This is a genomic window from Ruegeria sp. AB5 (assembly GCF_056542645.1).
In genome coordinates this window covers 1-113,174 of the sequence record NZ_JBQGAE010000016.1, presented here as the reverse complement: position 1 = coordinate 113,174, position 113,174 = coordinate 1, and the positions used below count along the sequence as shown (strand labels likewise).

Annotated in this window: 108 protein-coding genes and 1 riboswitch; of the genes, 61 read left to right on the top strand and 47 right to left on the bottom strand. The window is 58.1% G+C overall.

What is annotated here, in order from left to right; genetic code table 11:
* Window positions 1–53: 53 nt before the first annotated feature.
* The 4 genes from ACR0L4_RS20250 to ACR0L4_RS20235 all read right to left on the bottom strand — a co-directional run bounded on the left by ACR0L4_RS20250 (window position 54) and on the right by ACR0L4_RS20235 (window position 3,121).
* A complete protein-coding gene (locus ACR0L4_RS20250) occupies window positions 54–395 on the bottom strand; it encodes a DUF2853 family protein (RefSeq protein WP_170751963.1) in 342 nt (113 codons plus the stop codon).
* A 154-nt stretch (window positions 396–549) separates the two neighbouring features.
* Window positions 550–1,299 carry an extensin-like domain-containing protein gene (locus ACR0L4_RS20245; protein ID WP_480514821.1) on the bottom strand — a complete coding sequence of 250 codons (750 nt, stop codon included), beginning with the start codon at window positions 1,297–1,299 and terminating at the stop codon, window positions 550–552.
* Window positions 1,300–1,312: 13 nt separating this feature from the next.
* Window positions 1,313–2,701, bottom strand: coding sequence for an adenosylhomocysteinase (gene ahcY / locus ACR0L4_RS20240; RefSeq protein WP_480514820.1), 1,389 nt, complete (start codon window positions 2,699–2,701; stop codon window positions 1,313–1,315).
* A gap of 105 nt (window positions 2,702–2,806) precedes the next feature.
* The gene (locus ACR0L4_RS20235; protein ID WP_170751969.1) at window positions 2,807–3,121 is read right to left on the bottom strand and encodes a hypothetical protein; all 315 of its coding nucleotides are present in this window, start codon (window positions 3,119–3,121) and stop codon (window positions 2,807–2,809) included.
* 206 nt (window positions 3,122–3,327) lie between these two features.
* On the opposite strand from ACR0L4_RS20235, the gene ACR0L4_RS20230 reads away from it, so the two are divergent.
* On the top strand, window positions 3,328–3,921 hold the full coding sequence (locus ACR0L4_RS20230; RefSeq protein ID WP_480514819.1) for an HD domain-containing protein: 594 nt from the start codon (window positions 3,328–3,330) through the stop codon (window positions 3,919–3,921).
* A gap of 180 nt (window positions 3,922–4,101) precedes the next feature.
* Here the strand turns inward: ACR0L4_RS20230 and ACR0L4_RS20225 are convergent, their stop codons facing one another.
* From ACR0L4_RS20225 to ACR0L4_RS20200, 6 genes are all read right to left on the bottom strand, one after another.
* Window positions 4,102–4,923, bottom strand: coding sequence for an SDR family oxidoreductase (locus ACR0L4_RS20225; protein WP_480514818.1), 822 nt, complete (start codon window positions 4,921–4,923; stop codon window positions 4,102–4,104).
* A gap of 134 nt (window positions 4,924–5,057) precedes the next feature.
* Window positions 5,058–6,653, bottom strand: coding sequence for an aldehyde dehydrogenase family protein (locus tag ACR0L4_RS20220; protein WP_480514817.1), 1,596 nt, complete (start codon window positions 6,651–6,653; stop codon window positions 5,058–5,060).
* 104 nt (window positions 6,654–6,757) lie between these two features.
* Window positions 6,758–8,635 carry a cation:proton antiporter domain-containing protein gene (locus ACR0L4_RS20215; protein WP_480514816.1) on the bottom strand — a complete coding sequence of 626 codons (1,878 nt, stop codon included), beginning with the start codon at window positions 8,633–8,635 and terminating at the stop codon, window positions 6,758–6,760.
* Between the two features lie 78 nt (window positions 8,636–8,713).
* Window positions 8,714–9,703 carry a helix-turn-helix domain-containing protein gene (locus tag ACR0L4_RS20210; RefSeq protein ID WP_480514815.1) on the bottom strand — a complete coding sequence of 330 codons (990 nt, stop codon included), beginning with the start codon at window positions 9,701–9,703 and terminating at the stop codon, window positions 8,714–8,716.
* A 629-nt stretch (window positions 9,704–10,332) separates the two neighbouring features.
* Window positions 10,333–10,887: an ActR/PrrA/RegA family redox response regulator transcription factor gene (locus ACR0L4_RS20205; protein ID WP_050604676.1), complete on the bottom strand. Its 555-nt coding sequence runs from the start codon at window positions 10,885–10,887 to the stop codon at window positions 10,333–10,335.
* A gap of 80 nt (window positions 10,888–10,967) precedes the next feature.
* On the bottom strand, window positions 10,968–11,594 hold the full coding sequence (locus tag ACR0L4_RS20200) for an SCO family protein (protein ID WP_480514814.1): 627 nt from the start codon (window positions 11,592–11,594) through the stop codon (window positions 10,968–10,970).
* Between the two features lie 90 nt (window positions 11,595–11,684).
* Here ACR0L4_RS20200 and regB point away from each other — a divergent pair, with 90 nt between their 5' ends.
* The 10 genes from regB to ACR0L4_RS20150 all read left to right on the top strand — a co-directional run bounded on the left by regB (window position 11,685) and on the right by ACR0L4_RS20150 (window position 24,292).
* Window positions 11,685–13,082 carry a sensor histidine kinase RegB gene (gene regB, locus ACR0L4_RS20195; RefSeq protein WP_170751992.1) on the top strand — a complete coding sequence of 466 codons (1,398 nt, stop codon included), beginning with the start codon at window positions 11,685–11,687 and terminating at the stop codon, window positions 13,080–13,082.
* 66 nt (window positions 13,083–13,148) lie between these two features.
* Complete coding sequence (locus ACR0L4_RS20190; RefSeq protein WP_170751994.1) at window positions 13,149–14,657, top strand: PAS-domain containing protein; 1,509 nt, start codon at window positions 13,149–13,151, stop codon at window positions 14,655–14,657.
* Window positions 14,658–14,698: 41 nt separating this feature from the next.
* Window positions 14,699–15,172 (top strand): tRNA (adenosine(37)-N6)-threonylcarbamoyltransferase complex ATPase subunit type 1 TsaE, encoded by a 474-nt coding sequence (gene tsaE, locus ACR0L4_RS20185; RefSeq protein ID WP_480514813.1) that lies wholly within the window; start codon window positions 14,699–14,701, stop codon window positions 15,170–15,172.
* Complete coding sequence (locus tag ACR0L4_RS20180; RefSeq protein WP_170751999.1) at window positions 15,169–16,170, top strand: phosphotransferase; 1,002 nt, start codon at window positions 15,169–15,171, stop codon at window positions 16,168–16,170. The genes tsaE and ACR0L4_RS20180 overlap by 4 nt, the downstream gene beginning before the upstream one ends.
* On the top strand, window positions 16,170–16,856 hold the full coding sequence (locus ACR0L4_RS20175) for a nucleotidyltransferase family protein (RefSeq protein ID WP_170752001.1): 687 nt from the start codon (window positions 16,170–16,172) through the stop codon (window positions 16,854–16,856). Before ACR0L4_RS20180 ends, ACR0L4_RS20175 begins: the two co-directional genes overlap by 1 nt.
* The gene (gene addB, locus ACR0L4_RS20170; RefSeq protein ID WP_480514812.1) at window positions 16,849–19,773 is read left to right on the top strand and encodes a double-strand break repair protein AddB; all 2,925 of its coding nucleotides are present in this window, start codon (window positions 16,849–16,851) and stop codon (window positions 19,771–19,773) included. The genes ACR0L4_RS20175 and addB overlap by 8 nt, the downstream gene beginning before the upstream one ends.
* Window positions 19,770–23,126: a double-strand break repair helicase AddA gene (gene addA, locus ACR0L4_RS20165; RefSeq protein WP_480514811.1), complete on the top strand. Its 3,357-nt coding sequence runs from the start codon at window positions 19,770–19,772 to the stop codon at window positions 23,124–23,126. The genes addB and addA overlap by 4 nt, the downstream gene beginning before the upstream one ends.
* A gap of 60 nt (window positions 23,127–23,186) precedes the next feature.
* Window positions 23,187–23,507, top strand: coding sequence for a thioredoxin (gene trxA, locus ACR0L4_RS20160; protein WP_170752007.1), 321 nt, complete (start codon window positions 23,187–23,189; stop codon window positions 23,505–23,507).
* 75 nt (window positions 23,508–23,582) lie between these two features.
* Window positions 23,583–23,933, top strand: coding sequence for a Lin0512 family protein (locus ACR0L4_RS20155; RefSeq protein ID WP_170752009.1), 351 nt, complete (start codon window positions 23,583–23,585; stop codon window positions 23,931–23,933).
* Window positions 23,930–24,292, top strand: a complete 363-nt coding sequence (locus ACR0L4_RS20150; protein WP_480514810.1) for a Lin0512 family protein — start codon at window positions 23,930–23,932, stop codon at window positions 24,290–24,292. Before ACR0L4_RS20155 ends, ACR0L4_RS20150 begins: the two co-directional genes overlap by 4 nt.
* A gap of 61 nt (window positions 24,293–24,353) precedes the next feature.
* Here ACR0L4_RS20150 and ACR0L4_RS20145 read toward each other — a convergent pair whose 3' ends face one another.
* Window positions 24,354–24,548 carry a DUF1127 domain-containing protein gene (locus ACR0L4_RS20145; protein WP_170752013.1) on the bottom strand — a complete coding sequence of 65 codons (195 nt, stop codon included), beginning with the start codon at window positions 24,546–24,548 and terminating at the stop codon, window positions 24,354–24,356.
* A gap of 197 nt (window positions 24,549–24,745) precedes the next feature.
* On the opposite strand from ACR0L4_RS20145, the gene hslV reads away from it, so the two are divergent.
* On the top strand, window positions 24,746–25,303 hold the full coding sequence (gene hslV / locus ACR0L4_RS20140; protein WP_480514809.1) for an ATP-dependent protease subunit HslV: 558 nt from the start codon (window positions 24,746–24,748) through the stop codon (window positions 25,301–25,303).
* On the opposite strand, the gene ACR0L4_RS20135 is transcribed toward hslV, so the two are convergent.
* Complete coding sequence (locus ACR0L4_RS20135) at window positions 25,295–26,536, bottom strand: MFS transporter (protein ID WP_170752017.1); 1,242 nt, start codon at window positions 26,534–26,536, stop codon at window positions 25,295–25,297. The two genes, hslV and ACR0L4_RS20135, sit on opposite strands and share 9 nt — an antisense overlap.
* A gap of 191 nt (window positions 26,537–26,727) precedes the next feature.
* Between ACR0L4_RS20135 and hslU the strand changes: the two genes are divergently transcribed.
* From hslU to ACR0L4_RS20120, 3 genes are all read left to right on the top strand, one after another.
* On the top strand, window positions 26,728–28,035 hold the full coding sequence (hslU, locus tag ACR0L4_RS20130) for an ATP-dependent protease ATPase subunit HslU (protein WP_480514808.1): 1,308 nt from the start codon (window positions 26,728–26,730) through the stop codon (window positions 28,033–28,035).
* A gap of 109 nt (window positions 28,036–28,144) precedes the next feature.
* Window positions 28,145–29,242, top strand: coding sequence for an alpha/beta hydrolase (locus ACR0L4_RS20125; RefSeq protein ID WP_480514827.1), 1,098 nt, complete (start codon window positions 28,145–28,147; stop codon window positions 29,240–29,242).
* Window positions 29,239–30,459 (top strand): MFS transporter, encoded by a 1,221-nt coding sequence (locus ACR0L4_RS20120; protein WP_480514807.1) that lies wholly within the window; start codon window positions 29,239–29,241, stop codon window positions 30,457–30,459. Before ACR0L4_RS20125 ends, ACR0L4_RS20120 begins: the two co-directional genes overlap by 4 nt.
* Here ACR0L4_RS20120 and ACR0L4_RS20115 read toward each other — a convergent pair.
* Genes ACR0L4_RS20115 through ACR0L4_RS20105 form a run of 3 tightly spaced genes read right to left on the bottom strand, consistent with a single transcriptional unit; the run spans window position 30,456 to window position 32,739 of the window.
* Window positions 30,456–31,043, bottom strand: a complete 588-nt coding sequence (locus ACR0L4_RS20115; protein ID WP_170752023.1) for a Smr/MutS family protein — start codon at window positions 31,041–31,043, stop codon at window positions 30,456–30,458. The genes ACR0L4_RS20120 and ACR0L4_RS20115 overlap by 4 nt on opposite strands.
* A complete protein-coding gene (gene mltA / locus ACR0L4_RS20110; protein ID WP_480514806.1) occupies window positions 31,043–32,083 on the bottom strand; it encodes a murein transglycosylase A in 1,041 nt (346 codons plus the stop codon). Before mltA ends, ACR0L4_RS20115 begins: the two co-directional genes overlap by 1 nt.
* Window positions 32,080–32,739: a Tim44/TimA family putative adaptor protein gene (locus tag ACR0L4_RS20105; RefSeq protein WP_170752027.1), complete on the bottom strand. Its 660-nt coding sequence runs from the start codon at window positions 32,737–32,739 to the stop codon at window positions 32,080–32,082. The genes mltA and ACR0L4_RS20105 overlap by 4 nt, the downstream gene beginning before the upstream one ends.
* 108 nt (window positions 32,740–32,847) lie before the next feature.
* Between ACR0L4_RS20105 and ACR0L4_RS20100 the strand changes: the two genes are divergently transcribed.
* Both ACR0L4_RS20100 and secB read left to right on the top strand, forming a co-directional pair.
* Window positions 32,848–33,348, top strand: a complete 501-nt coding sequence (locus ACR0L4_RS20100; RefSeq protein WP_480514805.1) for an FxsA family protein — start codon at window positions 32,848–32,850, stop codon at window positions 33,346–33,348.
* A 54-nt stretch (window positions 33,349–33,402) separates the two neighbouring features.
* Window positions 33,403–33,903: a protein-export chaperone SecB gene (gene secB / locus ACR0L4_RS20095; RefSeq protein ID WP_170752032.1), complete on the top strand. Its 501-nt coding sequence runs from the start codon at window positions 33,403–33,405 to the stop codon at window positions 33,901–33,903.
* A gap of 24 nt (window positions 33,904–33,927) precedes the next feature.
* On the opposite strand, the gene dnaQ is transcribed toward secB, so the two are convergent.
* From dnaQ to ACR0L4_RS20075, 4 genes are read right to left on the bottom strand one after another with little or no spacing between them, the layout of a single operon-like run.
* A complete protein-coding gene (gene dnaQ, locus ACR0L4_RS20090; protein WP_480514804.1) occupies window positions 33,928–34,650 on the bottom strand; it encodes a DNA polymerase III subunit epsilon in 723 nt (240 codons plus the stop codon).
* Entirely contained in the window at window positions 34,643–35,236 is a 594-nt protein-coding gene (coaE, locus tag ACR0L4_RS20085) for a dephospho-CoA kinase (RefSeq protein WP_170752036.1), read from the bottom strand. The genes dnaQ and coaE overlap by 8 nt, the downstream gene beginning before the upstream one ends.
* Window positions 35,233–36,066 carry a shikimate dehydrogenase gene (locus ACR0L4_RS20080; RefSeq protein ID WP_170752038.1) on the bottom strand — a complete coding sequence of 278 codons (834 nt, stop codon included), beginning with the start codon at window positions 36,064–36,066 and terminating at the stop codon, window positions 35,233–35,235. The genes coaE and ACR0L4_RS20080 overlap by 4 nt, the downstream gene beginning before the upstream one ends.
* Window positions 36,063–36,662 (bottom strand): Maf family protein, encoded by a 600-nt coding sequence (locus tag ACR0L4_RS20075; RefSeq protein ID WP_480514803.1) that lies wholly within the window; start codon window positions 36,660–36,662, stop codon window positions 36,063–36,065. Before ACR0L4_RS20075 ends, ACR0L4_RS20080 begins: the two co-directional genes overlap by 4 nt.
* Before the next feature lie 404 nt (window positions 36,663–37,066).
* Between ACR0L4_RS20075 and ACR0L4_RS20070 the strand changes: the two genes are divergently transcribed.
* From ACR0L4_RS20070 to ACR0L4_RS20040, 7 genes are all read left to right on the top strand, one after another.
* A complete protein-coding gene (locus ACR0L4_RS20070) occupies window positions 37,067–37,516 on the top strand; it encodes a CopD family protein (RefSeq protein ID WP_170752042.1) in 450 nt (149 codons plus the stop codon).
* 121 nt (window positions 37,517–37,637) lie between these two features.
* On the top strand, window positions 37,638–38,909 hold the full coding sequence (gene rho, locus ACR0L4_RS20065; protein ID WP_480514802.1) for a transcription termination factor Rho: 1,272 nt from the start codon (window positions 37,638–37,640) through the stop codon (window positions 38,907–38,909).
* A gap of 31 nt (window positions 38,910–38,940) precedes the next feature.
* The gene (gene mnmE, locus ACR0L4_RS20060; RefSeq protein WP_480514801.1) at window positions 38,941–40,227 is read left to right on the top strand and encodes a tRNA uridine-5-carboxymethylaminomethyl(34) synthesis GTPase MnmE; all 1,287 of its coding nucleotides are present in this window, start codon (window positions 38,941–38,943) and stop codon (window positions 40,225–40,227) included.
* A gap of 12 nt (window positions 40,228–40,239) precedes the next feature.
* A complete protein-coding gene (mnmG, locus tag ACR0L4_RS20055) occupies window positions 40,240–42,108 on the top strand; it encodes a tRNA uridine-5-carboxymethylaminomethyl(34) synthesis enzyme MnmG (RefSeq protein ID WP_480514800.1) in 1,869 nt (622 codons plus the stop codon).
* Window positions 42,108–42,725, top strand: coding sequence for a 16S rRNA (guanine(527)-N(7))-methyltransferase RsmG (rsmG, locus tag ACR0L4_RS20050; protein ID WP_480514826.1), 618 nt, complete (start codon window positions 42,108–42,110; stop codon window positions 42,723–42,725). The genes mnmG and rsmG overlap by 1 nt, the downstream gene beginning before the upstream one ends.
* Window positions 42,718–43,521 carry a ParA family protein gene (locus tag ACR0L4_RS20045; RefSeq protein ID WP_480514799.1) on the top strand — a complete coding sequence of 268 codons (804 nt, stop codon included), beginning with the start codon at window positions 42,718–42,720 and terminating at the stop codon, window positions 43,519–43,521. Before rsmG ends, ACR0L4_RS20045 begins: the two co-directional genes overlap by 8 nt.
* 20 nt (window positions 43,522–43,541) lie before the next feature.
* Entirely contained in the window at window positions 43,542–44,438 is an 897-nt protein-coding gene (locus tag ACR0L4_RS20040) for a ParB/RepB/Spo0J family partition protein (protein WP_480514798.1), read from the top strand.
* Here ACR0L4_RS20040 and ACR0L4_RS20035 read toward each other — a convergent pair.
* From ACR0L4_RS20035 to rph, 4 genes are read right to left on the bottom strand one after another with little or no spacing between them, the layout of a single operon-like run.
* A complete protein-coding gene (locus ACR0L4_RS20035) occupies window positions 44,428–44,781 on the bottom strand; it encodes a YbaN family protein (RefSeq protein WP_480514797.1) in 354 nt (117 codons plus the stop codon). The two genes, ACR0L4_RS20040 and ACR0L4_RS20035, sit on opposite strands and share 11 nt — an antisense overlap.
* Window positions 44,782–44,785: 4 nt before the next feature.
* Window positions 44,786–45,940: a radical SAM family heme chaperone HemW gene (gene hemW, locus ACR0L4_RS20030; protein ID WP_480514796.1), complete on the bottom strand. Its 1,155-nt coding sequence runs from the start codon at window positions 45,938–45,940 to the stop codon at window positions 44,786–44,788.
* Window positions 45,930–46,544: an RdgB/HAM1 family non-canonical purine NTP pyrophosphatase gene (gene rdgB, locus ACR0L4_RS20025; RefSeq protein ID WP_480514795.1), complete on the bottom strand. Its 615-nt coding sequence runs from the start codon at window positions 46,542–46,544 to the stop codon at window positions 45,930–45,932. The genes hemW and rdgB overlap by 11 nt, the downstream gene beginning before the upstream one ends.
* A complete protein-coding gene (gene rph / locus ACR0L4_RS20020) occupies window positions 46,541–47,254 on the bottom strand; it encodes a ribonuclease PH (RefSeq protein ID WP_170412685.1) in 714 nt (237 codons plus the stop codon). The genes rdgB and rph overlap by 4 nt, the downstream gene beginning before the upstream one ends.
* Before the next feature lie 112 nt (window positions 47,255–47,366).
* Here rph and hrcA point away from each other — a divergent pair, with 112 nt between their 5' ends.
* Together hrcA and ACR0L4_RS20010 are read left to right on the top strand one after the other, a co-directional pair.
* Entirely contained in the window at window positions 47,367–48,431 is a 1,065-nt protein-coding gene (hrcA, locus tag ACR0L4_RS20015) for a heat-inducible transcriptional repressor HrcA (RefSeq protein WP_480514794.1), read from the top strand.
* A gap of 10 nt (window positions 48,432–48,441) precedes the next feature.
* A complete protein-coding gene (locus tag ACR0L4_RS20010) occupies window positions 48,442–49,005 on the top strand; it encodes a nucleotide exchange factor GrpE (RefSeq protein ID WP_480514793.1) in 564 nt (187 codons plus the stop codon).
* A gap of 31 nt (window positions 49,006–49,036) precedes the next feature.
* Here ACR0L4_RS20010 and mutS read toward each other — a convergent pair whose 3' ends face one another.
* Entirely contained in the window at window positions 49,037–51,646 is a 2,610-nt protein-coding gene (gene mutS, locus ACR0L4_RS20005) for a DNA mismatch repair protein MutS (protein WP_480514825.1), read from the bottom strand.
* A gap of 160 nt (window positions 51,647–51,806) precedes the next feature.
* Here mutS and ACR0L4_RS20000 point away from each other — a divergent pair, with 160 nt between their 5' ends.
* Both ACR0L4_RS20000 and ACR0L4_RS19995 read left to right on the top strand, forming a co-directional pair.
* Entirely contained in the window at window positions 51,807–54,062 is a 2,256-nt protein-coding gene (locus ACR0L4_RS20000; protein WP_480514792.1) for an NADP-dependent malic enzyme, read from the top strand.
* 3 nt (window positions 54,063–54,065) lie between these two features.
* Window positions 54,066–54,938, top strand: coding sequence for a ribokinase (locus ACR0L4_RS19995; protein ID WP_480514791.1), 873 nt, complete (start codon window positions 54,066–54,068; stop codon window positions 54,936–54,938).
* Here ACR0L4_RS19995 and msrA (ACR0L4_RS19990) read toward each other — a convergent pair.
* The 3 genes from msrA (ACR0L4_RS19990) to ACR0L4_RS19980 form a co-directional block, all read right to left on the bottom strand.
* Window positions 54,935–55,606 carry a peptide-methionine (S)-S-oxide reductase MsrA gene (gene msrA / locus ACR0L4_RS19990; RefSeq protein ID WP_480514790.1) on the bottom strand — a complete coding sequence of 224 codons (672 nt, stop codon included), beginning with the start codon at window positions 55,604–55,606 and terminating at the stop codon, window positions 54,935–54,937. The two genes, ACR0L4_RS19995 and msrA (ACR0L4_RS19990), sit on opposite strands and share 4 nt — an antisense overlap.
* Before the next feature lie 341 nt (window positions 55,607–55,947).
* A complete protein-coding gene (locus tag ACR0L4_RS19985) occupies window positions 55,948–56,229 on the bottom strand; it encodes an SCP2 sterol-binding domain-containing protein (RefSeq protein WP_170752067.1) in 282 nt (93 codons plus the stop codon).
* Window positions 56,230–56,366: 137 nt separating this feature from the next.
* Window positions 56,367–57,593 carry an argininosuccinate synthase gene (locus tag ACR0L4_RS19980; RefSeq protein WP_480514789.1) on the bottom strand — a complete coding sequence of 409 codons (1,227 nt, stop codon included), beginning with the start codon at window positions 57,591–57,593 and terminating at the stop codon, window positions 56,367–56,369.
* 91 nt (window positions 57,594–57,684) lie between these two features.
* Here ACR0L4_RS19980 and ACR0L4_RS19975 point away from each other — a divergent pair, with 91 nt between their 5' ends.
* A complete protein-coding gene (locus tag ACR0L4_RS19975) occupies window positions 57,685–58,494 on the top strand; it encodes a hypothetical protein (RefSeq protein ID WP_170752071.1) in 810 nt (269 codons plus the stop codon).
* Between the two features lie 57 nt (window positions 58,495–58,551).
* Window positions 58,552–59,778: a threonine ammonia-lyase IlvA gene (ilvA, locus tag ACR0L4_RS19970; protein ID WP_480514788.1), complete on the top strand. Its 1,227-nt coding sequence runs from the start codon at window positions 58,552–58,554 to the stop codon at window positions 59,776–59,778.
* On the opposite strand, the gene ACR0L4_RS19965 is transcribed toward ilvA, so the two are convergent.
* Window positions 59,775–60,104 carry an Hpt domain-containing protein gene (locus tag ACR0L4_RS19965; protein ID WP_480514787.1) on the bottom strand — a complete coding sequence of 110 codons (330 nt, stop codon included), beginning with the start codon at window positions 60,102–60,104 and terminating at the stop codon, window positions 59,775–59,777. The two genes, ilvA and ACR0L4_RS19965, sit on opposite strands and share 4 nt — an antisense overlap.
* A gap of 160 nt (window positions 60,105–60,264) precedes the next feature.
* Here ACR0L4_RS19965 and ACR0L4_RS19960 point away from each other — a divergent pair, with 160 nt between their 5' ends.
* Window positions 60,265–61,536: a PP2C family protein-serine/threonine phosphatase gene (locus tag ACR0L4_RS19960; protein WP_480514786.1), complete on the top strand. Its 1,272-nt coding sequence runs from the start codon at window positions 60,265–60,267 to the stop codon at window positions 61,534–61,536.
* Here the strand turns inward: ACR0L4_RS19960 and ACR0L4_RS19955 are convergent.
* Window positions 61,533–61,976, bottom strand: a complete 444-nt coding sequence (locus ACR0L4_RS19955) for an NUDIX hydrolase (protein ID WP_170752079.1) — start codon at window positions 61,974–61,976, stop codon at window positions 61,533–61,535. The genes ACR0L4_RS19960 and ACR0L4_RS19955 overlap by 4 nt on opposite strands.
* A gap of 76 nt (window positions 61,977–62,052) precedes the next feature.
* On the opposite strand from ACR0L4_RS19955, the gene hslO reads away from it, so the two are divergent.
* From hslO to ACR0L4_RS19915, 8 genes are all read left to right on the top strand, one after another.
* Entirely contained in the window at window positions 62,053–63,039 is a 987-nt protein-coding gene (hslO, locus tag ACR0L4_RS19950) for an Hsp33 family molecular chaperone HslO (protein ID WP_480514785.1), read from the top strand.
* Window positions 63,014–63,628 (top strand): CoA pyrophosphatase, encoded by a 615-nt coding sequence (locus ACR0L4_RS19945; RefSeq protein WP_170752083.1) that lies wholly within the window; start codon window positions 63,014–63,016, stop codon window positions 63,626–63,628. The genes hslO and ACR0L4_RS19945 overlap by 26 nt, the downstream gene beginning before the upstream one ends.
* On the top strand, window positions 63,625–64,779 hold the full coding sequence (locus ACR0L4_RS19940; protein ID WP_480514784.1) for a CCA tRNA nucleotidyltransferase: 1,155 nt from the start codon (window positions 63,625–63,627) through the stop codon (window positions 64,777–64,779). Before ACR0L4_RS19945 ends, ACR0L4_RS19940 begins: the two co-directional genes overlap by 4 nt.
* A 190-nt stretch (window positions 64,780–64,969) precedes the next feature.
* Window positions 64,970–66,808 (top strand): ABC transporter ATP-binding protein, encoded by a 1,839-nt coding sequence (locus ACR0L4_RS19935; RefSeq protein WP_480514783.1) that lies wholly within the window; start codon window positions 64,970–64,972, stop codon window positions 66,806–66,808.
* The gene (locus ACR0L4_RS19930) at window positions 66,805–68,637 is read left to right on the top strand and encodes an ABC transporter ATP-binding protein (protein WP_480514782.1); all 1,833 of its coding nucleotides are present in this window, start codon (window positions 66,805–66,807) and stop codon (window positions 68,635–68,637) included. The genes ACR0L4_RS19935 and ACR0L4_RS19930 overlap by 4 nt, the downstream gene beginning before the upstream one ends.
* Window positions 68,638–68,676: 39 nt before the next feature.
* Window positions 68,677–69,906 carry a class I SAM-dependent RNA methyltransferase gene (locus tag ACR0L4_RS19925; protein ID WP_480514781.1) on the top strand — a complete coding sequence of 410 codons (1,230 nt, stop codon included), beginning with the start codon at window positions 68,677–68,679 and terminating at the stop codon, window positions 69,904–69,906.
* Between the two features lie 14 nt (window positions 69,907–69,920).
* Window positions 69,921–70,706: an ion transporter gene (locus ACR0L4_RS19920; RefSeq protein WP_480514780.1), complete on the top strand. Its 786-nt coding sequence runs from the start codon at window positions 69,921–69,923 to the stop codon at window positions 70,704–70,706.
* A gap of 57 nt (window positions 70,707–70,763) precedes the next feature.
* Window positions 70,764–71,282: a L,D-transpeptidase family protein gene (locus ACR0L4_RS19915; RefSeq protein WP_170752095.1), complete on the top strand. Its 519-nt coding sequence runs from the start codon at window positions 70,764–70,766 to the stop codon at window positions 71,280–71,282.
* A 7-nt stretch (window positions 71,283–71,289) separates the two neighbouring features.
* Here the strand turns inward: ACR0L4_RS19915 and ACR0L4_RS19910 are convergent, their stop codons facing one another.
* From ACR0L4_RS19910 to cysQ, 7 genes are all read right to left on the bottom strand, one after another.
* Window positions 71,290–72,717, bottom strand: coding sequence for a nodulation protein NodH (locus tag ACR0L4_RS19910; protein ID WP_480514779.1), 1,428 nt, complete (start codon window positions 72,715–72,717; stop codon window positions 71,290–71,292).
* Between the two features lie 6 nt (window positions 72,718–72,723).
* On the bottom strand, window positions 72,724–74,424 hold the full coding sequence (locus ACR0L4_RS19905; RefSeq protein ID WP_480514778.1) for a DUF5927 domain-containing protein: 1,701 nt from the start codon (window positions 74,422–74,424) through the stop codon (window positions 72,724–72,726).
* Window positions 74,421–75,407 carry a glycosyltransferase family 2 protein gene (locus ACR0L4_RS19900; protein ID WP_480514777.1) on the bottom strand — a complete coding sequence of 329 codons (987 nt, stop codon included), beginning with the start codon at window positions 75,405–75,407 and terminating at the stop codon, window positions 74,421–74,423. Before ACR0L4_RS19900 ends, ACR0L4_RS19905 begins: the two co-directional genes overlap by 4 nt.
* Window positions 75,408–75,550: 143 nt before the next feature.
* Window positions 75,551–76,660 (bottom strand): glycosyltransferase family 2 protein, encoded by a 1,110-nt coding sequence (locus ACR0L4_RS19895; RefSeq protein ID WP_480514776.1) that lies wholly within the window; start codon window positions 76,658–76,660, stop codon window positions 75,551–75,553.
* Window positions 76,620–77,603, bottom strand: coding sequence for a UDP-glucose 4-epimerase GalE (gene galE / locus ACR0L4_RS19890; protein WP_170752102.1), 984 nt, complete (start codon window positions 77,601–77,603; stop codon window positions 76,620–76,622). The genes ACR0L4_RS19895 and galE overlap by 41 nt, the downstream gene beginning before the upstream one ends.
* Window positions 77,604–77,673: 70 nt before the next feature.
* Complete coding sequence (locus ACR0L4_RS19885; protein ID WP_480514775.1) at window positions 77,674–78,474, bottom strand: 3-deoxy-manno-octulosonate cytidylyltransferase family protein; 801 nt, start codon at window positions 78,472–78,474, stop codon at window positions 77,674–77,676.
* On the bottom strand, window positions 78,474–79,271 hold the full coding sequence (gene cysQ / locus ACR0L4_RS19880; protein WP_480514774.1) for a 3'(2'),5'-bisphosphate nucleotidase CysQ: 798 nt from the start codon (window positions 79,269–79,271) through the stop codon (window positions 78,474–78,476). The genes ACR0L4_RS19885 and cysQ overlap by 1 nt, the downstream gene beginning before the upstream one ends.
* Before the next feature lie 122 nt (window positions 79,272–79,393).
* On the opposite strand from cysQ, the gene ACR0L4_RS19875 reads away from it, so the two are divergent.
* The gene (locus ACR0L4_RS19875; protein ID WP_170752108.1) at window positions 79,394–80,215 is read left to right on the top strand and encodes an ABC-2 transporter permease; all 822 of its coding nucleotides are present in this window, start codon (window positions 79,394–79,396) and stop codon (window positions 80,213–80,215) included.
* Here ACR0L4_RS19875 and ACR0L4_RS19870 read toward each other — a convergent pair.
* On the bottom strand, window positions 80,212–80,814 hold the full coding sequence (locus ACR0L4_RS19870; RefSeq protein ID WP_480514773.1) for an alpha-ketoglutarate-dependent dioxygenase AlkB family protein: 603 nt from the start codon (window positions 80,812–80,814) through the stop codon (window positions 80,212–80,214). The genes ACR0L4_RS19875 and ACR0L4_RS19870 overlap by 4 nt on opposite strands.
* 214 nt (window positions 80,815–81,028) lie before the next feature.
* On the opposite strand from ACR0L4_RS19870, the gene dnaK reads away from it, so the two are divergent.
* The 13 genes from dnaK to radC all read left to right on the top strand — a co-directional run bounded on the left by dnaK (window position 81,029) and on the right by radC (window position 92,699).
* On the top strand, window positions 81,029–82,936 hold the full coding sequence (gene dnaK, locus ACR0L4_RS19865) for a molecular chaperone DnaK (protein ID WP_480514772.1): 1,908 nt from the start codon (window positions 81,029–81,031) through the stop codon (window positions 82,934–82,936).
* Between the two features lie 74 nt (window positions 82,937–83,010).
* Window positions 83,011–84,156: a molecular chaperone DnaJ gene (gene dnaJ / locus ACR0L4_RS19860; protein WP_170752115.1), complete on the top strand. Its 1,146-nt coding sequence runs from the start codon at window positions 83,011–83,013 to the stop codon at window positions 84,154–84,156.
* 246 nt (window positions 84,157–84,402) lie between these two features.
* Window positions 84,403–84,507, top strand: a riboswitch (TPP riboswitch).
* A gap of 43 nt (window positions 84,508–84,550) precedes the next feature.
* On the top strand, window positions 84,551–85,354 hold the full coding sequence (gene thiD / locus ACR0L4_RS19855) for a bifunctional hydroxymethylpyrimidine kinase/phosphomethylpyrimidine kinase (RefSeq protein WP_480514771.1): 804 nt from the start codon (window positions 84,551–84,553) through the stop codon (window positions 85,352–85,354).
* Window positions 85,351–86,328: a glycine oxidase ThiO gene (gene thiO / locus ACR0L4_RS19850; protein WP_480514770.1), complete on the top strand. Its 978-nt coding sequence runs from the start codon at window positions 85,351–85,353 to the stop codon at window positions 86,326–86,328. The genes thiD and thiO overlap by 4 nt, the downstream gene beginning before the upstream one ends.
* Window positions 86,312–86,506: a sulfur carrier protein ThiS gene (gene thiS, locus ACR0L4_RS19845; protein ID WP_170752122.1), complete on the top strand. Its 195-nt coding sequence runs from the start codon at window positions 86,312–86,314 to the stop codon at window positions 86,504–86,506. Before thiO ends, thiS begins: the two co-directional genes overlap by 17 nt.
* A 2-nt stretch (window positions 86,507–86,508) precedes the next feature.
* A complete protein-coding gene (locus tag ACR0L4_RS19840; protein ID WP_170752124.1) occupies window positions 86,509–87,273 on the top strand; it encodes a thiazole synthase in 765 nt (254 codons plus the stop codon).
* Window positions 87,270–87,866, top strand: coding sequence for a thiamine phosphate synthase (locus ACR0L4_RS19835; RefSeq protein ID WP_480514769.1), 597 nt, complete (start codon window positions 87,270–87,272; stop codon window positions 87,864–87,866). The genes ACR0L4_RS19840 and ACR0L4_RS19835 overlap by 4 nt, the downstream gene beginning before the upstream one ends.
* The gene (locus ACR0L4_RS19830) at window positions 87,863–88,825 is read left to right on the top strand and encodes a HesA/MoeB/ThiF family protein (RefSeq protein ID WP_480514768.1); all 963 of its coding nucleotides are present in this window, start codon (window positions 87,863–87,865) and stop codon (window positions 88,823–88,825) included. The genes ACR0L4_RS19835 and ACR0L4_RS19830 overlap by 4 nt, the downstream gene beginning before the upstream one ends.
* Window positions 88,826–88,845: 20 nt before the next feature.
* Window positions 88,846–89,781, top strand: coding sequence for an ABC transporter substrate-binding protein (locus ACR0L4_RS19825; RefSeq protein ID WP_480514767.1), 936 nt, complete (start codon window positions 88,846–88,848; stop codon window positions 89,779–89,781).
* The gene (gene tenA / locus ACR0L4_RS19820; protein ID WP_480514766.1) at window positions 89,778–90,452 is read left to right on the top strand and encodes a thiaminase II; all 675 of its coding nucleotides are present in this window, start codon (window positions 89,778–89,780) and stop codon (window positions 90,450–90,452) included. Before ACR0L4_RS19825 ends, tenA begins: the two co-directional genes overlap by 4 nt.
* Window positions 90,449–91,177 (top strand): ABC transporter ATP-binding protein, encoded by a 729-nt coding sequence (locus ACR0L4_RS19815; RefSeq protein WP_480514765.1) that lies wholly within the window; start codon window positions 90,449–90,451, stop codon window positions 91,175–91,177. Before tenA ends, ACR0L4_RS19815 begins: the two co-directional genes overlap by 4 nt.
* Window positions 91,174–91,908, top strand: a complete 735-nt coding sequence (locus tag ACR0L4_RS19810; RefSeq protein WP_480514764.1) for an ABC transporter permease — start codon at window positions 91,174–91,176, stop codon at window positions 91,906–91,908. Before ACR0L4_RS19815 ends, ACR0L4_RS19810 begins: the two co-directional genes overlap by 4 nt.
* A gap of 35 nt (window positions 91,909–91,943) precedes the next feature.
* Window positions 91,944–92,699, top strand: a complete 756-nt coding sequence (gene radC / locus ACR0L4_RS19805) for a RadC family protein (RefSeq protein WP_170752137.1) — start codon at window positions 91,944–91,946, stop codon at window positions 92,697–92,699.
* 174 nt (window positions 92,700–92,873) lie between these two features.
* Here the strand turns inward: radC and msrA (ACR0L4_RS19800) are convergent, their stop codons facing one another.
* Together msrA (ACR0L4_RS19800) and msrB are read right to left on the bottom strand one after the other, a co-directional pair.
* On the bottom strand, window positions 92,874–93,383 hold the full coding sequence (msrA, locus tag ACR0L4_RS19800) for a peptide-methionine (S)-S-oxide reductase MsrA (RefSeq protein ID WP_170752138.1): 510 nt from the start codon (window positions 93,381–93,383) through the stop codon (window positions 92,874–92,876).
* Window positions 93,380–93,829 carry a peptide-methionine (R)-S-oxide reductase MsrB gene (gene msrB, locus ACR0L4_RS19795; protein ID WP_480514763.1) on the bottom strand — a complete coding sequence of 150 codons (450 nt, stop codon included), beginning with the start codon at window positions 93,827–93,829 and terminating at the stop codon, window positions 93,380–93,382. The genes msrA (ACR0L4_RS19800) and msrB overlap by 4 nt, the downstream gene beginning before the upstream one ends.
* Window positions 93,830–93,976: 147 nt before the next feature.
* Here msrB and ACR0L4_RS19790 point away from each other — a divergent pair, with 147 nt between their 5' ends.
* A complete protein-coding gene (locus tag ACR0L4_RS19790; protein ID WP_480514762.1) occupies window positions 93,977–94,498 on the top strand; it encodes a glutathione peroxidase in 522 nt (173 codons plus the stop codon).
* Here the strand turns inward: ACR0L4_RS19790 and ACR0L4_RS19785 are convergent.
* From ACR0L4_RS19785 to ACR0L4_RS19765, 5 genes are all read right to left on the bottom strand, one after another.
* Window positions 94,474–95,361 (bottom strand): DMT family transporter, encoded by an 888-nt coding sequence (locus tag ACR0L4_RS19785; RefSeq protein WP_480514761.1) that lies wholly within the window; start codon window positions 95,359–95,361, stop codon window positions 94,474–94,476. The two genes, ACR0L4_RS19790 and ACR0L4_RS19785, sit on opposite strands and share 25 nt — an antisense overlap.
* Window positions 95,362–95,476: 115 nt before the next feature.
* On the bottom strand, window positions 95,477–95,764 hold the full coding sequence (locus ACR0L4_RS19780) for an HU family DNA-binding protein (protein ID WP_050605937.1): 288 nt from the start codon (window positions 95,762–95,764) through the stop codon (window positions 95,477–95,479).
* Between the two features lie 130 nt (window positions 95,765–95,894).
* Complete coding sequence (locus ACR0L4_RS19775; protein ID WP_480514760.1) at window positions 95,895–97,355, bottom strand: AMP nucleosidase; 1,461 nt, start codon at window positions 97,353–97,355, stop codon at window positions 95,895–95,897.
* Complete coding sequence (gene ade, locus ACR0L4_RS19770; protein WP_480514759.1) at window positions 97,352–99,154, bottom strand: adenine deaminase; 1,803 nt, start codon at window positions 99,152–99,154, stop codon at window positions 97,352–97,354. The genes ACR0L4_RS19775 and ade overlap by 4 nt, the downstream gene beginning before the upstream one ends.
* A 146-nt stretch (window positions 99,155–99,300) precedes the next feature.
* Window positions 99,301–100,161, bottom strand: a complete 861-nt coding sequence (locus tag ACR0L4_RS19765) for a LysR family transcriptional regulator (protein WP_480514758.1) — start codon at window positions 100,159–100,161, stop codon at window positions 99,301–99,303.
* 114 nt (window positions 100,162–100,275) lie between these two features.
* Between ACR0L4_RS19765 and ACR0L4_RS19760 the strand changes: the two genes are divergently transcribed.
* A complete protein-coding gene (locus ACR0L4_RS19760; protein WP_480514757.1) occupies window positions 100,276–101,031 on the top strand; it encodes a class II aldolase and adducin N-terminal domain-containing protein in 756 nt (251 codons plus the stop codon).
* Window positions 101,032–101,052: 21 nt separating this feature from the next.
* On the top strand, window positions 101,053–102,042 hold the full coding sequence (locus ACR0L4_RS19755; protein WP_480514756.1) for a sterol desaturase family protein: 990 nt from the start codon (window positions 101,053–101,055) through the stop codon (window positions 102,040–102,042).
* On the opposite strand, the gene ACR0L4_RS19750 is transcribed toward ACR0L4_RS19755, so the two are convergent.
* A complete protein-coding gene (locus tag ACR0L4_RS19750; protein WP_480514755.1) occupies window positions 102,039–102,980 on the bottom strand; it encodes a GlxA family transcriptional regulator in 942 nt (313 codons plus the stop codon). The two genes, ACR0L4_RS19755 and ACR0L4_RS19750, sit on opposite strands and share 4 nt — an antisense overlap.
* Window positions 102,981–103,057: 77 nt before the next feature.
* Between ACR0L4_RS19750 and ACR0L4_RS19745 the strand changes: the two genes are divergently transcribed.
* The 3 genes from ACR0L4_RS19745 to ACR0L4_RS19735 are packed head-to-tail and all read left to right on the top strand — an operon-like array spanning window position 103,058 to window position 107,006.
* On the top strand, window positions 103,058–104,218 hold the full coding sequence (locus ACR0L4_RS19745; RefSeq protein WP_480514754.1) for an acyl-CoA dehydrogenase family protein: 1,161 nt from the start codon (window positions 103,058–103,060) through the stop codon (window positions 104,216–104,218).
* Complete coding sequence (locus tag ACR0L4_RS19740; protein WP_480514753.1) at window positions 104,215–106,230, top strand: acetate--CoA ligase family protein; 2,016 nt, start codon at window positions 104,215–104,217, stop codon at window positions 106,228–106,230. Before ACR0L4_RS19745 ends, ACR0L4_RS19740 begins: the two co-directional genes overlap by 4 nt.
* Window positions 106,227–107,006: a carnitinyl-CoA dehydratase gene (locus tag ACR0L4_RS19735; protein ID WP_480514752.1), complete on the top strand. Its 780-nt coding sequence runs from the start codon at window positions 106,227–106,229 to the stop codon at window positions 107,004–107,006. The genes ACR0L4_RS19740 and ACR0L4_RS19735 overlap by 4 nt, the downstream gene beginning before the upstream one ends.
* 67 nt (window positions 107,007–107,073) lie before the next feature.
* Here the strand turns inward: ACR0L4_RS19735 and ACR0L4_RS19730 are convergent, their stop codons facing one another.
* Window positions 107,074–107,706, bottom strand: coding sequence for a class I SAM-dependent DNA methyltransferase (locus ACR0L4_RS19730; RefSeq protein ID WP_480514751.1), 633 nt, complete (start codon window positions 107,704–107,706; stop codon window positions 107,074–107,076).
* An 88-nt stretch (window positions 107,707–107,794) separates the two neighbouring features.
* On the opposite strand from ACR0L4_RS19730, the gene ACR0L4_RS19725 reads away from it, so the two are divergent.
* Complete coding sequence (locus ACR0L4_RS19725; protein ID WP_480514750.1) at window positions 107,795–108,637, top strand: SDR family oxidoreductase; 843 nt, start codon at window positions 107,795–107,797, stop codon at window positions 108,635–108,637.
* Here ACR0L4_RS19725 and ACR0L4_RS19720 read toward each other — a convergent pair.
* Window positions 108,634–110,250 carry a GMC family oxidoreductase gene (locus ACR0L4_RS19720; RefSeq protein WP_480514749.1) on the bottom strand — a complete coding sequence of 539 codons (1,617 nt, stop codon included), beginning with the start codon at window positions 110,248–110,250 and terminating at the stop codon, window positions 108,634–108,636. The genes ACR0L4_RS19725 and ACR0L4_RS19720 overlap by 4 nt on opposite strands.
* A gap of 368 nt (window positions 110,251–110,618) precedes the next feature.
* Between ACR0L4_RS19720 and katG the strand changes: the two genes are divergently transcribed.
* Window positions 110,619–112,820: a catalase/peroxidase HPI gene (katG, locus tag ACR0L4_RS19715; RefSeq protein WP_480514748.1), complete on the top strand. Its 2,202-nt coding sequence runs from the start codon at window positions 110,619–110,621 to the stop codon at window positions 112,818–112,820.
* The last annotated feature ends 354 nt before the right edge of the window (window positions 112,821–113,174 follow it).

Sequence of the window (113,174 nt, the reverse complement as noted above, 5' to 3'; positions counted from 1 at the left end):
GCAAAACGCCCGCCTGGGAATGGGCGGGCGCAGGTCTTGGTCTGGCAGTAGGTTTAGCCGTAAACGGCTTCTTTCCCGAAATGTTTGGTCAGCATGTAGTACACGACGGCGCGGTACTTGTTGCGCTCGGACATGCCATAGGTTTCCATGGTCTTGTTGATCGCTTCCATCAGTTCGGGGCCATCGGACAGGCCCAGTTTTTTGATCAGAAAGTTGTTTTTGACCGTCTCAAGCTCGCCGTCCTGACTGGCTGCCACGGTTGACGCGTCGGCATCATAAATCGCAGGGCCGCAGCCTATTGTGACCTTGGTCAACAGGTCCATATCCGGGTCCATGCCGCACTTGCCCTTCAGGTCTTCGGCGTATTTGGCGATCAGCTCGTCGCGTTTTCCCATAAAACAGTCTCCCTCTCAGCAGTCCAGGCTGCGGTTACTCAAAATCCTTGAAACAGGTGCCGGCAGGGTAGTCACAAGTGGTTTCAGGACAAAGGGAAAAATTCCGCCCTTTCCCCCCTAAGCGAATGAATGCCTTTGCGGCTCGCCTCAAAAGCTAGCGGCAATACCCCCAACCCGGGCCTTGCAAGTGGAAATGATCAGCGTGCAATCGGTTGAAATCGGGTCCCAGGACCACGCGGAACCAGGCGCAGGCCCCTTGTCCAATCCGATGCAGAAATTCGGCCTTGGGTCCGGGCGCGGTCCAGTCCTGCAACAGGTCGATGGTTCGCCCATCGGCAAGCTCGACCCCCACAATATCAACCGAGTCGGCCGTCGCATGGCTGCTCCAACCGCTGTTCTCGCCGTGGGCGGTGCGCATCCGACGGCAGTTGTAGCTGCCGACATGGTTCAGACCCTGGACTTTGGTTCCCAGAACATCCTGCGCGGTTGGCTGGATCACATGATGCTCCCACATCGCCAGACGCAGGGCCGTGGTGCATCGTGTTTCTAACGCTCTGAGGTCTGCGGAAACCAAACGTGTCAGCAAGCCCCGTCCGGCGATACCGCAGTTCTGATCAACAACCAGATCCTCCATTGGTTCAAAGATCACGCCTGCATCGACCAGGGCGGCCCGGCATTGCGTCTCGTCGGCCAAGGCCCGGTTCAACTGGTATTTGGTAACCGGCGTGACCGGAGCCTTCACGGTCAAATCCCGCAACGGGTTCCAGTGTTCAGGAACAGGCGTTTTGGGATGAGACAGCAACACCCACCCGCCGCCGCCGACCAGGATCAACAGGACAAGACACGCGAAAAGAAAAGACGCCGCCAGATACAAAATCCGGCGGCGTCCCGTGCGTTTTGTCATACCCGTTCCGCGATCAGTAGCGGTAATGTTCGGGCTTATAGGGGCCTTCCGGATTCACACCGATGTAAGACGCCTGCTCATTGTCCATCTGGGTCAGCTTGACGCCGATCCGGTCCAGATGCAGGCGGGCAACCTTCTCGTCCAGATGCTTGGGCAGGATGTAGACGTCATTGTTGTACTGATCACCCTTGGTGAACAGCTCGATCTGGGCAAGCACCTGGTTGGTAAAGGACGCCGACATCACGAAAGACGGGTGACCGGTGGCATTGCCGAGGTTCAGCAGGCGGCCTTCGGACAGCAGGATTAGACGATTGCCCGAGGGCATCTCGATCATGTCCACCTGTTCCTTGATGTTGGTCCATTTGTGGTTCTTCAGGCTGGCCACCTGAATTTCGTTGTCGAAATGGCCGATGTTGCCGACGATGGCCATGTCCTTCATCTCGCGCATATGCTCGATGCGGATCACGTCCTTGTTGCCGGTGGTGGTAATGAAGATATCGGCGCTGGCAACCTCGTCTTCCAGCAGCGTCACCTCGAACCCGTCCATCGCGGCCTGCAGGGCGCAGATCGGATCAACCTCGGTCACTTTCACGCGGGCACCCGCACCGCGCAAGCTGGCGGCCGAGCCTTTGCCCACGTCACCATAGCCACAGACCACGGCAACCTTGCCGGCCATCATGGTGTCAGTGGCGCGGCGGATACCGTCGACCAGCGATTCCTTACAGCCGTATTTGTTGTCGAATTTCGACTTGGTGACGCTGTCGTTGACGTTGATCGCAGGGAACGGCAGTTGGCCGTCTTTCACCAGCTGATACAGGCGGTTCACGCCGGTCGTGGTTTCCTCGGACACGCCTTGGATCTGGTCGCGCATCTTTGTGAACCAGCCGGGCGAGGCTGCCATACGTTTGGCGATCTGCTTCTTGATCACCTCTTCCTCTTCGGAGCCCGGTACTGGGATGATGTCTTCGCCTGCTTCGGCGCGCGCGCCAAGCAGGATGTACAGCGTCGCATCGCCACCATCGTCCAGGATCATGTTTGGGCCGTCGTTGAACAGGAAGGATTTGTCCAGGTAATCCCAATGCTCTTCCAATGTCTGACCCTTGATGGCGAAAACCGGAACTCCGGCCTCGGCGATCGCCGCCGCCGCGTGATCCTGTGTCGAAAAGATGTTGCACGACGCCCAGCGCACATCGGCGCCCAGCGCCACCAGCGTTTCGATCAGAACACCCGTCTGGATCGTCATGTGCAACGAGCCAACGATCCGCGCGCCCTTCAGGGGCTTTGCCTCGCCATATTCGGCGCGCAGGGACATCAGCCCCGGCATTTCGGTTTCAGCAATATCCAGTTCCTTGCGGCCAAACCCGGCCAACGAAATGTCTTTGACGATATAGTCCCCGGCCATCAGGCGCTCCGTTTTTTCAGTCAATCACAGTTGAGGCTGCCCCTAGCATCCCTTGGGGCAGGTGGCAATGTGGATGACCGAAAACAGGATTTTACGCCGCTAAAATCAGCTTGGCGTGCCCTCAACTTTAACCTTCGGTATCGCTTCGAAAAAATCAGTGCCAACGGCGACAATGCAGCTTATGCCGTTCGCCTGGGTCACCAAAACGGTATAGCTACCCGTTTCGCGCGAGGTCCAAACCTCCATGACCGAATGCGCACCGCGTGTCTTTTGCAAACCACCAAAGGCCAGCTCTTCCGAATAGCTTTTCTTCAGTTTGGCAATCACATGCTCGCGCTCTGCGCAACTTTGGGCAAAGGCGGGCGGGGCCGTGGCGGCCATGCCAAAGGTCAGGGCAAGTGCGAATAAACGCTTGAACATAGCAGTCTCCTTTCGTTTCACGTTTCGCTTGCGAGAGGAGCACACCGGGAGAAGCGTGTGCCCCCCTCGGTCCTAATGTCGGGATCAGATCGAGTTGTTTCAAAGCACGAAAGCTCAAGAAAACGTTGGCAGCAAGTGATCCAGACAGGTACATCATAGCATAAAAACGCGTATTGAACGTGTCCCACTTCACAAGGCATGGCATAATGGCAACACAACCCCGCGCATGGCAGAGGATGCTGTCCGGTCGAAGGCTGGACCTGCTGGACCCGACCCCTGTGGATATCGAGATCGAGGATATCGCCCACGGTCTGGCCTTTGTGGCGCGCTGGAACGGGCAAACCAACGGGGATTTCGCCTATTCTGTAGCCGAGCATTCCCTTCTGGTCGAAGAACTTTTTGGCCGCATCGCCCCCAAAGCGCCCGTAAAGTGGCGGCTGGCGGCCCTGTTACACGACGCGCCTGAATATGTGATCGGGGACATGATCTCGCCCGTCAAATCCGCCGTCGGCCCGGACTACGGCGCGCTGGATGACCGTCTTGCAGCAGCGATCCACATCCGGTTCGGTCTTCCCGCCGAGGTACCAAAGACGGTGAAACGGCAGATCAAAAAGGCTGACAAGATCAGCGCGTGGATGGAGGCGACCCAGATTGCGGGGTTTTCCGAGACCGAGGCGACGAAGTTTTTTGGGCGTCCGGACAGGGCGGTAGTGGAAGGGCTACAGATCAGGCTCAGACCTCCGCTTGAAGTGCGGCAGGCTTACACTGACCGGCATGGGGCTTTGATAGCTTCATTGTAAAGTATCAAGTTAGTCAAATGTCCCCTCTGAGCCCACTTTAACCGATGCTGCAAAGTCACCAAACGTCCGCTAAAGTCGTCTGGGGGAATGATCTAAGTGTCCAGCATCGATAGTGGACTCTGTGGGCGCGCGCTGTAAGTAGGTGGGAAAAGCGGTTTGGGGCGGCCGCTCACGATTAAGTTAAAGCCCCAGTTGTCCTTTCATCATAGCAAGGTATTCAGCGTCATCCATTGCCTTACGGGCTGCGATTACCTGCTCGGCATCCGGGCCTGCGATGTAGCGCAATTGATCGCTGCCATCTGTGGCGGCCTGCATGATCGTTTCTGCCACCAGAATGGGGTCAGATCCTTTTGAGCCAGCGGCTTGCATAGCGGCGAGCGCCTTGTCCATAAAGGGACCATACTCAGCCTGCTCCGGGTCATAGTTAATCATTGATCCAGTTGTTTCAGCAAAGTTGGTATTGATCATTCCTGGCTCGATCAGCTTCACTTTGATTCCTATAGACTCAAGCTCGTAGGAGAGCGATTCCATCATGCCCTCTACGGCAAATTTTGAACCGTGATAGAGCGTGCCAAGCGGGAAGGTGATTTTGCCGCCCATGGAAGAGATGGTGATGATGGTTCCTTCACCTGCTGCCCGCATGTAGGGAAGCACGTTTTTCGTGACCAGCAGCGCACCGATGACGTTCACGTCGAACTGCATACGGATCGCTTTTTCGGGCGTGGATTCCAATATGCCATATGCGCCGTAACCAGCATTGTTCAAAAGCACATCGATCTTGCCGAAGCGCTCAATCGCCTCAGCCATCGCGCCTTTGATGGTCTCTTCGTTGGTCACATCGAGAGCGGTCACCAACACATTGTCTAACGCGCTCAGCTCGTCATCATCTTTTGGGTTGGAGCGCACGGTTGCGACAACGTTCCAGCCCTTCTCCTGAAAGAACTTGGCGGTCATGCGCCCGATGCCGCTGGAGCACCCTGTGATTAGAATTGTTTGTGTCATATTCATCTCCTGCCATGGTCTATGTATGCCTCGCCGGATTGGCGAAATGGGGCGCGGTGCCAAACAAAAGACCGCGCCATTTTCAGTCATCCCGGTGGGCGCAATACCCACCGGATTAAATCAATGGGCTGTCATCAAAAGTCTTTGCCGTGCAGGCTGTCCAAGGCCATTTGTCCTGCGAGCTTGGCGAACCGGCCCCAGCTTTGATCAACCGAGTACTTGGACGCGTTCACCAACATGTGGTCCACTTGCTTTCGGTTCGTGAATGCGAAGGCAGACGCCCCAAAATCATCGATAATCACTGATTTCACGACGTTCTCAAAGTTCAGACCGTTGCCGAAATTGCCAACCCCGGAAACGAAGTCCTCAGTCGTCTCGCCACAACCGCCCCAAGTCAGATAGGCATTGAGCCAGATATTGGGTGGCACATTGTTGACTGCGATACCGCCATAGTCGAGTTCGTGAACGGCCGAGTGAACGGCGGCTTCGTTCGCTTTGAACGTGTCGTTGTCCACCAGCATCATGCAGCCAAGCGTGCCGAGCAGGCGATTGTTGCAAAAGTCCACGGCTTTGGTGAGGAAATCGCCCGCGTCGTTCGCTGTATCCAATGGAAGTTCGCTGAAGATTTGGCAGAAGGCTTCATTGTTGACCGCAAAATCATCTTCACCGATGCCCGGAATGAACACGAAGTCACTGTTCGGGTGATTGCCGCCTTCGGGTTTTAACACCTCTGCGGTTGGCTGGTTTTCGAGGAACGCTTCTTTGGTCTTTTCAACGCCCGGATAATAAGTAGAGGTTCCGAAGGTGGTCTCAGCGATCGCGTTGCGCAGCGCCTTGATGAACTGATCACGCTGCGGCCAGTTCTTCGAAGTGATGATCGTTTGTGGCCGCCCACAAACCGCACCGCCATTAAGCTTGCCCACCGATGCTAGTTGGATCGCCCAATGCTCGATTTCCTTGTCAGTCCACTTCCCTGGCACAATAAGGCATGGGTTATTGCCACCACACTCTGAAACCAGCGGAGCGCTCGCTGCGTTCTGGATCGCATGAGCAACGCCGGTTGATCCGGTAAAGTAAATCGAGTGAAGCCCCTGGAGCGCGGACATTTCGCGTCCTTGATCGCCGTCGATGAAGGCCAGCGCGCCGCGTTCAATAAGCGGGGCGAAAATCTTCGCCCACACTCTATCTGATTCCTCGTTGAGCTGGTGCGGCTTGTGGATCACGGCTTTGTTTTCCAAAAACAGCGCCATCGCCATCTCGATAGAGGAGCTATAGTTGCCTGCTCCTGAGACAGCGATAATGCCGGCAGGCCTGTCGAGCGGGTTGACCTGCTTTGGCTCACCGACGACGTGGAGGAACCCTCTTACTTTGCCCGCAATCAGCTTGTCTTTTTTATAAAGCGGAAACACCTCGATCTCGGAGCGATCATCCGGCAATTGCTTGATGGCGATTGGCTCTGGCAGTTCTCCTTGCACAAGCGACTCATAGAGATGTCGGATCCCCATCAGTGTATTGCCCATCGCGTTGACGGTCGTCACGATTCCTTCCGAGTGTGAAACGCCCTCAGCGCCAACCTGTTCATTCTTCATCGCTGCGTCGGCGGCACCCAATTCATCGCAATATTTCAGAATGTTTTCCTGAATCTCCACAATAAGGGCCAGCCGTTCCACGACTGAGGTTTCAGCCCATGCTGTCGGATTTATGCTGTCAAATGCGTCCTGCGCTTTCATGGGAAATTCCTACGGTAATAGCCTGAATTCATGATAATTTTTAACAAGCAACCAAAAAGCCAACAATATCATTTGGCGCCATCAGATTTGCCGAATAGGTAGGATCACTCTGCTCGATTTGTCTTCGCCCGGTGGACGCGGTCCCGAAGCTCTGCCTCCCAATCACTTTGCGTCTCTTGATACTTGGCGACCATCTCCTCGTTTTCATGTATGGCGACGCCTGGCTTGTGAAGCTCGGCCGTCTCCAACATGCGCGTTCTCTCGAACGCGTCATACTCAGCCATCATTCTCTCCGCGGCTTCTTTGGTATGCCCCAAAGCCTCCAAAGCAGAGCGTGCTGTACGTATGGAGCCGTCATATGTTTCTCGGATGATGTCGCGGCACCCAGCGTCCCACAGATCGAAGACGTGAATGCGGTCATAGGCCCGGGCAATCACATGTACATTTGGATGCGTTTCGCAAACATAGCGGACCAGCTCAGTTGTTTGATCCTTGCCGTCAATGGCTACTATCAAAAGCCTGGCCTCATCGATTCCCGCTGCTTTCAGGAGGTCATGGCGCGTGGCGTCTCCATAGTACACCTTGAGGTCGATAAGGCGCAGCATCTCCAACTGCTGGCTACTGTAGTCTACGACAGTCGTCTCATAGCCGGAGGCACGCAACGCCGTATTGACGATCCCACCGACGCGCCCATGCCCGGCAATGATAATACCAGAGTGGTCTTCGATCTCATCAGAGGCGGTGTCCTCATCAGAAATATAGCGCGGTACGATCAAGCGCTCATAGACGATAAACATCAGCGGCGTCGCGAGCATTGAGAGCGCAACCAACAACAACAAAGTGTCAGCAACACCGGCAGGGATGACGGCGTTTGCGACGGTGAAGGAGAGCAAAACAAAGCCGAACTCACCAGCCTGCGCGAGCCCCAACCCAAAGAGCCATTGGTCGCTGCTTGTGATTTTGAAGATCCGTGCTAAAGAATGCAATATAATGGCTTTGACCGCTATCAGGCCAAAGGTCAGCCCCATAATGGATCCGAAACTGCCAAAGAGCAGATCGAAATCCATGCCTGCGCCAACGGTCATGAAAAACACACCCAGGAACAGCCCGCGAAACGGATCAATATCGCTTTCAATCTCGTGGCGATATTCGCTGCTTGCGAGAACAACACCGGCGAGGAACGTGCCAAGCGCTGGTGAGAGGCCGACCATTGTCATCAGAAGCGCGATACCAAGCACCACCATGAGGGCTGTGCTCACAAAGAGCTCGCGCAGCCGCGCTCTGGCAACAAAGCGGAAGAGGGGAGTGACGAGATATTGTCCGATCACAATCACCCCACCAATGGCCATGACCGTCACGATGGCGGTCTGCCAACCGCTGAGATGTTCAACCAGAGAGATGTTGAACCCGGAGCCGCCGTGATCGTCTGCGTGGCCCGAACCGTGGCTAAGCGCTTCGGTAAGTTCCGGCAGGGCGAGAAGCGGGACCAATGCCAGCATTGGGATCACAGCGATGTCTTGCGCGAGTAGCACAGAGAAACTGGACTGCCCGCCATCGGAGCGTGACAGGCCTTTCTCCTTCAGGGTTTGATTGACAACCGCCGTTGAAGAGAGAGCGAGCACCAAGCCAATAGCGAGCGAGACGGTCCAGGGCTGGCCGAGCAGGAGAGCGATCACGGCAAAGGCCATGGTCGTCAGACCGATCTGCAGGCCTCCAAGTACAAAAATTCGATTGCGAAGCGCCCAAAGCTCGCGTGGGTTCATTTCCAGGCCGATCAAAAACAGCATAATTACAACGCCGAACTCGGCGAAATGCTGGAGAGCGATGACGTCTGCTCCGATCGCGCCAAGTATGGGGCTGAGCGCAATGCCCGCGATCAAATAGCCAAGGACGGACCCCAGGCCAAACCGCGTCGCCAGCGGGACCGCGATCGCACCGGCAAAGAATAATGAAAATGTGATAAGCATGAAATCAGCCGACAAACTCAAACTCCCAGAAATGGTTGATGTGTGTCGCGCGCAGCCTGATGACAGTGCTGTCCTCGTTGTAACCCCGCCACTTCATTTTTTTAGAAAATTCAGTTCAACCTTTGACACACCTCTCGCTTCCGCTGGGGTCTTGCCCGTCCAGCGTTGGAAAGCGCGATAGAATGAGTTTGGCTCTCGGTATGCCAACAAAAACGAGATTTCTTCGATGCTTAGATCTTCTTCGTTCAGATAGTGCATTGCCAGTTCCAAGCGCGTCGATGCGAGAACCTTCTTGAAAGTTTCGCCTTCTTCACTCAATTGGCGCTGCAGGGTGCGTTTGGATATGGCCATCTTTTCGCAGATCGCTTCAATACTTGCTTCTCCTGATGGCAGCATTTCGCGTATGGCGTTCTTAACCCTAGATACGAAGACCACTTCCGGCTCCTGTGCTGCCATTCGGTCTCGAAGTTGCTTCTCGAATTCTGGCCAGGTTTCCTCGTTCTCGGTGACCAAGAGTAAATCAGCATCTTGCCGATGCAGTGAAATCCGTGCGCCTCTCTCAGGTTCGCATCCTAAGTATGAAATCACTTCATCCCCTGGATGTTCAATGAGTGGTAATTCTATGCGCGCCGGAACGATATGCTTGATGGTGTGGCAACGAATGCATTCCAGCAGAAAGATTGCTTCAAACCAGACCATTTGCGGCGGGATTTGAATTTTTGGGTCTATTGATCCGATTGCGACATGCAGGTAATCACCTTCCTCGGAGACTTGCAGGGTTACCGGTGCCATCAGTGGTTTGAACACTGACAAGCGGTGAAGGCCGGTCCGAACATCAGGCGAACAAGAAAACGCAAACATCGCAGGTGTAAAATGCGCGTGTGCAAAGAGTTTGCCCAAAGCGAGCGATAAATCGGGGCGACCGGCTTCAGCTTCAACAGCTCGCCAAAGATCGAACACTTGCGAAGGCGTCAACTCGACACGCTCGGCGCGTGTGAAATCTGCTGTGAGCCGGGCTCGGCGCGCGATCCGCTCGGGTGAAATATTTAGTAATTTGGCCACCTGCGCGATGTATTTGGCCATGGGGTAAAGGCGGTTTGGCGTTTTAGCCTCCTATAACAAGGTTTTGGGTCGCCCCTTAGTGTACGCGTCACTTCAAGTGGACCATAGGCCTATAGATAATTGGCACGTTCAGATGGTATTTTGGCGCAATATGATAGTCTGGTCGGTTGATTGCCCATGGGAATAGACCCGGTAGCCCAATAAATTGTCACTAAGGATTGTCCCATGCGTGGGCACGGCCCTGACGTTTTGGGTTATGGAGATATGGAGTGTTCGACATCGGGCTTTTGGAGTGTCATAGGACGCTTGGCATTGCGCGCACGATGCGTCCGGTTCCTTACAACATTGAGCAACGCCTAACGAACCACGACTTCAAATATAGTAAAACCTAAGTCGCGCTCGCCGGACACACTGTTGTCGATGGTCGGATTGGTCACCGGATAAAACCTAAACTCCGCCAGTGAAAATGCGAAGAAAGAACTAGAGTCAGTCTTGGCGATATGAGGGCAAGGCTCGCGGATATGCGGGCATCGTCTCCATAGCGGTCACTGGCGCAACCGCAGCGAAAGCTCACTTTGTCCCGCGTAGCAGACTCAACAGACATCTTTTAAGCAGAAGCAAATTTTATATTGAACGCAAGGTGCCAATGACTACCGCGGGCTACGCTTCGCCAATATCCGCTGCAATGTTCGGCGGTGCATGTTCAGGCGACGCGCGGTCTCGGAAACATTCCGGTCGCACAGCTCATAGACGCGCTGAATATGCTCCCATCGGACGCGATCGGCGCTCATGGGGTTTTCGGGTGGCGGGGGCAGTTCGTCGCCCTTGGCCAGCAGCGCGTTGGTAATGTCGGTAGCGTCGGCGGGTTTCGACAGGTAGTCGGTTGCGCCGATTTTTACAGCGGCGACGGCAGTCGCAATCGCGCCGTACCCAGTCAGCACCACAACACGGCTGTCAGGGCGTTTTTCGCGCAGAACTTCGACCACATCCAGTCCGTTTCCGTCTTCAAGCCGCAGGTCAACGACCGCATAAGCCGGTGGGCGGGCTGTAGAAATAGCGCGGCCCGCAGCGACGGACCCGGCGGTTTCGACCTCGAACCCACGCTTTTCCATGGCTTTGGCCAGACGTCTCAGAAACGGCTCGTCATCATCGACCAGAAGCAGGGATTTATCCGGGCCGATATCAAGCTGAGAACTGTCTGCCATTCTTGGGTCTTTCTGCTATTTCACGCCGTTGGCTTGAACATGAGTAATAGCAGCGCGGGAACAAAGGTCAAACACCCTTGTCACGATGCGGCTTGATCCAGAAAGCAGCCAACCTTGTCGGCCATCTGCTCGGCTGTATCGTCGCGCTTGAAGAATTCAAGGAAACCGTGCTCGGGCGTGACCAGATAAGTAAAGGTTGAATGATCAACCAGATAGTACTCGTCGCTTTTGTCCTGGGCCTTGTAGTAGGTCTTGTATGCCCGGCTTGCGGCCTTGACCTGCTCAGGCGATCCGGTCAGTCCGATGGTCTTTCCACCCAGGTTGAACGCAAAGTCATCCACGATCTCGGGCGTATCGCGATCCGGGTCGATCGAGATGAACAGTGGGGTTGTTGAGTACCCGCGTTCAGCCAGAAGATCGACGGCCTCGGCGTTGCGGGACATATCAAAGGGGCAGACGTCAGGGCAGAACGTATACCCGAAATAGACCAGCGTCGGTTCAGTGATCACATCTGCGTCAGTGACCGTCTCACCCTTGCCATTGACCAGTTCAAACGGCCCCCCGATTGCTGCAGTCCCGCCCGCGATCTGGCCCGAGCGGCATTGCGCAAACTGATCGTCCGACCCTGACCCTTGCGTCAGAAGCCACATGGCCCCAAGGCCAATAACCAGAACAACAGCAGCTAATATAGCGTAAAGGCGAGTCATCGATAGTATCCATGCGCAAGGGGTTGTTGATCGTTCCGGCCGGGACACCTATCAAGATGACCAGCCGATGCAACAGGACATAAGGACCCGATGGCAGATTCCAACCAGAGTTTTTGGCCCGGTCGGGAGCGCAGCAGCTGGATCCGGCTGCGTACCCTGATCCTATTGCGTTGGGTGGCGATCGTGGGCCAGATCACAGCGATCACGGTCGCCCAGCAAACCTATCACGTGCAGTTGGAGGTCGCCCTGTGCTACCTGGCTGTGGGTGTTTCGGTCATTGGTAACCTGGCCGCCATTTTCCTGTTTCCGCAGAACAAGCGCCTGACCGAATTTCAGAACTTTTTGATGGTGCTGTTCGACCTGCTGCAACTGGCTTTTCTTCTTTATCTGACCGGCGGTCTGAACAACCCGTTTGCGCTGTTGCTGGTCGGCCCGGTCACGATTTCGGCCAATGTCATGAGCACACGGTCCACTGTGATCGTTGGGATAGTTGCCATTGTGCTGACCACCCTGTTGGCCGAGGTCCACCTGCCCCTGCACACGGATATCGGTTTGGTCCTGCAGATACCAGACATTCTTTTGTTCGGGAACTGGGCGGCAATCATCATCGCCATCGTCTTTATCGGCGCTTACTCGCACCGGGTGAGTTCCGAGGTCCGCTCTATGTCCGAGGCCTTGTCGGCCACATACATGGCCCTGGCGCGCGAACAGAAGCTGACCGATCTGGGTGGCGTCGTCGCGGCCGCTGCGCATGAGCTGGGTACGCCATTGGCCACAATCAAACTGGCCAGTTCCGAGCTTATCGAAGAACTGGACGATCGTCAGGACCTCAAGGAAGACGCCGCGCTGATCCGCGAACAGGCCGACCGGTGCCGTGATATTCTGCGCGACATGGGGCGGGCCGGAAAGGATGACCTGCATTTGCGGCAAGCCCCCTTGTCCACTGTCGTTCATGAAGCGGCCGAACCGCATATAGACCGGGGAAAAACTGTGCACTTTGCCGAGGGTCCAGTTTTGGACGGAGATGTTCAGCAACCCTCGATCTTGCGCAAGCCCGAGATCATTCACGGATTGCGCAACCTGATCCAGAATGCGGTGGATTTCTCGCGGTCCAATGTCTGGGTCGAGGCGAAATGGACTTCGGACAGGATCACCGTCAGTATCATGGATGACGGGCGCGGATACCCATCACATCTGATGGGCCGGATCGGTGACCCGTTCATGCGCCGCAGACGGGCCGACACCGACCAGCGCGCACGACCCGAATATGAGGGTATGGGGCTGGGCCTGTTCATTGCAAAAACCCTGCTCGAGCGCAGCGGGGCCGAACTGGAGTTCGCCAACGGATCAGATCCCTATCAGCACCTGTCGGACAAACCGGAGCGCAGAGGGGCAATCGTCAAAGTCGAGTGGCCCCGCACCCGGATTGACGCACAACAGGGGGACACGCCGGTGCCATCCGGACTGAACCAGCAAATTCAGATTTAGATTAAGACACCGTTAACCAATCATACCCATAGTCTGATCCGGGTTCTGCAGGCATGAGGGTAGGAAATGGCCGAGTGGATCATTCTGGCCGCAATCAGCTTGGTGTCATGCTGCTTTGCCGTGTTTTGGTTGGCGCCTCGACGCGCCCGCCGGGACGACAGCTACGGTATGTTTGCGACAACTTCGCTCTTTGACGCGGTTTTCCTGTTCGACGGTGCCCGCCTGATCAGCCATTCCGACATTGCCCTGGCCGGGTTCGAACATGTCCGGGACTGGGATGGTTTGCGACGCCTGCTACAGCGCGACTTTCCGACCTTTCCGGAAACACCGGACGTCGTGCGCGATCAGGGGAATCTTGTGGTGTCGGCGATCGATTGTACGGTCGATCGCGAATTGCTGTGCGAGTGGATTGATGGAATTGTTCGGGTCCAACTGCATGAGCCCGCAAAGGACACCAAAACCAAGCTGCGCGATCCGAACGACCCGATCCGGCTGGCCATGGATCAGGCGCCGTACCCGGTCTGGCTGTTGGACCAGAATGCCAGCGTGCGCTGGTGCAATGCCGCCTATGTGACCTTGGCCCGCAAGGCACGCGGTCTGGACACAGATCTGACCCAGCCCCTGTTTTCCAGCACCGAACTTGAGGTGCGACCGGGTGGAAAATCGCGTGTCTCGATCGATGTGGCGGGCAGCAGCAGCAAGTTGTGGTTCGACTTGACACATGTGGAACATGATGAAGGACGCCTGTTCTACGCCGTCGACATCAATGCAATTGTCGAAGCTGAAACCGCCCAGCGCAAATTTGTGCAGACGATGACCAAAACCTTCGCGCAACTGTCCATAGGTCTGGCCATCTTCGACCGAAATCGTCAACTGGCCCTATTCAACCCGGCCCTGATTGATCTGACCACCCTGCCCCCGGATTTCCTGAGTTGCCGCCCCAGCCTGTCCAGCTTTTTCGACCGGCTTCGCGATCAGCATATGATGCCCGAACCGAAGAACTACCGCTCGTGGCGAAAGCAAATGAACGACTTGCTGGAGGCCGCAGAAGATGGAAATTATCAGGAAACCTGGTCCTTGCCGTCCGGCTCGGTCTATTCTGTCAGCGGCCGCCCGCATCCCGACGGGGCCGTGGCGTTTTTGTTTGAAGATATCACCGCCGAGATTACGCTGACCCGGCGGTTTCGATCCGAGATGGATCTGATGCAATCCATCCTCGACAAACTGGCTGATGCCATTGCGGTCTTTTCCGAGGACGGCACACTTGCCCTGACGAACTATGCCTATCGGCAGCTTTGGGGCGCACCGGATGAGGTTGGACTTCACGGCGAAACGGTGACCGAGGTGACCCGCAGTTGGCAAGACCATTGTCTGGCCACCCCAATACTGGGCGAGATTCGCGATTTCGTTGCAATGCGCGACAACCGCACCGAATGGACCGCTGAAATCCGAATGCGCAACGGCACCGCCTTGGGATGCGTGATGACACCGATGCAGAATGGCGCCACGATCGTGCGTTTCGCCACCAAGCAAATAGTTCCAATCGCTCAACGGAAGGCCGCGATCAGCGCCTGAACCGGGTTGCAGCCGGTCGGGCGCGGGTTCATTGTGGCGCCATGAAATCGGCGCCCTTAACTCTCACCTCAAACAGCCCTCAGGACACCGCAGATTTTGCGGTGCGCCTCGGGGCCATGCTGAACCCCGCCGATACCGTGCTGCTGAACGGGACGATCGGAAGCGGCAAAACCCATTTCGCCCGCAGCCTCATTCAATCGTTGATGAAAACGCCCGAGGACGTGCCCTCACCCACCTTCACTCTGGTTCAGGCCTATGACACGCCAAAAGGTGAGATCTGGCACTGTGACCTGTACCGACTTAGCGCTGTGGAAGAGGTTGACGAACTGGGCCTGACCGACGCGTTCGAGACGGCGCTATGTCTGGTGGAATGGCCCGAAAAGCTGGGGTCGTTGACACCGGACAGCGCGCTTACGCTGACATTCCAAACCGACCCCGACAAAACCGAGACCCGCCATCTGACCCTGTCCTGGTCCGACCCGAAATGGTCCGGGAAACTGGAGAACGCCTTATGACAAACCGCACTGTGTTGGCCGAGGCGCTGATTGCACAGACGCCATGGGCCGGGGCCTCGCGCGCGCCTCTGGCCGGGGACGCCTCGAACCGTCGATACGAGCGTCTGACCGACCCGGATACGGGCCGCACCGCTGTGCTGATGGATGCGCCGCCAGACCGGGGTGAAGACGTCGAATCCTTTGTGCGCGTTGCCCAACACCTGCGCAGCATCGGGCTCAGTGCGCCGGAAATCTATGCTGAAGACACACAATACGGTTTTCTGCTGTTGGAAGACCTTGGCGATGATCTGTTTTCCCGTGTCCTGACCCGCGATCCGACACTCGAGCGCACGCTTTATGAGGCCGCCACGGATGTGCTGATCCACCTGCAAGACGCACCAAGCCTGTCCCTGCCGTCCTACGATCCGCCCCTGATGACCGAACTGGCAGCGCTGGCTTTCACGAAGTACGCAGAAGGAATTCTGGGCAGCCATGATGCAGATGGGCTGAGCCGGTTCGAGCTGCGGTTCGCAGATATCCTGCACCGCGAAACCTCGGGCACCAAAGTGGTGGTTCAACGGGACTATCACGCCGAAAACCTGATCTGGCTGCCAGAGCGTGACGGCGTGCAGCGCGTCGGGCTACTGGATTTTCAGTTGGCGATGCTGGGGCATCCTGCTTACGATCTGGTTTCGTTGCTACAGGATGTACGCCGGACTGTGCCCGCAGGGATAGAGATGCAAATGATCAACCGATTCATCGCCGCCTCGGGTGCTGATGATCACGCCTTTCGCACCGCCTACAGTGTTCTTGGGGCCCAACGGAACCTACGCATACTGGGCGTGTTCGCCCGACTGGCCACCGAGTATGACAAACCCCACTATATCGACCTGATTCCGGCCACATGGGCGCATTTGATGCGCGACCTGGAACACCCTGCGCTGGTGTCCATTGCAGATATCGTACGCGACGCCCTGCCCCCACCGACCCCTGAAAACCTCGCAAAGCTGAGGGCATGATGAAGCGCTCCCCCGACGCTGTGATGTTGTTTGCTGCCGGATTCGGAACCCGGATGGGCGCGTTGACGAAGGATCGGCCCAAACCTCTGATCGAAGTGGCCGGACGCCCCCTGATCGACCATACGCTTGCATTGATTGAGGCCGCTCAGCCCGAACGCGTGGTGGCAAACCTGCATTACCGTGCCGATCAGTTACAGGCCCATCTTGAACCCAAAGGGGTCATCCTGTCGCGCGAAGCACCCGAAATTCTGGAAACCGGAGGCGGGCTGAGGGCCGCTTTGCCGCTGTTGGGTACGGGCCCGGTCTTCACGATGAACACCGATGCGATATGGGCCGGCCCGAACCCTCTGACCCTTTTGCGCAACGCATGGGACCCGGACCAGATGGATGCCCTTTTGATGTGCATCCCGATAGACCAGACCATAGGGCATACAGGTGATGGGGACTTTACCGCGGACGCCAAGGGCCGGATCACCCGCGGACCGGGATTGGTCTATGGCGGCGCGCAGATCCTGAAGACCGACAGCCTTGATGCGTTTTCAGAACAGGCGTTCTCGTTGAACCTGCTTTGGAACAAGATGCGGGACCAAGACCGTCTGTTCGCGCTGGAGTATTCCGGTCGGTGGTGTGATGTCGGGCGGCCCGAAGGGATCGCCCTGGCCGAAGGTTTGCTGGCCGATGTTTGACCCCAGCCAAAAGCCGCGGGTTTTTGCTGTTCCGCCGGGCTCGGATTTCCCTAAGGCACTGGTCGACGGGCTGCGGCAGCGCAGCTTTGGCCCGCCCGAGACGCTGGCCCGCGTGCACCTGGTGATCAATACGCGCCGGATGGCCAGACGCGTGCGCGACCTGTTCGACCAGGGGCCGCCCTGTCTGCTGCCACGGCTGTCTCTGGTGACCGACCTGGGCGAAAGCGTCGATCTGGCGCAGATACCGCCCGCCATTCCTCCGCTGCGGCGGCGGCTGGAGCTGACGCAGCTGATCGCCAAATTGTTGACACAACAGCCAGATCTTGCCGCCCGGGCGTCGCTTTTCGATTTGTCCGACAGTCTGGCCGCTTTGATTGATGAAATGCAGGGCGAAGGCGTGTCGCCGGATGCCATCCGCCAGCTGGATGTCAGCGACATGTCCGGGCACTGGGCACGTGCACAGGCGTTTATTGGTATCGCGGACCATTTTATCGATGCAGGCGATCAGGCGATGGACGCGCAGGCGCGGCAACGTCGGGTGGTCGAGAACCTGATTGCACGCTGGCAGGACGCTCCTCCGCAACATCCGGTCGTTCTGGCTGGCTCAACCGGGTCGCGCGGCACGACGCTGATGCTGATGCAAGCGGTTGCGCGCCTGCCGCAAGGAGCGTTGATTCTGCCGGGCTATGACTTTGACCAACCAGGCGCAGTTTGGGATCGTCTGGATGAGGCGCTCACATCCGAGGATCATCCTCAGTACCGGTTCCGAAAACTGATGCACGCACTTGGGATGCAGCCGGAACACATCCTGCCCTGGACGAATGACCCGGCACCTGCACCGGCACGTAACCGTTTGGTTTCGTTGGCCTTGCGCCCTGCTCCGATCACGGATGCGTGGATGTCCGAAGGCCCGCAGCTGTCCGACCTGGATCAGGCGACCAGAGATCTGACGCTGGTCGAGGCAGACTCGCCCCGCTCCGAAGCGCTTGCCATCGCCCTGCGCCTGCGGGAAGCCGCTGAAACCGGACAAACCGCCGCCCTGATCACACCGGATCGAATGCTGACCCGACAGGTCAGCGCGGCACTGGACCGCTGGAACATCCTGCCTGACGACAGCGCCGGCCTGCCCTTGCAACTGTCCCCGCCCGGCCGGTTCCTGCGTCATGTTGCGGGGATGTTTGCGCGGCGTCTGGATGGCGAGGCGTTGTTGACCTTGCTGAAACATCCGCTGTGTCACGACGGCAGCGCGCGCGGAGTTCACTTGCTGCACACCCGCGATCTGGAACTGGACCTGCGCCGCCACGGACCTCCGTTCCCGGACCACGCCAGCCTTGCTGTATCGGCCCTTCGTACCGAAGCGCCAGAAGACTGGGTGACTTGGGTCGGTGCGCATTTCTGCGATCAGATGGTTGCAGGTGAACGTCCGCTGGCAGAATGGGTCGCGCGCCTGCGCTCGCTGGCCGAAGCCATCTCGGCGGGCAGCTCGGGCGAAAATGGAACCCTTTGGGAAAAAAATGCAGGCCAAAAGGCGCTGTCGGTTCTTGCTTCGCTGGAAGCCGAAGCAGATCACGGCGGAGCCATGACCGCGCATGACTTCACCGACCTGTTGGGTGCGCTTCTGGCCGGAGAAGAGGTCCGTGACCGCGACGCCCCGCATCCCCATATCATGATCTGGGGCACGCTTGAGGCAAGGGTACAAGGCGCCGATCTACTGATTTTGGGCGGGTTGAACGAAGGCAGCTGGCCCGAAGCGCCCGCGCCCGATCCCTGGTTAAACCGTCAGATGCGCGACAAGGCGGGCCTCCTGCTGCCCGAACGGCGGATTGGTCTGTCTGCACATGATTTCCAGCAAGCTATTGGCGCGCCCCAAGTCTGGCTGACCCGATCCATCCGTTCGGACGATGCCGAAACCGTGCCCTCACGTTGGTTGAACCGTCTGACAAACCTCTTGCAAGGTCTGCCTGACCAAGGCGGCCGGGTCGCCCTGTCCGACATGCGCGCGCGCGGTCAGACATATCTGAGCTGGGCCAGAACGATTGAACAGGCTCCCCGGATTGCTGCCGCGCATCGCCCATCCCCGCGCCCTCCGGTTGTTGCAAGGCCCCGGCGGCTGTCGGTCACCGAGATCAAGCGCCTGATCCGTGATCCCTATGCGATTTACGCCAAACATGTTCTGCGCCTGAAACCATTGGACCCTTTGGTGCAGGCCCCGGACGCCCTGCTGCGCGGGATCGTGATCCATGAAATCCTCGAAGATTTTGTCAAGGACAGCGTTTTGGACGCGGCTTTGCTGACACCCGAAAACTTCCTGAAGCGCGCCCATGATCTGCTGGAAAAGCACGTAGCCTGGCCCACCGCACGCAAGTTGTGGCTGGCACGGCTGGAACGGATTGCCGACGATTTCCTGAACGCTGAAATCGCACGTCGCAGCGATGGTGGACCCGTGGCCTTTGAAGCTGCGATGAAACTGGTACTGACCCCGCTGGATTTCACCATTGCCGGGCGGGCCGACCGGATCGACCGCAACAGCCGCGGCGCATTGCGCATCGTCGACTATAAAACCGGCGCACCGCCCACCGAAAGCCAGCAGGCCAAGTTCGACAAACAATTGCTGATCGAAGCGGCTATGACCGAACAGGGTGCCATCGAAGGTATGGACCCGACCGACGTGGCCGAAGCACTCTTCATTGGACTGGGCGGCAGCTACAAAGAAGTCGCAGCCCCCTTGATCAAGGAACCGACGGACAAAGTATTGGTCGAGCTGAAACAGCTTGTTTCCGCTTATTTAGAGCCTGAACAGGGTTTCTCATCCCGTCGGATGCTGCACAAGGACACCGATATCGGCGACTATGACCATCTGGCTCGGTTCGGCGAATGGGACCGCACTGCGGAAACACGTCCCGAGGATTTGACATGACCCCTCGCAATGAAGCCACCGAGCGGCAAGTGCAGGCCGCACGTCCCGATGCCTCGACCTGGTTGGCCGCCAATGCGGGCTCGGGCAAGACGCGTGTGCTGACAGATCGCGTGGCACGGCTGTTGCTGGATGGCGTACAACCCCAGCATATTCTGTGCCTGACCTATACCAAGGCCGCCGCCAGCGAGATGCAGAACCGGCTGTTCAACCGCCTCGGTGACTGGGCCATGCGCGGCAATGACGATCTTCGGGCAGATCTGACGGAACTGGGTGTCCCCGGAGAGATTGATTGCGATCGTCTGGCGCAGGCCCGCACCTTGTTCGCCCGCGCAATCGAAACGCCGGGCGGGCTGAAAATTCAAACAATTCACTCGTTCTGCGCATCGCTTTTGCGCCGGTTTCCGCTGGAGGCTGGGGTCAGCCCACAATTTGCCGAGATGGAAGACCGGGCCGCCGCTTTGCTTCGTGAGGAAATCATTGAAGATTTTGCCGAAGGTCCCGAGGCACCGTTGATCGAGGATGTGGCGCGGTTCATCACCGACACCGGATTTGACAGGCTGACCGCCGCTGTGACGCACAAGCGGAATCTTTTTGCGCAGACTTTGCATCGCGATGATCTGTTGCAGCGATTTGGTCTGGCCGAGGGCTTTGACGAAGACAGCTTGCTGGCTCAGGTGTTTCTGGGCGGCGAGGTTGAGCTGATCCAATCCATGCTACCCGCGCTGATCGACAGCGGCGGCAACAACGCAAAGGCGGCGGCGAAACTCGCAGCTTTCACCGAGGCGCGACTGGCGCATTTGCCAAGGCTCGAAAGTGTCCTGCTGTCCGGGAAGGGCGCAAAAGAGCCGTTCACGGCCAAGATCAACGGTTTCCCCACCAAACCACTGCGCGAGGGGTCTTTGGCGGACAGGATGCCACAGCTGGAAGCCCTTATGCTTCGGGTCGAGGCAGCGCGCGAACAGCGCCTTGCATTGGTCGCCGCGCAAAAGACCGCTATCTTGCACAGGTTTGCCGCGGCATTCCTGCCGGAATACGAGCGTCGCAAGCAGCTGCGTGGCTGGTTGGACTTTGACGACCTGATTCTGCGCGCGCGGCAGGTGTTGAATGACCCGGCAGTGGCGGAATGGGTGCTTTATCGTCTGGATGGCGGCATCGACCATATTCTTGTGGACGAGGCGCAGGACACCAGCCCGGACCAATGGGATGTGATCGAGAAGCTGGCGCAGGAATTCACCAGCGGGGAAGGGGCGCGGTCGGGCGTCGAACGGACGATCTTTGTGGTCGGGGACAAAAAACAGTCGATTTATTCGTTTCAGGGCGCAGACCCCCAGGCCTTTGACCGGATGCAGGTCGAGTTTGGGCGAAAGCTTGCTGAATCAGGCTCTAAATTGAAGAATTCTGAACTTGCGCACTCCTTTCGATCCTCCAGCGCGATCTTGTCTTTGGTCAATATACTGTTCGAAAACCATGCGGAGGCCGGGTTTCAGGACGAGGCACTTCATATCGCCTTTAAAGAGGGCCTGCCGGGGCGGGTCGATCTGTGGCCTGTGGTCGAGAAGGTAGAAGAAGACGAGGATGGCGACTGGACCGATCCGGTCGACCGACCCGGGTCACACCACCATACGGTTATTCTGGCCGAGCGGATCGCACAGTCGATCCACGACATGATTGACGGCGAAACGATCCCTGAAGACGGTGAAACACAAGGAACCTTTGTCCGCCGAAAGGTGCGACCGGGTGATTTTCTGATCCTGGTTCAGCGACGCTCGGACCTGTTTGCCGAGATCATCCGCGCTTGCAAGGCCAAAGGGCTGCCCATTGCCGGGGCAGATCGTTTGAAAGTGGGGGCGGAACTGGCCGTCAAGGATCTGGCCGCGCTGCTGAGCTTCCTTGCCACGCCAGAAGACAACTTGTCATTGGCGACGGTCCTGAAATCACCCCTGTTTGGCTGGACCGAACAAGCCCTGTTCGATCTGGCCCATCGTCGGCAGGAAAAATTCCTGTGGGCCGCGTTGCGCAACCGGGCTGAAGAATTCCCCGAAACGCTCGCTGTGCTCAACGATCTTCGTGGGCAGATCGACTTTCTGCGCCCCTATGACCTGATCGAACGCATCCTGACCCGCCATGACGGGCGGCGAAAGCTGCTGGGCCGGTTGGGGGCCGAAGCCGAAGATGGCATCAACGCGCTGCTCTCGCAGGCTTTGGCCTATGAGCGCACGGACATTCCCAGCCTGACCGGGTTTCTCGTCTGGATGCAGACCGACGATCTGGAAATCAAACGTCAGATGAGCGGGGTGGGCAACATGATCCGGGTGATGACGGTGCATGGCTCGAAAGGGTTGGAAGCGCCCATCGTGATCCTGCCGGATACAGGAAAGCGGCAAGCCCCGCGTGATGCGGAAATCATGGTCGCGGACGGAACACCCCTGTGGAAGGTCCCGTCTGATGTATCTCCCAATCTGATCTCTCAGGCTCGGGAACAGGCCCGCAGCCGCGAGGAAAACGAGCGTCTCAGACTGCTGTATGTGGCTCTAACACGTGCAGAAAAGTGGTTGATCGTCGCGGCGGCTGGGGATGTCGGAAAGGACGGCTCCAGCTGGTATCAGATGGTCGAGGCCGCGATGGAGCGGGCAGGAGCATCCCAACTTGAAAGCTCTGACACACGGCGGTTGGCCCATGGCAAATGGAATGACCCGCCAATCATCGAACGCGGCGATACTGCCGAAGAAATGCAAGATCTCCCCGATTTCTTCGCGCATCCCGCGCAAGATGCGCCGGCGCAGGAAGACACCCTCAGCCCTTCAGATCTGGGGGGTGCCAAGGCGCTTTCTGGTGATGCCGGTCAGGATGAAGAGGCAGCAAAGCTGCGGGGTATCCGATTGCATTTGCTGTTGGAGTATCTGCCCGGCACCGCAAGGGACAACTGGCCCGAGCTTTGCGCACGGGTTCTGCCCGGTATGCAAAAGTCGGAACAAGCCGAACTGCTGGCCGAAGCCACGGCTGTTCTGACGGCGGATCATCTCGACGCCGTCTTTGCCCCGGATGCGTTGGCCGAAGTGCCAGTGACAGCCACGCTGAACGGGCAGCGCATGCATGGGATCATCGACCGCTTGATCGTGACAGATGCTGAGGTGCATGTGATTGATTTCAAATCAAATGCGACGGTCCCCGACCGCGTGGAAGCCTGCCCCGAAGGCCTGTTGCGCCAGATGGGGGCCTATGCCCAGGCGCTGGCGCAGATCTATCCCGACAAGTCCGTCCGCACCGCGATCCTGTGGACGCGCACAGCCGATCTGATGTGGCTGCCACACGATCTTGTGACGGATGCTCTGGCCCGCTCCCAGATATCTTGACCTTGTCCACAGCGACACCTACGTTCTGTTCCCGAGCTTACCCCATTCAGGAGACAGAATATGTCGACCGTAGCCGTTACAGACGACACCTTTGACGCCGAAGTCAAAAACTCGACCGTTCCCGTGGTCGTGGACTTTTGGGCCGAGTGGTGCGGACCTTGTAAGCAAATTGGCCCCGCGCTGGAAGAACTGGCCGCCGAATATGGCGACAAGGTAAAGATTGCCAAGGTCGACGTGGACAGCAACCCGAACGCGGCGGCTGCCATGGGCGTGCGCGGTATCCCGGCGCTGTTCATCTTCAAGGATGGTCAGGTTGTATCCAATCGCGCTGGCGCCGCGCCAAAGGCCGCGCTGCAAAGCTGGATTGACGATTCGATCTGATCCGGCTGAGGTCAGAGAAGGATCAAGGGCGCCTGGGATCAGGCGCCTTTTTTATTTGGAAACCGGAGGGAACAAATGGCCAAAACAAGGGTCCTGGTGGAATTCGGCATGGGCACATCACTGCGCCGCATGGACTATACCGAAGCGGCGTTGCGCGCGATAAAGGATGCGCTGTGGCACAACTCGATCAACATGGCCGAACTGTTCGGCTTTCCCAAAGAGGCGATGATCATTGATGTCGAGATCGGGGTGCAACGACCCGAACGGGTGGATACAGATAAGCTGCTGGCCGTTTTTCCCTATGGAACACCCGGTGTCAGTGTTGCGCAAGGCGGACTGGATATCGAAAAACCCGACGGCTCGGGGCGCACAGTGATTGCGAATGCCGCGTTGACGGTGTCGTTTGACATGGAGGTCGCGCAATGACGGAACAGCGCATCATTCTGGAAATGGGGATGGGCAATGACCTTTACGGTCAGGACTACACCAAGGCCGCACGCCGCGCTGTGCAGGACGCGTTGCATCATTCCTCGATCACGTTGTTCTCGACTCTGGGTATCGATCATAGCGAAATGCGTATACTGGTGACGGTTGGTGTTCAGAACCCCGAACTGGTGGATTGCGATCTGGTCGCCGCTGATCTTCCGCGCGGACGGGCCGAGGTGCGCGCCGTTCCGGGCGGGCAGGATGTGGTCAACGAGGCCGCAGGCACGCGGCACATTGTTGCAACGGCTGCAATCGAGGCCTTTTTGCCATCACAGGCCGGCAAATACGTACAAAGCTGACAAAGAAAAAGCCGCTCGGGGATCCGGGCGGCTGTTCCGATTTAATGATCCGGTCGAAGGATCAGAGCTTGGCGATATCCGCGCGAACCAGACCGATATCTTCCAGCTGGGCGTCGCTCAGCTCCAGCAGAAGCTTGCGTGTTTCGCGGCTCTTCTTCCATTCAACAACGGATTCATAGACGGTCGAGAACGCGTCCACTACGTGCAGGATGGTAGCTGCTCCGAGCGGCGCATGAATATTTGCAGTGGTTGCCATGTGCGCAGTCCTTGTATGTGAAACAGCCGACCCGTTGTCGGTTGTGAGCCTTATCTAGGACCAAGTTGCGAGTCTCACAATTGCCAGTTTAGCAGTCCCGATTTGCATTCTGTGCATATCTTTTGGGCGGTTTTAGAACGGGTTGCGCCGATCCCGCGCCCGGCCCATATATAGTGCCGACAAGAACGGAGACTTTCATGGCAGACAGCGATTTCCCCGGTTGGCATGGCACAACAATCATTGGCGTCAAAAAAGGCGGGCGGGTTGTCATTGCCGGAGACGGCCAGGTCAGTCTGGGCCAGACCGTGATCAAAGGCACCGCCCGCAAGGTCCGACGTCTGTCGCCGGGCGGTTTCGAAGTTGTGGCCGGTTTCGCCGGATCAACTGCGGATGCCTTTACACTGCTGGAGCGGTTGGAAGCCAAGCTCGAGGCGACGCCCGGCCAACTGGCCCGTGCCTCGGTCGAGCTGGCCAAGGACTGGCGCACCGACAAATACCTGCAAAAGCTTGAAGCGATGCTGATCGTCACCGACGGCAAGGACCTGCTGGTGATCACCGGGGCAGGGGATGTGCTGGAGCCTGAACACAACGTGGCAGCCATCGGATCGGGCGGCAACTTCGCCCTCGCCGCGGCCCGCGCGATGATGGACAGCGACAAGGACGCCGAACAGGTGGCACGCGAAGCGATGGCGATTGCCGCCGATATCTGTGTCTACACCAACGGCAATCTGACGGTTGAAACGATCTCAGGCTAACAGCGCCTTGATCTCTTTTCCTTTCCACCTCAGATGCATCCCGATCAAGCCCATCAAGGCTGTCGCGATCACGATGTAGTAGGGCAGGCGGATATCGATGCTCATCAATCCGCCACCGATCAACGACATGATGCCGCCCGCAAGGCAGAAGACGGCTGTGGTCACACCCATGACCCAGCCCTGGTCCGTTTCGCTGACTGACGACGAAAACAGGCCCAGTAGGGTTGGGTAGGACACACCAAAGAAGAAATAGAAGAAGAAAACCGGGATATAGCTCAGCACGCCGCTGGGGCTGAAAGCAAAGGCAAAGCCGCTGATCACCATCACCACCAGCGAGGTGTAGATGATCTGGTGCTTGCTGAAACGCTCTTGCGCCGGTTTGACAAGAAAGGTGCTGGAGAAAGCCAGCGCAAACCCGATCACCACCATCGCCATGCTGCCGCCGATCACGCCATAGCCCCAGGCGCTGGTCAGAAAGTTGTCGACGAACACATAGAAGGTGACGTTGGCGACCATGAACAACGCATAGACCGGCATGATCTTCAGAACCATCGGATGGCCACGCACCGCGATCAGGCTGTCGGTGATGTCACGCGGGCGGAAGACAAAGGGTTCGCGTTCAGTGCGGGTATCCCTGAAGAACGCCACCACAAGGAAAATGGCGATCAGGACCAGAACAAAAGCACCATAGAACGGGGTCTTGAGCGTGGCATAGCTGCCCAGCAGGGCGGCGTCTGACAGGACCGCTCCGATAATGGGGCCGCCAACAAGACCAAAGCTGACGCCGGTTACGATATAGCCCATGTTTCGGTCTCGATCGGCGGCATCGGTGCTGCCGTCAATCATTGCAGCCTGCGCAATGGGTTGATTTCCTGCGGTAAAGCCCGTGATCGACCGCCCGATGATCAGCATCAACAGGCTGTTCATGTAAAGCGCGGCGATGGTCAGCGCATAGCCGACAAGGGCACCGGCCAGACAAACCAGCAGGGCGTTTTTGCGTCCGATGGAATCCGAGACTTTCGAGACGTAAACGACCCCAAGAAACCAGGACAGAAAGAAGCACCCGATCACGAGGCCATAGTAGAAATGCCGCCGACCCTCGGGTGTGCTATCCGGCAGAAACCCGGATTTCGTCTCCATGATCAAAGAGTTGATGATGGGAAACACAAGCCCCTGTCCGATCAGGTCGACAAACACCACAAATAGCAGCGTGATCTTGGCGATTTTCGTCATCTTTGCGCTCCTGACCCACAAGGCATTGAAATCACTGTATCAGAGCAGGCGCGTTTCACCTATGGAAAGCAATTGCAAACCGGATGGGGGGTTGCTAACCAGCCCTGCCCATGAGAACCGCTTGGTTGTTTTCACGTCGCACGTGATTACCTAAGCCCAAGTTTTGACCTGCCGACCGAAAGGATTGCGCTTTGACCGACCTGACCCCGCGCGAGATTGTCTCGGAACTGGACCGTTTCATCATCGGTCAGAAAGATGCCAAACGCGCCGTGGCCGTGGCGCTGCGCAACCGTTGGCGGCGCAAGCAGTTGGCCGACGACATTCGGGACGAGGTCTATCCCAAGAACATCCTGATGATCGGCCCCACCGGTGTGGGCAAGACCGAGATCAGCCGCCGTCTGGCCAAACTGGCGCGCGCACCCTTCATCAAGGTCGAAGCCACCAAATTCACCGAGGTCGGGTATGTGGGCCGTGATGTCGAACAGATCGTACGGGATCTGGCGGACGCAGCGATTATCCAGACCCGCGATTACATGCGCGAGGACGTGAAGGCGCGCGCGCATCAGGCAGCCGAAGACCGCGTGATCACGGCCATAGCCGGAGAAGACGCACGTGAAGGTACCCGCGAGATGTTCCGCAAGAAGCTGAAGTCTGGCGAATTGGACGACACGGAGATTGAGCTTGAGCTGTCCGAGACCTCAAACCCGATGCCGATGTTTGACCTTCCCGGTCAGCCCGGCGGCCAGATGGGGATGATGAATCTGGGTGACATCTTTGGCAAGGCCTTCGGAGGGCGCACAGTCAAGAAACGCATGACCGTCGCCGAAAGCTATGATGCGCTGATCGGGGAAGAAGCCGACAAACTGCTGGATGATGAAACCGTCAACCGCGTTGCCCTGGAGTCGGTTGAACAGAACGGCATCGTGTTTCTGGATGAAATCGACAAGGTCTGCGCCCGCTCGGATGCGCGGGGCGGTGATGTCAGCCGCGAAGGGGTGCAGCGCGATCTGCTGCCACTGATCGAAGGTACGACGGTCAGTACCAAACATGGTCCCGTGAAAACCGACCACATCCTGTTTATTGCCTCGGGCGCGTTCCACATCGCCAAACCGTCGGATTTGCTGCCGGAATTGCAAGGTCGTCTGCCGATCCGCGTCGAGCTGCGCGCGCTGACCGAGGAAGATTTTGTCCGCATCCTGACAGAAACCGATAACGCATTGACACGCCAGTACACCGCGCTGATGGGCACCGAAGAGGTCACCGTCACCTTTACTAAGGATGGCATCGCGGCTCTGGCCCGTATTGCTGCGGACGTGAACCAAAGCATCGAAAACATAGGTGCGCGGCGGCTCTACACGGTTATGGAACGTGTGTTCGAGGAACTTTCGTTCAACGCACCTGACAAGGCCGGGTCTGAGATTACCGTGGACGCGGGATTCGTCAGCGAAAACCTGGGTGAGTTGACCAAATCAGCCGACCTCAGCCGCTACGTTCTGTAACGGTCCAAGCGGGATTTCACCGTTGTTGCGGCGATGCGACCGGTGTTATTTCTGGACCTTCGGGCAAAAATTGCTATCCGTGGCTAAGACACATCTTGGGGTTTTGGCCGTGCTGCGTGTTTTTTTGTTACTTTTCACGATTTCTACACTCTCTGCCTGCGTCGACCGATCTGTGTCGGTCACGCTTCCAGAGGCGCTGGATGTCGGAACGCCGGAAACCGTCTACGGCGCCACAACCCGCGGTCGCGATCCTGACGGCACCTACAATGCCGAACGGGGTGACGGTTTGCAGTATCTGGAAATGACCGTCTCGATTCCGCCTACGCATACCCCGGGCAGCCTGAATTTTTCATATGCCGACCCGAACCCGAAAAATCAATTCGTTCTGGCCGGTGTCACCGAATTTTCAAACTCGCAGGGACTGGCCAAACAACTGCGCGGGGCTGACGACGTCACGATCTTCGTGCATGGCTACAACTCGACCCATACAGAGACGGCATTCCGAGCCGCCCAGCTGGCTCATGACATCGAAATCCCTGGCGAAATATTGATTTACTCCTGGCCCAGCCAGGCACGGGGCGCGGGCTATGCCTACGATCTGGACAGTATGTTGTTTGCCCGCGACGGGCTGGAAAAAACCGTCCGGGATCTGAAATCCATGGGTGTGAAGCGGGTTGTGCTTGTGGCCCATTCCATGGGGGGCGCGCTGTCCATGGAGATGATGCGTCAGGCCGAACTGCGCGCTCCGGGCTGGTCGCGTCGCAATCTGGAAGGCGTGTTCCTGATTTCGCCGGATCTGGACGTTGATGTCTTTCGCTCACAGATGGACAACATTGCCTCACCCCCCGAACCATTTGTTGTCATGGTATCGCGCAAGGACAAGATTCTGAACATCTCGGCCCGGCTGCGTGGCCTGCCAGATGGCGAGCGCCTGGGCAATATCAGCTCGATCGACGACTTGTCCGAGTACCCGATTGACGTCATCGACACGACCGCCTTCAACGACGACGCCGGATCATCTCATTTTGTCGCTGCAACCTCTCCGGCGCTGTTGTCAATCCTGAACTCGGTACGACGTGTTGGCGATACCTTCGGGGAAGTCCGTTCGCGCGTGGACGTTATCGTCCCCGATATCGAACGCAATCCGGATGGCGCGACCGAGATTGTTCTGACCGGAACAGAGCAGGCTCAGGTCAAAACCCCGTGACGCAGTTCAGCCTGCGTCGGTTTCTTCGCGACAACGGGTCATGGCTTGGCGCCGGTGTTTTACTGACCTTCCTGTCCAGCTTTGGACAGACCTTCTTTATCTCGGTCTTTGCGGGTGAAATTCGCACAGCCTACGGGCTAAGCCATGGTGCCTGGGGCGGGTTGTACTCACTTGGAACCCTGGTGGCCGCCGGTGTGATGATCTGGGCTGGCGGCCTGACCGATATTTTCCGCGTCCGCGCGCTTGGGCCGTATGTTCTGGCCGGTTTGACTTTTGCCGCGCTGGCCATGGCCTTGAACAGCTGGGTGGTGGTTTTGCCGTTGGTGGTTTTCCTGCTGCGCCTGTTCGGGCAGGGGATGAGCACCCATCTGGCGCAGGTCGCCATGGCCCGCTGGTTCACGGCTTCGCGGGGCAAGGCGCTGTCCATCGCGTCGCTGGGCTATTCGGTCGGAGAAGCGCTGTTGCCTTTGACCTTTGTTGCGGCGATGGCCTTTCTGGATTGGCGATGGCTCTGGGTGATTGCGGCCGGTCTGGTCCTGTTGGGCATCCCGGTTCTGATCCGTCTTCTGCGACAGGAAAGAACTCCGCAAAGCCTTGCGGATGACTATACGGCCACCGGGATGGAGGGCCGTCACTGGACCCGCCGCGAGGCGCTGTTTCATCCACTGTTCTGGTGCATGGCACCCGCAATTCTGGCACCGTCTGCTTTCGTCACCGCCTTCTTCTTCCACCAGGTGCATCTGGCCGAGATCAAAGGCTGGGCACATATCCAATTGGTCGCCCTGTTCCCGATTTTCACCGCCATCACCATCTTTGCCATGTTTGCGTCTGGTTGGGCGTTGGACAAATGGGGCACCGCGAGCCTCATGCCGTTCTACCAGATCCCGATGGCGATTGGATTTGGCGTTCTCGGTGTCTCGGACAGCATAACCAGCGCCATGATCGGTTTAGTTTTTCTCGGTATTACGGCTGGTGCGCACAACACCTTGCCCAGCGCATTCTGGGCCGAGTTTTACGGCACAAAGCATATCGGTGCGATCAAGGCGCTGGCGACCGCGCTGATGGTTCTGGGTTCGGCCATCGGTCCGGTGCTGACCGGTGTGCTAATCGACCTTGGCGTTGCGATGAGCGCGCAGTTTCTGTGGATCGCCGGATTCTTTGGTCTGGTCTGCGTATCAGTCGGTTTTGGAATCCGTCGCGCCCAAACCTCGTTTTAGCGGTTGCGCCGCAAATAGACGTAATACGCCCCATCTCCACCATGGCTGATATGGGCAGGCGTGACCTGCATCACTGCCTGCGCCAGCGGAGGGATGGACAGCCAATGCGGCACCTGATTGCGCAACACGCCCCGCGGGGTCGGGATTGGACCGGGTTCGTCCCGATCTTTGCCTTTGCCAGTGATCACCAGAACCAGTCGTTTACCCTGTGCCTGCGCCGTCAACACAAAGCGTACAAGGGCAGGATGTGCGGTATCGATCCGCATTCCATGCAGGTCCAGCTTGCCTTCGGGCTTAAGCTTGCCGCGCTTCATCCGACCAAATGCCTTGGTATCCATCTGCACCGGCGCAGCGCGCAGCGCTTCGGTTATCGACGGTTTCAGACTGTTGGCTGGCGGTGTGGCCTGGTAGGTCTGACCCAGCTCCAACGCCTCAACCCGCGGTTTGGGCAGTTTCTTGGGCGTCGGCTTTGGCAAGGGTGTCGGGCGCACGGTCTGAGGGATTTCGGGATGCAAACGCTCGGCTTGCTTTGCGACCTTGCGCCAAAGCTCGATCTCTTCACTGGTCAGTTTGCGCCGGGTCATCAGAATTCATCCGGCAACAGGGCATATGCGTGTTGTATGGGTAGCAACACGATCATCCGCCCCGGATCCTTCAGCCGACCGGCGGCTTGCCCGGCGGCGTCGCCGGTCCCGAAAAAGATATCCGCCCGTTGCGCGCCTTTGATCGCCGCGCCTGTATCCTGCGCAATCATCAAGCGCCGCATTGGGTCCTTGCCGTCCTTTTCGATCCAAACCGGAGCGCCCAGTGGGGTAAAGGCCGGATCGGCAGCGATACTGCGCATGGTGGTGATCGAGCGGTTCATGGCACCCAGCGGCCCAAGGTCCGGCGCAACCCGGCTGACTTCGCGGAAAAACACGTAAGACGGGTTGTGCAACAGCAGATCGGCCCCGGCCTGCGGGTTTTTGCGCACCCAGGCGCGGATCATCTGGGCGCTGACTTCGTGCGACCCCAGAATGCCCCGTCGGATCAGTTCAACGCCAATAGAGCGGTAGGGATGGCCGTTCGCACCGCCATATCCCACGCGCAATGTACTCCCATCCGGCAAGCGAACCCGGCCCGAACCCTGAATCTGCAAAAAGAACAGCTCGACCGGATCATCGACCCAGGCGATCTCGAGCCCGCGGTCCCGCATGACGTCGCTGGACAGGATTTCCTGACGGCTCAGCCACGGTCCCTCGGCCCGGGCCTCGGGTGGCATTTTATAGACCGGGTATTTGAATCGATCGGTGCGCGTTTTAGAGCCGTCCAGTTCCGGCTCAAAGTATCCGGTAAACAGGGCTTCTTTCCCGTCTTCGATCAGCATCGGGCGAAAGAACAACTCAAAGAACGACCGGGCGGCATCCGCCTCATATGTTCGGGCGACACCGCACAGGGCGCGCCAATCTGGGTCTTTCAGATCACCACAGGTGTTCAGGAAAACGGAAAGGGCCGCGCCGTGGTCATCCTCGGCCCAGCCCTGCAAATCATCGAACGTCAGAATAGATCGCGTTGCCTCGGCTCCGGCAGCGCTGGCAGTGGTCATCACACCCACCAGAAAAAGCGACCGGAGCGTGGCAATCATGCGTCCGTGGCGACAAGCAGCCAGTTCGGATCGTCCTTGCCCATCACGCGGGCAAAGGTCCAGCTGTCCTTTTGGCGTTTCACGGTGTTCGGGTTGCCTTCGATAATGTCACCACCACGGTCCCGCACCACCGAGGTCAGTTCACCAATGAACTTCATGGTGATCTCGGCCTCATTGGTGTCCTTGTCAAAGCTCGCATCGGTCAGGGTGGTTTCGCGCACGCCGATGAACTCGGCCTCGATAGTCAGGCCCTGATCTTCACGGGCAGAAACAACGGATACGAAGGTTTCGAACACATCCTCGGCCAGGAAGGGCTGGATTTCATCCAGATTGCCTTTTTCAAACCCCATCACGATCATTTCATAGGCGCCACGTGCGCCCTGAACAAATTCACTGACCGAAAAGCTGGGTTCGACCCGCTTCATCGCGGCCAGGGTTTGGGCCTGTTCGCTGTCTTCAGGTACGTGGTCTGTGATGTCATGATCCGGACCACCTTCGATCACCTCGAAATCACGCCGGGACGTATTTGTATCGGGCTGATGCGGCACGGGGGGCTTTTCAAAACCCTCACGCGAACCCAATACGCTTTTCAAGCGCAGGATCAGGAAAACGGCAATTCCGGCCAGGACCAGCAACTGGATCATGGGTTCGTTCATTTCATCCTCTTTTCAGAACCGAGACTTTGTGTACGCGGCCTCCTGCCACTATGTAGGTGACAGTTGGTAGCAAGTCCACAGCCCGGCCATATGGAAAGGATAACGCATATGTACCTGTTCTTGGCATTTTTATTGGTCCCGATCATCGAGATCGCTCTGTTCATACAGGTTGGTGGTCTGATCGGCCTGTGGCCGACACTGGCTATTGTAGTCCTGACAGCGGTTCTGGGCACTGTTCTGGTGCGGACACAAGGTCGCATGGCGCTGGGGCAGTTGCAGCGATCTTTCGCTCAACTGGACGATCCGACTGAGCCTCTGGCCCATGGGGCCATGATCCTGTTGTCCGGTGCGCTGTTGCTGACACCCGGCTTTTTTACCGACGCCGTTGGATTTGCCCTGCTTGTCCCCGGCGTGCGGATCGCCGTCTTCCGGTATCTGAAGTCCAAGGTCAAAGTCACCCAGTTCCAGATGGGACCGGGGGCCGGCTTTCAGACACAGCGCAGCCCCTTTGACCAAGGCGATGTGATTGACGGAGAGTTCTCGGAAGTCCGCCCGCGCAAGGACGCATCCAAACCGTCAAAATGGGTCGAAGGCCCGCACGAGCATTGAGATACCCCGCCCAAGTTGATAAGCAGTGGCGGATTTCATTTTTGGAGTAGATCCATGGCCGAAGAAAACGCTGCAGAAAACACTGCGGCTCAAGCTGCCCCTCAGGTTCAGATGCGGGTTCTGGGACAATTCATTCGCGATATGTCCTTTGAAAACGTGATGGCACAAAAGGGCGTGTCGGGTGACGTGCAGCCCGAAATACAGGTTCAGGTCAATCTGGACGCAAAAAAGCGCCCGGCAGATCATCAATATGAGGTTTCGATCAAGCTGAAGCTGACCTCGAAAGCCAAAGGCATGGAAGACGTGCTGTTCCTGTGCGAGCTGGACTATTGCGGTCTGTTCCACGTGGAAGGCGTGCCAGAAGATCAGCTGCATCCGTTCCTGATGATCGAATGCCCGCGGATGCTGTTCCCGTTCCTGCGCCGGATCGTCAGCGACATCACCCGCGACGGAGGGTATCCGCCGGTGAATCTGGACAATATCGATTTTGTTGCGCTCTACCGCAATGAATTGTTGCGCCGTCAGGCAGCTCAGGCCGAGAAAACCGACGCCTAAGTCAGTGACCCGCACCTGACAAGGTCAGGTGCGGGTCCACAGGGCGTTTTCACCCAGTTTTTCCACAAACCCCTGATGGGCTGCGCGTTCTTCCTCGGTGATCCGAGACGGCAGTTGGGTTGCACGCGGTGCGGGGCGCCAGTCATCGGCACCACCTGCGCCCAAAGCGGCCGAAGTGGACAAGCCGAAATCCGGTTGTCGACCACCGATCAGTTCCAGATATACTTCGGCCAAGATTTCCGAGTCCAACAGCGCGCCGTGCAGAACGCGGTTCGAATTGTCGATGTTGAATCGGCGGCAAAGCGCATCCAAAGAGGCCGGCGAACCCGGAAACCGCTTACGCGCAATGGCAAGCGTGTCCAGTGCCTGTTCCATCGGGATTGGCGGCAGTCCCATCCATTTCAGCTCTGCGTTCAAAAACTTCATATCAAAGGATGCGTTGTGGATCACCAACTTGGCTTCGCCAACGAAATCCCTGAACCCTTGACCCACCTTGGCAAAAACCGGCTTGTCTTTCAGCGTCACCTCACCCTTTTCCGGCGGGCGCGGGGCTTCCAGCAGGTCCGGGCCGATGCCGTGGACACCAAACGCTTCTTCGGGCATGGACCGTTCCGGGTTGATATAGACATGGTAGGTTTCGCCCGTGGCGACGTGGTTCCACAGCTCGACCGCGCCAATCTCGACGATCCGGTCGCCGCTTTCGGGGTCGAATCCGGTGGTTTCGGTATCCAGTACAATCTCACGCATCGGCCAGCCCCGCCCGTATCTGCCTGACCACATCCTGCACCTGTGCGCGGGCATGGTCCAGCGTATCCGTCACGATCACAAAATCCGACCGCGCACATTTTTCACCGTTTGGCATCTGGTTGGCTCGGATTTGTTCGAATTGCGCTTCGGTCATCGTACCACGCGCCATGACGCGACGCATTTGCTCGTCATCGGGAATGGAAACGCAGACAACCGCATCCATCGCCGCGTCACCGCCCGTTTCAAACAATAAAGGGATGTCGAACACCAGAATATCAGTCGAGGCATTTTCGCGAAACGCGGCGCGATCTGCGGCGACCAGAGGGTGAACGATCCCCTCGATCTGTTTTAACGCGGAACTGTCTTCGGAGATAATCCGTTTCAATGCCCCACGGCTCACGGCCCCATCGACAATCGCGGCGGGAAACGCCGTGCGTATCGGCTCAACCGCCGCTCCACCGGGTGCATAGAGACGATGCACAGCCGCATCCGCATCCCACAGCGCGCAGCCTTCTGCGATGAACATCTGCGCCGTGGTGCTTTTGCCCATCCCGATCGAACCGGTCAGACCAAGCGCAAAGCTCATGCCAGCGCCGCCGCACGAGTTTCTGCATCAACCTCGGGCCGCAAGCCGAACCAGCGCTCAAAGCCAGGAACGGCCTGGTGCAGCAACATGCCCAACCCATCGACGGTGGTGCACCCGGCCTCTTCAGCCGTTTTCAGCAGGTTTGTCTTGAGGGGGGCGTAAACCAGATCGGTCACGACTGAGCCGGGCTGCAACCCGTCCAATGGCACCCGCAGCTCTGGCTGGCCCTGCATTCCCAGCGACGTCGTATTGACGACAAGTTCGGCGTTTTCGATCACGTTTCCGGCCTGTACCCAATCCACCACGATGATGCGCTGACCGAATTCCTCTTTCAGATGATCTGCGCGGGCACGTGTGCGGTTGGTCAGCAGGATCTCGGGCACGCCCGCATCCGCCAACGCCTGCAATACTGCCCGCGCCGCGCCGCCAGCGCCAAACACCACCGCCGGACCATCCGAGGGGTTCCAGTCCGGCGCACCGCTGCGCAGGTTTTCCATGAACCCGTAGCCATCGGTGTTGTCGGCGTGGATCGAGCCATCTTCGCGGAACACCAATGTGTTGGCCGCCCCAATGACCGTTGCCCGGTCAGAGATGTGATCAGCGATCCGCAAAGTAGCTTCTTTATGGGGCACCGTGACGTTCGCCCCCACAAACCCGGCCTTGGGCAGGGTGCGCAACACGGTCTCAAGATCAGCCGGGGCCACATCCATCGGAATATAGTGCCCTGCCAACCCGTAGGTTTTCAGCCAATGCCCATGCAACTTGGGAGATCGGGAATGCCCGATCGGATGCCCGATCACCCCGGCCAGAGGAATCCGATAGTCGGTCATTGATCGATCGCCCCTTTGACGGCCAGATAATTGAGCAGCTCCAACAAGGGCATACCCAAAACGTTAAAATAGTCGCCGTCAATGGTGGCGAAGAGGCGCACGCCTTCTTCTTCCAGCTTGTAGGCCCCAACCGCATGGCGAATGCTGTCCCAGTTCCGGTGGACGTAATCCCGCAGATAGGCGTCCGAACTCATACGCATCCGTAGGCGCACTTGTCCGACATGCCGCCAGATCGGCTCACCGTCCTGATAGATCACTGCGGCAGACAACAGCATGTGCCGTTTTCCACGCATCGTCCTAAGCTGCGTCAATGCGTCTTCGGGTGTTTCGGGCTTTGACAGCAAATGCCCCTCGAAATCCAGCACCTGATCGCATCCCAGCACCATCGCGCCCGGGGATTTGTCGCTGACCTTGCGGGCCTTCATCGCGGCCAAAGCATCGGCGATGTCGCGCGGCGGGGCGCCTTCGGCCAGCAATGCGCGTTTCATGGTATCCTCGTCCACGCGCGCGGCTCGAACTGAAAACGGCACGCCAGCCTTTTCCAGCAACTGCGCGCGGATAGAAGAGCCAGAGGCCAGGATGATGGGGACAGACATGTGGACAACCCCGTGTGCAAATCGTTGAGCGTTCTAGGACGCTTTGTATGGTTTTCAGATCGACACGCAAGCCCGAGAAAACTGAGCAATACTTCCCCGAGTCGCTCGAATTCGATCCAATCGGGACAAGGATAAGTCGAAGACCATGGAAAACTGGGAATCCAGCAGATACTCAGCAACTTATCCCCAGTTCAGCCAAAAGAACATCTACGTAAAGTATTGTTTTAAAAAGGATAAAACAGGACTCCACAGAATAAGATTCAGTTCAGGAAAAACTGTCCACCTGGGGAAAACTACGGGTTAAAAAAGTAATCCACTGAAATTGATGTTCCTACAAAACCATCTTCCTTTCTTCTTTCTCCATTTTTTATTAGGGAGAGTTCCGAGCAATGACCGGAGCTGAAATGACTGATCTGCTGTTCACGATCTACCCATGGGTAAAGTCGCTCCATATCATGGCCGTGATCTCGTGGATGGCCGGCCTGTTCTATTTGCCACGCTTGTTCGTCTATCACGTCGAGAAGGCGCAAGCTGTCGATAGTGCACAACAGATCTTCTTTGAAATGGAGGAAAAACTGCTGCGGGTAATCATGCGCCCAGCGATGATCGTGGCCTGGGTGTGTGGTCTGATCATGGTGTTCACACCGGGCATTGTCGGTTGGGATTTTGTTTGGCCCTGGCTCAAAGGTGCGGCCGTGATCGGAATGACCTGGTTTCACTATTGGCTGACGGCACGGCGCAAGGACTTCCTTGAGGGCCGAAACAAGCTCACTGGGCGGCAGTATCGCATGATGAACGAGGTTCCGACTGTTTTGATGGTTGTTATCGTTCTGGCGGTCATTCTGAAGTTCTGAGCGCCCGTTTGACTCCGGGACCGGTCACCCTTATGTAGGGGACAACACGCCCGTCCGGGCGGCGTATTTTCCGCACTGAAATTCAACTTCGAGCCGTCCCGTCGCGGTGAAGGTATGTATCATGTCCACTGAATCCCTGAATCTGGCCGATCTGAAGGCCAAAAGCCCCAAAGACCTTCTGGCGATGGCCGAAGAACTGGAAATCGAAAACGCCTCGACCATGCGAAAAGGCGAGATGATGTTCCAGATCCTGCGCGAACGCGCGGATGAAGGCTGGACTGTCGGCGGCGATGGCGTGCTTGAGGTCCTGCAGGACGGGTTCGGTTTCCTGCGCTCACCCGAGGCGAACTATCTGCCGGGTCCGGACGATATCTATGTCTCGCCCGATATGATCCGTCTGCATTCGCTGCGAACAGGGGATACCGTTGAAGGTGAGATCAAGGCCCCGGATGAGAACGAACGCTATTTCGCGCTGATCAAAGTTACAAAGATCAACTTTGAAGACCCTGAGAAGGCCAAGCACAAGATCCTGTTCGACAACTTGACGCCTTTGTACCCAGATGAGCGTCTGAAGATGGAGATCGAAGATCCCACCATCAAAGACAAGTCCGCCCGTGTGATCGATCTTGTCTCGCCGATTGGTAAAGGCCAGCGATCGCTGATTGTCGCGCCGCCGCGGACCGGTAAGACTGTCATTTTGCAGAACATCGCGCACTCGATCGAACAGAACCATCCTGAGTGCTATCTGATCGTCCTGCTGATCGACGAACGCCCGGAAGAGGTGACCGACATGCAGCGCTCGGTGAAGGGTGAGGTCGTGTCTTCGACCTTTGACGAACCTGCAACGCGCCACGTCGCCGTGTCGGAAATGGTGATCGAAAAAGCCAAGCGTTTGGTCGAGCATAAACGAGATGTTGTTATTCTTCTCGATTCGATCACAAGACTTGGTAGAGCGTTTAACACCGTGGTCCCATCCTCTGGTAAAGTTCTCACCGGTGGTGTGGATGCGAATGCTCTACAACGGCCTAAACGATTCTTTGGTGCTGCGCGGAACATTGAAGAGGGCGGCTCACTGACCATCATCGCCACCGCGCTGATCGATACCGGCAGCCGTATGGACGAAGTAATCTTCGAAGAATTCAAAGGCACCGGTAACTCGGAAATCGTTCTGGATCGTAAAATCGCAGACAAACGCGTGTTCCCGGCTATTGATATCCTCAAATCCGGTACCCGGAAAGAAGACCTGTTGGTCGACAAGGGCGATCTGGCGAAAACCTTTGTTCTGCGCCGAATCCTGAACCCGATGGGTACCACCGACGCAATCGAGTTCCTGCTGTCGAAGTTGAAGCAGACGAAAACGAATGGCGAGTTCTTCGATTCGATGAACACCTGACACGGGTCACTGACGCAAGCGAGGCGGTCGAATGGATACGATATTCGCCTTGGCCAGCGCGCAAGGCAAGGCAGGGGTGGCGGTTATCCGCCTCTCGGGCCCCATGGCACATTCTGCTGCTGCCAGGATGGCCGGCGGGACCCTGCCATCGCGCGGCATGTCTTTTCGGACATTGCGCGATGATGAGGGATCGCGTTTGGATGATGGGTTGGTTTTGACCTTTCAGGCGCCAGCCAGTTTTACCGGCGAAGACGTGGCAGAGCTGCAAATCCACGGCAGCACCGCCTCGGTCAATGCAGTTATGCGATGCCTGTCGGGTGTAAAAGGCTTGCGCCTTGCCGATCCGGGAGAGTTCACCCGTCGCGCCCTTGAAAACGGAAAGATGGATCTGACCCAGGTCGAGGGTTTGGCCGATCTGATCGACGCAGAAACGGAAGCCCAAAGAAAACAGGCGCAAACCATTCTTGCAGGGGCGCTCGGAGATTTGGCCGAACGGTGGAGGTGTGATCTGATCAGAGCTGCATCTCTGCTAGAGGCAGTGATTGACTTTGCAGATGAAGAAGTGCCGACAGATGTCACGCCAGAGGTTCGTCACCTTGTTTCAGGCGTTATGACAGATTTACAACGAGAAGCCGCCGGTGTGCAAATCGCCGAGCGTATCCGAACCGGGTTTGAAGTTGCCATTGTGGGGCTTCCGAATGCGGGAAAGTCCACTTTGTTGAACGCCCTGGCTGGTCGCGAAGCGGCAATCACGTCTGAATTTGCGGGAACGACTCGAGACGTGATTGAGGTTCGCATGGATCTTGCTGGCCTGCCTGTGACTTTGCTGGATACTGCCGGACTGCGTGATACCCAGGACCATGTTGAAAACCTGGGGATTGCACTGGCTAAAAAGCGCGCCGAATCCGCAGACCTGCGTGTGTTTTTAGCTGACGATACAGTAGATCTTGGCGTCGAAATGCGGTCGGATGACATTCGCGTTGCTCCAAAAGCCGACCTACGGGATAATAATGAAGGCGGGGTGTCCGGAAAAACCGGGCAGGGGATCGATCACCTAATATCCAACATATCGCGTGTACTAAGTGAACGTACCACTAGCCATGGTATTGCCACGCGTGAGCGTCACCGCATGGCGCTGGTCAACGCGAACAAGGCGCTAGACGCGGCAATGTCAGTTTTGGAATCAGGACCCGACCTATATGATATTGCAGCAGAAGAGTTGCGAACCGCCGTCCGAGCCCTTGAAGCTCTGGTGGGAAGAATTGGGGTCGAGGACCTGTTGGATGAGATATTCTCAAGCTTCTGTCTGGGAAAATAAGGAGTGTTTCACGTGAAACATTCAGACTTCGATGTTCTTGTCATAGGTGCCGGTCACGCTGGGACTGAAGCGGCGCATGCAGCGGCGCGGATGGGTGCATCAACGGCTTTGGTCACCCTTTCCGCATCAGATATCGGCGTTATGTCGTGCAACCCTGCCATTGGTGGGTTGGGAAAAGGCCATCTGGTTCGCGAGATTGACGCATTGGATGGCGTGATGGGCCGAGTCGCCGACCAGGCAGGCATTCAGTTTCGTTTACTTAACCGTCGAAAAGGGCCCGCTGTTCAAGGGCCTCGTACCCAGGCAGACCGCGCGTTGTATCGGGCGGCTATGCAACGTGCGACGGACAAACAGAACAATCTGACTGTTCTTATCGGTGAAGTTGTCGACTTCCTGATGGATCAGGATCGCGTTTCAGGCGTGCGGCTGGGTGACGGGGCCGAGGTTCGGTCGCAGACCGTTATTCTTACCTCTGGCACCTTTCTACGCGGGGTCATTCATATTGGTGACGTATCGCGCCCTGGTGGCCGAATGGGGGACAAGCCATCTGTCAAACTGGCTGAACGGCTGGACAGTTACAATCTGCCCACTGGGCGGCTAAAAACTGGTACGCCACCCCGGCTGGATGGTCGCACCATTGATTGGTCGGATCTGGATCGGCAGAATGGAGATGACGAACCAACCCTGTTTTCATTCCTGTCCACATCGGTTGTCGCACCCCAGATCTGGTGCGGTATCACCCATACGAATGCACACACCCATGAGATCATAGAAAGAAACTTGAGCAAATCGGCGATGTATGGTGGGCACATAGACGGTGTTGGACCGCGCTATTGCCCATCAATTGAAGATAAAATCGTCCGTTTTGCCGAGAAAGAATCTCATCAAATCTTTCTTGAACCCGAAGGCGTGAACGATCACACGATTTACCCCAACGGGATTTCAACGTCTTTGCCGCAGGACGTACAGCAGGACTATGTTCGGTCGATCAAAGGGCTAGAACAGGCGGAAATTATTCAACCTGGCTACGCTATTGAATACGACTACGTCGATCCTCGTGTGCTGACTGCATCGCTATCCTTGCCCGAAATTCCCGGCCTGTATCTGGCTGGTCAGATCAACGGGACCACAGGATATGAGGAAGCTGCTGCTCAGGGTATGGTTGCCGGTCTCAACGCAGCGATGGAGGTTCGGGGCGGTGAACCAGTACATTTCACACGGGCGGACAGTTATATTGGCGTCATGATTGATGATCTGACGACGCGCGGTGTTGCTGAACCTTATCGTATGTTTACGTCTCGTGCAGAGTTCAGGTTGTCCCTGCGCGCTGACAACGCAGACCAACGTTTGACCCCACTGGGGTTGACGCTGGGATGTGTCGGAGGGGTGCGGCGTGCCCATTTCGAGAACAAGGTCGCCAAGTTGAATGCCGCCAAATCGCAATTGACGGATCGGACTTTTACGCCGAAAGAGGTTCGGGCAGCTGGAATAACCGTCAATCAGGATGGGAATCGGCGAGACGGGATGGCTATTCTCGCCTTTCCGGATGTTGTTTTTGACGATCTATTGCCTTTGATCCCCGATCTCGGTGATGTCGAGCCGGATATCAGACTGCAAATTGCAAGGGACGCGCTTTACGCAAACTACATTGCACGGCAACAGCGTGATGTTGATGCGATGAAGCGAGATGAAAGCTATGAGATCCCGCGCGAATTCGACTATTTCTTGTTGGAGGGGCTTTCGTCTGAGATGAAACAAAAGCTCTCACGCGCGAAGCCTGCGAATATCGCGCAAGCAAGCCGGGTTGAGGGGGTTACACCGGCAGCGCTGACACTGGTATTGGCGAAGCTTCGTCGTGACCAAAGGGCGCGGCAGGCATGATGTCTGAAATCCCAGACCTCGATGCACTTGATGTTTCACGTGAAACATTCGAACGACTCGATACCTATGTCGGATTGGTGAAGCGCTGGAATCCAAGAATTAATTTGGTCTCGCGAAACAGCCTGGAGGAGATCTGGAGTCGTCATATTCTGGATTCCGTGCAGGTATTCCGCTGTGCGGATTCGTTCGAAACATGGGTAGATCTTGGCAGCGGAGGCGGGTTTCCTGGAATGGTTTGCGCCATCATGGCGCTTGAACAGGCGCCGGAAAGCCAATTTCAGTTCGTAGAAAGCGACCAAAGAAAGTCCGCGTTTCTCCGCAATGTCGCACGTGAATGCGGGGTGAAGTGCTCCGTCATTTCCATGCGGATCGAACGCATTGATCCCTTGGGGGCTGATATTGTCTCGGCCCGGGCGCTGGCCGACCTAAAAACGCTTTTATCTTTTTGTAACAGACATTTAGGCGACTCCGGAACTGCTTTGTTGCCGAAAGGCGCGAACTGGAAAAAAGAGTTGGCCGATGCACAGGAAGAATGGAATTTCGACGTCGAGCCGATTACAAGTTTAACTGAACCCCAGGCTGTCATCCTTAAGATCAAAGGAGTATCACGTGGTTGATCTGTCTCGTCCTTCCGGGCCTCGGATAATTGCGGTTGCCAATCAGAAGGGCGGAGTTGGAAAGACCACAACGGCGATCAATCTTGCGGCGGGTTTGGCCGAGGCCGGATGCCGGGTTCTGGTTGTGGACCTCGATCCTCAGGGGAATGCATCCACCGGATTGGGCGTTGAGGATCGGGATTGGACGACCTATGACCTGATCCTTGACGATGCACCTTTGGAAGCGGTTGTACAGGAGACCGAGATCGAGGGCCTGTTCGTCGTTCCGGCAACCGTTGACCTGAGTTCTGCTGATATCGAACTGATTTCAAATGAAAAACGCAGCTATTTGCTGCATGACGCCCTAAGGCAGACTTCGATCGACAGTTTCGAGTTGGATTTCGTCCTGATTGACTGCCCTCCATCTTTGAATCTGCTGACAGTGAACGCCATGGTTGCTGCGCATTCGGTCCTTGTTCCGCTTCAAAGTGAGTTCTTTGCCCTGGAAGGTCTTTCGCAGCTTATGTTGACGATCCGAGAGGTTCGTCAAACTGCAAACCCAGACCTTAGAATCGAAGGTGTTGTGTTGACCATGTATGACAACCGCAACAACTTGTCCCGTCAGGTCGAAAAAGATGCGCGTGACAATCTGGGTGAGATGGTCTTTAAAACCAAGATACCCAGAAATGTGCGGGTCAGTGAGGCTCCGTCTTATGCGTTGCCGGTTCTGCAATATGACTCTGGTTCGCTTGGGGCGATGGCGTATCGACACCTGGCCCGCGAAGTCATGCAAAAGAATAATAAAGTCGCCGCATAAGCGGCAGTGAGGAGGGCGACATGAGCGCCAAAAAAGCAAAACCCAGAGGTCTGGGACGCGGATTGTCCGCACTGATGGCTGATGTCACTCAGGAAACAGACGGCCGCATGACGGCTGAGCCTCGTCGGCCCGACATGACAGTCCCGATTGAAAAGCTGCGGGCCAATCCAAACCAGCCGCGCCGGACGTTTCAACCGGAACAACTGGATGAATTGGCGTCTTCGGTCAAGGAAAAGGGCATTATTCAGCCGTTGATCGTGCGTTCAATCGGTGATGGTGCGTATGAAATCGTCGCGGGCGAGCGTCGTTGGCGCGCGGCGCAGATGGCGCAACTGCATGATATTCCTGTTATTATTCGTGAATTCGATGACACCGAAGTCCTGGAAGTTGCAATTATCGAAAACATACAAAGGGCAGACCTAAACGCGGTTGAAGAGGCTGCGGGATTCAAGCAGTTGATGGACCGGTTTGGACATACGCAGGAAAAGCTGGCCGAGGCCCTGGGCAAAAGCCGCAGTCACATTGCGAATCTATTGCGCCTGTTGTCTCTGCCGATGGATGTTCAGGCTCTGGTTATCGAGGGTAAATTGTCCGCAGGACATGCAAGGGCGTTGATCACGGCCGAAGACCCGTCGGACCTCGCGAAGCGGGTTGTCAAAGATGGATTGTCCGTTCGCGCGACCGAGGCCTTGGTTAAAAAGCAGCAACAGGGTGAAACGGAACGTCCGGCCCCAAAGTCGCGAAACCTGCATGTGGGCAAGGACGCGGATACGCGGGCTCTCGAAAAAGACCTGTCGGCGATACTTGCGATGAAAGTGTCAATCAATCACAAGCCAGGTACAGAGTCGGGGCAAGTTGTTTTGACTTATGAAAACCTTGACCAGTTGGACGATCTTTGTGCAAAACTCAGCCGTTAGGCCGGGTCCAGATAAAGATCAGCACTCCGCCCAGAACAACGGCCTGAATGATCAGGACATGGGATGGCACGGACATCAAGATTGAAATCCCGAATACGGCAGCGATCGAAACGGTTGCTGCCTTTTTGGCCACCGGCCGAATGGCACCGGACCGCTGCCAATCTTCGATCATGGGGCCGAACAGGCGGTGGGTCATCAGCCAAGTATGTAGCCGGGATGATGATCTGGCGAAAAGGAAAGCTGCAAGAATCAGGAATGGAACGGTTGGGAGCAACGGCAGGACGACGCCGATCATGGCCAGCGCCACGCATAGAACTCCGAGACCGGCCCAAAGATACCGCATATGCTTAATCCAACAGCTCTCGGATGACCGCGTTTAACACGGCGCGTCCGTCTTTGGTGGCGACAAGGCGGCTGGCGTCCTGAGATATCATCCCGATTTGCGAGAGATGGTCCAGTCTGGATTGCTCTAGCTGCATTCCAGACAGAGATCTAAATCTATCTATATCTAGTCCTTCCATTATCCTCATACACATCATAAGGTATTCTTTGCCCTGATCTCGGGCCGAAAGCACAGTGCGGTTCTTCTCGCCCGATCCGTGTTGCGCCGCCGTCAGCCAACCATTGGGTGACAGGTAGGTTTCGGTTGCGACTTTCTGACCGTTGACGGTGATCCGCCCATGGGCGCCCGGTCCGATGCCCAAGTAGTCGCCATAGCGCCAATAGATCAGGTTGTGCTGCGATTCCGCGCCGGGGCGGGCGTGGTTCGATACCTCATAGGCGGGCAGGCCGTGCGCCTCGCAAATATCTTGCGTGGTCAGATACATATCGGCGGCGCTGTCATCCAGGGGCAGGCCGCGCAACTTTCCAACGGCATAGCGGTCGCCAAAGGCGGTCCCTTCTTCGATGGTCAACTGGTACAGCGAGAGGTGATCGACGGCCATCGACAGAGCCTCAGTCAGCTCGGAACGCCAGGCGTCCAGCGTCTGATGTTGCCGTGCATAGATCAGGTCAAAGCTGACGCGGTCGAAACAATGACGGGCGATGTCAAAGGCCGCACGCGCCTCGGAAACCGTGTGAATGCGACCCAACCGGCGCAGATCGTCATCATTCAACGCCTGCACCCCCATCGAGATACGGTTGACGCCCGCGTCCCGATAGGCCGCGAACCGGCCTGCCTCGACCGAGCCCGGATTGGCCTCAAGCGTGATTTCCATATCGTTGGCCGGACGCCAGAGCGCGCGCGCCTCATCGATCACAGCCGCAACCGTTTCGGGATCCATCAAAGACGGGGTGCCGCCACCAAAAAAGATCGTGTTCAGAACACGGTCGGGGGTTTCGGCGGCGCTGCGGTGCAGCTCGGTCAGATAGGCGTCAAGCCATTGTTTTTGATCGATTTCACGGGAAACATGGCTGTTGAAATCGCAATAGGGGCACTTGGCCTCGCAAAAGGGCCAATGCACATACAGGCCAAAGCCCCCGTTGCGCCAATCATCCGCCAAAGCAGCCTTTCACGAACATCTCAACCGCGCGACCGCGATGGCTGATCTTGTTCTTTTCCCAGCGATCCATCTGCGCAAAGGTGATGTCATGGCCGTCGGGGACAAACATCGGGTCATAGCCGAACCCGTCGGCGCCGCGAATGGGCCAGACCAGATGGCCGGGGGCGATGCCTTCGAACACCTCGTCATGGCCGTCGGGCCAAGCCAGTACCAGCGTGCAACGGAATTGCGCGGTGCGGGGGTGAGGGGCGTTCTTCGCCTCCAGCTCAGTGTGCGCGCGGGTCATCGCCATCAGGAAATCGCGGCCATTGCCGGTTTCTGCCCAATCGGCGGTATAGACGCCGGGCGCACCGTTTAGTGCGTCGATGGTGATCCCGGAATCGTCCGACAGCGCAGGCAGGCCGGTCGCCTTGGCGGCGGCATGGGCCTTGATCCGGGCATTGCCGACGAATGTATCCTCGGTCTCGTCTGGTTCGGGCAGGTCCATGTCGGCGGCGCCGATGACGGTGACGCCAAAAGGCTCAAGCAGATGTGCCACCTCCTCAAGCTTGCCTTTGTTATGCGTGGCCACCAGCAGCCGGTCGCCGTCGAACTTGCGGGTCATGCGGTGGCGGCCTTTTGCGCGGCAGCCAGCTCACCCACGCCTTTTTCCGCCAGATCCATCAGTTGATCCATTTGGGCGCGGCTAAAGACCGAGCCTTCGGCGCTCATCTGCACTTCGATCAATTTGCCCGAGCCAGTCATGATGAAATTGCCGTCGACGCCCGCTTCGCTGTCTTCGGGGTAATCCAGATCCAGCACCGGCTGACCGGCGTAGATACCGCAAGAAACGGCAGCAACCGGATCGACCAGCGGGTCGGAAATCACGTCGCCTGCCTTCATCAGCTTGTTCACCGCCAGACGCAGCGCAACCCAGCCGCCGGTGATCGAGGCGCAGCGGGTGCCGCCATCGGCCTGGATCACGTCACAGTCGACGGTGATCTGACGTTCACCCAGGGCAACCCGATCCACACCGGCGCGCAGGGCACGGCCAATAAGGCGCTGAATTTCCACTGTACGACCGCCTTGCTTGCCCGATGCCGCCTCGCGCCGCATCCGCGTGTTGGTCGCGCGGGGCAGCATGCCGTATTCCGCAGTGACCCAACCCAGGCCCGAGCCCTTAATGAACGGGGGCACGCGATCCTCGATCGTGGCGGTGCACAGCACATGGGTGTCGCCCATCTTGATCAGGCAGGAACCTTCGGCATGTTTGGTGAATCCCGTTTCGATGGAAACGGCGCGCATTTCGTTTAGATCACGTCCTGAGGGTCGCATGGGAATTCCTTTGTTTGCTGGTTTGGGGATACCGCCCCGCAGCGTCAGGATGCAACCCTGATTGACCTTTCGCGCACCTGCTATTTAATGACCCTCCAGCAGAGGATTGCCGATGAGTGACGCAAGCAAAATTCTGAATGAGATGAATGACCGGTCGCGTGAGGTGTTCCGGCTGATCGTCGAAAGCTATTTGGACAGCGGTGAGCCTGTGGGCAGCCGTACCCTGACGCGCACCTTGTCGGAAAAAGTCAGCGCCGCAACGGTGCGTAATGTGATGCAGGATCTTGAGTTTCTGGGCCTGCTCGACAGCCCCCATGTCAGTGCCGGTCGGATTCCCACGCAGCAGGGGCTGCGGATGTTTGTCGACGGATTGCTAGAGGTTGGCGATCTGGGCGCGGATGACCGGCAGAAACTGGATGACACATTAGGCTCTAACGCGGGGGATGTTGGCGGGATGCTGGACCGAGTGGGTTCGGCTTTGTCACACGTGACACAAGGCGCCTCGCTGGTCTTGACGCCGAAACACGAGGCGGAAATCAAACATATCGAGTTCGTGTCGCTGGGCCATGACCGGGCCCTGGTGGTTTTGGTATTTTCCGACGGTCAGGTCGAAAACCGGCTGTTTACGCCGCCGCCGGGGCAAACGCCCAGCTCGATGCGCGAAGCGGCGAATTTCCTGAACGCACTGATCGAGGGCCGCACCATCAGCGAGGTTCGCCGTCAGATGCTGACCCAGATCGATGCGCGTAAACAGGAAATTGACGTGCTGGCCCGTGAAATGGTCGACAGCGGTATGGCCGCGTGGGACGGCGATGACGGCGACTCGGCCCGTTTGATCGTGCGTGGGCGGGCGAATCTGCTGGGTGAACCGGGTGAAGCCGACGAATTGGAGCGCATTCGCACCCTGTTTGACGACCTGGAACGCAAGCGCGACATCGCCGAATTTCTGGAATTGACCGAAGAAGGCGAGGGTGTGCGCATTTTTATCGGCTCTGAGAACAAACTTTTCTCACTTTCGGGTTCCTCTTTGGTGGTCTCTCCATATATGAACGCTGATCGTAAGATAATCGGTGCGGTTGGGGTCATCGGGCCCACGCGTCTGAACTATGGACGGATCGTGCCGATCGTGGATTATACGGCGCAACTGGTCGGCAAACTGATATCCGACCGGAGCTAGAGGGTAAGAGATGGCAGAGCCCAAGAACGAAGATTTTCTGGACGATATCGCAACGGCCGAGGCTGAAGAGCTGGCTGATGAATTTGCAGAGATCAGCGAAGAAGCGCTGGAGCTGGATGAGCTGCGCGCCGAACGCGACGATTACAAAGACAAGTTCATTCGCGCGCTGGCCGATGCGGAAAACGCGCGCAAGCGTGGCGACAAGGCGCGGCGCGATGCTGAACAATATGGTGGGTCCAAGCTGGCCCGCGACATGCTGCCGGTCTACGACAACATGAAACGCGCGCTTGAGGCCGCTACGGATGAGCAGAAAGAGGTCGCAGGTGCGCTACTGGAAGGTGTCGAGCTGACCATGCGCGCGCTGAAAGACGTATTTCAGAAACACGGAATTCAGGTGATCACGCCCGAAGTTGGCGAGCGGTTTGACCCCAATGTGCATGAGGCGATGTTCGAGGCCCCCGTGCCGGGAACCCGCGCCGGTGACATCATTCAGGTCTCGGCCGAAGGGTTCATGCTGTACGACCGACTGTTGCGCCCCGCGCAGGTTGGTGTGTCTTCGACGCCTGCCAGCTAAGCACCTAAGATATCAATAAGTTTTGAGGCGGTCAGGATTTGGCCGCCTCTTTCAATTTATAGATCAGGTCCAAAGCCTCACGCGGGCTCAGCTCATCCGGCAGGATCTCACCCAGCATATCCACAACGGGTGAGGTTTTTGGCGGCGGCGGCGGCGGGGCAGCCGAGAACAGCGGCAGGTCGTCGATCAGCGCCTTTTGCTTGCCTCCTTCGCGTTCGGTTTTCTCAAGCTGATCCAACACGACGCGGGCACGGTCGACTACGGATGCCGGCAGGCCAGCCAGTTGCGCCACCTGAACCCCATAGGACCGATCCGCGGCGCCTTTGTGAACCTCGTGCAGAAAGATCACCTCGCCCTCCCATTCCTTGACCGCAACGGTGGCGTTGTCGACGCCTTCCAGATTTCCGGCCAGCGCGGTCAGCTCGTGATAATGCGTGGCAAACAGCGCGCGGCATTTATTGGCGGCATGCAGATGTTCCAGCGTGGCCCAGGCGATGGAAAGACCGTCATAAGTCGCTGTTCCACGGCCGATTTCATCCAGGATCACCAGCGCGCGGTCATCAGCCTGATTCAAAATGGCGGCGGTTTCAACCATCTCCACCATAAAGGTCGACCGCCCGCGCGCCAGATCGTCAGATGCCCCGACGCGGCTGAACAACTGGCTGACCACCCCGATATGGGCCTGTTCGGCGGGAACATAGCTGCCCATCTGTGCAAGCAGGGCGATCAGCGCGTTTTGCCGCAGGAAAGTTGATTTACCGGCCATGTTCGGGCCGGTCAGCAGCCAGATGGCCGCGCCAGTATCTGCGCTGAGGTCGCAATCATTGGCGATAAAAGCATCGCCGCTTTGCTGGCGCAGCGCGTGCTCGACCACCGGATGTCGCCCGCCCTGAATTTCAAAGGCGCGCGAGGCATCGACCTGCGGGCGACACCAGTTCTCGCCCCGTGCCAGATCGGCCAGCGCGGTGGTCAGGTCAAGCTCGGCCAGCCCGCGCGCAGCCTGGTTCAGCTGCGCGGCGAGGGCGAGAATCTCGTCAGACAGCCTTTGATAGAGCCGCTTTTCGATCTCCAAAGCATGATTGCCTGCATTCAGGATACGGGTCTCGATCTCGGAGAGTTCGACGGTGGTGAACCGCACCTGATTGGCCGTGGTCTGGCGGTGGATATAGGTCTCGGAAAACGGTGGATTCAGCATCTTTTCGGCATGGGTGGCCGTGGTTTCGATGAAATAGCCCAGCACGTTGTTATGCTTGATCTTTAGCGAGGTGATGCCGGTGTGTTCGGAATATTTCTGTTGAAACCCGGCAATGACTGAACGGCCCTCGTCGCGCAGGGTGCGCGCCTCATCCAGTTCTGCGTCATAGCCGGGGGCGATGAAGCCACCGTCGCGGGCCATCAGGGGTGGTTCGGCCACAAGCGCTTCGTCCAGCAGGGTCAGCAGATCATCAAAGCCCGTCAGGTTTTGCACCGCAGTGGCCAGCAGGACCGGCAGATCCCCTGTATTGCAAAGTTCGGCGATGGTTGCGGCCTGTGCCAGCCCGTTGCGGATGGCGGCCAGATCGCGGGGGCCGCCGCGCTCCAGCGACAGGCGCGACAGGGCGCGGTCTAGATCGGGGGTTTTCCGCAGGGCATCACGCAGATCCTGGCCGATCAGGCTGTCCTCAGCCGCGAAACTCACCGCATCCAACCGCCCGTGGATCACATCCAGATTGCGTGAGGGGCTGGACAAGCGTTGTTCCAACAGCCGCGCGCCGCCCGGTGTCACGGTGCGGTCGACCACCGACAACAGCGATCCGGCCCGGCCCCCGGACAGGGATCGGGTCAGCTCCAGATTGCGGCGCGTGGCGGCGTCGATCTGCACCACGCGGTCTTCGGATTCCTTTAACGGCGTTTGCAGCAGGGGCAATTTGCCCTTTTGCGTAATCTCCAAATAATCAATTAACGCGCCCATTGCCGACACCTCGGCCCGGCCGAAATTGCCAAACGCATCCAGCGCGCCGACGTGAAACAGGGCGCAGATGCGTTTTTCCGCCGCCGTGCTGTCGAAACTGGCGCGTCCGATGGGGGTCAGGGATATGCCCAGATCTCGGGTGGGTTCGTGCAAGGCTTGCTCGGACCCGTCTGCCACGATCAGTTCCGATGGGGCCAGCCGTGCCAGTTCCGGGCTGAGGCGCACGGATGTCAAAGGCATCACGTGAAACGCCCCGGTCGAGATATCGGCCCAGGCCAGCGCCGCCTCATCCCGGACCTCGGCATAACAGGCCAGAAAGTTATGACGGCGCGCCTCAAGCAGCGCGTCTTCGGTCAGCGTTCCGGGTGTCACCAACCGGACAACACCGCGCTTTACCACTGATTTAGAGCCTCTTTTCTTCGCCTCAGCCGGGCTTTCCATCTGTTCGCAAACGGCCACGCGAAAGCCCTTGCGGATCAGCGTCAGCAGGTATCCTTCGGCGGCATGAACCGGCACACCGCACATCGGGATATCGTCGCCATTGTGTTTGCCGCGTTTGGTCAGGGCGATGTCCAGCGCCTCGGCGGCGTTGACGGCATCCTCGAAAAACATCTCGTAGAAATCGCCCATCCGGTAAAACAGAAGGGCGTCGGCATGGGCCTCTTTGATTTCGAGATATTGCGCCATCATCGGCGTGACTGTGGACAAGGCGGCCCCCTTCTGGCGTATTCCGCTGGCGACCTTACAAATCCCCCAACGGCGACGAAAGGTGAAAACGTATTGTCGTTGAGACGCATCCCCGCCTGCGCTAGAACGCAAAGGCCCTGAACCAATGGAAATGGCCCGTTACATGCCCAAAGCGAAGATCACCAACGAAGAGGCGCTGGCCTTTCACCTGGACCCAACCCCCGGCAAGTGGGAGGTGCAGGCCACCGTTCCCATGACCACGCAGCGCGATCTGTCGTTGGCCTACAGCCCCGGCGTGGCTGTTCCATGTGAAGCAATCGCGGAAAATCCGGAAACGGCCTATGACTATACCAACAAGGGCAATCTGGTCGCGGTGATCTCGAACGGGACGGCGGTGCTGGGTCTTGGTAACCTAGGCGCGCTGGGCTCAAAACCGGTGATGGAGGGCAAATCGGTCCTGTTCAAACGCTTCGCCGATGTGAACTCGATCGATATCGAGCTGGACACCGAAGACCCGGATGAGTTCTGCCGCGCCGTGCGTCTGATGGGGCCGACCTTTGGCGGCATCAATCTGGAAGACATCAAGGCACCCGAGTGTTTCATCATCGAACAGCGCTTGAAGGAAGAGATGGATATCCCCGTCTTCCACGACGATCAGCATGGCACAGCGGTGATCTGTGCCGCGGGCCTGCTGAATGCTCTGCATATCTCGGGCAAGAAGATCGAAGATGTTAAGATCGTCCTGAACGGTGCGGGCGCTGCGGGGATTGCCTGTATCGAACTGCTCAAGGCGATGGGCGCGCGGCATGAGAACTGCATCGTCTGTGACACCAAGGGTGTGATCTATCAGGGCCGGACCGAGGGGATGAATCAGTGGAAATCGGCCCACGCGATCACCACCGACCTGCGCACGCTGGAGGAGGCCATGAACGGCGCCGACGTATTCCTGGGCGTCTCGGTCAAAGGCGCGGTGACGCAGGATATGGTGGCCAGCATGGCCGACAACCCGGTGATCTTTGCCATGGCGAACCCGGACCCTGAGATCACGCCGGAAGAGGCGCATGAGGTGCGCGTTGACGCCATCGTTGCCACCGGGCGCAGCGATTATCCGAACCAAGTGAACAACGTGTTGGGTTTTCCCTATCTGTTCCGCGGTGCGCTGGACATCCATGCCCGCGCGATCAATGACGAGATGAAGATCGCCTGTGCCCATGCGCTGGCCCGTCTGGCGCGCGAAGATGTCCCGGACGAGGTTGCGATGGCCTATGGCAAATCGCTGACTTTCGGTCGAGACTACATTATCCCGACGCCCTTTGACCCGCGCCTGATCCACCGTATTCCGCCGGCTGTGGCCAAGGCGGGGATGGATACGGGTGCGGCGCGGCGTCCGATCATCGACATGGACGCCTATGAGCTGAGCCTGAAATCGCGCATGGACCCGACCGCCAGCATCCTGCGCGGACTGAACGCCCGTGCGCGCCAGGCGCAAAGCCGGATGATCTTTGCTGAAGGTGACGATCCTCGCGTCTTGCGCGCGGCGGTGATGTACCAGCGCTCGGGCTTTGGCAAGGCGCTGGTTGTGGGCCGCCCAGATGACGTCAAGACAAAGTTGGAAGAGGCCGGGTTGGGCGACGCTGTGCGCGAGCTTGAGGTGGTCAACGCAGCCAACACCACGCATCTCGAAACATATACTGATTTTCTCTATAACCGCCTGCAACGTAAGGGTTTTGACCGCAAAGACATTCATCGTTTGGCAGCGCGTGACCGGCATGTCTTTTCATCGCTGATGCTGGCGCATGGGCATGGCGATGGTCTGGTGACTGGTGCCACCCGGAAATCGGCGCATGTACTGGATCGGATCAACCACGTGTTCGACGCCGATGCAGCACATGGCGCAGCGGGTGTGACTGCGTTGCTGCACAAGGGCCGGATCGTTCTGATCGGGGACACTCTGGTGCACGAATGGCCAGATGAAGAAGATCTGGCCAATATCGCTGAGCGTTCTGCCGCTGTGGCCCGCCATATGGGGCTGGAACCGCGCGCGGCCTTTGTCAGCTTTTCAACCTTTGGCTATCCAGTGTCGGAACGGGCCGAGAAAATGCACCGAGCGCCAGCAGTTCTGGATCGACGGGGCGTCGATTTCGAATACGAAGGCGAAATGACCGTGGATGTCGCGCTGAACGTGGACCAGCAGGCCGTTTACCCGTTTCAGCGCCTGACCGGACCGGCCAATATCCTGATCGTACCCGCACGGCACTCGGCGTCGATCTCGACCAAGTTGATGCAGGAAATGGGCGGGGCCACAGTGATTGGCCCGATCCTGTCGGGGGTCGATAAGCCGATCCAGATCTGCTCGACCGTGTCGACCGCCAATGACATCCTGAATATGGCCATTCTGGCCTCCTGCGATATTGGGTGAGCCATGACAATCTGGAATCTCGGCTCGATCAATGCGGATATGGTTTATGCCCTGCCGCATCTGCCCACGCCGGGGGAAACCTTGGCAGCCAGCGCGCTTGACCGGTTTCTGGGCGGCAAAGGGGCCAATATGTCGGTTGCAGGGGCGCGGGCCGGATCGCGGGTCAGCCATGTCGGTGCCGTCGGGCCGGACGGAGGCTGGGCCAAGGATCGGTTAACCGAATATGGGGTGGATACGCGCTTCATCGCCGAAGTTGATGTGCCGACAGGCCATGCCATCATTGCTGTCGACGCGCAGGGCGAAAACCTGATCATTCTGTTTCCCGGCGCCAATCACGCATTGAAGGCGGCTCAGGTCGGGCAGGCTCTTGCGTCCGCCAGCACCGGAGACCTTCTGGTTCTACAAAACGAAACCAATGCACAGGTCGAGGCCGCCCGGTTAGGGCATGAGCTTGGCCTGACAGTCTGCTATGCAGCAGCTCCGTTTCAGGCGCAGGCGGTGCAGGATCTTGTACCGTATCTGGATTTTCTGATCCTGAACGAGGTTGAGGCCGAGCAATTGAGGCAGGAAACCGGGCTGGACGCGGCGGATTTGCCCGTTCGGCACGTGATTGTCACCCTGGGCGCAAAAGGCGCGCGGTATTTGCAGCAAGGATGCGAGCCGATGGAGTTTGCGGCACATAAGGTTCAGGCTGTTGATACGACCGGGGCAGGCGACACCTTCACCGGCTATGTTCTGGCTGGGATGGACCGGGGCATGCCGATGGAACAGGCGATCTTGCAAGCAAACCGTGCCGCGGCCCTGATGGTCACGCGGCACGGTACAGCGGATGTCATCCCGGATCTGCGCGAAGTGCGTGACGCGCAGTTTGATTAAGACCCCGCAAAGGGCGCATCTGTGCCCCAAAGCTGTTTCACACGCGCATCCCGGCCGCAGGCAGTGCGGTAGGCTTTGTAGGCGTTCTTTTGGCGTTTGGGTCCAAAGCGGGTGAAGACCAGCTTGTCCCCTTTGTAGTAGTCCTGATGATACGCGTCGGCCGGGTAAAAGGTCGATTGCTGTATGATGGGTGTCACGATTTTCTGACCCAAAGCAGCCTGTGCCTGCGCCTTGGCTTGGTCGGCTTGCGCTTTTTCCCCTGTGTTAGAGACAAATATCGCGGTGCGATAGCTTTCGCCCCGATCACAGAACTGACCGCCTGCATCCGTCGGATCAACCGACCGGAAGAACATGTTCAGCAGCGTTTCCCGAGAAACGCGGGCCGGGTCGAAGGTGATCTGTACGGCCTCGTAGTGGCCGGTTCCGCCTTTGGTGACCTGATCATATGTTGGATTGGCAACGGACCCGCCGGTAAATCCGGATACAGCTTCGACAACACCGGGAACGGATTCGAAATCGGATTCAACACACCAAAAGCACCCACCGGCCACTGTAAGCGTTTCGGTTCCAGCCGCAGGTGCGGGCACGGCGCGCAGCATCGCAGCCAGGGCAATCAGAACGAACAGCAATACGGGTTTGATAAAATCGAGAGAGGTAGCACGGGTCATGGCAAGTCTCCTTTCGAGACCCACGGTGCCCGGAGTTTTCCACTCACGCAATCGCCTGACATGGATTGTCACGCGCTGGTGAGACGAGTTTATCCGGCGGTTGATCCGTGTGAGGTCGCCCGTTCCTGGAACCATTTGTACGCCAGAGTGATATCCTGTGCGGCCAAAGACGGCAGCTTTGCTCCAACTTCCGGTTTGGCGGCGCAGAATTGGTCAAAACGGCGCGGTGTTCCATTCGCGGTCAACCACGTCTGTGTCTAATTCAACGATTCCGACAACGTGCTGAACGGGTTGGCAGCGACGACCGGGAATGACGTGATCGGGTACTATTGGGGCGACGACTAGCCCAGCAATTGTCCCAGTTTCATGGCCACCCCCATATTGCCCGAAATCTTGAGTTTGCCCATGGCTACGCCGGTCATTGGGTTCAGTTTACCGGTCAACAGCTTTGTCAGGTTGTCCTGTGAAATGCGGATGGTGCAGTCGGTGTCCCGGTCTTGCGTGGTGGCGGTATTGTCAGCAAGCACTATAACGCCAGCTTCGCCACAATCGAATTTCAGCGAGCCGTCAAAGTTTTTCCCGTCCAACCCTTTTTGAATTCCGTCGGCGATCTCTTGCAGCATTGTCTGTCCTTTCAAACTTGACCCATGCGTAAAGACATCGCCTGACACCCGGCAAGCATGACGCCGGGTCGGTTGAACAAAAGAAAACCCCAGCGCCTGTTCGGGTGCTGGGGTTCGCATCTGAAAACCTGCGGGGATTACTTCGACAGCCGTTTGTCGCGTGCTGCCAGCAGTTTCAGCCGCAGGGCGTTCAGCTGGATAAAGCCCGCAGCATCTTTTTGGTCGTAGGCGCCCGCGTCTTCCTCAAAGGTCACATGTGCCTCGGAATAGAGCGAGTGATCAGACCAACGGCCCACGGTCGAAGCCAGACCTTTGTACAGTTTCACACGCACGGTGCCGGTGACATGTTCTTGCGATTTGTCGATGGCAGCCTGCAGCATTTCGCGTTCGGGGCTGTACCAGAAACCGTTATAGATCAGTTCCGCATATTGCGGCATCAGCTGGTCTTTCAGGTGCATCGCACCGCGGTCCATGGTGATGGATTCGATGCCGCGATGCGCCTCAAGCAGGATGGTGCCGCCGGGGGTTTCGTAGATGCCGCGCGACTTCATACCCACGAACCGGCCTTCGACCAGATCGAGACGGCCAATGCCGTGCTTGCCGCCATATTCGTTCAGCTTGGTCAGGATGGTTGCGGGGCTCATCGCCTCGCCATTGATGCTGACCGCGTCGCCTTTTTCAAAGCCGATCTCGATGAATTCGGGCTCATTCGGCGCGTCTTCGGGGTGGACGGTGCGCTGATAGACATAGTCGGGCGCCATATCAGCGGGGTCTTCCAGAACCTTGCCCTCGGACGAGGTGTGCAGCAGGTTGGCATCGACCGAGAAGGGCGCCTCGCCCCGTTTGTCTTTGGCAATCGGAATCTGGTTTGCTTCGGCAAATTCCAGCAATTTGGTGCGGCTGGAGAGGTCCCATTCGCGCCACGGGGCGATCACCTTGATGTCTGGGTTCAGCGCGTAGGCTGCCAGTTCGAACCGCACCTGATCGTTGCCCTTGCCGGTCGCGCCGTGCGACACGGCATCCGCACCGGTCGCCTCGGCAATCTCAACCAGACGTTTCGAGATCAGCGGACGCGCGATCGACGTGCCCAGCAGGTACAGGCCTTCATATTGCGCATTGGCACGGAACATCGGGAAGACGAAATCGCGGACGAATTCCTCGCGGATATCCTCAATATAGATGTTTTCCGGCTTGATCCCCAGCAGCTCGGCCTTTTGGCGGGCGGGTTCCAGCTCTTCTCCCTGACCCAGATCAGCGGTGAAGGTCACGACCTCACAGCCATACTCGGTCTGCAGCCATTTCAGAATGATCGAGGTATCAAGGCCACCGGAATAGGCCAGAACAACTTTCTTGGGCGCGGACATCTGACTTCCCTTTATGCGTAGAACGACTGGCCCCTAGCGGGTTTTGCAGCTGGGGGCAAGTTATGTGCGTTGACGCAGGACGGGAATTGGGGTGAAACAGGCGAACAAAGAACAAGGAATAGTTGAGGGTTGGTTTGGTATGTTGGGCTATCGACTGTTTAGACATGCCGTTCTGATGTTGATCGACAATATATCGCACGCGTTGAAGATCAGCCTTCTGCCCTTTGTGTCGCTGGTCGTCCTGACATATGTCTTGCTTCTTGTCCTTGCGGAGCTTGCAATCGAAACCAATGGCTTAGAACAATCACCGATGGCGTGGGTTGGTATTATTGCACTCCTATCGTCCTATCTCATAGTGCTTGTATGGGTAGCCGTTGGCTGGCACCGCTATATTCTTGAAGGAGTCGAGCCGAGTTTGGCTTGGCCGGACTGGAAGAGCGATCGAATGTGGGCATATTCTGGGGCTTTTCTTAGGATCATCCCGTTGAGTTTGTTGCTTTGTTTTGCCGCTCTTTTGGTATTTTTGATACCTGCAGCCGTTTTCAATGGAGGCGATGTGTCAACCAATGACGGTTCGTTTCTTGGATTTCTGCTGGGTGTCGTCGTTTCATACATATGGATGCGACTTTCCCTTGTGCTTCCGGCTGCGGCCCTCGGGCTCTACATGCGTGTCCCGGACTCGTGGAGTGCGACTAAGGAATACTCAAAACCCATATTTGCGGCTGCGCTCTGCGTCGGAATTCTTGCGGCAATTCCGAATTTGCTGCTTCTGACGCCTCTCGGTCCTATCATTGATGGTCTTGTCTACTTCTTGGTCGCGCAATGGTTTTTGCTGATGCTTGGTATCACCATGATGACAGCCCTTTACGGCCACATCATTGAAAACCGCGCTCTGCGATAGCCGCGTACACATATGTATTCCTTGCCCTTATCGCGCTGATGCGGCAGTGAAGCGGCCATGAGTGATTTCATGACCCGCGCCCGCGCCGCCGAACAGGCGATGCGCACAGTGTTTCCGCCCACGCCGTTGCAGCGCAATGCCCATTTGTCGGACCGCTATGGCGCGGATATCTGGCTCAAGCGTGAAGACCTCAGCCCGGTACGGTCCTACAAGATCCGGGGCGCGTTCAACGCCATGCGCAAGCAGCAGGGGCAGGACCTGTTTGTCTGTGCCAGTGCGGGCAATCATGCGCAGGGCGTGGCCTTCATGTGCAAACACCTGAATGTGCGTGGCGTGATTTTCATGCCGGTGACAACGCCGCAGCAGAAAATTCAGAAAACCCGCATCTTCGGAGGCGACAACATCGAGATCCACCTGAGCGGCGACTATTTCGATGATACGCTGGCCGCCGCGCAAGCCTGGTGTTCGAATGAGGGGGGGCATTTCCTGTCGCCCTTCGACGATGAAGATGTGATCGAAGGGCAGGCGTCGCTTGCGGTCGAGATCGAGGAACAGCTTGGCCGCGTGCCGGATCATGTGATCCTTCCTGTCGGCGGGGGCGGCATGTCCTCGGGCGTGGCGACGTGGTTCGGAGATCGGACGCATTGCCTGTTTGTCGAACCGAAAGGCGGAGCGTGTCTGCACGCTGCCATGGCTGCAGGGCATCCGGTTGTTTTGGATCATGTGGACAATTTCGTTGACGGCGCCGCCGTTGGAAAGATCGGGGAAAAACCGTTCGACCTGCTGAAAGACCGCCACCTGTCGGATGTTCTGGTCCTGTCGGAAGATCGCATCTGCACAACGATGATCGAGATGCTGAATGTCGAAGGCATTGTTCTTGAACCGGCTGGCGCCTTGGCTGTCGAAGCGGTAGCCGATGTGCAGAGTTTTATTCGCGGCAAGACGGTCGTTTGTGTGACCTCAGGCGGGAATTTCGATTTCGAACGCCTGCCCGAGGTCAAGGAACGTGCGCAGCGCTATTCCGGCGTCAAGAAATACTTCATCCTGCGCTTGCCGCAGCGTCCCGGTGCCTTGAAAGAGTTCCTGAATATTTTGGGCCCCGAAGACGACATTGCCCGGTTTGAATACATGAAGAAATCGGCGCGTAACTTTGGGTCGGTCCTGATCGGGATCGAAACCCGCAAGCCAGAGAATTTTGCCCGTTTGTCCGCCCATCTGGATGAGGCGGGCTTTACCTATACCGACATCACCGAAGATGAAACCCTGGCGCAGTTCGTGATCTAGCCAAGGTTTTGGGCCAGTTCGGTTTGAAACACGGATATCGACGCGTCATAGGCTGCAAGGATTTCGGGTAGATTCACATCTGATGCCTGACCGGCTGCAGCCTGACGTTCCCCATCCTGACAGAGCTTCGAGAAGTGATCGAACCCCAGACTCAACGCGCTGCCCTTGAGGAAATGCAGGTTTTGTTCCAGATCGCTTCGCTTGGTATCTGCGTGCAGGCGCGTGATCACTTCTTGCACCTCGTCCAAAAAGATATCGACGACCTCCTCGAATTCCTGGGGGCCAACCTCGTCCCGCAACTGTTGGACCCGGGGCCAATGGATCATGGTCATCCTCCTGCGTCGGATTGGGGCTGACCCTTGTTAGCCGATAGCCGGTAAATGCAGGGTTAAGGTCGTCGGCCTGACGGCCTTCACCGGATGTTAAACTCAAGGGCGCTAGGTTCATCTTGTCCCGGAACAGGAATAAGGCGTTGGGGGTTGCAGGGTGCCAGTGGCTAGTCTTGAGGAAGCCAGATCAGATCTGGACTTCGGCGCAATCCGCAAGGTGCTGGTCGTTGACGATAGCCGCCTGCAACGGCGCATTCTTGTGGCCTCGCTCAAGAAGTGGGGGTTTGAAGTGCTTGAAGCCGACAATGGTGAGGCGGCACTTGACCTGTGTGCCGACGCCGCGCCCGATCTTGTGCTGAGCGATTGGGTCATGCCGGGGATGAGCGGGCTGGAGTTCTGCCGTGCCTTTCGTGCGCTGGAGGCAGAGCACTACAGCTATTTCATCCTGCTCACTTCAAAAAGCGAAAAGCAGGAGGTGGCGCGCGGTCTTGATGCGGGCGCCGATGACTTTCTGATCAAGCCGCTTGAAGCGGATGAACTGCGCGCGCGGATCTCGGCCGGAGCGCGTATTCTGGACATGCAGCGTGAGCTGTCTGAAAAGAATCGCCTGATCGAATCCGCATTGGAAGAGTTGAAACTGGCCCATGATGCCATCGACAAAGACCTGATTCAGGCTCGAAAAATCCAGGAGTCGCTGGTTCCTGAACTCACGCGAGAGTTTGGAAGGTCACGGGTCAGCCTGTTGCTGAAGCCGTGCGGGCATATTGGCGGCGATTTGGTGGGCATGTTCTCACCCGGGCCAAATCGCTTGGGGTTCTACAGTATTGATGTGTCAGGTCATGGCATCACCTCGGCCATGATGACGGCGCGGCTGGGGGGGTATCTGTCGAGCACGCATTTCGATCAGAACGTGGCGATGGAACGTCGTTTCGACAAGTTCTTCGCCCTCTTGCCACCAGAAGAGGTGGCCGAGATGATGAATGCACGTTTGCTGGCCGATGCCGGGATCGAAGAATACTTTACGATGGTCTACGCCATTGTCGACCTGCGCAATGGGCATTTGAAGATGGTTCAGGCCGGGCACCCGCACCCGTTGGTGCTGCGCCGGGATGGCAGGACCGAGTTTCTGGGCGAAGGCGGATTGCCGATTGGTTTGATCCCGGATGTGACATACCAGCAGATCGAAACGCAATTGCGCCCGGGCGACCGGCTTTTGCTGTATTCGGACGGGTTTACCGAATGCCATCTGGCCGAAGGCGGGTTGCTGGATGAAGAGGGGCTGCGCGAGATGGCCTTGCAATGTACGGCAGGGCGCGGCGGGTCCGAATTTCTGGACGACTTGTTCTGGCGCCTGACCCAGGTGATGTCACCCGGTGAGGCTATGGGGGACGATGTGTCCGCCGTGTTCTTTGAATACAATGGGATCTAAAGACTGTTAAGGTGCCGGGCTGCAAAATGGCGATCCCCATCGTTTCCCAGCAAATCAACCGCATCGGCGGTGTGCATCCAGAGCGCCTCGTGAAAGTCTTCGGTCGGTGGGCCCATGCGGCGCACGGGACGCGCGTGATAGATCAAACAGACTTTTTCCGCCCACAGGTCATATTCGGGCATATAGGTGAAACGCCGAAACGCGCCCAGCCGACGGGGGGACGCGATAAGCCAGCCGGTTTCTTCGAATACCTCGCGGTGCAGCGCCGTGATCGGCGATTCGCCGGGGTCAATCCCGCCGCCCGGAAGTTGCAGATCCGGTCCCGGTTCGGTCTGGCAAGTTAACAGCAGGTGTCTGTCGCGGGGCAGCAATGCATATACACCGACCCGTCGCGTGTATTTCCGCCCGGCCTCGGGGCTTTCGCCGAACCGTCTGATCATGTATGGCCCCTTAAAACCCAATCTCTGCGACCTATATGGTGCCGGTATGCCAACCTGTGGCGTGTAAGGAAACCCCATGTCTCTTGGAACAAAAATCGCGTGGGACGATACCGTCCTGCCCTTTCAACTCGATGTATCGGACATGCGTGGCCGCGTGGCCCGTTTGGATGGTGTGCTGGACGGCATCCTGAAACAGCATGACTATCCCGAACAGGTCGAGGCATTGGTGGCCGAGATGGCCCTGCTGACCGCTTTGATCGGCCAGACCGTCTCGTTGCGCTGGAAACTGTCGTTGCAGGTGCAATCCAAGGGTGCGGTGCGCATGATCGCCACCGACTACTATGCACCAAAGGTCGAAGGCGAACCGGCCCGCATCCGCGCCTATGCCAGTTTCGACCGGGATCGTCTGACCGACAGCGCGCCGTTTGATCAGGTGGGCGAGGGATACTTTGCGATCATGATCGATCAGGGCGAAGGCACACAGCCTTATCAGGGGATCACTCCTCTGGCCGGCGGCTCGATTTCGGCTTGTGCCGAGGCGTATTTTGCCCAGTCCGAGCAGTTGCCGACCCGGTTTTCGCTGAGCTTTGGCAAATCGACCGAACCCGGCGTGGGGGAACACTGGCGTGCAGGTGGCATCATGTTGCAGCACATGCCCAAGGCCTCTCCCTTCGCGGCGTCCGGTGAAGGCACCGGGGAGATTCTGACCGCCAATGACCTTGTTGTCGGCGAAGAGAGTGAGAACTGGGGCCGCGTCAACATCCTGTTGGATACGGTTGAGGACTTGGAACTGATTGGCCCCTCGGTCGCGCCGACCGACCTGCTGATTCGACTGTTCCATGAGGAAAGCCCGCGGGTCTATGACGCGCAGTCTGTGCAATTCGGGTGTACCTGCTCGGAAGACCGTGTGCGCCAGAGTCTGTCGATCTACTCGGCCAGGGACATCGAAAAGATGACCACGGCCGAGGGTGAGGTCACGGCCGATTGTCAGTTCTGCGGTGCTCATTACGTGCTGGACCCTGCCACGGTGGGGTTCGATGCCGAAGACGCCAAAGGTGCATGACCCCAGCGAACAGATCCGGGCGGCATTGGGCCGCCCCGGTCACGGGTCCAGTGACTTTGACCTGAACCCTGAAACCGTCTTGCCGCCCGGGCGTAAACTGCGCCCTGCTGGGGTTCTGGTGCCGATTTCAGTTGTTGATGGTGCGCCCAGGCTGATCCTGACCAAACGCTCCTCGGCTTTGAAACACCACCCTGGCCAGATTGCCTTTCCCGGCGGCAAGCAGGAGGAAACGGATGCGGATGTCACTGCCGCCGCCCTGCGGGAAGCGCGTGAGGAAATCGGCTTGCCATCTGACCTGCCCGAAGTTCTTGGCTTTCTGCCTATCCATGAGACAGTGACCTCTTTTTCTGTGACGCCCGTGGTTGGGGTCATCCGACACGGGTTCGATCCAGTGCCCGAGCCGGGGGAAGTGGATGAGGTTTTTTCGGTTCCGCTTGCACATGTGCTGGACCCCGCGAATTATGTGATTGAGTCGCGCCGATGGCGTGGCCAAAGGCGGAAATACTTCGCCATTCCTTATGGCCCCTATTACATCTGGGGCGCGACCGCCCGCATATTGCGCGGCTTGGCGGCACGGGTGAATGAATGATGCAGATCAGCGCCGCCTGGGTTTCGGACCCGGCAACTCAAAGGGTTTGCTCAGCCCTGACCGATGCAGGAGCGCAGGCCCTGTTCGTTGGTGGCTGTGTTCGAAATGCGCTGCTGGGCGCACCAGTGTCGGATATTGACATCGCTACTGACGCCCGACCCGAACGGGTTATCGAGCTGACGCAAAAAGCGGGCCTCAAGGCGATTCCTACGGGGATCGATCATGGTACGATCACCGTGGTCTGCGACCATGTCCCGCATGAGATCACAACGTTCCGTCGCGATGTTGAAACCGATGGTCGCCGTGCGGTTGTGGCGTTTTCAGACAAGGTTGAAGAGGACGCGGCGCGGCGCGATTTCACCATGAACGCGATCTATGCCCGGCCCGATGGGACCGTGTTAGACCCGCTTTCTGGTCTTTCGGACCTAACAGCGCGACGGGTGCGATTCATTGGAACGGCTGAAAACCGCATCCGCGAGGACTATCTGCGCTCATTGCGCTATTTCCGGTTTCACGCCTGGTATGGCGATGCCGATGCCGGGTTCGATCCGGACGCCTTGGCGGCGATTGCCACCAATCTGAATGGGCTGTCGGCGCTTTCGCGTGAGCGCGTGGGTGCCGAGATTCTCAAGCTTCTGGGCGCACCCGACCCCGCACCGTCTATTGCCGCGATGCGCAGCGCGGGCGTACTGACTCATGTGCTGCCCGGAGCGGATAATCGCGCCTTGGCACCACTGATTGAGATCGAGCAGACCGCCGATACACCACCCGATCCGGTGCGCCGCCTTGCGGCCATCGCCACGCCCGAGGATGCGGCAAGCTTGCGCCTGAGCCGTGCGCAACTGCAGCGTTTGACCCGGATGCGGGACGAAGCGCAGGCTGCGACCAGCGTCGCTGAGTTGGGTTATCGGTACGGTGACGAAGGTGGCCTGCATGAAACTCTGTTGCGCTGCGCATTCTTCGAACAGCCCTGGTCCGAGGACCTGCGAACCCAGTTGCACAGCGGAGCTGCTGCGGTCTTTCCTGTGAAAGCCGCTGATCTGATCCCGGATTTTTCTGGTCCCGCGCTGGGCAAGAAACTGGCCGAGCTTGAGGCGCGCTGGATCGCATCCGGTTTCACGCTGACCCGCGAGGATCTGCTGGCCAGCTGACGGGAAGTCTCAAAAGGGGATGACAAGCTAACAAGTTTGTGGTTACGTGCGCCTGTCACATGGATGGAGGAATGCGAATGTATTACGGGATTTGGTTCGGCTAAAGCCGCGACACCTGCCCCGTATAGGGTGGTGTTCAGGCGCCATTCTTTTCGCATGTCTACACTAATGCTCAATCGGAGCACTTTCCATGTTTCGCTATTTCGAAAACCTCGTTGACCCATTTGTCACCTATACTGAGACCGACACGCCACCCACCCGGCTGTGGCCTTTCATGCTCGAGTATTCACGTCCGTTCTTCAGCGTTTTCTTGTGGGCCGCGCTAATCTCGATCATCGTGGCGGGTGTCGAGATCGGTTTGATCTACTACATGGGCCGTGTGGTCGATCTGTTGGGCGACAGCCCGACAGATGTCTGGCAGAACCACGGAACAGAGCTGCTGCTGATGGCGGCTTTTGTTCTGTTGCTGCGTCCGCTACTGCATCTGATCGACGTTCTGCTGCTGAACAACACGATCCTGCCGAACTTTGGCACTCTGATTCGATGGCGCGCGCATAAACATGTTTTGCGCCAATCGGTTGGGTGGTTTGAAAACGACTTTGCCGGGCGGATTGCCAACCGGATCATGCAGACCCCACCCGCCGCCGGCGAGGTGGTGTTTCAGGTCTTTGACGCGATCTCATTCTCGCTGGCCTATCTGATCGGCGCGGCGATCCTGCTGTATGCCGCGGACCCGCGTCTTCTGATTCCGCTTCTGATCTGGTTCGCGCTTTATGCTTTGTTGGTGCGGTGGACAGTGCAGCGTGTTGGCCCGGCGTCCAAGGCGGCATCGGATGCGCGTTCAACCGTTACGGGGCGCGTTGTCGACAGCTACACGAACATTCACTCGGTCAAGATGTTTGCTCATGGCCCGCAAGAACTGGACTATGCCCGCGAAGCGATCGAGGAAACGCGCCGGACATTCCAGGTCGAAATGCGGATCTTCACCGTCATGGATGCGGTTCTGGTCACTCTGAACGGGATGTTGATCGTGGGCGTTGTCGGCTGGGCGATTGCATTGTGGATGCAGGGCTCTGCCTCGGTTGGTGTGGTCGCGGCAGCAACGGCGCTGACCCTGCGCCTGAACGCCATGACCGGATGGATCATGTGGGCGTTGACCAGCTTTTTCCGCCAGCTTGGTATCGTGGCCGAAGGGATGGAGACCATTGCTCAGCCCATCGATTTGCTGGACGTGCCCGCCGCCAAGCCGCTGCAACTGAGCACGGGTGAGATCGAAATCCGCGATCTTTCGCACCATTACGGTCGTGAAACCGGTGGGCTGGATCATATCAACATGGTCATTCGACCCGGTGAAAAGATCGGTCTGATCGGGCGTTCGGGTGCCGGAAAATCGACCCTAGTAAAGCTGCTTTTGCGGTTTTACGATGTCGAACGCGGTGCGATCCTGATCGACGGGCAGAACATCGCAGGCGTCACTCAGGACAGTCTACGCAGTCATATCGGAATGGTGCAGCAAGACAGTGCTTTGCTGCACCGGTCCGTGCGAGACAATATCCTGTATGGCCGTCCAGACGCGACCGAAGATCAGATGATTGCTGCCGCCAAACAGGCCGAAGCGCATGAATTCATCCTTGACCTGCAAGACCCGCAGGGGCGTGTGGGCTATGACGCGCATGTGGGCGAGCGTGGCGTGAAGTTGTCCGGTGGTCAGCGGCAGCGGGTGACACTGGCGCGGGTGATCCTTAAAGATGCGCCAATCCTGTTGTTGGATGAGGCAACTTCCGCCCTAGATTCCGAGGTTGAAGCGTCCATTCAGGAAACTCTGTACGGCATGATGCAAGGAAAAACAGTGATCGCCATTGCCCATCGACTGAGCACCATCGCGCAGATGGACCGTATTCTGGTAATGGATAGTGGTCGCATCGTGGAAGAGGGCGCACATTCCGATCTTCTGGCGCAAGGTGGCCTTTACGCTCAGTTCTGGGCGCGGCAATCTGGCGGCTTCATGAACCCGGAGGCCGCGGAATGAGGGTTGCCGACCTGATCAACCCGTTCAAGAACATCGAAACGCCCCCACCACAATCGTTGGGGGCGTTCATTCGCTGGAGCCTGTCAGGGGCCTGGCCGATGCTGTTTGTTGCGGCCTTCTTCTCGGCCATAGCGGGGGCGATGGAGGCGGGGACGGCCTGGATCCTGGGCCGCGTGATCGATGTGGCGACCGCAAGCGGACCCGAGAATTTTCTGACCGCCGCCAATTTGTGGATGATCCTTGGGGCAGTGGCCTTTTTCATGCTGCTGCGTCCGATCCTGTTCGGCCTGTCTTCTGTATCGAACAACTACATCGTTATGCCCAATATCACGCCCTTGGTTCTGGCCAAGCTGAACCGCTGGACGCTGGGGCAGTCGGTGACCTATTTCGATGATGATTTCGCGGGACGAATTGCACAGAAACAGATGCAAACATCGAACGCGATGGCCTCGGTCGTGTCCGAAACGATCAGTGCGATTGTCTTTGCTTTGGCCTCTTTGGTGGGGTCATTGCTTTTGTTAGGGTCTATTCATCCACTGGTCATGCTGCCCTTTGCCGCCTGGTTGGCGGTCTATTTCCTGCTGGTCCGCTGGTATCTGCCGCGTATCCGTATGCGCTCGGCCGCGCGGGCCGGGGCACGGGCAATGGTGTCGGGGCAGGTGGTGGACACGATCACCAATATCAAGACGGTGAAACTGTTTGCCCATTCCGCGTTCGAAGATCAGGCTGCGCGGGATTCGATGGTTGAATTGCGCGAACGGTCACTGGATTTCGGCAAGCTCTCTGCCAGCTTCCGGTTCATCCTGATGACGCTGGCGGGGATTTTACCGGTATTGCTGCTGGGCGCGACACTTTGGCTGTGGCAGTCGGGTATGGCCACCGCCGGAGATATCGTGGCGGCGGGCGCGGTTTCGATCCGCATCGCACAGATGACCGGTTGGGTGAGTTTCACGCTGATGGGTCTGTATGCCAATGTCGGCGAGATCGAAAACGGGATGAAGACACTGGCCAAACGGGACCGGGTCGAAGACGTTTCGCAGGCCAAGGATTTGCAGGTCAGCGAAGGCGGTATCAGTTTTGACGCGGTCAGCTTTGCCTATGGCCGGGATATTGGTGGCGTATCGGACTTGAGCCTGACAATTGAACCGGGTGAAAAGCTGGGCATTGTCGGGGCGTCGGGGGCGGGAAAATCGACGCTCGTTTCGCTGCTGCTAAGGCTCTATGAAGGGGAAAACGGCACCATCCAGATTGACGGTCAGGATGTGTCGCAGGTGACGCAGGACAGTTTACGGCGTCAGATCGGCATGGTCACGCAGGAAACGGCCATGTTCAACCGCTCAGCGCGCGAGAACATTCTGTATGGTCGCCCGGATGCATCCGAGACCGACATGATCGAGGCCGCTGAAAAGGCCGAAGCGCATGAGTTCATTCTTGGCCTCGAAGACGCGCAGGGTCGCAAAGGCTATGATGCACATCTGGGCGAGCGGGGCGTTAAGCTCAGCGGGGGGCAACGCCAGCGGATCGCCTTGGCCCGTGCCATTCTGAAGGATGCACCGATTTTGGTGCTGGATGAGGCGACATCGGCCCTGGATTCCGAGGTTGAGGCGTCGATTCAGACCGCCTTGCATCGGGTGATGCAGGGCAAAACCGTTCTGGCCATCGCGCACCGCCTGTCCACACTCAGCGAAATGGACCGGATCGTTGTTCTTGATCAGGGGCGGATCGTCGAAACCGGCACGCATGAGGCGCTTCTGGATCAGGGTGGGCTTTATGCCCGGTTCTGGCACCGTCAGTCCGGCGGTTTCATTCAGGCTGAGGCTGCGGAATAAGGGTTTTGTTGCGGACAAAGCCCGGCTATCAGGCCCCCTATGACGCAGCAGTTCACCATAAATCGCCTCGGCCATCAGGGCGACGGTATCGCAGATGGCCCCGTTTATGCACCTCGGACCCTGCCCGGTGAAGTGGTAGCAGGCACTCTGGTCGGTCAGCTGCTGACCGATATCCGGGTGGAAACCCCGTCTGACCAACGGGTCAAGGCGCCTTGTCGCCACTACAAGGCCTGTGGGGGGTGCCAGCTGCAACATGCCTCAGATAGGTTTGTTGCGGATTGGAAGGTTGATATTGTCGCCACTGCGCTGGCTGCGCAGGGATTGGAGGCACCGATGCGTCCGATCCACACATCACCCGAGCGGTCGCGTCGGCGCGCGACGGTTGCTGTAAGGCGGACGAAGAAAGGAACGCTTGCCGGGTTTCACGGGCGTGCTTCGGACACGATCACGGAAATCCCTGAGTGTCACCTTCTGGACCCGGCGCTGATCGCCGCGATCCCCGTGGCCGAAGCTTTGGCGATACTGGGCGGCAGCCGCAAAGCTGTTCTGGCCGCAACGCTGACCCTGTCCGAAGGCGGGCTGGATGTCGCTGTTACAGGGGGCAAACCTCTGGACGGACCGTTAGAGCTGGCGCTTGCACAAGCGACCGAGAAACACGGGCTGGCCCGGCTCAGCTGGGATGGGGAGGTTATTGCGATGCGGCAACCACCTGTCCAGCGGTTTGGAACCGCCGGGGCCGTCCCTCCGTCCGGGGCTTTTCTGCAGGCCACAAAGGACGGTGAACAGGCTCTAACACAGGCTGTTTTGCAAGCGACGCAAGGGGCAAAACGCATTGTGGATTTGTTTGCAGGCAGCGGAACATTCTCGTTACCGATGGCCCAGATGGCCGAAGTTCACGCGGTCGAGGGGGACGCTGCGATGACGCAGGCCCTGGATCAGGGCTGGCGCCGGGCAACAGGCTTGAAACGTGTCTCGACCGAAACGCGTGATCTGTTCCGGCGTCCGTTGATGCCGGATGAGTTGAAAGGGTTCGATGCGGTTGTTCTGGACCCACCGCGGGCTGGTGCCGAGGCACAAGTCGCACAAGTGGCCGAGGCCCGGCGCCCGGTGATTGCCTATGTTTCGTGCAATCCGGTCACCTTTGCGCGGGACGCAAAAACGCTTTCTGCCGCAGGCTACGCCCTTGAATGGGTACAGGTTGTTGACCAATTTCGATGGTCGTCACATACGGAACTGGCCGCGCGGTTTGTGCTGAACCCCGCATCTTAAGGAGACCGCGACCCATGGGGTTCAAACAGCGCTTGCTGACCATCATCGAGGCCCCCGCCTTTGGGCGCTTCATCACGGCCGTGATCATATTCAATGCGATTTTGCTGGGGATGGAGACATCGCCTGTCTTGATGGATGCGGCGGGCCCTCTGATTGTCTTGCTGGACAAGGTGTGTCTGGCGGTTTTTGTTGCCGAGATCACCATGAAACTGATTGCCACCGGGCGCAACTTCTTCAAAAGCGGCTGGAATCTGTTTGATTTTACTATTGTCGGGATCGCGCTTGTTCCAAGCGCGGGTGGCCTGTCCGTCCTGCGGGCGCTGCGAATCCTGAGGGTTCTGCGTGTGATCTCGGTCGCCCCGCGCTTGCGCCGGGTGGTCGAAGGGTTCATCTCGGCCCTGCCGGGCATGGCCAGCGTGTTCCTGCTGATGGCGATCCTATTTTACATCGGCGCGGTGATTTCGACCAAACTGTTCTCATTTTCCTTCCCCGATTGGTTCGGAAATCTGGGCCTGTCCGCCTATACGCTGTTCCAGATCATGACGCTGGAAAGCTGGTCCATGGGCATCGTGCGCCCGGTGATGGAGGTCTATCCCTATGCCTGGCTGTTCTTTGTTCCGTTCATCATGGTCACGACTTTTGCCGTGGTGAACTTGCTGGTCGGTCTGATCGTGAACTCGATGCAGGACGCGCACCACGCCGAAGATGAAGTAAAAACCGACGCCTACCGTGACGAGGTACTTGAGAGGCTGGAGACCATCGAACGCCGCCTAATTGAGCACTCGAACAGCAAAAAGTGATTTCAGTTTTTATTTTTTTTGGCATAATACCCGAAAAAAAGCAGCAGGCAGTGAAACATGGATCGTCGAGCATTTGGATTGGGGGCGATGGCAACGCTGAGCCTTTCGGCTTGTGCCTCAGCCAACCCGAGATTTCTGTCCTATGAAGGGCCCGAGGTGACCTCGCTGGTCGTCAACAAGGGCGCGCGCAAACTTTACCTTTTGCACCACCAGCAGGTTTTGCGGGAATATGAGGTTGATCTGGGATTTGCGCCCAACGGCACGAAAACAAAACGTGGCGACGGACGCACGCCCGAGGGCACCTATCTGATTGACCGTCGGAACCCGCGCAGCCGCTATCATCTGTCGCTGGGAATTTCCTACCCCAACTCGCAAGACGTCGCACAGGCCAAGGCGGCAGGGTTAGACCCGGGCGGGGATATATTCATTCATGGCCAGCCCAACCTGCGGTCCGAGCTGCGGCGCGCAAAAAAGACGCCGGATTGGACGGCGGGATGTATTGCCGTCAAGAACGACGAGATGGAAGAGATCTATGCCATGGTCAACAAAGGCACATTGATCACCCTGCGTCCCTAGGGCAGCGTCACCTCCAGTTGCCGAAACCGAACTTAGAATAGTCGCGCTGGTAGGCTTTGGCCGCCAGCGCTTCCAGTTTCCGGTCGTAGACATCGGACAGCTCATAGGGCGTGTCGGGCGTTGGAGTCCGGGGGATTGGTGGGTTTTCATGACCCATGGCTTGGGCCAGATTGGGGAGGTCTGTGTTCAAATTGTCCTGGCGCAGGATCAGGTCGGGAAGGGCGACACTGACCATTGCCTCGATCACTTTCGACTGGCTGCACCACATGGGATCGACCCGGATCGGGGTTTGACCGTTCAAATTGTGATGCAGAAAGATCAGAAAGGCTGCGAAGGCCTCATAGTGCTGCTCTTTTGAATAGTTCTTTGCCCGCACCTGCCCGGGGATCGGCAGTTTGAAACGATTGCGCAGCATATGGCGGATTTCAGCATAGCTGTCGTGATCCTTGGCCAGGACATACTGGCAAAATGCACTGTGGGCACGGACGATGGGGTGCTGCAGCACGGTGAATTTACGATGCCCGGGATGGGCTTTCATCCATTCCTCTCTTTTGTCGCGATCGCGGTTGGTGAGCAGAGATTGCAGCTCGCAACCGTCCAGTTTCGCCAACCATTCGGCAATTGCAGGCTCTGTCCCGCCGGGGATGGGCAGAAACATCAAGGGCGTCTTGGCGGCGGCAAAATAGTGCACGACGTCCGGGTCCCGCCGCGGCTCAAAATCGGGGATGCGGTGCGGTGCGAACGGGTCAATGTCGGACAAAGCCCGCATCATTTCATTGGGGTTTGTCACTTTGGTAACGGCGGCAGAGGGGTTTTGCGGTTTCAACGTGTCATCCAGCGCGGTCAACCGCCCTTTGACCCCGAGCCACTTGGCGAGGCCGTTCAGAACATCCAATTCGTTCAGGTCGTCATAATCAATGCAGAATGCGGTCTGGCCACTTTTTTGCAGCTGGCTCAGTACCGAAGTCTGGTAAATCGTGAGAGTGTCGAGATAGTCCAAGAACTCGGTCGGGTCGAATTCAACCTGGTCTTCAAGCCGGCGCTTGATGTTCTTCAATTGCCACTGTTTGGTTTTCCGGACGATCTTCAGCGACAGGTAGCTGTCCAGCGGGTTGCGGGTCAGAATGATCTTTGCACAGCGCGGGTCGTCCAGAACATGTTGCAAAACGCGTGGATCGTGGTCCTGAAAATACCGAAACCCGTGCAAACCATCCGGTTCCGAGCGGATAGCCGTCAGCAGCCGGACGGGGTCTTCGTCCCGGTTGTCCAGTGTCAGGCCTAAAATCTCATCCGATTTCACCCGGCCGATGAAATGCGGATTGAATGCCTCGCCATGGCAGGTCACGCCGTCCATCCGGTTCAGATTGGCTTCCAGCAGGTTCGAGCCGGTTCGCATGGCAGCCAGAATGACGAAATACTCAAACAGACCGCGCATAAAGGATCACTGCACCAGATAGGGTTTACGGTAGGGTTTGGTTTGATGTCCAAACACGTCGTCGACAGGAAAATCTCCCATCAGTTGGGGGTGCATGCCCTGGTTCTTCAGGTTTTGAAGGAACTGCCCAAAGCCGGACAGATCAACCATGACCGGCGCTTCGGTCAAATGACTGGCATGTTGCGTACCGATTTCATCCAAAACAGTTTGAAGCGGTTCCATCGGTGCCTCGATAAAATCAGCCAATGACCAGCTTCGGACTCTGGCCTTTGTCCAGACCGAGGTCAGCACTTCAAGCTGTTTTGTCTCAACGCGTTGCAGCCGGGCAGCTTCGCAGCGAATGTCTGCAAAATTGCTGTTCGAGCGGAACAGCGGAATAGCCCAGGCACCAGTAATCACCGAAATTTGTGCGTTTTTGTCCCGCGCCAGAAACCAGTTGATGTCTTGCGTGTCCCCGGGGCCGAACTGAAAGCACTGACGCTGGCCGCGGGTGTTCCAGATCAGGTTCGATAGAAAGGCGGTCGGGTTATAGTCGCGCAGGGTCGCACAGTCGCTCAGCGCCCCGTTGGTGATGGCCTCACCATTTGCGAACTGAGCCCGGTCGGGGTGAAACAAATGCCCGTGGACCCGTGTGTTGGTCGTCGCGCTCAACCAGCTCTCGAAGTCTTCGAACACTTGGGCAAAGCCCTGAAATACCGAATATGGCGAGGACGTCAGGCCGTTCTCGCTGCCGTGACGGGGAAAGCGGCTTTGCATATAGAGCCCGTCGCGCCCACGCGTGCGCCGCTCGACCGCTTTTGAAAAGACACGGTCGATCTTGCCGGGATTGGGCTCGGCGGGTTTCATCGCACCTGCCTGATCGGTCAGAAAGGACTGGTACAGGCGTTCAGCACGCCACCAGATTTTGCGGGCGACAAAGCAGTCCGACCGGCGCAGCAATTGCAGATGATCATCATAGAAAATGTGCGGGCGCCCCTGATAGTCGAATTTGGACAAAGTGAGCGAGCGACTTTCAATATGTGTGGAATAGAGCCGGGCAAGAGTTTGAAAATAGCTTTCATCCGGTATCCAGACGTGGCGGAAATAGCGATCATAGATCTTGCGTTTGGGGTCCTGCAAAATGGCCGAAAGGGTCTGCCGAGTCAGGCACCACCACTGGCTGCCCATATGCGGGGTCAGGCCGTCGGGGATGCGACGGCGCATTCCCAATGCTCGTTGGAGTTTGACATAGGCGTCAAACAATTTGCGCTGATTTCGCCATGAAAACGGAAACCGCAGGGTAAAGCGTTCATGGTCCAGGCCACCGATCGTCCAGCTGACGTCGGCGGTTGTCGCGCTTTCGATGAAATCGACCCGAGGGCGGTCAGACAGGTAGTCGATCAGCTCCTGAACCGGGCGCAACGGCAGGCAGGCCCCCGACGACAAAAAGACGTGGCGGACATCCGGAAAGGTTTCGAGCATCTGCTCGGATGCCGATTGCGAGGCCGCAACGATGCCCCAGCGCCCCCAGTCGCATTTGTGTCGTTCCGAAAACAGGATCAATGGGTTGTCCGCGCAGGATGCCACAAACCGATGGTACACCCCGTTCGACACTTTGCCGTCCACATGGATCACCACCGGGCATCCCGAAGCAGTCCAGTGACGCGCCACCTGTTCCGCCCGATCCAGCGCAGTGTGGACCAGCATGATGATGCCCAAAGAACTCACGCCCAGTTTCCCTTCGACATGAGGCCGAGAATCTCAAGCTGCCGCCAGTTGATGTATTGCTCGGACCAATCACAACGGAAGACAGGTTGTTCCTGCAACTGAGCGGCATAAGCTTTGTATTCACCAGAGCTGCGATAGTGCTGGCCCCTTTGAACTTCTTCATGTGCTTTTTCGCCCAAGGTGTTGATCAGTTTGGCGTGCAGCAGCGCCCCGCTGGTCTTTTCACCGCCCCATTCGTCGTAGACCTGGTTCAAACCGCGCGGCAACAGGGAATGGGTCGAGCTGATGTAGACATAGCGCCGATCCCATTTGACCAAGGGTATCTTGTTCAGCGCTGGCGCTTTCCAAGGGTTGTCACCAAAGAACACCCGTGCCCGCGGTCCCCCTTGAATCCATAGGTTCTTGTAGTCGGGATTCTTGGTGATCATGTAGTTTCCGGCATCGAACCAGCGGGCGATTTCAAACGGGTTCTGACCTTCTTGGTAGGGTTCGGCATCGACCGGCCCTTCGGGGTACATGTCGATCAGCATTGTCCCGAAACTGCGCACGGCGCAGCTGTCGAGCCAGTCGGTCAGTGCGCGGATCGGACGCGTGTCGCAGAACGGGTATATAAAGAACTCATCCGGGTCGACCGTCAGAACCCAATGCCCATGCGCGTATTTGCGCAAAAGATAGTTGGACCAGTCCAGCCCGTATGCGGCCTTCTTGTAGCTGGTTTTTGTGCACCAGACCGATACATCAGGCTGCGCGCTGAGAAACTCCAGACTGCCGTCGTCGCTGTCATTGTCCACAAACAGAAAATGATCCACGCCCAGCTTGCGGTAATAGTCCAGAAAATAGGGAAGGCGGATTTTCTCGTTGCGGATGACGCTCATCAGCAAGATATCGTTTGGGCGGATGGCGGCCGTGTTGGTGCTGACGGGCTTGAGATCACGACGTCTTTGGACACATCGCACAAGACGGCGCTTGCGCCGCAACCTCATACGATATGACTCCCAAAGGCTCACGTGACTGCCCAACCTTTATATTGACGCGAGCATCCCCGGACCTGTTGCCTGGCGACCGGGTTTCGCTGTTTATGACATTTTTCCATCTTGTGAGGCAATGAATTTACAACACGTTAGGATCATGCCCCTGAATTCTGTTGTCCTGTCCAGCCGCCAGCCTTCATCAGTCCCAGTTCCTGCAGGTTTGACCCATCGGAATATCGCACAGATTGTGTGGTCCAAAGATCCGGTTGCGCGATAATCCCATCATAGTATGGCCCGAATTGGTCGGGATCATGAAAATGCTGACGCCGCAGCTTTTCAACCTGCGACTTCGCAACAATTTCCGGAAGGAATTTCGTGTGCAGCAATATCCCGGATGGCGCATCGCCGCCGGGGCCGTCATACAGCGCGTTCAGGCGCCGGGGCAGCGCGGAATGGGTCGAGTTTACATAGGTATAGCGACGCGACCACCGCACCAGCGGGATCTTGTTCAAAGTGGGTGAGCGTTGCCGGGTTCTGGCAAAGAACATCCGCTCGCGTGCGCCGCCCTGAACCCAAAGGTTGCCCATCGGGCTTTGGCGTTGCGCGCGATATGGTCCTGAGTCAAACCAGTTCAGAACAGTTGTCGGGTCGCTTTCCGCGTCATATTCCTGCGTCCCAAGCGGGCCTTTTGGGTACAGATCAAGCATCAGTGCCCCAAACCCGGCCCGACCCTGTCGGTCCAGCCAGCCTGTCAGGTCCTGCAGGGTCCGGTTGGTGAAATTGGTGTAGATCAGCAACTCGTCGGCATCTACCATCAGGCACCAATGGCCGTGGCCATATCTGATTTGCAACGCGGTCAGCCAATCCAATCCATAGCGCGCAGCCCGATAGCTGGCCTGCGTTTGCCAAAGCGATACATCTGGCTGCCGAGACAGATAAGCGACCGAGCCATCATCGCTGTCATTGTCGACGATCAGAAAGTGGTTGACGCCCAGCGCGCGATAGTGCCGGAAAAACCACGGCAGGCGGGTGATCTCGTTGCGCAACGTGGTAAAGGCCAGAATATCGCCCCGGTGGATCCTGGCGGTCTGGTCCTTCAGGCACGCCAGTTGATTGCGACTGCGCCAGGACCGCCAAAGCAACTGTCGCCGTTTCCAACGCAACCGGTACTTCTGCGCCCAGCTTATGCGGGGAAGCTGTGCACCTGCGCTGGTCACGGAAGGCTCATTTCTGATAGTCGCCCGTCTGGTGCCAACGCCATGCATCGGTGATCATCGTCTCTAACGTTGACCTTTTTGGCTGCCAGCCCAGTTCGCCCTCGGCTCGGGCCGAGCCCGAAACCAGCTTGGTACAATCCCCCGCCCGGCGCGACCCAACCGTATACGGTACAGCGCGATTGGTGACGGTTTTCGACTGCTCGATGACGTCCAACACCGAAAACCCCGACCCCGTTCCCAGGTTGAACACGCGACTGCAATTGCCCTGTTCCAGCCAGTTCAATCCCAGGACATGCGCATCGACCAGATCACAGACATGCACATAGTCCCGGATGCAGGTGCCGTCCGGCGTGTCATAGTCGGTTCCAAATACGGTCAGGCCGTCCCTTTTGCCATCAATTGCATCCAGCATCAGTGGGATCAAATGGGTCTCGGGGCGGTGGAATTCGCCGACCTCTCCTTCAGGATCGGCACCCGCCACGTTGAAATACCGAAAGATCACGTGGCGCAAGCCGTGTGCAACCTCGAAATCGCGCAGGATGTCCTCGATCGCACGTTTTGAGGCACCGTAGGCATTTAGAGGGTGCTGGTCTGTCTCTTCGTCCAGCACAACATTGTCGTGGTCGCCATAGGTGGCACAGGTCGATGAGAATACAAAATCCAGACAACCCGCCGCAACCGCAGCCTCGATCAATGTCAGCGATCCCGTGACGTTGTTGGACCAGTATGTCCCTGGCTCTTTCATGGCCTCGCCCACCTGGCTGAGTGCGGCGAAGTGCATGATGGCTTGTGGCTGGTGTTTGGCGAAAACCTCGTCCAACCGCGCGCGATCCAGCAGATCTCCGTGTTCGAACGGACCAAACTTGACCGCATCCTGCCAACCCGTGACGAGGTTGTCATAGGTCACAGGCAGATAGCCCGCCCGCGCCAGCGCTTTGCACGCATGCGAGCCGATATAGCCAGCGCCGCCGGTGACGAGGATTGTTTTCATAACAGGTCCATACGTTCAGAATTGGGTGTTTCTATGCTCTGTTCACAAGGTGGGTCAGGGGGAAAAGAGGTCAATCCAGACCCATTGCTGCCATCATCTCTTCGATCTTGGGCACATCCTGCGGGTTGTTCAGTTCCCAGAACTGCCGGCCTTTGGCCTCGACCTCAACGCAGAGCACTTTGCGTCCGTTTTCCATAAAGCGCAGCTGCTCCAGCCCTTCCAGCTGTTCCAAGGGTCCAGTCGCCCAGCTGGGATAATCCGCCAATGGTTGGGGGCGGTAGGCGTAGACACCGACATGGTGGAAGACAGGTGTTGGTGCATCGCCTGCATAGGTTTCGGACGTGAAGGGCACGACTTCTTTCGAGAAGTACATGGCGCTGCGATCACGCGCGAACACAGCGGTCGTACCGCCGACGCGCCCGTGTTTTCTGTCGTTCAGCAAGCCGGACAGAGCGTTGCCGTCACAGCGCAGCACAGGTGTTGCCACACCCGCTTCCGGAGCTGCGCGCAGGCCCGTGATCAGGTCCTCGACGAACCAATGCGGGGTAAGGGGCGCGTCGCCTTGCAGATTCACGATAATCTCGTACCCGCCGCCCAGAACCGTATGCGCCTCGGCGCAGCGTTCGGTGCCGTTCTGGCAAGCCTCCGAGGTCATGACGACTTCTGCGCCAAACCCCTGGGCCACGTCCCGAATGCGATCGTCGTCAGTGGCAACAACCACCTTGTCCACGCCAGAGACCGAACACGCAGCGCGCCAGGATCGTTCAATCAGCGTCATGGCTTTGCCGGTTGCGCCGGTCAAAGGCACCAAAGGTTTGCCCGGGTACCGGGACGATGCGTAGCGGGCCGGAATGGCGATCAGAACAGACATCAGGCTTCCTTCAATTCAACACCCGGAGCGTAGGCGATGAAGAAGGGGTTTGCATAGCTGTCCTTGCCGTAGGTCAGTGACGTGTGGTTGTCAAACCGAACCACATGACCGCCTGCACCTGCAAGTACCGCATGGCCTGCTGCGGTGTCCCACTCCATTGTGCGCCCGACCCGAGGGTAAAGATCGGCTTCACCCGTCGCCACCAGACAGAACTTGAGCGACGAGCCCGCGCTTTTGCTGTCCTGCACCTGATACTTGTTGATGTAATCCTCGGTGGCCTGATCGCGGTGCGACTTGGACGCCACGATCAAAAGCGCCGAATTGTCCGGTTTAGAGACTGATATCGGCGTCAACTTGCCCGGCTGATCTTTGTCAAGCGCACCGGTTTCTTCGACGGACCGACCATCTGCCTGGGTGTAGAACATGCGCCCCTTGGCTGGTGCGTAAACCACACCACGAGTCGGCACCCCGTTCTCGACCAGTGCAATGTTCACGGTGAAGTCGCCGCGCCGGTTGATGAATTCCTTGGTGCCATCCAGGGGATCGACGATCAGGAACGTGTCAGCAGTCTCAGCGTGCGAGGCCGCCTGTTCTTCGGTGACGAGCAATATGTCGGGAAACGCCGCGCGCAAACCTGCCGAGATCAGGGCATCGGCCGCCTCGTCCGCTTCGGTCACGGGGCTGGCATCTGATTTGACCTTTACGTCGAAATCATCCGAATTGTAGATCTCCATGATCGTGTCGCCCGCTTCCAGGGCCAACCGTCGGATGACGGGGATAAGAGCGTCATAGGTCACAAAAAAGCTCCGTTTTCGTGGTTTGTTGATCCAATGGTATGACGGACTTATGATGCGCCGGTTACCGAACAGCAAGGTATTCGTGTAAGACTGAGGCCAACAGAACGGGAAAGACTGTTCAATTGTTCTATTTCAGGAATAACAAAACCCTTTTGGGTGGTGCATTCACGACCGCTGAACTGGTGTTTCATGCGGTGGTGCGCAACATTAGATCCCAGCATTCGAATGCCGTGGTCGCGATTGTGCGCAGTATTGTGCAAGTCCTTGCTCTGGTATTGGTTTTTTACCTGATCATGTCCTTCATGGGCACACGGGTGGCGAAGGTTCGGGGTGACTTGGTCCTTTACCTGTTGTCGGGCGTCTTTCTGTTTGTCGTTCACATAAAATCGGTAAAGCAGGTTGCCGGTGTGGGTGCGGGGAACAATCCCATGATGCTCCATTCGCCGATGAACATGATGGTAATGATCATGGCAACGGCGTTTGGCATTCTTTACACAATGTTGATGACCTTGTTTGTCATATTGTTTTTATATCATGTTGCGGTCGCGCCTTTGGTTATCGAAGATCCCGGCGGGGCGTTTGCAATGGTCCTTTTGTCCTGGTTTACCGGATGCGCCGTGGGCCTGCTATTTATGGCGCTCTCACCCTGGTTTCCGACGACAGCGGCAATCCTCACCAACGTCTACAGGCGCATGAACATGGTTTTTTCGGGCAAGATGGTCCTGGGGAACGCATTGGGAGGATACATGCTTGCGATGTTCGCCTGGAACCCGTTGTTTCATATCATTGACCAGTGTCGGGGATTTGTCTTTCGAAACTACTATCCGCGCAATTCAAGCTGGGAATACGCCGTCTGGGTCGGAGTGGCGTTGGTCATGATTGGTTTGCTCGGAGTGTTCTACACCAAGCAGCACGTATCCCAAAGCTGGAACGCCCGCCGTTAGGTTGCGACGCGCATTGTCAGGTTGATCCGCCCACCTTTGGGCAACAGCCGTGACGAACCGGGTCTGATGCGATCCACCCCGTGATAGGTCAGCCGCGCGGGGCCGCCCATGATGACCACATCCCCGGAACTGAGCCAGATCGACTCTGTTTTGCCGCCACGGGTGGTATTGCCAATACGGAAAAGGGCATCATCCCCCAAAGACACAGACAGGACGGGCCAGGAAAAGTCCGCCTCATCCTTGTCCTGATGCAGGCCCATCTTTGCATTTTCGCCGTAGTAGTTGATCAGGCAGCAATCCGGCGCGCGCTCGGCGCTGACAAGATCTTGCCAGATGGTCAGGATGGGTTCCGGGATGGCGGGCCATGCGCTGCCGTCCGGGTGCTGCCCCTGATAGCGGTAGCCCGCTTTATCCGTCACCCATCCCAGCGCACCAGCCGAAGTCATACGCACAGACATCTCTTTGCCGGATGGGGTGACAGGCCGATACAAAGGCGCGGATTTCAGAATCGGGCGCAGTGCCCCGATCAGTCGAGACTGTGCCGTCCCATCCAGATAGCCTTTTCTGATGTCAAACCCCCGCAAAAGCAGCCGTGCCATCCCGGATTCCCCATTCCTTACCAAATCCTTGCCAAAAAAGGCCGCAGATTCCCGAAAACCTGCGATTCAGAGTGCTTGCAGGCCTCTGATCCGGCCCTTATATACGCCGGGACGCGCGATGGTGTAGTGCTGTCGCGCACATCAGATCGGGGACAGGATGCCATAACGGGTCCGGCCCTCGGGACATCGCCTTGAAGAGAAAGGGATTGCAAAAATGGGAAAAGTAATCGGGATTGACCTCGGCACCACCAATTCGTGCGTTGCCATCATGGACGGCTCGCAGCCGAAGGTCATCGAAAACGCCGAAGGGGCGCGGACCACGCCCTCGATCGTCGCTTTTACGGAAGATGAGCGTCTGGTCGGTCAGCCTGCAAAACGCCAGGCGGTCACCAACCCCGACAACACGATCTTTGGCGTCAAGCGTCTGATCGGTCGTCGTGTGGATGATGCCGAAGTCGAAAAAGACAAGAAAATGGTGCCCTATGCCATCGTCGACGGCGGAAACGGTGACGCGTGGGTCGAAGCCCGCGGTGAAAAGTACTCCCCAAGCCAGATCTCGGCCTTCACTCTGGGCAAGATGAAGGAAACCGCAGAAAGCTATCTGGGTGAGGAAGTCACGCAGGCGGTTATCACCGTTCCGGCCTATTTCAACGACGCACAGCGTCAGGCCACCAAAGACGCCGGTAAAATCGCCGGTCTGGAAGTGCTGCGGATCATCAACGAACCGACAGCGGCTGCTCTGGCCTACGGCCTGGACAAGGAAGAAACCCAAACCATCGCGGTCTATGACCTTGGTGGTGGTACCTTCGACGTGACCATTCTGGAAATCGATGACGGCCTTTTTGAGGTCAAATCGACCAACGGCGACACCTTCTTGGGTGGTGAAGACTTTGACATGCGCATCGTCAACTACCTGGCGGATGAGTTCAAAAAGGAACACGGTGTCGACCTGAGCCAGGACAAAATGGCCCTGCAGCGTCTGAAAGAAGCCGCTGAAAAAGCCAAGATCGAACTTTCCTCGACCTCGCAGACCGAAATCAACCAGCCGTTCATCTCGATGGGCTCGAACGGTCAGCCGCTGCACATGGTCATGAAACTGACCCGTGCCAAGCTGGAATCGCTGGTTAGCGATCTGATCAAGAAGTCGATGAAGCCCTGCGCCGCCGCTCTGAAAGACGCCGGTCTGTCGGCTGCTGACGTGGACGAAGTTGTTCTGGTCGGTGGTATGACCCGGATGCCGAAAGTGATCGAAGAGGTCACCAAATTCTTCGGCAAAGAGCCCCACAAAGGCGTGAACCCGGACGAAGTTGTTGCCATGGGCGCCGCCATTCAGGCCGGTGTTCTGCAGGGCGACGTCAAGGACGTGGTTCTGCTGGACGTGACCCCGCTGTCGCTGGGCATCGAAACCCTGGGTGGCGTGTTCACCCGCCTGATCGACCGAAACACGACCATTCCAACCAAGAAGTCTCAGGTCTTCTCGACTGCCGAAGACAACCAGAATGCCGTAACCATCCGGGTGTTCCAGGGTGAGCGTGAAATGGCTGCGGACAACAAGATCCTGGGTCAGTTCAATCTGGAAGACATCCCGCCTGCACCGCGCGGCATGCCGCAGATCGAGGTGACTTTTGATATCGATGCCAACGGTATTGTCTCGGTTTCGGCCAAGGATAAAGGCACCGGCAAAGAGCAGAAGATCACGATCCAGGCCTCGGGTGGTCTGTCCGACGAGGACATCGAAAAGATGGTCAAGGACGCCGAAGAGAACGCGGAAGCCGACAAGGAACGCCGTGAGCTGGTGGATGCCAAGAACCAGGCCGAAAGCCTGATCCACTCGACCGAAAAGTCGATGGAAGAGCATGCCGACAAGGTCGACCCGACCACCATCGAAGCCATCGAACTGGCGATTGCCGCGCTGAAGGACGAGCTGGAAACTGAAAATGCCGACAAGATCAAGTCGGGCATCCAGAACGTCACTGAGGCGGCGATGAAGCTGGGCGAAGCCATCTACAAGGCGCAAGCCGAAGAGGGTGACGATGAGCCTGCCGCTGCGGACGAAGCACCTGCCGATGATGACATCGTCGACGCCGAGTTCGAAGATCTGGACGACGACAAGCGTAAGTAACGGGAAACCGGGCCAATGCGGGCCGGTCCGGTCACCGGGCCGGCCCGATTACGTTGAGACATAAGGAAATACTGATGTCAAAACGCGACTACTACGATGTGCTCGGCGTGTCCAAGGGCGCATCAGCGGACGAGATCAAGAAAGGTTTTCGCAAGAAAGCCAAGGAATTGCATCCTGACCGCAACAAGGACAACCCGGATGCCGAGGCGCAGTTCAAAGAGGCCAATGAGGCCTACGATGTTCTGCGCGACGATGACAAGAAAGCCGCCTATGACCGCTTTGGCCATGCCGCGTTTGAAAACGGCATGGGCGGTGGGGGCCGTCCGGGCGGCGGATTCGGTCAAGGCGATTTCTCCAGCGCATTCTCGGACGTTTTTGACGATTTGTTTGGCGACTTCATGGGGGGGCAACGTGGCGGCGGCGGTCGTCGTGCCGCCCGCGGATCGGACCTGCGTTACAATCTGCGTGTCACGCTGGAAGAGGCGTTTTCGGGTCTACAAAAGACCATCAACGTACCCGCTGCTGTGGCCTGTTCCGCCTGTGACGGTTCCGGCGCTGAAGGTGGCGCTGAGCCAACCACCTGTCCGACCTGCTCTGGCATGGGCAAGGTGCGTGCGCAGCAAGGGTTCTTTACCGTCGAGCGTACATGCCCGACCTGTTCTGGATTGGGCCAGATCATCAAGAACCCCTGTAAAGTCTGCAATGGTGCAGGCCGCGTTGAAAAAGAGCGCGCCTTGTCCGTCAACATACCTGCCGGAGTTGAAACCGGTACTCGTATCCGTCTGGCGGGTGAAGGCGAAGCCGGGATGCGCGGTGGACCTCCCGGGGATCTGTACATCTTTGTCGAAGTCTCGGATCACAAGCTGTTCGAACGCGACAGTGTAAATCTCTACTGCCGCGTTCCGGTCAGCATGGCCAAGGCTGCGCTGGGTGGATCCATCGAAGTGCCAACGATTGATGGGGGCCGTGGACGGGTTCAGATCCCGGCGGGCAGTCAATCTGGTCGCCAGATGCGGCTGCGTGGCAAAGGCATGCCGGCGCTGCGCGGCGGCGGCGTCGGGGACATGTTCATCGAACTGGCCGTAGAGACACCGGTCAACCTGACCGGCCGTCAGAAAGAGCTGCTGCGCGAATTCGACGATCTGGGCGAAGATAACCACCCAGAATCAAAAAGCTTTTTCTCATCTGTGAAGTCCTTCTGGGATGGGATGAAAGGCTAGGATCCGGACCGTTCCAAGAGGGGCGGTCTGTTCGGCAAGGGGCACTGCCCCCGCCGCCCTTCGGGCGCCTCCCCCGGGACATTTTTGGCCAGATGAAGCAGGGGATCCTTTTTTCATCTGGCTCTAAAAATCCCGAAGCGCGAGGCAGAGCCTCACAATTTCATTTGGTCTTATTTTCTTGCTGATTGTGGCCTTATGACCCACCGATTCAGGCTTGATTTTCGCTGCTTGTCCTGAGATTGTCCGCACCAACCGTTGGGGTGCCCTGGGTTCAGGGCTGAGAGGCGCATGCGTCAACCCATCGAACCTGATCCGGGCAATACCGGCGGAGGGAACGGTCTAACGCAAACAGACGTTTTCCATGCCCCGTTGCCCCAAATGATGGAGCGGCAGCGTGGCACCAATTGCCTTGACCATAGCAGGATCCGACAGCGGCGGCGGCGCTGGTATTCAGGCTGATCTCAAGGCGATGTCGGCCTTGGGAGTGTTTGGGGCCAGTGTGATCACAGCTGTTACGGCCCAGAACACTCGGGCCGTCACGGCGGTGCATGGCGTTCCGTTGGATGTGATTTCTGCGCAGATTGATACAGTGCTCAGTGATCTGGATGTTCGGGCCATCAAGATTGGAATGCTGGCGACCCCTGAGATTATAGGCACGGTGGCGCAGGGTATTATGGGGTTTGATGGCCCTGTCGTTCTGGATCCGGTCATGGTCGCAAAATCCGGGGATGCCTTGCTGGCGAACGACGCGGTTTTGACCCTGCGTGATGTACTGCTGCCCCGCGCGACGATCCTGACGCCCAACTTGCCCGAGGCCGGGTGTTTGTTGGAGCAGGGCAGTGCCGGGTCTCTGGCAGAAATGATTGAGCAGGGCAAAGCGCTGTGCGCGCTGGGTGCAGGGGCGGTCCTGATGAAGGGCGGCCATGGTAGCGGGGACATCTGCCATGATCTTCTGATCGGTGAAAAAGGCGTCATTGCCGAGTTTCAGGCGCCCAGACAGGTTACAAAGAACACGCACGGAACGGGATGCACGCTGTCGTCTTCGATCGCGGCGGGTTTGGCGTCGGGTTTGGCACTGACAGATGCAGTTGCACAGGCCCATGAGTATCTGCAGGGGGCAATTGCGCATGCAGACAAGCTGAATGTCGGTGCGGGGCATGGGCCGGTGCACCACTTCCACCGGGTTTGGTCCGCGTGACCCAGTGGTCTGTCATAGGGGCCGGAGTGGCCGGTTTGGCCGTTGCCAGCGAACTGGTCTCGCGCGGGGCGACAGTACAGGTTTTTGATCCCGGCGGTCCGCCGGGTCCCCATGGTTGTTCGTGGTGGGCTGGCGGCATGTTGGCCCCGTGGTGTGAATACGAAAATGCCGAGGAACCGGTTCTGCGTCTGGGTCAGGAGGCCATTGACTGGTGGGCGCACAGAACGCGGGTGAACCGCTGCGGTACTTTGGTCGTTGCCAACACACGGGATGTACCTGACCTGCGACGCTTCGCACGCCGGACGGATGCATTTTCCGAGGTTGATCGGTCGGATTTGGCCAAGTTAGAGCCTGATTTGCATGGATTCGGAAAGGGCTTGTACTTTGATCAGGAAGCTCACCTGGACCCGCGCCAAGCGTTGCAGGATCTGTATCGAAGCCTTCAAGACCGGGGCGTCGAATTTCACCGCAAGCTCGCCCCTGCGCATTTGCAGAACGCCATTGATTGCCGAGGACTACACGCGCGTGAGTACCTGCATGATCTACGCGGAGTGAAGGGTGAAATGCTTGTTCTTCGTTGTCCCGATGTGACGCTGACGCGCCCGGTGCGTCTGCTGCACCCGCGGATGCCGCTTTATATCGTACCACGGGGTGATGGCGTCTACATGCTGGGTGCGACCATGATCGAGTCGGAAGACAGTAGCCGCGTCACAGCACGTTCGATGCTGGAACTGCTCAGCGCCGCCTATGCCCTGAACCCTGCATTCGGTGAGGCTGAGGTGCTGGAAATCGGCGTCGACCTGCGCCCGGCGTTTCCGGACAACCTGCCTCGAATCCGGCGTCTTGGCCGGACAATCTATGCCAACGGTCTTTACCGTCACGGCTATCTTTTGGCCCCCGCGTTGGCGCGGGGTGTGGCCGATCTGGCGCTTGAGAACAAACATTCGGAGATGGTCGATGAAGATCGTGCTTAACGGAGAGCCCCAATTGGTGAAGGCCGCCACGCTGGCCGACCTGCTGGTGGAATGCGGGATCTCGGGCCGTGTTGCAACGGCGGTTAACGAAGAATTCGTGCCCTCAAGCCTGCGCATTGCACGCGCGTTGCACGAGGGCGACCGGATTGAAATTTTGTCGCCGATGCAAGGGGGATGAGCATGAAGAGCTTTTATGGTGTAGACCTGCCTAACCCGCTGATGCTGGGCACCGCGCAATATCCAAGCCCCGCCATTCTGGAACGGGCTTTCCGCGAAAGCGGTGCGGGCGTAGCCACGGTGTCCCTGCGGCGCGAATCCGGGGCTGGGCAGACGTTCTGGCAGATGATCCGAGATCTGGGCGTGCTGGTGCTGCCCAATACTGCTGGCTGCCACACGGTCAAAGAGGCGGTGACCACCGCACATATGGCGCGTGAGGTGTTTGACACCACATGGATCAAGCTGGAACTGATCGGCCACACGGACAGCCTGCAGCCGGATGTGTTTCAACTGGTCGAGGCGGCGCGCATTCTGACCGAGGACGGGTTCGAGGTTTTTCCCTACACCACTGAGGATCTGATCGTCGGTGAGCGGTTGCTGGACGCCGGGTGCCAGGTTCTGATGCCCTGGGGCGCCCCTATAGGCTCAGGTCGTGGTTTGAACAACGAATACGCCCTGCGTGCGATGCGGGCAGAGTTTCCCGATGTTCCTTTGGTGATTGATGCCGGAATCGGCCTTCCCAGCCATGCGGCGCATGCGATGGAGTTGGGTTATGACGCGGTTCTTCTGAATACCGCTGTGGCACGTGCGGGTGATCCTGTGCAGATGGCGCAGGCGATGGCGCGTGCGATTGACGCCGGGCAAATGGCCTACCAGGCCGATCCGATCGAGGCACGGGATATGGCGGAACCTTCAACCCCCGTTGTTGGAAAGGCCTTCCTGTCATGAGTTTGGACCGATTCTATCCGATCTTCGATCATTCGAACTGGTTGCGGCGGATGCTGCCCTTGGGTGTGAAGCTTGTTCAGCTGCGCATGAAGGACCAGTCTGACGACGTTGTTCGTGCCGAGATTACCTCGTCCCGCGACCTTTGTCGCAAACACGGCGCCGTGCTGGTGGTGAATGACTATTGGCAGGTTGCCATCGATGCAGGGTGCGACTGGATACATCTGGGGCAGGAGGATCTGGACGACGCAGATCTGAAAGCGATCCGCAAGGCGGGCTTGAAACTGGGCGTCTCGACCCATGATGATGATGAACTTGAACGCGTTCTTGCCATGGAGCCCGACTATGTTGCGCTGGGCCCTGTCTATCCCACGATCCTCAAAAAGATGAAGTGGGAACAGCAGGGCCTTCCGCGTGTTACCGAATGGAAAGCTCGCGTCGGAGATATCCCTTTGGTCGGGATCGGTGGCATGAGCGTCGAACGTGCGCCCGATGTGTTTGAGGCCGGGGCAGATATCGTTTCGGTCGTGACGGATATCACCCTGAATGCCGATCCCGAAGGGCGCGTGCGCCAATGGATCGAGGTCTCCAGATGAGCCGCTATGCCCGTCAGACGATCCTGCCCGAGGTCGGTGCCGACGGGCAGGCGCGCCTGTCTCGGGCCCGGGTTCTGGTTGTCGGGGCGGGCGGATTGGCGGCACCTGTGCTACCTTTGCTGGCCGGGGCGGGCGTTGGGCATCTGACGATCCTCGATGCAGATGACGTGGCTCTGTCGAACCTGCACCGGCAAACACTGTTTACCGAGGCCGATTGCGGACGCCCAAAGGCCGAAGTTGCAGCCGATCGCTGTCGTGCCTTGAATTCTGATATCAACGTCGTCGCGCGAAAACAGGCTCTAACAAGTGAGAATGTGGGTAGTTTTGCTTCACAGGCCGATCTGATCCTCGACTGCGCGGATAGTTATGCCGCCAGCTATACCCTGTCGGATATCTGCCTCACCTTGGGCAAACCAATTGTCAGCGCCTCTGTGTTGGGCCTGTCTGGCTATGTGGGCGCGTTCTGCGGCGGCGCGCCGTCACTGCGGGCCGTTTTCCCCGAAGCCCCAACCAGCGGGGCGAGCTGCGCCACGGCAGGTGTGCTGGGACCGGTCGTGGGGATGATCGGCGCGATGCAGGCGCAGATGGCGTTGGCTTTGATCCTCGGCCTCGACCCGTCGCCCCTTGGCCAGGTAGTGCAGGTGGACGCCCAGACCTTCCGCAGCTCCAGCTTCCGATTTGATTCAGCGCCCGAGCCTGAGCAGTCCTTTGCCTTCGTTGCCGCCTCGCAGCTGTGCTCAGATGATGTGATTGTTGAGCTTCGGAGTGAAGACGAAGCTCCTCAACCCATCCACCCCCTGGCACGTAGACTAAGCGTGGAACACCTGAAATCAGAGCCTAACAAAGCAAAACGACTGGCTTTGTGCTGTGCAACCGGCCTGCGCGCCTGGCGTGCGGCTGAACAGATTGAACCGGATTGGCCGGGCGAGATTGTCCTCGTCGCGGCCTCAACCTCGTGAGTGAAAAGGAAACGCGAGATATGAAAAAGCTGATGACAGCCATCGCCCTTCTGGCCGCTGCGCCGGCCTGGGCCGAAGACAGGATGACCGTTCTGCTGGATTGGTTCATCAACCCCGATCATGGACCCATCATCGTGGCGCAGGAAAACGGCTATTTTGCCGAGCAGGGCCTTGAGGTCGAGATCGTCCCCCCCGCCGACCCGTCCGCCCCGCCGCGCCTGGTGGCCGCAGGTCAGGCCGAACTGGCCGTATCTTATCAGCCGCAGTTGCACCTGCAGATCCATGAAGGCCTGCCGCTGAAGCGTGTTGGCACGCTGGTTGCGACTCCGCTGAACTGTCTGCTGGCTCTGGAAGACGGCCCGATCAAGTCGCCTGCGGACCTGAAGGGCAAGAAAATCGGTTTCTCGGTCGCTGGTGTGGAAGAAGCGGTTTTGACCACCGTGCTGGGCAAATATGGCGTGGCGCTGGACGATGTTGAACTGATCAACGTGAACTTCTCGCTCTCGCCCTCGCTGATGACCGGTCAGGTGGATGCGGTGATCGGCGCCTATCGCAATTTCGAGCTGAACCAGATGGACATCGAAGGCCGTCCCGGCACCTGTTTCTATATCGAGGAAGAGGGCGTGCCGTCTTATGACGAACTGATCTACGTCGCCAACCCCGAGACGATGGACACAGACAAGATTGCGCGTTTCTTGGCGGCGACCGAAAAAGCGACCCAGTATATCGTCAACAACCCGGAAAAAAGCTGGGAAATCTTTGCCGCGACCTCGCCCGAATTGCAGGATGAGCTGAATGCACGCGCCTGGGTCGACACTCTGCCGCGTTTTGCATTGCGCCCGGCAGGCTTTGATGCCGGTCGTTACGCCCGGTTCGAAGCGTTCCTGAACGAAAGCGGCATGATCGACAGCATTCTGCCGGTCAGCGACATCGCCATCGACGTGACGGCGCAATGAGCGACTATGGCAAAGCCTTCACGCTCATGCGTGACGCGGCGCAGGGACCGTGGCGGGATTATACCCGTCACGCCTTTGTCGAAGGCATGAAGGACGGCACCCTCCCGCATGAGGCGTTTTTGCATTACCTGCGTCAGGACTATGTGTTTCTGATCCATTTCAGCCGAGCCTGGGCGTTGGCGGTTGTCAAATCCGAGACTCATTCGGAAATGCTGACGGCCGTGGCCACGGTGAATGCGTTGGTTGCCGAGGAAATGCAGCTGCATATCGGTATTTGCGAGGTCGCCGGGATTTCGCAGGAGGAGCTGTTCGCAACCCCCGAACGCGCCGAGAATCTTGCCTATACACGGTTTGTACTGGAAGCCGGGTATAGCGGTGATCTGCTGGATCTGCTGGCGGCGCTGGCACCCTGCGTCATGGGCTATGGCGAGATCGGAGCGCGGCTGGCCACTGAGGCCACATCCGAGACTTATCGGGATTGGATCAACACCTATGCCGGTGACGACTACCAAGCCGCATGCAATGCGGTTGGCGACTTGCTCGATACGGCTCTAACACGGCGTATTGGGGCGGATTTTCAAGCATCCCCTCGCTGGGACCGCTTGTGTCAAACCTTCCGAACGGCGACCGAGCTCGAGGTGAATTTCTGGCAAATGGGCCTGACCCCATGACCCCGGGGCCCGATCTGACCATCAGTGGACATGCGAGCATTGGCGACCAGCCTTTGTTCGCGCCGCTGACCCTGACCCTTGGGGCGGGGCAGTGGACCTGCCTGTTGGGCGGATCGGGCGTTGGAAAAACCACGGTTCTGCGCCTGATTGCGGGGCTGGAGACGGGCGCGGATTTCACCGGACAGATTGCAGCGAGCGACGGCGACAGGGTCCCGGATCGTGTGGCCTATATGGCACAAGATGACTTGTTGCTGCCGTGGGCGACAGTGGCGCAGAATGTCTCACTTGGCGCACGGCTACGCGGCGAGACACCGGATCTGGGTCGCCGTGACCGCCTGATCCGGCGGATGCGTCTGCAGGATCACATCTCCAAGAAACCCGCAGAGCTGTCCGGCGGTCAGAGGCAGCGCGTTGCTCTGGCTCGAACCCTGATGGAGGATCGACCGATTGTGCTGTTGGACGAGCCGTTCTCGGCGCTTGATGCCCGCACACGCGCCGATATGCAGGATCTTGCGGTCGAGGCTTTGCAGGGCCGGACGGTTCTGCTTGTCACCCATGATCCGGCAGAAGCCGCGCGTCTGGGTCAATCCATCGTTGTCATGACACAGCACGGGCTGACGCCCTGTGAGCCTCCCAAAGCCGCCGCACCGCGTCACGTGGATGATCTTGAGACGCTGGAAACACAAGGCGCGTTGTTGCGCCTCCTGCGGGAGGAGGTGGCATGAAATACCTCTCTGCGCTTGCAGCAACTGTGTTTGCGGTGGCGTTCTGGCAAGGGATCGTCTGGGTCACGGGCTTGCCGAAATTCATCTTGCCGGGGCCGGCCCTCGTGGCCGAGACGTGGTGGCAGAACCGCTGGCTGATTGCCGAGCACACGTGGATCACTGCAGTCGAAGTTGTGATCGGTATGGCCGTTGGTACGGTCTTGGGGGTCGCTACGGCCCTGCAACTGGCCAATTCGCGCGCGGCCCGGGTCTTGGTGCAGCCGATGCTGGTGTTCACGCAAGCCCTTCCGGTGTTTGCGCTGGCCCCGTTACTGACCTTGTGGCTGGGCTATGGGCTTTGGTCCAAGGTCGCAATGGCGGTGCTGATCATCTATTTCCCGATCACATCGTCCTTCTTTGACGGGCTGATGCGAACGCCGTCGGGGTATTTGGACCTTGCGCGCACCATGCAGGCAAGCAAGCGCGCGGTTCTGTGGCACATCCGGATTCCTGCGGCGTTGCCCTCACTGGCTTCGGGGATGCGGTTGGCTGCAGTCTATGCACCGATCGGTGCGGTGATTGGGGAATGGGTCGGGTCCTCACAGGGGTTGGGGTATCTGATGTTGCTCGCCAATGGGCGCGCAAAGACAGATCTGATGTTTGCGGCAATGCTGACGTTGGGTGTCTTTTCGGTCCTGCTGCACATGCTGGTCCGCCGGGCCACGGCGCGAATGGCAGGTGAGTTGCGTTAACACTTCGGAAACCGTTTCTGCGTCAGGGTGAGTTCATGACTCAGGATGCCTTTGCCGAAGCCCCCATGTTGTTCGATACGGACGAAGCGCCAGCGCAGCCGCTGCCGTCTGGTCGGGTGCCCTCCTACATCAAAGACCATCGCAAGCGGCTGCGTGAACGGTTCATGTCTGGCGGGTCAGGTGCCATGCCGGACTATGAATTGCTGGAGCTGGTTTTGTTCCGATCCATCCCGCGACAGGACGTGAAGCCGCTGGCGAGACTGCTTATGGACACGCTTGGCGACTTCAACCGCGTGCTGACCGCACCCGAGGAGCGGTTGCGCCAGATCAAAGGCGTCGGAGAAACAGTCATAACCGACCTGAAGATACTGGAGGCCTGCGCGCACCGCATGGCTCGGGCTCGGGTGATGCAGCGACATGTGATTTCCGGCTGGGATGCTTTGCTGGACTATTGTCATACAACAATGGCGCATCGTGAGATCGAACAGTTTCGTGTCTTCTATCTGGACCGGAAGAACGTTCTGATAGCGGATGAAGAACAGGCCAAAGGCACGGTGGACCACGTGCCGGTCTATCCGCGCGAAGTGGCAAAAAGGGCGCTGGAGCTGAATGCGTCAGCACTGATTCTGGTGCACAATCACCCGTCGGGCGACCCGACACCGTCGCAATCGGACATCGACATGACCAACCGCATTCACGACGCCTGTACAGCGCTGGGCCTGACCCTGCATGACCACCTGATCATCGGAAAATCGACCGAGTTGAGCTTTCGGTCCGAAGGGTACATTTGACAGGCAATGCAAACCATGGGGTCTAAGGCACAGCCATAGGCATTTTCCCGCTCAAAAAAGCGACTACAGTTTCTGCCAGAGGTGTCGCTGACGCGGTGTAGAACCTTGGGCCCCAATCGATGGTCTATGGGTCGAATAGCAGGCGGCGCACTGCTGTTGCGCCACCGTTTCTGATTATTCTGCCGCGTCGCGCTTGGGCAAAACCCAGTTCGCACGCGGGAAATGACAGGTGTAGCCGTTCGGGATGCGTTCCAGGTAGTCCTGATGTTCGGGCTCGGCCTCCCAGAAATCGCCGACAGGTTCAAGCTCGGTCACCACTTTGCCGGGCCACAAACCGCTGGCGTTCACATCGGCAATTGTGTCCAGAGCCACCTGTTTTTGCGCGTCATCCGCATAGTAGATGGCCGAGCGATAGCTCATCCCCCGGTCATTGCCTTGGCGGTCTGGGGTGGTCGGATCGTGAATCTGGAAGAAAAACTCCAATAAGTCACGATAGGTGATTTGGGCCGGGTCAAACAAGATTTCGATCCCTTCCGCATGGGTGCCGTGATTGCGATAGGTGGCATTCGGCACGTCACCGCCGGTATAGCCGACACGGGTGCGGGAAACGCCGGGCAGTTTGCGAATCAGGTCCTGCATCCCCCAAAAGCAGCCACCTGCAAGAACAGCGCGTTCATCGGTCATTGGACTTCCTCCACATGGATCAGATATTCGCCATAACCTTCGGCCTCCATATCGTCGCGATGGATGAACCGAAGGGCGGCCGAGTTGATACAATAGCGCAGCCCGCCATGTTCGCGGGGACCGTCGGGGAAGACATGGCCCAGGTGGCTGTCGCCGTGTTTTGAGCGGACCTCGGTGCGGATCATGCCATGCGTGGTGTCGTGAAACTCTTCCACATGCTCATGAATGATCGGTTTCGTGAAACTGGGCCAGCCACAGCCCGATTCGTATTTATGTGTCGAGGCAAACAGCGGCTCACCGGACACGATGTCCACATAGATCCCAGGCTCTTTGTTGCCCAGGTATTTGCCCGTTCCGGGACGTTCCGTACCGCTGCGCTGGGTTACATGAAACTCCTCGGGGGAAAGAGCGGCAACAACCGTGGGGTCTTTTGTAAAGCGCGACATGGCTCCTCCGAATTTGTTGAGTGCTTGACGACTATTTGGGCATAATACACAGGAAATCAAAATCATATTTCAAGCGCCTCGCGCGCATGTGCAAGGTGATCCGACAGGCCGCTCTGTCCGTAGTTCAAGTACAAAGGAGGTTTTGCGATGTTTCGGGTTTGTCTTCTGGGCTTACTTCTGTTGATTGGCCGGGCCGTACAAGCGGCGCCATTGGCAGGCGAATTTGCCTCGATCGATGGTGGCACCCTGTCGCTTGAGGATTGGCGGGGTCAGCCGGTTCTGGTCGTGAATACCGCATCGCAATGCGGGTTCACCGGTCAATATGCGGGCTTGCAGAAGATGCACGAAACCTACGCGAAACGGGGTTTGGTGGTGCTTGCGGTGCCATCCGATTCCTTCAGTCAAGAGTTGGAAACAGCCGGTGAAGTCAAAGCATTCTGCGAAATGAACTATGGTCTGACACTGCCGATGACCGATATCACACCGGTCAAAGGCCCTCAGGCGCATGGCTTTTACCAGTTGGTTGCCGATCAGACGGGATTTGTACCGCAGTGGAACTTCAACAAGATCCTTTTGGATTCGGACGGCGGTGTCGTGGTGACGTTCGGGTCAGGTGTGAAGCCCATGTCGCCCAAGCTGACTCGTCAGATTGAGGCGCTGCTGCCCTGACCGGGCTGGCGCGACACCTGCACGGCCAGAATACCCAGCGTGATGATGGCGACGCCTAGCGCATCCAGGGGTCCCAGTTTCTCGCCCAGCAGGACTGCGGCAATCGCCACACCGAAAACCGGGTTTAGAAAATGAAACGTGGCGGCTCGGGTCGCTCCGATCCGGTTGAGCAGCGTGAACCAGATCAGTGTCGCCAATAGTCCGGGGAACAAGGTTGTATAGGTGAAGGCCAGAACCAAAGGCATCGTGGGGTGAACACGGATGGTTTCAAAGATTGGGGCGGCGACAAACAGAATGGCCGCACCGACAAACATCTGAAGGCCGACCACCATCATGAAATTGCCACCCGACGTTGCCCCGCGTACAGCCAGCGTTGCGAAGGTCAAGGCCAGCGCGCCGATGCCGCAGAGGACAACGCCGAACAGGTCGACGCCGTCGCCGATCCGGTTGCCCATGATAAGAGCCACGCCTGCAAATCCGGCCAGAAGGCCGATAACCCCTAAGGGTCGCAGACGCTCGCCCAGCAGCATCCATCCCGCAAGCGCAACAAGCAGGGGCATGGTCGAGGCAATGATCGCGGCAACCGAGGCCTCGACGGTTTGCATGGCGTAGAAATTCAGACCCAAATAAAGGGCATTCTGGCAAATCCCGAACAGAATGGTCGCCCGCCATTGATCCCGGGTCAGTTGCCAGCTTTGCCCCATGGCCCGTGCAATTGCGACGCCGATGATCCCGGAAATCAGAAACCGCAGGGCCAAAGAGAACAGCGGTGACGCATCTGCCACGATGATGCGCGCCGAGGTAAAGGCCGACGACCATATCAGGGCGAAGCACAGCCCCAAAGCAATGGCACGCAGGTCCATGTCGGTCTCCTCGGAAATACGATGCGACTATTCAGGATATTGTGACGTTGTGTACCAAAATAAAAGGGGCCACCAGAGGGTGGCCCCTGCGATCTGAAGATCGCTGCGTCGCGGTTTAGCCGTTGACGCTGTCTTTCAGCGCTTTTGCGATGGTCATTTTCACAACCTTGTCAGCTTCTTTGGTGAAGGTCTCACCAGTGGCCGGGTTGCGCACCTGACGCTCGGGGCGTTCGCGGCAGTAGATTTTGCCGACGCCGGGCAGGGTCACTGCGCCACCGGCCGAAACTTCGCGGGTAATCAGGCCGGTCACAGCCTCCAGCGCCGCATTCGCGGATTTCTTGTCGGTTCCCATTTCCTCAGCGAGAGCAGCAACCAGCTGAGTCTTTGTCATAGGCTTTGCCATTTCTTGGTCTCCTTAACGTGCCCGATCTATAGGGCCTCACCGCGTAACTGTAACGGGATATTGTGGAAGAACACAACGAATAGTAGCGTTGAAAGCCCTAAAAATATGGGGAAAACGTTGCTTTTTTGCGTCAGAGAAAGGCGGTTTCGTCAAAAGAGCGCAATTTCCGGCTGTGCAGACGCTCCAAAGGCATGCCGCGCAGGTGCTCCATCGCCTTTATTCCGATCGCCAGATGACGGCTGACCTGCGTTGTATAAAAGGATGAGGCCATGCCGGGAAGCTTCAATTCGCCGTGCAGTGGTTTGTCCGACACGCAGAGCAAAGTTCCATAGGGGACCCTGAAGCGATAGCCATTGGCTGCGATCGTGGCGCTTTCCATATCCAGTGCAATTGCGCGCGACTGGCTCAAGCGTTGGACCGGCCCGGACTGATCCCGCAACTCCCAGTTGCGGTTGTCGACCGAGGCGACGGTGCCCGTTCGCATGATCCGCTTAAGCTCATAACCTTCCAGTTCCGTGACTTCGGCCACGGCCCGTTCCAATGCCACTTGCACCTCGGCCAGAGGCGGGATGGGCACCCAGACCGGCAGATCGTCATCCAGAACCTTGTCCTCGCGCAGATAGGCGTGGGCGAGAACGAAATCTCCCAATGCCTGCGTGTTGCGCAATCCGGCGCAATGTCCAACCATCAGCCAGGCATGCGGCCGCAGAACCGCGATATGGTCCGTCGCGGTTTTGGCATTTGACGGGCCAACCCCGATATTGACCAGCGTAATGCCCGAGCCATCCCCGCGTTTCAGGTGATAGGTCGGCATTTGAGGAAGTTTCAGGGGCTGTTCCAGAATGGCATCGGCGTCGGTAATCTCGACATTCCCGGTCGAGACAAAGCTGGTGTAGCCGCTGTTTGGATCGGCCAGTTGTTCGCGCGCGTAATTCTCGAACTCTGAAACATAGAACTGATAGTTGGTGAACAGAACGTGGTTCTGGAAATGCCCCGCATCTGTCGCCGTATAGTGTGCCAGCCGTGCCAGCGAATAGTCGACCCTTTGGGCGGTGAACAGGGACAGGGGCCCGACCTCGTCATGGTCCTGAACACCGTTGACGATGTCATCATTGGTTGTCGTAAGGTCGGGCACGTCAAACACGTCGCGCAGCGTGAAATCGGCTGCACCTTGGTGCGGCACGACCAGATCCGGGTTGTTCGCGACGGCGAAATGGACCGGAATAGGGGTGTCCGATGCGCCGATTGTCACTGGCTGGTCATGGTTCTTTATCAACAGGGCAATCTGCTGAGTCAGGTACGAGCGGAACAGGTCAGGACGAGTCACCGTGGTCGCGTGGATGCCGGGTTCCGAGACGTGGCCAAAGCTCAGACGGCTGTCAACTTGCGCGTACGAGGACGTTTTGATGCGAATCTCCGGGTAATAGGCTCTGATCCGTCCCGAAGGTGCCCCATCTCGCATGGCGGTAGCAAAACCGTTGCACAGGAATTCCGTTGCCTGAGCGTATAGCTGCTCCAGCCGTTCAACCGCTGCTGCGGGGTCGGTGAACTGTTCCGGAGCAAGGTGGTCGGGTGTTTGTATTGTGGTCATGCCAAGGGTTCCAGAAGGTCGATTTTTTCAAACGTGCGCACATCCACCAGTCCGAGGTCCGAGATGCGCAGCTCGGGGATGACAACCAGAGCCAACAGCGAATGCTGCATATACGCGTTGTTCAATTTACAGCCGCAGTCCTGCATCGCCTGAACCATCTGTTCGGCTTTGGCAGCGACTTGGGTCGCCGGACTGTCGGACATCAATCCGGCAATGGGCAGTTCGACCAGCGCAAGCTCTTGCCCGTCCCGGAACAATGTGATCCCACCGCCGACCTCGGCCAAACGGTTGGCAGCCAAAGCCATCTGCTCGCGGTCGGTGCCAACAACGATCATATGGTGGCTGTCATGTGCCACAGTCGATGCCATGGCCATTTTGCCCTGATAGCCAAAGCCCGAAACAAATGCATTGGTTACACCCCCCGTAGCGCGATGCCGTTCCACCAATGCGATCTGGCAGACGTCGCCTTCGCCCTCGACCAGTCCGCCGATGATCGGCAACTCGGATTTGAGCGCCTTGGTCGGGGCTTGATTTTCAACGACGCCGATGACGTTCGCCTGCACGCGGTTCGCGCCGGGCGGAGCTTTGATTTCAAAATCAGTTGGGGTCAAATGGTGCCCCAGATGCACTGTGTTGCGGGCTTTTTCGGGCCAGTTCAAATGCGGGCAATCCACAGTGATCGCACCATTTTCAGCCACGATTTGCCCGCGGGCGATCACCGTCTCAATCGGCAACTCGGTCAGGTTGGAACTAAGGATAATGTCGGCCCGGCGTCCGGGCGTGACCGAGCCGATCTCGCGTTCCAGCCCAAAGTGAGTGGCCGTGTTGATCGTGGCCATTTGTAGTGCAATCAACGGATCACAGCCGCAGGCAATAGCGTGGCGCACGACCCGGTTCATATGCCCTTCATAAACCAGCGTGCCCGAGTGGCAGTCATCGGTACACAATATGAAATTTCGCGGATCCAGACCCTTTTCGGTGACAGCGGTGATCTGGCTTTCCACGTCATACCAGGCCGAGCCCAACCGCATCATCGACCGCATCCCCTGCCGCACGCGCGCAATGGCGTCGGCCTCGCAGGTGCCTTCGTGATCATCTGCCGGTCCGCCAGCGACATAGGCCGCGAAATCAGGCCCTAAATCGGGCGAAGCATAGTGCCCGCCCACGGTCTTTCCGGCGCGTTGGGTGGCCGCGATTTCGGCCAGCATCTTGGGATCGCCATGGATCACGCCGGGAAAGTTCATCATCTCACCCAGCCCGATAATGCCCGGCCAGCTCATCGCCTGCGCGACATCTTCGGGCGTGATCTCATAGCCTGTTGTCTCCAATCCAGGCGCCGACGGCGCGCAGGACGGCATTTGGGTGAAGATGTTCACCGGCTGCAGCAGCGCCTCGTCATGCATCATTCGCACACCGTCCAGGCCCAGCACATTGGCGATCTCATGCGGATCGGTGAACATCGAAGTGGTGCCATGCGGAATAACCGCCCGCGCGAATTCGGCAGGGGTCAACATGCCGGATTCGATATGCATATGCGCGTCGCACAGACCCGGCAGGATATGGCGCCCCTGAGCATCGACGATCTGCGTCTCGGGTCCGATGCAATGTCCGGCATCCGGTCCGACAAAGGCAATCCGTCCTTCGGCAATGGCAACCGAGTGATCGGGCAGCAACTCACGGCTGTGTACATTGACCCAGATGCCGCCGCGAATGACCATATCTGCGGCGTCGCGTCCGGCTGCAACTGAGATCAAACGAAGGGCGACATCGGGCCAGGTTGGGAAGGGCGTGTATTCCATGGCTCAACTTTCCCGAATGTGTGGTCAGGTGCAACCCCGGTAATGTCGGATCATCAAATCATCACAAAACCGACCCGCAGCGCGCAAGCGCTGCTCGGCCCAACCTGAGGAATTGTCCCGAAAGGGACAGTGACTATGAGCGGGAGCTACCCGATTTCCCGTCGTATCCAATTGGCAAATGCGACAGCGCCCGGGGTTTCTTCGGCCTGAGGCGAGAGCAGCAGGTAATACGCCTCGGGCATCGGGGCGCGATGGTCGAACGGGGCGACCAGCAACCCCTGTTCGATCAGGCGCAATGCAATCGCGTCATGGGCCAGGCACAACCCGCCCCCCGCCATAGCCGCCGACAGACAAAACAGGTAGGTTGTTGCGTAGGTGATCGCAGGTTTCCCCAGTGTTAGACCCTGTTCTTCCGCCCAGCTGGGCCAGTTTGACAGCAGGTTTGAACAGTCAAACAAGGGGTGTTCTTGCAATGTGTCCAACGTGACCGGGAAGCCCGGTGCGCAAACGGGATAGTAGTATTCCTGCCGCAGCAATTCGGTCCGAACCGTGTCGGCCGGTCTGAGCGAAAAGCGGATTTCCACCGCCGCACCCTCGGCCATTTCGCGGGGCTCCCAGAGTTCGGTGAAGATGTTCAATTGCACGTCCGGGTGCTTGGCTTGAAACGCGGGCAGGCGCGGGGCCAGCCAGTTCACTGCGAAACTGATGTTGCATTGCACCTGCACCGCGTTTTGCTGCGCTCCGGTCACTGCCTGCGTGCCGCGGACCAGCGTTCGAAACGCTTCGCGCACGACCGGCAGATAGGTGATTCCAGCCTCGGTTAGCTCCAACGCCTTGGGGCGACGCAGGAACAAGGGTTGCCCCAGATGCCCCTCCAGCGATTTTATCTGCTGGCTCACCGCACTTTGCGTCATGTTCAAATCGCGTGCTGCGCCTGTAAAGGACAGGTGGCGGGCGGCGGCTTCGAATGTGCGAAGCCAACCCAAGGGTGGCAGAGACTTCTGCATATGCATAACCTCGGCATAAGTTCAGCTAATGAGATAGCTCTGTTTTTTTCGTTGGTCAAACTCTGACGCCCAAGGCAGGCTTTTGGCCAGATCAACCATCCAAGGAGCGTTCCCATGAGTGTTGCCAGTCTTCGCCCCAATATCGACCATTGGTCCGCGCGTGTGGATATGGCCGCAACCTTCCGTTGGACCGAGCGGTTGAACATGCATGAGGGCGTGGCCAATCATTTCAGCCTTGCGGTGAATGAGGACGGCACGCAGTTTCTGATGAACCCCAATCAGATGTATTTCGGCCGTATCCGGGCCTCGGACCTGTTGTTGCTGGATGCGAATGATCCTGATGTGATGCGCCAGCCCGGCGCGCCGGACCCAACCGCCTGGGGATTGCATGGTTCTGTTCACCGCCGCTGTCCCCATGCGCGCTGCGTGATGCATGTGCATTCGATCTTTGCGACAGTTCTGGCTTCGCTGGCCGACAGCACTTTGCCGCCCATCGATCAGAATACCGCCACGTTTTACAACCGCTTTGTCATTGATGAGGAATTCGGCGGGTTGGCTTTCGAAAGCGAGGGAGAACGCTGTGCCGCGATGCTGTCGGACCCGAAGAAAAAGGTCATGATCATGGGGAATCATGGTGTTCTCGTTGTCGGCGACGACCCCGCCGATACCTTTAATAGACTCTACTATTTTGAACGAGCCGCGGAAACATACATCCGCGCATTGCAAACCGGCCAGCCGTTGCGCGTGTTGTCGGATGAGGTCGCCGAGAAGACCGCGCAAGAGCTGGATGACTACCCCGGCCAGGCCGAGGCGTATCTGCGTGAGATCAAAGCGATGCTGGATGCAGAAGGGTCGGACTACGCGACCTGACCTTAAACCGGAGGGACCGCCATGACAGACACCGTTCAGGATCCGGAAGCCGCCCGTTGGAATTATCATCCCGATGGCCTCGTGGGATTGAATCCGTTGTTCAGTTGGCCGCCGCGCCCGGCTGCGGTGCTGAAATGGTACAGCGGCGCGTGGTTGCAGATCACATCGCTGACCCTGTGCCTGGCCCTGGCCATCACAGCGTACATGCTATTTTTCCCTGGGTTAGAGACTATGAAAAGCTTCTCGGTGGGCTGGATGTTCCGCATCTGGCTACTGAACATGGTGCCCCAGATTCTGGTCGCGGGCAGCCTGCATTGGTGGCTGTACATGCGCAAAGGGCAGGGCATGTACAAGAAATTCGATCGCCGCGACCTGACCCGCGACAACGGTACCTTCACCTTCCGCAATCAGGTCTGGGACAACATCTGGTGGACCTTAGGCAGCGCCATGACCGTGGCCACAGTCTATCAGTGGATTATCTACTGGGCGATGGCCAATGACTATGTACCGACGGTGACATGGGCCAGCGCGCCGGTCTGGTTCGTCCTCTGGATGCTGTTTATCCCGATGTGGTCGGGCCTGCATTTCTACTGGGTGCATCGGATTGAGCATCACCCGAAACTCTACAAGCACGTCCACGCGGTGCATCATCGCAACGTGAACATCGGACCTTGGTCGGGGATTTCGAACCATTGGTATGAAAATGCCCTGTATTTCACCACGTATTTCATCCACCTGATCATCCCGTCGCACCCGCTGCATCTGCTGTTCCACACGTATTTCCAGCAGGTCAGTCCGGTCTTGTCGCATTCGGGGTTCGAAAAACTCAAGGCCGGAGAGACCGAGGCTGCGCGCGCCGGAGATTTCTTTCATCAGCTGCATCACCGGTATTTCGAATGCAACTATGGCACCTCGGAAATCCCGTTCGACAAGTGGTTCGGCACCTATCACGACGGATCAGCCGAGGCGACGACCCGCACGCGGGCCTACAAAAAGCAGATGTACACCTAGCGGGTGCGCAAGGCGCGTGGTGCCATGCCGAACTCGGCCCTGAACGCTCGTGTCAGCGCGCTGGGGTTTTCGTACCCGGCGCGCAGGGCAATTTCACTGATGGCAAGATCTGTTTCTGCGACCAGCTTGCGGGCCAGGTTCAGGCGAAGGCGCCGATAAACCTGTGCAGGACCTGCCCCCAGCTCGGCTTGCATTCGAACCGAAAGCGCCTTTTGGGACCGGCCAACTCGCCGCGCGATCTCGGACACAGTGAGCGGAGCCTCCAGATGCTCCTGCATGAGTGCCAAGGCTTTGTTGACGTATCCGCTGGTCGCCCCTGCGCCCCCGACATGAGATCGCGCGGAATCGCGGGTCATGAAAAGCTGCGACACTTCCAGGGCAAGGGCCTGACCCTGATCCTGCCCGATCAGGTGCAAAACCAGATCAAAAGCGGCCATCGCGCCAGAACAGGTGATGCGGTTTCGGTCCAGCACGAACCTCTCGCGTACCGCGTCGACTTCGGGGAACCGTTCGGTAAATCCGGTCAGTTCTTCCCAATGAATGGTGGCACGGTACCCATCCAGAAGCCCCGCCTGGGCCAGCAACCAGCTGCCGGTGTCCAGCCCCACCAGAGTTTCATAGCGTGACGCGGCTGATCTGAGGCCGGACAGGGTTTGCCAGCCACCATGTGCCCGAAACCCGTAGGATGGCATCACCATCAACATGTTTCCACTTGCCGCTTGAAGCGCGTCATGGGGGGCAACCTGCAAACCCGATGAAGATGCCACCGGTCCGTTGTTCAGTGACAGGAATTTCCATTTGTACAGCTCACGCCCCGACAGCGTATTTGCGGCACGCAGCGGCTCGACCGTGTTGGCGAGGCAGTGGTTCGAAAACCCGTCGAACAAAAGCACACCGATTTGCTGCGGTGCAGTGGGGGATTTAGTCCATACGCGCATGATAAACGGCTATATCTGCACGATACGATTCTCAAGCCCCGTCACGATACGCGCAGGCCCAGATGTGGAGAATTCAGATGCAATATGGTCTGTCCGACGAGCAGGAAATGATCGCGTCGACTGTGCGCAGCTTTGTCGAGAACGAGATTTACCCCCATGAAGAGCTGGTGGAACGCTCCGGCGAAGTCCCTCAGGAGATCGCGGATGAGATCAAGCGCAAGACGATCGAGCTGGGCTTTTATGCCTGCAACTTTCCGGAAAGCGTTGGCTGTGCAGGTCTGAACCATCTGGAATTCGCATTGGTCGAACGCGAACTGGGTCGTGGGTCCATGGCGCTGAACCATTTCTTCGGACGCCCGCAGAACATTCTGATGGCCTGCGAAGGTGAGCAGGTCGAGCGCTACTTGATGCCCGCCGTGCGAGGGGAGCGGATGGATGCGCTCGCCATGACTGAACCGGGGGCCGGATCGGATGTGCGCGGGATGAAGTGTGCCGCCGTCCGCGATGGAGGGGATTGGGTGGTCAACGGAACCAAACATTTCATCTCGGGGGCAGAGCACGCGGATTTCATCATCGTGTTCATCGCAACCGGAGAGGATCAGACCCCAAAAGGACCAAAAAAGCGGATCACCGCGTTTCTGGTGGATCGCGGCACGCCGGGTTTCACGATCCGCGATGGCTACAAGTCGGTCAGCCACCGTGGCTACAAGAACATGGTTCTGGATTTTGACGATTGCCGCCTGCCGGATTCACAGGTTCTGGGTGAGGTTGATGGCGGGTTTGAGGTGATGAACACCTGGCTCTACGCCACGCGGATCACGGTTGCCACCATGTCGGTTGGCCGCGCGCGGCGGGCCTTTGACTATGCGCTGGATTATGCGGCCACGCGCGAACAGTTTGGGCAGAAGATCGGCAAGTTTCAGGGCGTTTCTTTCCAGATCGCGGACATGATCACCGAAATCGACGCGGCGGATCTGCTGACCTTGGCGGCCGCGGATCGGCTGGACAAGGGCCTGCCCGCAAACCGCGAGATTGCGTCGGCCAAGCTTTATGCCTCGGAAATGCTGGCGCGGGTGACGGACGCTGCGATTCAGGTCCATGGCGGGATGGGGTTGATGGACGACTACCCGTTGGAGAGGTTCTGGCGTGACGCCCGCGTGGAACGCATCTGGGATGGTACCAGCGAGATTCAACGGCACATCATCAGCCGGGACCTGCTGAGGGCGCTGGGCGCATGAGGCCACTTGGGCGTCTTCTGAACCCTTCGTCGATGGCTGTAATCGGCGGCGGGGTCTGGTGTGCCGAGGTGATAAACCAGGCCCGAAAATTCGGGTTTCAGGGGGATATCTGGCCGGTTCACCCTAAGGCCGAGCAGGTTGGTGGACAAAAGGCCTTTGCTAGCATTGAGGCGCTGCCGAGCCCACCAGACATAGCTTTTGTGGGGATCAATCGCCACGCGACGATTTCGGCTGTCAGGACCTTGTCCGCCGTTGGCGCGGGCGGCGCGGTTTGTTTTGCCTCGGGCTTTACCGAAGCGCGGGCCGAAGATGATCATGGCGCAGATCTGCAGGCGCAGCTGGTCGCCGCAGCGGGGGATATGCCGATTCTCGGGCCAAATTGCTATGGGTTCGTCAACGGCTTGGACCGCGCGGCGGTCTGGCCGGACCAGCACGGCATGCATCCGGTCGAGCGTGGCGTGGCGATCCTGACGCAAAGCTCGAACATCGCGATCAACATGACCATGCAGCGGCGCGCCTTGCCGCTTGCGTTCATGCTAACCTGTGGAAATCAGGCGCAGACGCGTCAGGCCGAGATTGCTTCGGCATTGCTGGACGACGACCGGATCACGGCAATTGGCGTTCATATCGAAGGTTTTGGTGATTTGCGGTCATGGGAGGCCCTGGCCCAAAAGGCACGTGACCGGGGTATTCCGATCGTTGCACTGAAAATGGGCCGTTCAGACCACGCGCAGGCCGCCACGATTTCGCATACGGCTTCTCTGGCGGGTGGGGACGCCGGCGCACAAGCCTTTCTGGATCGCCTGGGCATCGCGCGGCTAGACGATATTCCAAGTTTCCTGGAGTGTCTGAAGCTGCTGCACGTAAACGGGCGCTTGGATGGAACCGGCCTTGGCATGATCAGCTGTTCCGGTGGTGAGGCCAGCCTGTCCGCGGATATGGCCGAAAGCCGCAATCTGCATTTCCAGCCTTTGACGGACTTGCAACGAGACAACCTGCGGGCGGTGCTGGGACCCATGGTGGCTTTGGCAAACCCGCTGGACTATCACACCTATATCTGGCGCGATACGGACGCGATGACCCGGGCGTGGTCGGGACTGACGGGGCCAAATCAGGCTCTGACCATAGCGATTGTGGACTATCCGCATACGGATGCGACGGATTGGGAATGCGCGACACAGGCCGCTTTGAACTGTATCGCGACGACCGGACGACCTTTCGCTGTGGCCGCAACCTTGCCCGAACTGATGCCGGAACATATTGCCCAACGCCTGATGGACGGCGGTGTGGTTCCGTTTTCCGGATTGCATGAGGCCCTTTCTGCGGTTGAGGCGGCCGCCCGACCTTTGGTCGTTCTATCCGACCCGGTGTTGCTGCCGGCGGACAGTCCCGCAGACCATGTGCTGACCGAGGCGGAGGCCAAGGCGGAGCTTGCAGCCTTCGGTCTGTCCGTGCCGCGCAGTCATGTGGTTTGCGCTGCGGATGCCGAAAAGGTTGCTCAAGATCTGACGGGCCCTTTTGCGGTCAAAGGCGTGGGGCTGGCACATAAATCCGAACACGGCGCGGTGCGTCTTGGGGTTTCGCCGCCCAAACTGGCTGAAACAGCGGTTTCGATTGGCACAGATACCGTGTTGATCGAGGAGATGGCGACCGGCGCAGTTGCCGAGTTGCTGATCGGAGTCACCCGGGACCCGGCGCATGGCTATGTCCTGACCCTTGGGGCCGGCGGGGTGCTGACCGAAATATTGCGCGACACGGTATCGGTTTTGATTCCGTCCGCCCGGTCGGCCATTCAACAGGCATTGGGCACCCTTGCCTGCGCTCCTCTTTTGGCCGGGTACCGGGGAAAACCTCTGGCCGACATGGGGGCAATACTGGACGCGGTAGAAGCGGTGCAGAACTATGTCATTGCCAATGCGGCAGCAGTCGAAGAAGTTGAGATTAACCCGCTGATCTGCACCGCCAAGGGCGCGGTCGCAGTGGATGCATTGATCCGAAAGGCAAGTTTATGAGTCCGATTAAAACACGCCGGGACGGCGCAATTCTCGAAGTCGTTCTGGATCGCCCCAAGGCCAACGCGATCGATCTGGTCACCAGCCGGATCATGGGGGAAACGTTCCGCGAGTTTCGCGACGATCCCGATCTGCGGGTGGCAATTCTGACCGGTGGAGGTGACAAGTTCTTTTGCCCCGGCTGGGACCTGAAGGCCGCCGCAGATGGCGATGCGGTGGACGGGGACTATGGCGTCGGAGGTTTCGGCGGCTTGCAGGAACTGCGCCACATGAACAAGCCGGTGATCGCTGCGGTCAATGGTATTGCCTGCGGGGGAGGTTTGGAACTGGCCCTGAGCGCCGACATGATCATCGCCTCCGAAAGCGCCAGTTTTGCCCTGCCTGAAATCCGCTCGGGCACGGTGGCCGATGCAGCCAGCGTCAAGCTGCCCAAGCGCATCCCGTATCATATCGCGATGGAATTGCTTTTGACCGGGCGCTGGTTCGATGCAGAAGAAGCGCACCGCTGGGGGTTGGTCAACGAAGTTGTGCCCGCCGGGCAGTTGATGGACCGCGCGTGGGAACTGGCACGGTTGCTGGCCAGCGGGCCGCCTTTGGTCTATGCGGCGATCAAGGAGATCGTGCGTGAAGCCGAGGATGCCAAGTTCCAGGATGTGATGAACCGGATCACTAGACGGCAATTGGCCAGCGTGGATGTGCTGTACGGGTCCGAGGACAATCTGGAGGGCGCCCGGGCCTTTGCCGAAAAGCGCGATCCGGTTTGGAAGGGTCGATAGGGGGCTCTGCCCCCGTCGCGGCAGGTCGCGCCTCCCCCGGGACGTTTTTGGCCAGATGAAGGATGGATCACGTGCGCTCGAACAGCGCGATGTAGGCGGTGTCGTCCTTGTTGGGTCCTGTGGCAAGGTCGCCGTAGATGCGGACCTCGGGCAGGGTGACGTTGATGATGCGGCCTTGCTGCAATTCGCGCAGGGCGTCGGCAAAGCCGAGTTTTTCGAAGTGTTTTGCGTTGATCGACAGGGCAAATTGCGCGCCGGGGCGGGCAACGCGCAGCAAGACGGGCAGAACTTCGGGGCCAAGGTGGCCATGGGTGAACGTCCCTGAAGACACGATACCGGAGTAACTGTGTCGGGGCACGGGGATGCCCTGGGTCAGGTCGGCCTCGATCGCGTCTCGATAGGTGTCCTTGCGCATGGCCTGATCCAGCATTTCGGCGCTGATATCCGTGGCATCTATCGGCCCCACACCCAACCCTGCCAGAACCGCACCGCACAGGCCTGTGCCTGCCCCCACGTCCAGTACCGGACCTTGACCTGCAGCCCGGACAAAGGCGCGGGCGGTGTGGATATGCAATTGATAGTCCTCGCGCGCGGCGAAGCTTTCATCGTAGTCGCCCGCCCATTCAGAGTAGAGGCGTTTGTTGTCTTCGGGCGAGTTCAGCGCGTAGGCGGCGTGGATATCGGGTTTTTTCTGGCTCATGGTTAAAAGAAAGGCGCATCGAAGGATTCGAATCAAGTGCGCGCATCCGTCGCTTGCATCCCTGGCGCGCTCGGATCATCAAGGGGGCATGACGCAAACGCTTTTTTCCTTTGGCCACGGGTATTCGGCGCAGGCCCTGTCACGCTGGTTGACGCCGGATGGGTGGCGTGTAGTCGGCACCACGCGGGATTCGGAGGGGACCGATGCCATCCGGGCCTCGGGCGCCGAACCGTTGGTTTGGCCCGGAGGGCGGCCGGATTTGGACGGTGTCACGCATCTTTTGATTTCGACTGCACCAAAGGAAGACGGCGATCCTGTGCTGTCCGCGCTGGGCGAAGAAATTGCGGCCCGCGCCGGGCAGTTCGACTGGGTCGGGTATCTGTCGACCACGGCTGTCTATGGCGATCATCAGGGCCAATGGGTTGACGAGACCACGCCGCCCACGCCAACGGCCAAACGCGGCCGCTGGCGTTTGCTGGCCGAGCAGCAATGGTCAGCAATTCCCGGACTACCGGTGCATATCTTTCGGTTGGCGGGCATCTACGGTCCGGGACGCGGCCCGTTTTCCAAGCTCAAGGGCGGGGGGACGCGGCGGATCATCAAGCCCGGGCAGGTGTTCTCGCGTATCCATGTGGATGACATTGCGCAGGTCCTTGCGGCCTCGATGGCTGCGCCCAATCCTGGTGCGATTTACAATGTATGTGATGATGAACCGGTGCCGCCTCAGGATGTTATCGGGTATGCAGCCGAGTTGCAGGGGCTGCCGCTGCCGCCTGCCATTCCGTTTGACGAGGCCGAAATGACGCCGATGGCGCGCAGTTTCTACAATGAAAACAAACGCGTCCGAAACACTCGGATCAAGGAAGAGCTTGGGGTGAAGTTGCTCTATCCCAATTACCGGGTCGGGCTAGAGGCGTTGATGAACGCTTAGCGAGCCGCCTTGATCATATCCGCCGCTTTCTCGGCGATCATGATGGTCGGAGCGTTGGTATTGCCGGAAACAAGGGTTGGCATGATCGAGGCATCGACAACGCGTAGCCCGTCGATGCCATGTACCCGCAGTTCGGGATCGACAACGGCCATTTCGTCCAGCCCCATTTTGCACGTGCCCACCGGGTGATAGATCGTGTCGGCGCGGGAGCGGATATGGTGTTCCCAATCCGCGTCCGTCTGGGCGGTGTCGGTGCCGAACATCTCTTTGTGCCGATACTTTGCCAAGGCCGGGGCCTCGAGAATGTCGCGCATCATTTTTGCGCCCTTGATCAGCGTATCCAGATCGCGGTCGTCCGACAGAAATCCGGGATCGATGGCGGGCGCCGCAAAGGGATCCGCACTGTGCAGCCCGACGGTGCCCCGGCTGTCTGGGCGCAGCTTGCAGACATGGCAACTGTACCCATAGCCATAGTGCAGCTTGCGCGCATGATCATCGACCAGAGCAATAGTGAAGTGCAGCTGGATGTCCGGGCGATCCAGATCGGGCGTGGTTTTCAGAAAGGCGGCCCCTTCGGCAAAAGGGGTCGCGGCCATCGAAACACCGGTTTTACGCCAGCGCCAGAGATGGCCCAGCAGCCGTGCCGCGCCAACGGGTCCGATTCCGAAATTGTCAGTATCTTTGGTTTTGTAGGAAAGGATGAAATCCAGATGGTCCTGTAGGTTCTTCCCAACCCCGGGCAGGTCGTGCTGCACCGCGATTCCGTATTGGGACAGGTCCTCGCCTGCGCCGATTCCCGAGACTTGCAGCAACTGTGGCGATTGCAAAGCTCCGGCGCAGACCAGAACCTCGCGTTTTGCGATGACGTGAATATCCGCGCCTTTGGCGTTCTTCTTGTAGACCACCCCGGTTGCGCGCTTGCCATCAAGGATCAGCTTGCTGGCATGTGCACGGGTGATGACCGTCAGGTTTGGTCGGTCCATAACGGGAAAGAGATAGGCTGCAGCCGCCGAACACCGCTCTCCATTCTTCGCAGGATCATGAAACTGCGTGACTTGATAAAGGCCGACACCTTCGTTGTCACCGCGGTTGAAATCTACGACATGGCGGTGTTGCATCTGCTCGGCAGCCTCGATGAACGCGCGGGTGATCGGGCGTGGCTCTTTCTGATGTGAGACGTGCAAGGGTCCGCTGTCGCCATGCAACTCGTCGGCGCCATCTTCGTTTTTCTCGGCCCGCTTGAAATAGGGGAGAACGCTGTCCCAATCCCAGCCTGGGCACCCCTGATCGGCCCAACCGTCATAGTCTTGTTTCTGCCCCCTGATATAAAGCATGGCGTTGATCGCGCTGGACCCACCCAGCGCCTTGCCTCGCGGCTGATACCCTGTTCGGCCGTTCAAACCCGGCTGTGGGATTGTCTTGAAGGCCCAGTTGTTGACCTTTGGTCGCCCCGGCAGCACCGCCACAACCGCCGAAGGCATGCGGATGCTTATGTCATTGCCACCGCCACCGGCCTCAAGCAGGCACACCGTGATATTTGGGTCCTCGCTCAGGCGATTTGCGAGAACCGAACCGGCTGATCCGCCACCGACGACAACGTAGTCAAACTCCATCCGGCTTTCCTTTGTTGATGCGCCAGATCTTGGGGCTGGCCGTCAGGAAAGACTGAAACCGAATTGCGGGAAAAACAATCTGACTGTGTGCGCAGTGACCCGAGGTCACAATCCCTGCGGTCCGCCACGCACGCAATATGATAGCTTTTGATTATCAATATTATCAAAAAACAAAACTTATATTTATGCTGTGGTTTTGCTATGTCTTCGCCAACGCAAGAGCGCAGAGTTGCCCGGGTCTGTTTCTGTTTCCGTTTTCCAGAAAGCGGGTCTTGAAAACGGTCACACCGACATCTTTCTGTAATCTTGTTCGTTGCAGATAGTGACCGCGCTAAGCCGCAAGACCTGAGCCAGGATTGGAGATCGATATGGACGGAAGTGACAACCCCAAAACGGGTGGATGCCCTGTAATGCATGGTGCCGGAACCCGGTCGAACCGCGACTGGTGGCCGAACCAGTTGAACCTGTCGATTCTGCACCAGCATGCGCCGGCATCGAATCCTCTTGGTGCTGAGTTCAACTATGCGGAAGAGTTCGAAAAGCTCGACATGAAGGCGCTGAAGGCGGACCTCTATGCCTTGATGACGGATTCGCAGGATTGGTGGCCCGCGGATTACGGTCACTACGGTGGCTTTTTCATCCGGATGGCCTGGCACAGCGCGGGTACGTACCGGACGGCAGATGGACGGGGCGGTGCCTCGACCGGCAACCAGCGCTTTGCGCCTCTGAACAGCTGGCCCGATAACGGCAACCTCGACAAGGCGCGTCGCCTGCTGTGGCCGATCAAGCAGAAATACGGCAACCAAATCTCGTGGGCTGACCTTATGATTCTGGCTGGGAACTGCGCCATCGAATCGATGGGCGGCAAGACCTTTGGTTTTGCCGGTGGCCGCGAAGACATCTGGGCCCCTGAGGAAGACATCTATTGGGGGTCCGAGACCGAATGGCTGGCCCCGACCGACAACCCGCACAGCCGTTACTCTGGCGAGCGCGATCTGGAAAACCCGCTGGCCGCTGTGCAGATGGGCCTGATCTATGTGAACCCGGAAGGCCCGGACGGGCAGCCGGACGCGCTGGCCTCGGGCCGCGATATCCGCGACACCTTTGGTCGCATGGCGATGAATGATGAGGAAACCGTTGCTCTGGTCGCTGGGGGTCACACCTTTGGCAAGGCGCACGGCGCGGGTGACCCCGATCTGGTTGGCCCGGATCCTGAGGCCGCCCCGATGGAAGAGATGGGCTTTGGCTGGATCAACAAGTTTGGCACGGGCAAGGGTGACGACACCACCACCAGCGGCATCGAAGGTGCATGGACCGCGAACCCGATCAAATGGGACAACGGCTATTTCGATCTGCTGTTTGGCTATGACTGGAACCTGACCAAAAGCCCGTCGGGTGCGTGGATCTGGGAACCGGTGAATGTCAAAGAAGAAGACATGGCCCCGGCGGCGCATGATCCGTCGAAAAAGGTCAAGACCATGATGACCACCGCAGACATGGCGATGCGCATGGACCCGATCTATGGCCCGATCTCGAAACGCTTCCACGAGAACCCTGAGGAATTCGCCGATGCGTTCGCTCGGGCGTGGTTCAAACTGACCCACCGCGACATGGGTCCGCGCTCGGCCTATATCGGCCCGGAAGCTCCGGCCGAAGAGCTGTTGTGGCAGGACAATGTCCCCGCTGTCGATCACGATCTGATTGACAATGCGGATATAGCGGACCTGAAAGCCAAGATTGCAGCATGTGGTCTCTCGGTGTCCGAGCTGGTCTCGACGGCATGGGCCTCGGCCTCAACCTTCCGGGGCTCGGACAAGCGCGGCGGAGCCAATGGAGCTCGCGTCCGTCTTGCGCCGCAGAAAGACTGGGACGTCAATGAGCCGATGAAATTGTCCAAGGCGCTGGACGCGCTGACGGGCGTTCAGGCCGCGTTTAACGATGCACAATCGGGCGGCAAGAAAGTGTCCTTGGCCGATGTGATCGTTCTGGCCGGTGCCGTTGGTATCGAACAGGCGGCCAAAGCAGGCGGTGAGGATGTTGAAGTGCCGTTTACCCCGGGTCGGACCGACGCGTCGCAAGTGCAGACCGATGTGGACAGCTTTGCCGTGATGGAGCCAATCGCAGATGGGTTCCGCAACTACCAGAAGGCCGACTATACTGTCTCGCCAGAAGAGCTGCTGGTCGACCGGGCGCAGCTGCTGACGCTGTCTGCTCCCGAGATGACGGCCCTTGTGGGCGGTCTGCGCGTCTTGGGTGCGAATTTCGGCGACAGCAAGCACGGTGTGTTCACCGATCGCGTTGGGGTTCTGAGCAACGACTTCTTCACCAACATTCTGGACATGAGCACAGAATGGAAGCCCTCGGGCAAAGGCGTCTATGAAGGTCGTGACCGTACGAGCGGTGAGGTCAAGTGGACGGGCACCCGTGTCGATCTGGTCTTCGGTTCAAACTCGCAACTGCGGGCATTGGCCGAGGTCTATGGTCAGGCAGATGCCGAGGGCAAATTCGTCTGTGACTTTGTCTCAGCCTGGAACAAGGTGATGAACGCGGATCGTTTTGATCTGAAGTAGTGGCCTACACTACTCACGAAACAGCGCCGTCCGAGGAGACTTGGGCGGCGTTTTTGTTGGTTGGTGCTGGTTACATACCAAGCATTGGGTACGATTCCGGCTTATGACTATTCTTTGGCAGCTATCCGTGGGGATATAGGCGGAAAAATCGCCAGTAAAATGAAGCTAACTTGTTGCTTTTATTAAGGTAAGAAACTTTCTGCCGAGAAATTTGAAGTTTTTGCAAAATGGGGGTTGCAGGTCCCAGACCTAATCCGTAAATACCCCTTCACCGGCGGCGCTGAGGTGCTGGGACGCTGCGGCAGCGGCGGTGACGCTCAGGAGAGACTGGGGGCATCTTAGGGAAGTTGTTAG

What these genes read in the sequence shown, in the direction of transcription:
- ACR0L4_RS20250 (WP_170751963.1), bottom strand. Translation starts at nt 395, where the DNA reads ATGGGAAAACGCGACGAGCTGATCGCCAAATACGCCGAAGACCTGAAG.
- ACR0L4_RS20245 (WP_480514821.1), bottom strand. Translation starts at nt 1,299, where the DNA reads ATGACAAAACGCACGGGACGCCGCCGGATTTTGTATCTGGCGGCGTCT.
- ahcY (WP_480514820.1), bottom strand. Translation starts at nt 2,701, where the DNA reads ATGGCCGGGGACTATATCGTCAAAGACATTTCGTTGGCCGGGTTTGGC.
- ACR0L4_RS20235 (WP_170751969.1), bottom strand. Translation starts at nt 3,121, where the DNA reads ATGTTCAAGCGTTTATTCGCACTTGCCCTGACCTTTGGCATGGCCGCC.
- ACR0L4_RS20230 (WP_480514819.1), top strand. Translation starts at nt 3,328, where the DNA reads ATGGCAACACAACCCCGCGCATGGCAGAGGATGCTGTCCGGTCGAAGG.
- ACR0L4_RS20225 (WP_480514818.1), bottom strand. Translation starts at nt 4,923, where the DNA reads ATGACACAAACAATTCTAATCACAGGGTGCTCCAGCGGCATCGGGCGC.
- ACR0L4_RS20220 (WP_480514817.1), bottom strand. Translation starts at nt 6,653, where the DNA reads ATGAAAGCGCAGGACGCATTTGACAGCATAAATCCGACAGCATGGGCT.
- ACR0L4_RS20210 (WP_480514815.1), bottom strand. Translation starts at nt 9,703, where the DNA reads ATGGCCAAATACATCGCGCAGGTGGCCAAATTACTAAATATTTCACCC.
- ACR0L4_RS20205 (WP_050604676.1), bottom strand. Translation starts at nt 10,887, where the DNA reads ATGGCAGACAGTTCTCAGCTTGATATCGGCCCGGATAAATCCCTGCTT.
- ACR0L4_RS20200 (WP_480514814.1), bottom strand. Translation starts at nt 11,594, where the DNA reads ATGACTCGCCTTTACGCTATATTAGCTGCTGTTGTTCTGGTTATTGGC.
- regB (WP_170751992.1), top strand. Translation starts at nt 11,685, where the DNA reads ATGGCAGATTCCAACCAGAGTTTTTGGCCCGGTCGGGAGCGCAGCAGC.
- ACR0L4_RS20190 (WP_170751994.1), top strand. Translation starts at nt 13,149, where the DNA reads ATGGCCGAGTGGATCATTCTGGCCGCAATCAGCTTGGTGTCATGCTGC.
- tsaE (WP_480514813.1), top strand. Translation starts at nt 14,699, where the DNA reads ATGAAATCGGCGCCCTTAACTCTCACCTCAAACAGCCCTCAGGACACC.
- ACR0L4_RS20180 (WP_170751999.1), top strand. Translation starts at nt 15,169, where the DNA reads ATGACAAACCGCACTGTGTTGGCCGAGGCGCTGATTGCACAGACGCCA.
- ACR0L4_RS20175 (WP_170752001.1), top strand. Translation starts at nt 16,170, where the DNA reads ATGAAGCGCTCCCCCGACGCTGTGATGTTGTTTGCTGCCGGATTCGGA.
- addB (WP_480514812.1), top strand. Translation starts at nt 16,849, where the DNA reads ATGTTTGACCCCAGCCAAAAGCCGCGGGTTTTTGCTGTTCCGCCGGGC.
- addA (WP_480514811.1), top strand. Translation starts at nt 19,770, where the DNA reads ATGACCCCTCGCAATGAAGCCACCGAGCGGCAAGTGCAGGCCGCACGT.
- trxA (WP_170752007.1), top strand. Translation starts at nt 23,187, where the DNA reads ATGTCGACCGTAGCCGTTACAGACGACACCTTTGACGCCGAAGTCAAA.
- ACR0L4_RS20155 (WP_170752009.1), top strand. Translation starts at nt 23,583, where the DNA reads ATGGCCAAAACAAGGGTCCTGGTGGAATTCGGCATGGGCACATCACTG.
- ACR0L4_RS20150 (WP_480514810.1), top strand. Translation starts at nt 23,930, where the DNA reads ATGACGGAACAGCGCATCATTCTGGAAATGGGGATGGGCAATGACCTT.
- ACR0L4_RS20145 (WP_170752013.1), bottom strand. Translation starts at nt 24,548, where the DNA reads ATGGCAACCACTGCAAATATTCATGCGCCGCTCGGAGCAGCTACCATC.
- hslV (WP_480514809.1), top strand. Translation starts at nt 24,746, where the DNA reads ATGGCAGACAGCGATTTCCCCGGTTGGCATGGCACAACAATCATTGGC.
- ACR0L4_RS20135 (WP_170752017.1), bottom strand. Translation starts at nt 26,536, where the DNA reads ATGACGAAAATCGCCAAGATCACGCTGCTATTTGTGGTGTTTGTCGAC.
- ACR0L4_RS20115 (WP_170752023.1), bottom strand. Translation starts at nt 31,043, where the DNA reads ATGACCCGGCGCAAACTGACCAGTGAAGAGATCGAGCTTTGGCGCAAG.
- mltA (WP_480514806.1), bottom strand. Translation starts at nt 32,083, where the DNA reads ATGATTGCCACGCTCCGGTCGCTTTTTCTGGTGGGTGTGATGACCACT.
- ACR0L4_RS20105 (WP_170752027.1), bottom strand. Translation starts at nt 32,739, where the DNA reads ATGAACGAACCCATGATCCAGTTGCTGGTCCTGGCCGGAATTGCCGTT.
- ACR0L4_RS20100 (WP_480514805.1), top strand. Translation starts at nt 32,848, where the DNA reads ATGTACCTGTTCTTGGCATTTTTATTGGTCCCGATCATCGAGATCGCT.
- secB (WP_170752032.1), top strand. Translation starts at nt 33,403, where the DNA reads ATGGCCGAAGAAAACGCTGCAGAAAACACTGCGGCTCAAGCTGCCCCT.
- dnaQ (WP_480514804.1), bottom strand. Translation starts at nt 34,650, where the DNA reads ATGCGTGAGATTGTACTGGATACCGAAACCACCGGATTCGACCCCGAA.
- coaE (WP_170752036.1), bottom strand. Translation starts at nt 35,236, where the DNA reads ATGAGCTTTGCGCTTGGTCTGACCGGTTCGATCGGGATGGGCAAAAGC.
- ACR0L4_RS20080 (WP_170752038.1), bottom strand. Translation starts at nt 36,066, where the DNA reads ATGACCGACTATCGGATTCCTCTGGCCGGGGTGATCGGGCATCCGATC.
- ACR0L4_RS20075 (WP_480514803.1), bottom strand. Translation starts at nt 36,662, where the DNA reads ATGTCTGTCCCCATCATCCTGGCCTCTGGCTCTTCTATCCGCGCGCAG.
- ACR0L4_RS20070 (WP_170752042.1), top strand. Translation starts at nt 37,067, where the DNA reads ATGACTGATCTGCTGTTCACGATCTACCCATGGGTAAAGTCGCTCCAT.
- rho (WP_480514802.1), top strand. Translation starts at nt 37,638, where the DNA reads ATGTCCACTGAATCCCTGAATCTGGCCGATCTGAAGGCCAAAAGCCCC.
- mnmE (WP_480514801.1), top strand. Translation starts at nt 38,941, where the DNA reads ATGGATACGATATTCGCCTTGGCCAGCGCGCAAGGCAAGGCAGGGGTG.
- rsmG (WP_480514826.1), top strand. Translation starts at nt 42,108, where the DNA reads ATGTCTGAAATCCCAGACCTCGATGCACTTGATGTTTCACGTGAAACA.
- ACR0L4_RS20040 (WP_480514798.1), top strand. Translation starts at nt 43,542, where the DNA reads ATGAGCGCCAAAAAAGCAAAACCCAGAGGTCTGGGACGCGGATTGTCC.
- ACR0L4_RS20035 (WP_480514797.1), bottom strand. Translation starts at nt 44,781, where the DNA reads ATGCGGTATCTTTGGGCCGGTCTCGGAGTTCTATGCGTGGCGCTGGCC.
- rdgB (WP_480514795.1), bottom strand. Translation starts at nt 46,544, where the DNA reads ATGACCCGCAAGTTCGACGGCGACCGGCTGCTGGTGGCCACGCATAAC.
- rph (WP_170412685.1), bottom strand. Translation starts at nt 47,254, where the DNA reads ATGCGACCCTCAGGACGTGATCTAAACGAAATGCGCGCCGTTTCCATC.
- hrcA (WP_480514794.1), top strand. Translation starts at nt 47,367, where the DNA reads ATGAGTGACGCAAGCAAAATTCTGAATGAGATGAATGACCGGTCGCGT.
- ACR0L4_RS20010 (WP_480514793.1), top strand. Translation starts at nt 48,442, where the DNA reads ATGGCAGAGCCCAAGAACGAAGATTTTCTGGACGATATCGCAACGGCC.
- mutS (WP_480514825.1), bottom strand. Translation starts at nt 51,646, where the DNA reads ATGATGGCGCAATATCTCGAAATCAAAGAGGCCCATGCCGACGCCCTT.
- ACR0L4_RS20000 (WP_480514792.1), top strand. Translation starts at nt 51,807, where the DNA reads ATGCCCAAAGCGAAGATCACCAACGAAGAGGCGCTGGCCTTTCACCTG.
- ACR0L4_RS19995 (WP_480514791.1), top strand. Translation starts at nt 54,066, where the DNA reads ATGACAATCTGGAATCTCGGCTCGATCAATGCGGATATGGTTTATGCC.
- msrA (WP_480514790.1), bottom strand. Translation starts at nt 55,606, where the DNA reads ATGACCCGTGCTACCTCTCTCGATTTTATCAAACCCGTATTGCTGTTC.
- ACR0L4_RS19985 (WP_170752067.1), bottom strand. Translation starts at nt 56,229, where the DNA reads ATGCTGCAAGAGATCGCCGACGGAATTCAAAAAGGGTTGGACGGGAAA.
- ACR0L4_RS19980 (WP_480514789.1), bottom strand. Translation starts at nt 57,593, where the DNA reads ATGTCCGCGCCCAAGAAAGTTGTTCTGGCCTATTCCGGTGGCCTTGAT.
- ilvA (WP_480514788.1), top strand. Translation starts at nt 58,552, where the DNA reads ATGAGTGATTTCATGACCCGCGCCCGCGCCGCCGAACAGGCGATGCGC.
- ACR0L4_RS19965 (WP_480514787.1), bottom strand. Translation starts at nt 60,104, where the DNA reads ATGATCCATTGGCCCCGGGTCCAACAGTTGCGGGACGAGGTTGGCCCC.
- ACR0L4_RS19955 (WP_170752079.1), bottom strand. Translation starts at nt 61,976, where the DNA reads ATGATCAGACGGTTCGGCGAAAGCCCCGAGGCCGGGCGGAAATACACG.
- hslO (WP_480514785.1), top strand. Translation starts at nt 62,053, where the DNA reads ATGTCTCTTGGAACAAAAATCGCGTGGGACGATACCGTCCTGCCCTTT.
- ACR0L4_RS19945 (WP_170752083.1), top strand. Translation starts at nt 63,014, where the DNA reads ATGCCGAAGACGCCAAAGGTGCATGACCCCAGCGAACAGATCCGGGCG.
- ACR0L4_RS19940 (WP_480514784.1), top strand. Translation starts at nt 63,625, where the DNA reads ATGATGCAGATCAGCGCCGCCTGGGTTTCGGACCCGGCAACTCAAAGG.
- ACR0L4_RS19935 (WP_480514783.1), top strand. Translation starts at nt 64,970, where the DNA reads ATGTTTCGCTATTTCGAAAACCTCGTTGACCCATTTGTCACCTATACT.
- ACR0L4_RS19930 (WP_480514782.1), top strand. Translation starts at nt 66,805, where the DNA reads ATGAGGGTTGCCGACCTGATCAACCCGTTCAAGAACATCGAAACGCCC.
- ACR0L4_RS19925 (WP_480514781.1), top strand. Translation starts at nt 68,677, where the DNA reads ATGACGCAGCAGTTCACCATAAATCGCCTCGGCCATCAGGGCGACGGT.
- ACR0L4_RS19920 (WP_480514780.1), top strand. Translation starts at nt 69,921, where the DNA reads ATGGGGTTCAAACAGCGCTTGCTGACCATCATCGAGGCCCCCGCCTTT.
- ACR0L4_RS19915 (WP_170752095.1), top strand. Translation starts at nt 70,764, where the DNA reads ATGGATCGTCGAGCATTTGGATTGGGGGCGATGGCAACGCTGAGCCTT.
- ACR0L4_RS19910 (WP_480514779.1), bottom strand. Translation starts at nt 72,717, where the DNA reads ATGCGCGGTCTGTTTGAGTATTTCGTCATTCTGGCTGCCATGCGAACC.
- ACR0L4_RS19900 (WP_480514777.1), bottom strand. Translation starts at nt 75,407, where the DNA reads ATGAGGTTGCGGCGCAAGCGCCGTCTTGTGCGATGTGTCCAAAGACGT.
- ACR0L4_RS19895 (WP_480514776.1), bottom strand. Translation starts at nt 76,660, where the DNA reads ATGCATGGCGTTGGCACCAGACGGGCGACTATCAGAAATGAGCCTTCC.
- galE (WP_170752102.1), bottom strand. Translation starts at nt 77,603, where the DNA reads ATGAAAACAATCCTCGTCACCGGCGGCGCTGGCTATATCGGCTCGCAT.
- ACR0L4_RS19885 (WP_480514775.1), bottom strand. Translation starts at nt 78,474, where the DNA reads ATGTCTGTTCTGATCGCCATTCCGGCCCGCTACGCATCGTCCCGGTAC.
- ACR0L4_RS19870 (WP_480514773.1), bottom strand. Translation starts at nt 80,814, where the DNA reads ATGGCACGGCTGCTTTTGCGGGGGTTTGACATCAGAAAAGGCTATCTG.
- dnaK (WP_480514772.1), top strand. Translation starts at nt 81,029, where the DNA reads ATGGGAAAAGTAATCGGGATTGACCTCGGCACCACCAATTCGTGCGTT.
- dnaJ (WP_170752115.1), top strand. Translation starts at nt 83,011, where the DNA reads ATGTCAAAACGCGACTACTACGATGTGCTCGGCGTGTCCAAGGGCGCA.
- thiS (WP_170752122.1), top strand. Translation starts at nt 86,312, where the DNA reads ATGAAGATCGTGCTTAACGGAGAGCCCCAATTGGTGAAGGCCGCCACG.
- ACR0L4_RS19840 (WP_170752124.1), top strand. Translation starts at nt 86,509, where the DNA reads ATGAAGAGCTTTTATGGTGTAGACCTGCCTAACCCGCTGATGCTGGGC.
- ACR0L4_RS19835 (WP_480514769.1), top strand. Translation starts at nt 87,270, where the DNA reads ATGAGTTTGGACCGATTCTATCCGATCTTCGATCATTCGAACTGGTTG.
- ACR0L4_RS19830 (WP_480514768.1), top strand. Translation starts at nt 87,863, where the DNA reads ATGAGCCGCTATGCCCGTCAGACGATCCTGCCCGAGGTCGGTGCCGAC.
- ACR0L4_RS19825 (WP_480514767.1), top strand. Translation starts at nt 88,846, where the DNA reads ATGAAAAAGCTGATGACAGCCATCGCCCTTCTGGCCGCTGCGCCGGCC.
- tenA (WP_480514766.1), top strand. Translation starts at nt 89,778, where the DNA reads ATGAGCGACTATGGCAAAGCCTTCACGCTCATGCGTGACGCGGCGCAG.
- ACR0L4_RS19815 (WP_480514765.1), top strand. Translation starts at nt 90,449, where the DNA reads ATGACCCCGGGGCCCGATCTGACCATCAGTGGACATGCGAGCATTGGC.
- ACR0L4_RS19810 (WP_480514764.1), top strand. Translation starts at nt 91,174, where the DNA reads ATGAAATACCTCTCTGCGCTTGCAGCAACTGTGTTTGCGGTGGCGTTC.
- radC (WP_170752137.1), top strand. Translation starts at nt 91,944, where the DNA reads ATGACTCAGGATGCCTTTGCCGAAGCCCCCATGTTGTTCGATACGGAC.
- msrA (WP_170752138.1), bottom strand. Translation starts at nt 93,383, where the DNA reads ATGACCGATGAACGCGCTGTTCTTGCAGGTGGCTGCTTTTGGGGGATG.
- msrB (WP_480514763.1), bottom strand. Translation starts at nt 93,829, where the DNA reads ATGTCGCGCTTTACAAAAGACCCCACGGTTGTTGCCGCTCTTTCCCCC.
- ACR0L4_RS19790 (WP_480514762.1), top strand. Translation starts at nt 93,977, where the DNA reads ATGTTTCGGGTTTGTCTTCTGGGCTTACTTCTGTTGATTGGCCGGGCC.
- ACR0L4_RS19785 (WP_480514761.1), bottom strand. Translation starts at nt 95,361, where the DNA reads ATGGACCTGCGTGCCATTGCTTTGGGGCTGTGCTTCGCCCTGATATGG.
- ACR0L4_RS19780 (WP_050605937.1), bottom strand. Translation starts at nt 95,764, where the DNA reads ATGGCAAAGCCTATGACAAAGACTCAGCTGGTTGCTGCTCTCGCTGAG.
- ACR0L4_RS19775 (WP_480514760.1), bottom strand. Translation starts at nt 97,355, where the DNA reads ATGACCACAATACAAACACCCGACCACCTTGCTCCGGAACAGTTCACC.
- ade (WP_480514759.1), bottom strand. Translation starts at nt 99,154, where the DNA reads ATGGAATACACGCCCTTCCCAACCTGGCCCGATGTCGCCCTTCGTTTG.
- ACR0L4_RS19765 (WP_480514758.1), bottom strand. Translation starts at nt 100,161, where the DNA reads ATGCAGAAGTCTCTGCCACCCTTGGGTTGGCTTCGCACATTCGAAGCC.
- ACR0L4_RS19760 (WP_480514757.1), top strand. Translation starts at nt 100,276, where the DNA reads ATGAGTGTTGCCAGTCTTCGCCCCAATATCGACCATTGGTCCGCGCGT.
- ACR0L4_RS19755 (WP_480514756.1), top strand. Translation starts at nt 101,053, where the DNA reads ATGACAGACACCGTTCAGGATCCGGAAGCCGCCCGTTGGAATTATCAT.
- ACR0L4_RS19750 (WP_480514755.1), bottom strand. Translation starts at nt 102,980, where the DNA reads ATGCGCGTATGGACTAAATCCCCCACTGCACCGCAGCAAATCGGTGTG.
- ACR0L4_RS19745 (WP_480514754.1), top strand. Translation starts at nt 103,058, where the DNA reads ATGCAATATGGTCTGTCCGACGAGCAGGAAATGATCGCGTCGACTGTG.
- ACR0L4_RS19740 (WP_480514753.1), top strand. Translation starts at nt 104,215, where the DNA reads ATGAGGCCACTTGGGCGTCTTCTGAACCCTTCGTCGATGGCTGTAATC.
- ACR0L4_RS19735 (WP_480514752.1), top strand. Translation starts at nt 106,227, where the DNA reads ATGAGTCCGATTAAAACACGCCGGGACGGCGCAATTCTCGAAGTCGTT.
- ACR0L4_RS19730 (WP_480514751.1), bottom strand. Translation starts at nt 107,706, where the DNA reads ATGAGCCAGAAAAAACCCGATATCCACGCCGCCTACGCGCTGAACTCG.
- ACR0L4_RS19725 (WP_480514750.1), top strand. Translation starts at nt 107,795, where the DNA reads ATGACGCAAACGCTTTTTTCCTTTGGCCACGGGTATTCGGCGCAGGCC.
- ACR0L4_RS19720 (WP_480514749.1), bottom strand. Translation starts at nt 110,250, where the DNA reads ATGGAGTTTGACTACGTTGTCGTCGGTGGCGGATCAGCCGGTTCGGTT.
- katG (WP_480514748.1), top strand. Translation starts at nt 110,619, where the DNA reads ATGGACGGAAGTGACAACCCCAAAACGGGTGGATGCCCTGTAATGCAT.